This window comes from Paracoccus aerius (assembly GCF_014656455.1).
GTDB lineage: Bacteria > Pseudomonadota > Alphaproteobacteria > Rhodobacterales > Rhodobacteraceae > Paracoccus > Paracoccus aerius.
The window spans coordinates 280218-392583 of sequence record NZ_BNCL01000002.1; the positions used below are offsets into that span (position 1 = coordinate 280218).

The following is a 112366-nucleotide window of genomic DNA, read 5'->3' on the forward strand; positions in this document are numbered from 1 at the left end:
TGGTTGACACTTCGCCTCAGACAAAAGGTCTATCTGTCTAAGGGCGCAGTCGTGGTGCGCTGCATTTTCTGGGTTGAGTGCGAGTTCCGGCTATCCCGTCGCATCTTGTGTGATGCGTTGCCCTTTTTGGGCCGGGATAGCCTTTTTCCTGCTTCATTGCTATGATTTCGCGGTTCGCGGGCGGCCTGCCCGAATGTTGCCGAGGGACCTGTTTGCGATGATCGATCCCCAGGAATATTCCCATCTGTTTCAGGCGCCGATCCTGAAGGGGCTGACACGGAGCCAGAAGCACGCGCTGCTGGCGAGCTGCACATCCCGGCTGCTGAAACCCGGGGCCTATATCCTGCGCCAGGGCGAGACGACCGAGGGCAGCTATTTCATCGCCTCGGGCCGGGTCGAGGTCTGTTACGTGGACAGTTCCGGCAACCAGGTCATCGTCCATATCGCCACGGCCGGAGAGATGCTGGGCGAGGTCGAGGCCCTGTCGGGCCGACCCTGCGCGGCCAGCTGCCAGACCCTGACGGACACGACAGTGCTGTTCTGCCCCGCCAAGGCGCTGTTCGCCCATGTCCCCCCGCAGATCCTGATCCCGAACCTGTGCACCCTGCTGCATGACCGTCTGATGCGGGAAAACCGCAACCGGACGGCCGACCATTACTACAGTGCCGAACAGCGCATCCGCCTGTATCTGCGCCAATTGACCAGCGAATCTGACGATTCGGTGCAGATCAGCCAGTCGCAATTGGGGGTGGTCATCGGCTGTTCGCGCCAAACGGTGAACAAGATGCTGGGCGAATTGCGCGACGCCGGCATCATCGAACTGGGACGCAGCGCCGTGCGCGTGCTGGACCGGGCGCGCCTCGAAGCTGGCGCGCCGGTCCTGGAATGATCACCGCAGGTCGGCGATCACCCGGCCGTCATTGGGCAGGCTGCCGGGCGCGACGACCTCGACCGAGCCCTTCAGGCGCGTGATCTCGGCCAGCTTGTCGGCCAGCGGGGCCGCCACGCCGCTGTCGGCATGTTCCACCAGCAGGTGCATCCGGTCCTGTTCGCCGCTCCGGCTGATTTCCAGGCGCAGGCGCTGGCAGCCGGGCACCGCGCGGCCGATGGCGGCGATCTGTTCGGGGCGCACGAACATCCCCTTGACCTTCGCTGCCTGGTCGGCACGGCCCATCCAGCCCTTGATGCGGCGCGCGCCGGTGGCCCCTGGGATGATGGCCGACATGTCGCCCGTGGCAAAGCGCAGCAGCGGGTAGTCGGCGTCAAGCCGCGTCACCACGATCTCTCCCACCTCGCCATCGGGGACGGGCTGGCCCGTGCCGGGACGCACGATCTCGACGATCGCGCCGTCGTTCAGCACCATCCCCGGCCCGCCATCCTCATAGGCCACGATGCCCAGGTCGGCGGTGCCATAGCATTGGCTGACGGCCACGCCTCGCGACGAAAGTTCGGCCCGCAGGCTGTCGGGCAGGGCCGCGCCAGTGACCATGCCGACCTGAAGGCAGGTCCGGTCCAGGCCGGCCTCATCCGCCTTGTCCAGGATGATCTTCAGGAAATCCGGCACGCCCACATAGACGCGCGGGCGGTATTGCCGGATCGCCACAAGCTGGTCGGCGGTATTGCCGGGACCGGCAGGGATGACCGGGCAGCCCAGGGCCTCGGCCCCGGCCTCGAAGATGAAGGCGGCGGGCGTCAGGTGATAGGAGAAGGTGTTCAGGATCACGTCGCCCCCCTGCACCCCGGCGGCAGACAGGGCGGCAGCCGATCCCCACCAGTCCGGTCCGCGCCCTTCTGGGTCGAAGATCGGGCCGGGCGACACGAACAGCCGCCGCAGGCCCGTAACCGGCCCGCCGGTCAGCCCGCCAAAGGGCGCGTCCTTGGCCTGCATGTCCACCAGATCCGACTTGCGCAGCACCGGAAGGGCCGCCAGGTCGTCCAGGCTGTCCAGCGGCTTGTCCGGCAGGCCCGCCCAGAAGGGCTGGCTGCCGCGCATCCGCGCCAATTGCGCGTTCAGACGGGCAAGCGGGGTCCCCTCGCGCGTGTCGCGGGCGTGGTCAAGATCGACGGTCATGGGCTTTCCTCAGGCCAGCCAGCGTTTGCGCCGGCGATAGTGTTTGACGTTGCGGTAGTCGGTGTGCTCGGCCCCGCCCAGATAGAAGTCCTGCACGTCGGGATTCGACTTCAGCACCTCGGCCGCGCCCGACATCACCACCTGCCCCTGTTCGATCAGATAGGCACGCGACACGATGTCCAGCGTAGCCGCGGCGTTCTGTTCGACCAGCAGCACCGACATGCCCTGTTCGGCGTTGATCGTGCCGATGATGCCGAAGATTTCCTGCACCAGCAGCGGCGACAGGCCCAGCGAGGGTTCGTCCAGCATGATCAGCTTGGGTTCGGTCATCAGCGCCCGGCCGATGGCCAGCATCTGCTGTTCGCCGCCCGACAGATAGCCCGCCTTGGACTTGATGCGTTCCTTGAGGCGCGGGAAATAGGCATAGACCTGTTCGCGCAATTCGTTGAAGCGTGCGATGCTGCGGCCGCGATAGGCGGCCACCAGGTTTTCGTCCGGGGTCAGGTGGCCGAAGATGCGCCGGCCTTCCAGCACATGGACCAGCCCGCCCGCCACCCGTTCGGGCGCCCCCATGTTCAGGATCGATCGGTCGCCGAAGCGGATCTCGCCCCGGGTGACTAGCCCACGCTCGGGGCCTAAGAGCCCCGAGATGGATTTCAGCGTCGTGGATTTGCCCGCGCCGTTCGATCCCAGAAGGGCGACCATCTCGCCTTCGCCCACCTCAAGCGAGACGCCCTTGATGGCCAGGAAGACCTTGTCATAGATCACCTCGACGTTTTCCAGGATCAGCGCGGGCATGGCTTAGTTGCCTTCCTTGTACTTGGCGGCCGATTCCTCGATCACCTGGCGGATCAGCTCGGGATAGGCGGCGTGCCATTCGCTGACCGGCACCCACTTCTCGCCGTCCCATTCCGACACGCGGCCTGCGCCGCCGCCTTGGTGATCCTCGGCGGTATAGGTCACGGCGGGCATCAGCCCCTCGGCGTCAAAGCCCGAGATCTTCTCGAAGCCGGCCTTCAGCGTCTCTCCGGTCAGCGGCTGGCCGCCTTCCATCCCCAGGCGCGCGGCCTCGACCGCGACGGCCATCGTGGCGACGCCAAGGTTATAGTAGCTGTTGCCGACATTGGCTTGGTCGCCCGAGCCCTTGCCAGCGGCGATGACCTTTTCCTGGATCCGCTGGATGATCGGCAGGTCGGTGCCGGCCGCGGTCGCCTCGAAGCGCTTGACGCCCTTCATCTGCGGGCCGACGTTGGCGGCATCTGTTTCGGCCAGCCAGATCACCGAATGGATCTGTTCGGGCGCGATGCCGTTCTGGATGGCGGTTCGCACGGATACGGCCTGACCGCCGCCCGCGCCCCAGATCAGGACATAGTCGGGGCGGTAACGCCGAACTTCGGACCAGGCGGCGGACTGTTCGTTGCCGGGGCTGGCATAGGGGAAGGCCTGGAACTCGAACCCTTCCTGTTCGGACAGGGCTTCCAGGATCGGGCCGGGTTCGCGGCCGAAGGGGCTGTCGATATGGACGATGGCGATCTTCTTGCCTTCCAGCCCGCCATTGTTCTTCATGTGCTCGATCAGGTTTGCGGCCTGGGCCCAATAGGTGGGCAGCATCGGGAAGACATAGGGGAACACGGTCCCGTCGGATGCGTCGCCGCGCCCGTGGGCGGGGGTGATGACGATGTTCTTGTCGGCCTGCGCCTGGTCCAGGATCGCGGCGGATACCGGCGTCGACAGGAAGTCGAACAGGATCGCGCCTTCTTCCTTGGCGCGGTTATAGGCCTCGATTCCGCGCTGCGGCTGGTTGCCGGTGTCGCGGACGATGGCGGTCACAGAGTTGCCCTCGCCCAGAAGGCCTTCGGCATTCGCCAGGGCCAGATAGTCTTGCTGCCCCTGGTTATACTGGCCGGTCACGAAGGTATAAACCGCCGTGAAATCCTGAAGCAGGCCGAACTTTACGTCTTCGGCGGCCACGGGGGCGGACAGCCCGGCCACAAGGGCCGTTGTCAGCGCCAGCTTGCGCAGAAAGGTCATGTGTTTTCCTCCCATGTTATGCGTTCCCCCTCCCAAGGGTCAGCTTCTGGCGTGGCGGAAAGGCCAGACCAGGAAATACTTGCGGATGTTGTCATAGATTTTCGCCAGCCCAAGCGGCTCCAGCAGCAGGAAGCCGATGATCATGGCGCCGTAGATCATCAAGGGCAGGTGCGACAGGAAGTTCTGGCTGACCGGCACCCAGCCGGATGCGGCAAGGCCCGACACCAGGTTGGTCAGGAAGATCGGCGCCAGCAGCACGAAGCCCGCGCCCAGCCAGGATCCGATCACCGATCCCAGGCCGCCGACCAACACCATGGCGACCAACTGGATCGACACGTTGAAGCCGAACTGTTCCGGCGTCACCGCGCGATAGAAGCAGAAGGCCAGGATCGCGCCCGTCACGCCGCCCATGAAGGATGACGTGAAGAAGGCCATCAGCTTGGTCTTGAACGGGTCCACCCCGATCACGGCGGCGGCGAAGTCCTTGTCGCGGATGGCGACCAGGGCGCGGCCGAAGGACGTGCGCTTGACGTTCATGAAGAACACCGTCAGCAGCACCGCCCAGCCAAGCGCCAGCCAATATCGGGCGGCAAGGCTTTCAATGGGCAGGAACAGGAAGCTGACCGCGGGCGTGCGCAATGTGGCGTGCGCGCCCCCGGAAATCGCGGGCACGTTCACCACGACCCAGTCGACCAGATACTGCATCGCCAGCGTGGCCATCACCAGGTAAAGCCCCTTCACCCGCAGCGCGGCACCCCCGAAGATCGCGCCGATCACCGCCGAGATCAGCCCGGACAGCAGCAGCGCCAATTCGAAGGGCACGCCCGCCCGGACCAGGTGGATGGATGCATAGGCCCCGATCGCCATCACGGCGGCAAAGCCGAAATGCAACTGACCCGCCAGGCCCATCAGCAGCGTCAAGGACAGTGCGGCGGCCGACCAGATCACCCAGGGCAGGACATAGCTGCCCAGATACAGGGGCGAGACGAACAACGGGGCCAGCAGCGCCAGCACCAGAAGCGCGATCACCAGCCAGCGGTCCGTGGGGATCTTCCACAGCTTGCGGTCGGCCTGATAGCTGGTGTGATACGTCCCCGAGAGGCGATAGAACATGGCGTCAGATCCTCTCGATGTCTTCTCGGCCGAAGATGCCGAAGGGGCGGACCATGATGGTCAGCAGGATGATGAGCGAGGTGACGACATCGCGCGTCGATCCGCCCGCGAAGCTGTCCAGGTATCCGGGAATGACCGTGCCCAGCACGCCCACAAGGATGCCGCCCACCAGGACGCCGGGCACTGAATCGACGCCGCCCAGGATCACCACGGCGACCGCCGGGAACAGCAGCGCGGACAGCGTCCAGTCCACCCCCTGCGACGATCCCCACAGCGCCCCCGCGACCACGGCGGCGATGCCCGCCAGGCCCCAGGAAATGCCGATGGCGCGTTCCACGGAAATGCCCACGGCCCAGCTTGACACATGATCGTCCGACACGGCGCGCAGCTTGGTACCGGTCCGGGTGCGGAAGAACAGAAGCGAGGCGCCGACCAGAGCCAAGGCCACGATTCCGCCGTAAAGCGAGGTGCGGTTGATGAACACGTCGCCGATGATGATGGGCGCAAAGCCGATCCCCAGGTCGATGGGCTTGGGCGCGGATCCCAGGATGCCCGGCACCATGCCGCGCAGCAGGATCTCAAGCCCCAGGGTCAGCATCACCACCATGATGACCGGCTGGCCGACCATGCGGCGCAGCAGCAGCCGTTCCACCACCAGGCCAAAGCCGAACATGATCGCGGCGGCGATGGGAATGGCGATCCAGACATTGAGGCCCCAAGCCATGACCAGCCAGACCGCGTAGCCCGCCGTCATCACCAGGGCGCCCTGCGCCAGGTTCGGAACGCCTGCGGACTTGTAGATCAGCACGAAGCCCAAGGCGACCAGCGAATACATCAGCCCGGTCAGCGCGCCCGAAATCAGCAGTTCCAGGAAATATGCCATCACGCGGCCCCCTTCACGTCGGACAGCCGCAGCACCCGGTCCAGGGACCCTGTCTGGCCGTTTTCATAGGTGATCTTGGCCTTGAAATCGATCTGGTCGTCGCCCCGGTTCAGCGCCTCGATGATCGGGCCATAGCGGTCGTCGATCACGTTGCGCTTGAGCTTGCGGGTGCGGGTGACCTCTCCGTCGTCGGGGTCGAATTCCTTGTGCAGGTTCACGAAGCGGTCGATGGACAGCCCATGCGGAAGATGCGCGTTCACCGCCGCGATCTCTCCGCGGATCAGGTCATAGATGCGGGGCTGCTGGGACAGTTCGGCATAGGAGGTATAGGCCACGCCATGTTCCTGCGCCCATTGGCCCACAGCCTGGAAGTCGACGCAGACGATCGCCACCAGCATGTCGCGGCCCTGCCCGATCACCGCGGCGTCCTTGATATAGGCGCTGAACTTCAGCCGGTTCTCGATATAGGTGGCGATGAAGCGGGTGCCGTCGCGCTTTTCCACCACTTCGGACACCCGGCCCAGCACGACCAGCTGGCCGTCAGGCTCGATCTGGCCCGCGTCCCCTGTGTGCAGCCAGCCGTCCTGCAACGCCTCGGCGCTGGCCTTGGGGTTCTGGAAATAGCCGTCGAAGATGTTGTCGCCGCGCAGCAGGATCTCTCCATGCTCGTCGATCTTCATCTCGACGCCGGGGAAGGGGCGGCCGACCGTGGTCAGCGAGATGTCCTCGGGCTTTTGCGCAACCGCCAGGGCGCAGTTTTCCGTTTGGCCATAGAACTGGCGCAGGTTCAGCCCGATGGCGCGGAACCACAGGAACACGTCCTCGCCGATGGCCTCTCCGGCGGTATAGGCGCGCTTCACGCGGCCCAGGCCAAGCTGGTCGCGGATCGGGCCATAGATCAGCCATTCGCCCAGGAATCGCGTCAGACCGCCGCCCGCAGGCTTGCCGTCCAGCCGCGCCCGTTCGGCCTCCATCGCGCGGGGCATGAAGTAATCATACAGCCTGCGCTTCAGGCCGGTGGTTTCCGCGATCCCCACCTGCACGCGCGTCAGCATGGCCGACCAGGCGCGGGGCGATGCGAAATACAGCGTGGGCGCCATTTCCCGCAGGTCGTGCAGGGCGGTTTCATTCGCCTCGGGGATGTTGACGGTAAAGCGCAATTCCATCGCCGCGCCGACCGAGAAGATGAAGTCGCCGACCCAAGCCATCGGCAGATAGGCCATGTGGACCTCGCCCTGCTGGAAATAGCCGGCGGCGGCGGCGTTGCGGACACCTGACAGGACATGGCCGTGCTTCAGCGGAATGCCCTTTGGCGCGCCGGTGGTGCCGGACGAATGCATCAGCACGACGGTGTCGTGGATCGTGGACCGGGCGATCAGCGCCTGGGCCAGGCCCGGATCGGCTTTCAGCCGCGCCGCACCTTCGGCCCGGACCGCGTCGAAGCCCGCCACGCCGGCCGGTTCGCGGCCCGCAAGCCCGCGCGGGTCGTCATAGATCACCAGGTCCAGATGCTGCCAGCGGCCCTTGGCCTCCAGCATCTTGTCCACCTGCTCCTGGTCCTCGGCGACCGCCACGCGGATATCCTCGCGCTCCATCTGGGCGGCCAGTTCCTCGGTGGGCGCATCGGCATAGGCGGGCGAGGGGATGGCGCGCAGGCAGGCCGCGCCCAGCATCGCGAAATACAGGTTCGGGCGGTTGTCGCCGATCACCATCACCACGTCGCCCGGCTTCACGCCGCGCGCTTCAAGCCCGGCCGCGAATTCCACCACGGCCCGCAGGTAGTCGGCCCAGGTGTATTCCTGCCAGATGCCGTGGTCGCGTTCGCGCATGGCGACCTGGTTCGGCACCTCGGCCGCGTTCTGCGCCAGGCGCGCCAGGATCGTGTCGTCCTGGCGCCAGTTCGGATGCAGCGCCTGGGCCTGCGCGATGTTCACCGGATCATGCTGCATGGCGGGGCTTTCCGATATAGGCCTCGACCACGCGCGGATCCGCAATGGCTTCGCGTGCCGGGCCTTGGGCGATTTCCTGGCCGTTGTTCAGGACCAGCACCCGGTCGCAGAGCGCGGTCACGACATCCATGTGATGCTCGATGATCAGGACCGTCAGGCCCAATGCCTCCTGCGCATCCAGGATGAAGCGGACCATGTATTCCTTTTCTTCCTGGTTCATGCCGGCCATGGGTTCGTCCAGAACCAGCAGCTTGGGCTCGGCGCAAAGCGCGCGGGCCAGTTCGACGCGCTTCTGCAAGCCCAGGGGGATCACGTCGACATGTTCGTCGCGGGCAGGGGCCAGTTGCAGAAGGTCGATCACCTCTTCGACATGGCGGCGATGGGCCACTTCTTCCTTTTGCGCCCACCACGGATAGAAGAACGAGGCCAGCGGATTGGGCTTCATGAAGATGTGCCGCCCCATCAGGATGTTGTCCAGGACCGACATGCCGTGGAACAGCGCGACGTTCTGGAAGGTCCGCGCCACGCCCATGGACGCGATGCGGAACGGCTTCAGCCCGTTGATCTGCCGGCCGTCCAGCGTGATGCGGCCTTCCTGCGGCGGATAGAAGCCGGTGATGGCATTGACCAGCGTGGTCTTTCCCGAGCCGTTCGGCCCGACCAGCCCGAAAATCTCGCCCCGCTGCACCGCGACCGAGACATTCTTCAAGGCAACCACGCCGCCGAAGCGGCGGGTGATGTTGTCGCAGACAAGAACGCTGTCGCCGCTCATGCGCGGATGAGCCCGTTGACTGGGTGCATAGCCTGTCCTCCCAAACAGTCTTGCGGCCGACTCCTCCTCCGAAGCCGGCAGGGAAAGGCTAGCATCGGTTCTGTTTTTCGGTAAACCGAAAAGAATAGGAAAACCGTTTCAGGATTCTTGAAATGCATCCGAATCTGGTCGATCACCTGCGGGCCTTCTGCGCCATCGCCGACACGGGCAGCCTGACGGCGGCGGCCAAGGGATTGCGGCGGCCGATTTCATCCGTCAGCTATTCGCTGGCGCAACTGGAACAACAATGCGGCTTTCCGCTGCTGGGGCGCGGCACCAGCCGGGCCGAGCTGACCGAACGCGGCCGCGTGCTGCTGGCCGAGGCGCGCAGCGTCGTCGAACGCGCCCGCAGCTTCACCACCCATGCGCAATCGCTGGAAAAGGGCGAGGAAACGCGGCTGCGGGTGCTGATCGACGTGCTGTTTCCCCGCGCGGACCTGAACCAGGCCCTGCGGGCCTTCGCGGCGGATCATCCGCACGCCCGGTTCCAGTTCTTCAATTCATCGCTGGCAACGCTGTGGGACGACCTGCGGATCGGGAACTTCGACTTTGCCCTGACGCTGGCCGCCGCGATCCCCTCGGACATCGCCGCCCGCCACCTGGGGACCGAGACGCTGGGCCCGGTCTGCGCGACGGGGCACCGGCTGGCGGGGCTGCCGCAGCCGCTGGCGATGCGCGCCTTTGACCGGGAACGGCAGATCTATTACGTGGGGTCCCCGCAGATCGACATGGAGCGGGTGGGACGTTTGTTTTCCACCGATGTGTGGACGGTGAACGATGTCGAATCCATCAAGTCGATGGTGACGGCGGGGCTTGGCTGGTGCTTTTCCGCCAGCCGCACCTTCGAGCCCGAGATCGCGCGGGGCGAGGTCATGCGCCTGACCTGCGAGGACATGCAGTTCCATCCGGTCCGCACCGTGGTCGTGGCCTGGCCCGCGCATCGCAGGCCAGGCCCCCTGGGTCGCCAGATGGTGCAGGCCCTGGCCGATCAGTACGGCCAGGGCGATGGCATGGCAGGCGTCCTCAGGCCAGAAGCCCGGTAAAGCGCAGCATTGCCTTGAGGCTGTCGATCGGCTGGGACGGCTGGAACAGATGCGGCGACCAGCGGTGCCCGTCGATCTTGGCGTTCCAGTAGGAACCGGCGTCGTTGACCACCAGCCCGATCAGCGTGTTGGCGACCAGATGGCTGCCAAGCGCCCCCAGGTGGTTGCCGCCGACCAGTTCGGCTTCGCGCAGGACATAGAACCACAACGGAGTCGCGGCATCCAGGCCGGGGGCCACCAGGAAATCGCGTCCCTCCGAGACCTGCTCGGGCGTCAGCACCGGGATCGGGCGATAAAGCCCGGTCGCGTTGATCGCCTCGATCAGGGCCTGGGCCGAGGGCATGTTCAGCCGGTATCCGCGCCGCAGGTTGCGCATGGCCAGCCGCTTCATCATCGGCGGGGTGCCCGGCCTGGACGCCTGGTTCACCATGTCGTCCAGGGGCGGGGCCAGATGGGTGTCGATCCTGCGGGCTGAACGCCGTGGCGTTTCGGCATTGACCATGCGGTCCCATTCGATCACCCAGTTTCCGGGAAGATTGGTCCCCGGTGGCAGTGACGAATCGGGCCGCATCTTGCCGCCGCCGGTAAAGGCGAACAGCAATTCGAAGCTGGCAAAGGGCAGGATCTGCGTGGACCCGGCAACGGGCGTGCCGAAGAAGCGGTTGTGATCATAGCCGCCGCGCACCATCGAGTGGCCGAAGCGGAAGCCCGCGACCGAGAACTCCAGCGGCATCGGCAACTTGGCGGGATTAGCAGGCGGGTTGTCGGCCAGGAACTCGGCGTAAAGCGGCGCCCCGGTGGCCAGCACCTCGTCCACGACATCGTTTGCGCAAATTCCCGGCAGGAAGCTGTTCAAGACCAGCCACTGGTAATGAAAGCGGGTCAGGCGCCGGGCTTCCTCGAAATCGTGGCCGAGGTCCACCATCCGGTTGTGCAGGCGCAGGAAGGCCACATGCAGTTGCGCCACCAGCAGGTTTTCATCGTTGCGCCCGTCGCCGATGATGGCCCGGCTGCGGATCGGGCCGTCAGCATCGACGAAATTGTCGCGCAGGGCGGGATCCAGGGCATTCAGCTCGGCTTCCGTGATATCGCCCCGGTCCAGGAGGAACCCAAGCCGCAGCAGATCCGCCGCAGGATCGGCGGGCAGCGGCGGCCGGCCATCGCCGGAATCGGCCGTGACACCCAAACGCATCTTGTCGGTGAAGGTCGGGTGACGCATCAGTTGGGCCAGCTTGGTCGCGAAGGCCCCCTGACCGGGCGAATCCCCGTAAAGGCTGTCAAGCGCCAGCGTCCCTTCGCGCAGGTTGTCCAACCCCTGTTCGACCTGCACCCGGTCCATCGGGTCGATATCGCCCACGATCTCGGACAGGCCGGGAACCTCGCGATCGGTATTGGCGGTGATGTCGTGGTCGATGAACTGGCCGAAATAGGTCAGGATCGGCGGGATCGAGGCGTCGCCGGGGTCCGTCGTCTCGACCGCCATGCTTTCGGCAAGCTGGTCAAGCGCCGCCAGCGTCGCGGGGCCGGCAGGCAGGCCGGGCGCATCGCGGAACAGATAGCGGAAAGCCCCCGGCGCCGTGGATATCGCCATCGAACGCGTGGCTGCCGTGGCGGTGCTTGCCACTGCGCCCTCGACAACGGCCGAGATCGGCTTGGCATCCAGGCGCTCAAGCGCCTCGGCGGGGTTTTCAAGAACCGCCGCGCCGCGGGCAAAGGGGGGGCTGGGGGGACCGTCTGAAGGCACGGGCTGCAGTGCGGCCGTATCCTGGACGATGCGCGTTCCGTGGCTGAGAGAAAACAACATGGTAAACTCCGGGCAATCGTGATCAAATCGGCGCGAATACACGCCGAATAATGCAGTTCCGCAGAAATGCGGTTAGCGGGATTTCCGGGCCGTTATTCCGCCGGGCAATTAATCCTCGAAGCAATAAATATCATTAATCGCGGGATGAATCTACAAATAATGAAGGATAATATATAAGTTGAATTACCGGTTTTAAAATAAACCCGGAACAAGCATTTTCAAATGCTTCCGCAATAGCGGCTATTCAAGGCGTCCGTTGGGTTCCCTCTTCGCGGCGCAGCGCGGGCAGGCCGACCCCGGTGGCATCGAATCCCCCATCGACCGCCAGCGTCTGCCCGCTGATGAAACTGGCCTTGTCCGAGCACAGGAAGACGATGGCTTCGGCAATCTCGCGCGCCTCGCCATAGCGGTTCAGGGGAATGGCGTCGTAATAGGCGCTGATGATTTCCGGCGCATGGACGGCCATTGCCAGCTTGGTCCTGACCGGGCCGGGCGCCACGCAATTGACGCGGATGCCCTGTTCGCCCAGTTCGGCCGCGAATTGCTTGGTCAGGTGAATGACGGCTGCCTTGGACGTGCCATAGGCCACCCGCAGCGTCGATGCCCGCAGCCCGGAAATCGAGGCGATGTTGACGATGGCGCCGTTGGTTTTCGCCAGTTCCGGGACCGCTGCTTGGGTGCAAAGAAATACGCCGTCCAGGTTCGTGGCCATTACTTCGCGCCACTGCTCGAAGCTGGTCTGGCCCACGCGGGAAAACAGCGCAACACCCGCATTGTTGACCAGGGCATCGACGCGGCCCCACTGGCCGACCACGCTGCGGATCACGCCATCGACGCTTTGCGGGTCCGAAATGTCGGCTTCGACCGCAAGGACGTTCTCCATGGGATCGCAGGTGCGGTGCAGTTCCTCGACGTCGCGGTCCACGACGGCGACGCGCCAGCCCTGTTCCAGGAAAATCTCGGTCGCGGCCAGGCCGATGCCCCGGCAACCCCCGGTCACGATTGCCACCTTGGCGTCCTGCGTCATGTGTCCGTCCTTTCAACGATCAGTTCCAGCGTCACGCCGACGGGGTTCATGCCCCGCTCCAGCGTGCCGCGCATGATGGTGCCCGCGATGTCCACGACCTCGATCGGGACGGTGGCGCGGCCCTGGGCCAGCGCGGCCCCGTCCAGCCGCAATTCGGTGGCATGGCAGTCCATGCGGCCGCCATCCGTGAAGCGGATATGGTCGATGCTGCCCACGCCGTGGAGCCGCGCATCCGCGATGCCGTGGCGGGCGCACAGGGCTTCGATGGCCGTGACCACATCCTCGCCCGGCCGGATCCGGGCCAGAAGGCCGGTGCCGGCGCCGCCGCCCTGCGGGGTGAACAGGGTGAAGGCGGTTTCCGCATCCGGCATGGCCTCGAACCAGGCATCCGGGGTGCCGATGCCGGTGACGCGCGCATCCGCCGCCAGCACGGAATCGAGCGGCAGCAGGTGGCCCATCGTTCCCCCCCAGGTGCCGTGGCAATGCAGGAAGGGCGCGCCGTCCTTCCAGCCGACGGTGGCCGTAGCCCTGTCAATGCCGACAGGGCCATCCGGCGCATGGGTGTCCGAATACCAGGCGGCATGAATGCCATCGGTCGAGAGCGCGGGCAGCACGAAGCGCATCGGGTCGCAGGTCACGTCGTCCAGCCAGACCACGCCGCCCTTGCAGCCCGCATCCGCGAACAGCCGCGCCACTGCCGTCATCACCGTCCGTCCGGCGGGCAGCACGCCCCCAATCCGCCGCAGGGACGCAGGCACCGCCACCGCGCGTTCCGCAGCGCGCGGGCCGGGATGGATCATTCGCTGATTCATGCGATCATGCCGCGGGCTTCCAGTTCCTCGCGGATCATCTTCTTGGTGATCTTGCCATAGGCAGACTTCGGAAGCGCATCCCAGAACAGGAACCGCTTGGGCATCTTGTAGCGCGACAGCTTCCCGTCCAGGAAGGCGGCCAGGTCCTCCTCGGCCACGGGGGTGTTCGCCACGCAGACCGCCCAGCCGATTTCTCCCCACAGGGGGTCGGGGACACCCAGCACCGCGACCTCGTTGATGGCGGGATGGGTAAGGATCTTTTCCTCGATCTCTCTCGGATAGACGTTGGACCCGCCCGAAATGAACATGTCCGACTGCCGCCCGGTGATGTAGACGAAGCCCCCATCGTCCATATGGCCCAGATCGCCGGTGCGGAACCAGCCGTCGCGGAAGGATTTCGCGTTGGCTTCTGGGTTGTTGTAATAGCCCGCGAAGACGGCGGGGCCGATGCAGCAGATTTCCCCGGTCTCGCCCGGCGCGACCTCCCGGCCCTGATCGTCCTGGATCTGGATCTCGATCCCGGTGCGGGCGTAGCCGCAGGTGCCGATGCGGGCCGTGGGGCCGTCCTCGGCCTGGTGCAGGTGGGCGGGCAGGACGGTGATGTTGCCCGTGACCTCGCCCAGGCCGAAATACTGGACCAGCACGGGGCCAAGCGTCCGCAGCGCCTTCTGCTGGTCCACCCGATACATCGGCGCGCCTGCATAGATGACATAGCGCAGCGAGGACGTGTCGGCCCCGGCCGTCGAGGGATGTTCCACCAGCAGCTTCAGGATCGTGGGCACGGTGAACATCGTGGACACCCGCCATTCGCGCACCAGATCCCAGACCTGCGCCACGTCGAAGCGTTCCGTGGGCAGCAGGATCGTCTTCACCCCCCGCGCCACCTGGGTCAGCTGATGCACCCCCGCGCCATGCGACAGGGGCGCCACCACCAGCGAGGCGTCATCCGCCGTCAGCCCCGGCATCAGGTCGGCCAGGTGGTTCGTGACCACGAAGGCCATCTGCCCATGGGTCAGGACGGATGCCTTGGGCCGTCCCGTGGTGCCGGATGTGAAGAAGAACCAGCAGGGATCGTCGCGATCCACCGGGGCCACCTGGGGGCGTTGGCCCATGTGGTCCGCGGTGATCGCCGTCACGTCCGGCCCGAAATCCGCCGCGCCAAAGACCAGGGTCGTGACGCCGCAGGCCGCCGCGTGATCCGGGAAGCCCGCGTTGCAGAACATCAGCGAGGCGCCGGATGCCTGGGTCAGATAGGCGACCTCATCCGGCGTCTGGCGGAAGTTGGCGGGCACCCAGACGCCGCCCGCGCGCCAGACGGCGAACATGGCCTGCATCATCTCGGTGCAGTTCTGCGACTGGCACATCACCCGGTCGCCCTTTTGCAGGCCAAAGCGGGTTTGCAGCGCATGGGCCAGGGCGTCGGTGCGGGCGTTCCATTCCGCCCAGGTCCAGCGGGTATCGCCCATGACCAGGGCCACCCCGTCGGGATTGCGCCGGGCGGCCCGGGCCAGGAAGGTGGCAAGGTTCATCACGCGGGTGGACACAGGCGCCAGCCCGCCAGCGGGATCGGTCATTTCTCTCGTTCCAGGATCGAGCAGTAGTTGGCGACGGCCGTGCCGCCCATGTTGAAGACCCCGGCCAGTTCGGCGCCCGGCACCTGCATCGCGCCCGCATCCCCGGTCAGTTGCATCGCGGCCATCACATGCTGCGACACGCCCGTCGCGCCGATGGGATGGCCGCGCGATTTCAGCCCGCCCGAGGGGTTCACGGGCAGCGCGCCGTCCATGCGGGTCGTGCCCTCGCGGATGACGCGCCAGCCCTGGCCGCGGGGGGCAAGGCCCATCGCCTCGTATTCGATCATCTCGGCGGTGGTGAAGCAGTCGTGGGTTTCGACCAGCGACAGGTCGGTGATGGCCAGCCCCGCCTGGTCCAGGGCCTTGCCCCAGACGCGATGGGCGCCCGCGAATTCGGTCGGGTCGCGGCGCGACAGGGCCAGCATGTCGCCCACCTGCGCGCGGGCGCGGAAGCGGATGGCGCGGGTCAGGGTTTCCGCCACCTCGGGCGCGGCCAGCACGATCGCTGCCGCCCCGTCCGAGACCAGCGAACAATCGGTGCGCCGCAGCGGCCCCGCGACCAGCGGATTCTTGTCCGAGGGCGTGTTGCAGAAGGCCAGATCGAAGGCCTTCTGCATATGGGCGTAAGGGTTGCGCGTGCCGTTTTCGTGGTTCTTGGCGGCGATCATTGCCAGTTCCTCGGACCGGTCGCCGTTCCGCTGGAAGTAGCTGTCGGTGATCCGCCCGAAGACGCCCGCAAAGCCGCCGGGCGTGTCGCCCTCTTCGGCCACGAAGCTGGCCGACAACAGCACGCCGCCCACATCGGCGATGGGAATGGCGGTCATCTTCTCGGCCCCGATCACCAGGGCCACCTTGCCGCGCCCGGACGCGATGAAGTCGGCGGCGGCATAAAGCGCGGCCGATCCGGTGGCGCAGGCGTTTTCCGTGCGCATGAAGGGCACGCCCGCCAGTTCCGGGCTGCCCATTGCCACAAGCGCGCCCTGGAAGTCCTGCCGCTGGAAGCCGTTGTTGTAGACGCCGGTGAAGATGCCATCCACGGCATCGGGCGCGATGCCGGCATGTTCCAGGGCAGGCAGGGCGACCTCGGCCATCAGGGCCATGGTGTCGGGCGCCTCGGCCTTGCCGAATTTGGTGTGCGCCCAGCCGACGATCAGGGGATCGGTCATGCGATAGTCCTTTCAAGTTCGGCAAGGCGCGCGGCGATCAGCGCGGCCTCGCGATGCAGCGCGGCGGCCAGGTCGGCCTGCCGCGCCGGGGTCATGCGGTTCTCGATGGCGGCGATGGAGAGTGCCCCCGCAGGCCGCCCGTCGGGCCAAGGTATCGCAACCCCAAGGCCCCAGGAACCCGGCACGATGCGGCCGGGGTTCAGGGCATGGCCATGGGCGCGGGCATGGGCCAGATCCTCCTGCAGGCCTGACATCCACTCGCCCACCAAGGGCGCCACGCGCGCAAGCAGCGCCGCCGCCTCGGCCTCGGGCAGGGCCGCCAGGATTGCAAGGGCGCCCGCGCCGACGCCCGCCGGCTTGCGGTCGCCGCGCATCAGGGCATGGGTGCGGACCGGGAAATCGCCCTCGATCCGTTCAAGGCACAGGGTATGGTCGTCCTGCGGCACGGTCAGCAGCACCGTATCGCCGGTCTCGCGCGCCAGCCTGACCATGCTGTCGCGGGCATGGTGCAGGATGCCGTGGCGTTCGGTGGCAAAGCCCGCCAGCAGATAGGTTTCCGGCCCCAGGTGATAGCGGCGCGTCGCGCGGTCCTGTTCGACCATCCGCGCAGCGCCAAGCGCCAGCAGCAGCCGACGCGCCGTGGGCCGCGCAAGGCCCGAAGCCGCCGCGATTTGCGCCAGCCCCAGGCCCTGCGCGCCGCCCCGTCCCACCAGCGACAGAAGCGACAGCGCACGCGCCACCGCCTGCGTGCCGCCGGTGTCGGAAGGGGCCGCGCCGTCCTTCATCAGGCCAGCGTCCGCCCAATGGCGGCTTCCAGGATGGCCCAGGCCTCGTCGCCATAGGTGGTCTTCCATTCCTGATAGAAGCCCGCCTCGCGCAGCTTGTCCTCGAAAGCCTTGGGATCGGCGTCGTTGAAGACGAAGCCCTGGGCTTCCAGGTCGGTCTTCAGCGTGGCGTTCATCGCGGCGATGTCCTCGCGCTGCTTCAGGGCCGAGGCATTGAAGCTGTCGGCCACGGCCTGCTGCACATCCTCGGGCAGGGCGTTCCAGGCGCGACGGTTGCCCAGCATCCAGAAGCCGTCCCACATGTGGTTGGTCATGGAACAGTATTTCTGCACCTCCCACAGCTTGGCGACCTTCATGATCGCCAGCGGGTTTTCCTGCCCGTCCACGATGCCGGTCTGAAGGGCGGTATAGACCTCGGCGAAGTTGATGGAGGCCGGGGCAGATCCGAAGGCCGTGAACAGCGAAGTCCACAGCGGCGACACGGGGACGCGGATCTTGAAGCCTTCCAGGTCGGCGGGCGTCGTGATGGGCTTCGTGGACGAGGTGATCTGCCGGAAGCCGTTGTCCCAGATCTTTTCCATCACGACCAGGCCCGCGCCTTCGATCTGGCCGCGCGCATAGGCGCCCAACTCGCCGTCCATGGCCTTCCAGACGGTATCGTAGTCCGGGAAGGCGAAGCCCACGCCGTTGATCGAGGCATTGGGGACCAGCGTGGACAGGATCACCGGCGACAGCTGGAAGAACTCGACCCCGCCCGACCGCAACTGGCCCAGCACGTCGGTATCCGCGCCCAACTGGTTCGATGGGAAGATCTGCAGGTCGAACCGCCCGGACGTGGCTTCCAGGATCGCCTTCTGCGCCTCGGCCAGGCGGATGTTGCTGGGGTGGTCCAGCGGCTGGTTGTTGGCCACCTTGTAGCTGAATTCGGCGGCCATCGCGGGGCGGACCCGGATGAACGGCGTGGCAAGCGCGCCTGCGGCGGCGCCCAGCAGGATGGTGCGGCGGGTGATGCTCATGAAACTCCTCCTCCCTGAGGTATCAAGCAACGGTTAAAGCAAGGCGGTCGAGAACCAGGGCACGGCGGCAATGGCCAGCAGGCCCACCATCAGCGCGGCCAGATAGGGCCAGATCTTCATCATGACCTGCTCGGCCGGCACGTTGGCGATCTTGCAGGCGATATAGAAGCCGATGCCGATGGGCGGTGCCATCAGCCCGATGTTCATGGCCGTGACGATTACCATGGCGTAATGGATATCGTGGATCCCCAGGCCGCGGGCGATGGGGAACATGATCGGCGCCAGCAGCACGATGGCGGGCAGTCCTTCCAGGATGCAGCCCAGCACAAGGAAGATCGCGATGGATGCCAGCATGAAGACGACCCACCCGCCCGGCAGGCCGGTGACCAGGGTCATCAGGTCGCGCGCGAAGCCCGATTGCGTCAGTGCCCAGGCCATCGCCGAGGCCGCGCCCAGGATCAGCAGGATCGCCCCCGACATGGCGGCGGTTTCCACCAGCATCCCGCCAACGCGGCGCAAGGGGATGCCGCCATAAAGCACCGCGCCGATGATGAAGGCATAAAGCGTGGCAATGGTGCTGACCTCGGTCGCGGTGGCGACGCCGCCGCCGACCAGGCTGCGGATCATGAAGGGCAGCACCAGGGCGGGGGCCGCGATCAGGGCAGTCTTGCCGATGACGTTCAGCGGCGCGCGGCGCACGCCCTCCATCCGCTCGCCTCGCGCCTTCCAGCGGGCGAGGATCGCCAGCACGACCAGCAGCACCATGGCGATGGCGAAGCCGCTGGTGAACAGCCCGGCAATGGACACGCCCGCCACCGATCCCAGCACGATCAGCACGATGGACGGCGGCACGGTATCGGCCATGGCGGCCCCGGTCGCCAGCAGCGCGGTCATCTCGGGGGCGGAATGGCCGCGCCTGCGCATCTCGGGGAACAGCGCGGGGGCCACGGTCGCCATGTCGGACACCTTGGACCCGGAAATCCCGGACACCAGGAACATGGATCCCAGCAGGACATAGCTCATTCCCGCCTTCACGTGACCGAACATCGAGGCCAGGAAACTGACGATGGCGCGGCCCATGCCCGTCGCGTCCAGGATGCAGCCCAGCAGAACGAAGACCGGCACCGACAGCAGGATCAGGGACGACATGCCTTCGTCGATACGGCCCATCATCACGAAGACCGGGGCATTGGTGGCGAAGGTCAGATAGCCCAGGGTAGCAAGTGCAAAGCAGAAGGCGATGGGCACGCCGATGATCAAAAGGAAGCCCGCAAACAGTCCTAGGAACAGCGGCAGGTTCCAGTTGCCGAACCCAAGAACAGCGGGCTTGGCAAACCACAGAAGCGCCACCAGCAGCCCCGCCACAGCCAGCGTTCCCCCGATCACGGTCCATTCGCGGCTGCGCAGCACCGACAGCACCATCAGAACCGCCATCAGCCCGATCCCGGCGGGCAGGGCGGATGCGCGCCAGGACATCGGCAGTTGCAGCGCGGGCGAGGTGACGAAGGATTCCTCATAAGCGTATTCGACGGCCACGGGCAGCAGCCGCAGCAGCAACAGGCAGACCAAGACGCTGCCCGCGATTTCCAGCACGCGGGCCAGGCGTTCGGGCAAAAGGGGCAGGAACACGGTCAGCCGCATGTGTTCGTGCCGGTCGACGGCCAGGGCCGCGCCCAGCATCGCCATCCAGATGAAGCTGATCGAGGCGACCTCGTCCCCCCAGATCAGCGGCTTGGCCAGGACATAGCGGAAGAAGACATTGGCCAGGACGGTGACGATCATGATGACCAGCAGGCCCGCCGCGGCGATTTCCACGGGTCGCATCCATCGCTCGGCACGCTTCGGCTCGGTCAGCGCCTCGATCCCGCCAAGCGCCAGTTCGGCATCCTGCGCATCCGTGTGGTGCATCCGCGTCCTCCTCCCTCGCCAAGGCAACCCGGCCTCCCCGCCGGTTCCGCGTTCACGATGTGGACGCGGATATGCCCTTCAGTGAAGGAATAAGGATCAATCTCCGCAGCCTGGCAACACAAAAATGACCTTGCCCTTCGATTTCGGCGAGTGGATTCGTGACTGAGGCACGATATCGGTTCCGCATCATGGAACGTGTTGGCGCATCGATGTGGTCCTGCAACCGGCATTTCGAGGGCATCGCCATTCTGCACGGCCGCCGCAAGGCAACCGGCTGCGCTTGATCCGCTGCTGCCCGGGCCGACGTGCCATGGGCAGGCTGTTTTTCAGCCCACGATCCGGGCCAGGGGGACGCCGAAGCCCAAAACCTCGCCTGCCTCTGCAACCCGGCTGATGCGGCCCGCGCGGTGCGCCTCGACCCGGGTTTCCATCTTCATCGCCTCCATCACGGCGATCACCTGGCCCGCCTCGACCTGTGCGCCGTCCTCGACCTGCCAAGCGGTCAAGGTGCCGGGGACCGGTGCAGTCACGGTGGCATCGTCCGCTTCCGGGGCGGGTTCAGCAGCAGGCGCACCGGGGGCCATCGCCATCAGGTTCGCGGGCAGGCCAAGCTCATGCCGCTTTCCGTCGATCTCGACGGCGACGCGCAACAGGGGGGCGCCGCCCGCCGGGGCCACGCGGGCATGGGGGACCGCTGCCTGGGCCAACCTGTCGGCAAAGTCGGTCTCGATCCAGCGGGTATGGACGCCGAAGCTGCCATCCTCGGCCCGGAACTCGGGCTGTTCCAGCACCGCCCGGTGGAAGGGCAGGACGCTTGCCACGCCTTCGATGCGGAATTCGGCCAGGGCGCGGCGGGCGCGGGCGATGGCCTCAGTGCGCGTGCTTCCGGTCACGATCAGCTTGGCCATCATCGAATCGAAGCTGCCGGGGACTGTCGATCCCGCGACTACGCCGCTGTCCAGCCGGATGCCGGGACCGGACGGGGCGGCGAATACGTCGATGGGGCCGGGGGTGGGCAGGAAGCCGCGGCCCACATCCTCGGCATTGATGCGGAACTCGATGGAATGGCCGCGCGGGGGGGGGACCGTGTCATCGGCCAGCCTTGCGCCTCGGGCGACGGCAATCATGCCGCGCACCAGATCGATGCCTGTGGTTTCCTCGGTCACGGGATGTTCGACCTGAAGACGGGTGTTCACCTCGAGGAAGGAAATCGTGCCGTTTGCGGACAGAAGATATTCCACCGTCCCCGCGCCGCTATAGCCCGCATGGGCGCAGATCGCCCGCGCGCTGTCGTGGATGCGTTGGCGCTGTTCGTCGGTCAGGAAGGGGGCAGGGGCTTCCTCGACCAGCTTCTGGTTGCGGCGTTGCAGGGAACAGTCACGCGTGCCGATCACCTTGACGGTGCCGTGGCGGTCGGCCAGCACCTGCGCCTCAATATGGCGGGGGCGGTCCAGGAACTGCTCGATGAAGCATTCGCCGCGCCCGAAGGCGGTCAGCGCCTCGCGGGTGGCGGATTGGAACAGCTCCTCGACCTCCTCCAGGCGCCAGGCGACCTTCATGCCGCGCCCGCCGCCGCCAAAGGCTGCCTTGATGGCGATGGGAAGGCCGTACTGGCGGGCGAAGGCCAGGGCGTCGGCCGGCGTCTCGACCGGGCCGGGCGTGCCCGCGACCAGGGGGGCGCCGACGGCCTCGGCGATGCGGCGGGCCTCGATCTTGTCGCCAAGGGCGGTGATGACGGCGGGATCGGGACCAATCCAGATCAGGCCCGCATCCTGCACAGCCTGCGCGAAACCGGCGTTTTCGGACAGGAAGCCATAGCCAGGGTGAATGGCATCGGCGCCCGCGCGCCGGGCAATGGCGATGATTTTGGCGCCGTCCAGATAGGTTTCAGCCGGCTTGTCGCCGCCAAGCGCGAAGGCCTGGTCCGCCATGCCCACGAAGGGCGCGTCGCGGTCGGCATCGGCATAAACGGCAACGGTTTCGATCCCCTCGTCGCGGCAGGCTCGGATGATGCGGACGGCGATCTCGCCCCGGTTGGCGATCAGCAGGCGGCGCAGGGGCAGGGTCGGGCCGGTGGCGAAAAGGGTCATGGCTGGACCTTCATGTCGTGAAAGGGGGCGGCGGCGGTGAAGCGGATGCGCGCGCCGGGCGGGATCTGGCCCGCCAAGTCCAGCGCGGATGGCATCAGCGTTGCGATCACCGGATAGCCGCCGGTCAGTGGGTGGTCGGCCAGAAACAGCACGGGCTGGCCGGAATGGGGGATCTGGATGGCGCCGGTTTCCGTGCCTTCCGAGGGAAGTTCGCGGGCATCGTCGCGCGTGATGGCATCGCCTTCCAGCCGGATGCCCACGCGCGACGATTGCGGGGTGACAAGCCAGTCCTGGGACAGGAAATGCTGGATCATGTCGTCCGAGAACCAGTCGGCGCGGGGGCCGAGCGTCACGGGCAGTTCCACCACGTCGCCGGGTTTTGGCAAGGCGGGCTGATCCTCGGGCGCGGCGATGGCGGTGGCGGTACGGTTGGCGGCGTAAAGCCCTGCGCCGCTGGTCAGCGCCTCGGGGCCGACAAAGGCCAGCGTGTCGGTCGCGGCGGACCCCAGCACCGAAGCCACGTCAAAGCCGCCCCGCAGCGCCAGGTAGCTGCGCATCCCAGTGGTGGGGGGCGGGATCGTGACTTCGTCGCCTGCATCGAGGGCAAAAGCGGTGGGCATCTGCTGCCCTTCCACCATCGCCCGGCCCGCGCCGGTCAGGGCCAGCGTCACCGGCTGGTCCGCCCGCAGCCGCACCGGGCCAAGGGTGATTTCCAGCACCGGCGCATCGGAGGGGTTGCCGACCGCACGGTTGGCCCGCCGCATTGCGGCAATGTCCAGCGCGCCGGATGCCGAGACACCCTGCCCGCCCTGGCCGGGACGGCCTTCGTCCTGGAAGACGATGGGAAAGGCGGTCTGCACAACAGTCAGCGCGGGCTGGCCCTGCGGTTGGGGGATCGCCGCCGAGGGATGGACCTCGGCCACGCCTTCCACGAAACGCGCCCGAACGCCGGGACGCAGCAGGGCAGGCGGGTCGCGGGACAGATCCCACATCGGCACCCTTGTCGTGCCGATCAACTGCCAACCACCTGGCGTGTCCTGCGGATAGATGCCGCAGAACCGCGCCGCAAGCGCCACCGATCCCGCCGGGATCCGCGTGCGCGGCGCGGGGCGGCGGGGCAGGTCGAAGCGCGGGTCGTTGCCGGTCATGTAGGCGAAGCCGGGCGCAAAGCCGCAGAAGGCCACGGCCCAAGTCGCGGCCTGATGGGCGGCGATCACCTCGGCCACGGTCAGGTCCATATGGGCCGCCACATCGGCCAGATCCTGGCCGACATAGGTCATCGGGATCTCGACCGTTTCGACCGCGCCCTGCTGGCGGACTGTCCCTGGCGCGGGCTGGCGCGCCATGATCTGCGCCGCAAGCGCACCATCGGCGGCAAAGCCGGGTCCCACGCGGATCATCAGCGTGCGGGCGGCGGGGATGATCTCGGCCAGGCCGTCCACCGGATCGGCCAGCAGCGCGTCGAACAGCGCCAGCGTCGCGTCCAGATCGGCCAGTTCCACCAGCAGCGTGCGCGGGCCGACGGGAAGAAAGCGCATCGTCACAGCTGCCACCGGCTGTCGGGAATGTCGGTGACGAACATGTGGCCCGGCGCATGGGTGATTGCAAAGGGCGGTTTCGAGGCCATGACGGCTGCCTGGGGCGTCACCCCGCAGGCCCAGAAGACCGGCACCTCGCCGTCGCGGATGTCCACCGGGTCGCCGAAATCGGGGCCCGACAGATCGGCGATGCCAAGCGCCTCGGGCGCGCCGATATGGACGGGGGCGCCATGAACCGCCGGGAAGCGGCCCGTGATCATCGCGGCCTCGGCCACACGGTCGGCGGGGATGGGGCGCATCGACACGACCATCGGCCCGTGCAGCCGTCCGGCGGGGCGGCAGGCGCGGTTCGTCAGGAACATCGGCACGTTGCAGCCTTGGGCGATGTGGCGCACCTCGATCCCGGCGGCCTGCAAGGGCGTCTCGAAGGTGAAGGAACAGCCGATCAGGAAGGTCACCAGGTCGGGATGTTCCGCCCAGGCCTGGGTTGCATCCGCAACCTCCTCGGCCAGCACGCCGTCACGCCAGATGCGATACAGGGGAATGTCGGTGCGCAGATCCGCGCCGGGGGCAAGGGCGGTTTCAAAGCTGCCGGGATCGGTCACGTCCAGGACAGGGCAAGGCTTTGGATTGCGCTGCCCGAACAGCAGGAAATCCCAGGCCCAATCGCGCGGCAGCGAGATCATGTTGCACTGGGTAAAGCCCGGCGCCATCCCGGCGGTCGGGGCGACGGTGCCGCGGCAGGCCAGCCGGGCGGCGCGGGCGGTTTCAACGTCGGGACGCATCAGGCAGCCCCCGCAAAAGGGGCGATGGCGACGCCGCCCGCAACCAGTTCCTCGCGGATGCGGCGGGCCATCTCGACCGCCCCGGCGCTGTCGCCATGCACGCAGATGCTGTCTGCCTGCAAGCGCAGGACCGATCCGTCGATGGCCTCGATCACGCCTTCGACAGCTAACCGCAGCATCCGGACAGCCACGGCATCGGCGTCATGCAGCACCGCGCCCTTTTCCCGGCGCGACACAAGCTGGCCATCGGGCGTATATGCGCGGTCGCCGAAAGCCTCGGCCACGGTGGCAAGGCCCGCATCGGCGGCGCGATCCAGGATCCGCGTCCCGGAAAGGCCCATCAGCACCAGCGAAGGGTCGATTTCCCTGATGGCCGCGATCACCGCATCGGCCTGCCGCGCATCGGTGGCGATGGTGTTGTAGAGCGCGCCATGCGGTTTCACATAGGCGACGCGGGTGCCGGCAGCCCGGGCGATCCCCTGCAAGGCGCCGATCTGGTAGATCACATCGGCGGTCAGTTCCGCCGATGTCACGTCCATCGGCCTGCGCCCGAAGCCCACGCGGTCGGGATATGACACATGCGCCCCCACCGCCACGCCGCGCGCGGCTGCCCCGTCCACCGTCGCGCGGATGGTCAGCGGATCGCCCGCATGGAAGCCGCAGGCGACATTGGCGGAACTGACGATGCCCAGCATGGCGGCGTCGTCGCCCATGGTCCAGGCGCCATAGCCCTCGCCCAGGTCGCTGTTCAGGTCGATGGTGCGCATGTGGTTTTCCCCTTTTACAGGCCCAGGAAGGCGAAGATCGGGCCGATGGAGCGATAGCCCATGTACCAGGTCAGGGCGCAGACGATCGCGCTGAGGATCAGCAGCGGGCGGTTGTAGCGGTGCCCGCCCATCAGGTCGGACCGCGCAAAGCCCACATAGGTGAAGATCGTCAAACCGATGGGCAGGATCAAGCCGTTGAAGCCGCCCACGAAGACCAGCAGGGCCGCGGGCGCGGTGCCGATGGTGATGAACACGGCCAGCGACACGGTGATGAAGATCACGGTGGCGATGTTGCGGCTGCGGTCGGTCATCGTCATGAAGGCCACCAGGAAGCTGACCGAGGTATAGGCCGCCCCGATGACCGAGGTGATGGCTGCAGCCCACAGCACCACGCCGAAGATCCGCATCCCCCAGTCCCCAAGTGCCGCGGCGAAGGCCTGTGCCGCCGGGTTCGCGGCCTGGCTGGACAGATCCAGCGTCACGCCGGATGCGACCACGCCCAGGATCGCCAGGAACAGCACAAAGCGCATGACGCCCGTCACGGCGATCCCGGTCAGCGACGCGCGGGTCACGGCTGCCAGGTTCTGTTCGCCAACCAGCCCCTTGTCCAGCAGCCGGTGTGCGCCGGAATAGGTGATATAGCCGCCGACCGTGCCGCCGACGATGGTGGTGATGGTCGGAAAGTCGATCACGTCCGGGAAGATCGTCTGGCGCAGCGCCTCGCCCACCGGCGGATTCGAGGTGACGGCGACGATCACCGTCATCACGATCATCAGGATGCCCAAGCCGATCAGCGAACGGTCCAGCAGCAGGCCCGCGCGTTTCGACAGAAAGACGCCGATGGCCAGCAGGGCGGACAGCGACCCGCCGATCTTGGGATCAAGCCCGAACATGGCGTTCAAGCCCAGGCCCGCGCCAGCGATATTGCCCACGTTGAAGGCCAGCCCGCCGACCATCACCAGCACCGCCAGCAGGTAACCTGCGCCCGGGATCGCGGCATTGGCGGTTTCCGACGCGTTCTTGCGGGTCAGCGCGGTGATGCGCCAGATGTTCAGTTGCACCACGAAGTCGATCAGGATCGAGGCCAGGATCGCAAAGGCGAAGGCCGCGCCCAGCTTGGCGGTGAAGGTCGCGGTCTGGGTGATGAAGCCCGGCCCGATGGCCGAGGTTGCCATCAGGAAGATCGCCGCCAGGAACCCGCCCCGCAGGGTGGCATCGGCGGCCGAGGGAACGGCTTTTGCACTCATCAGTCATGCTCCTGCTGCATGGGTGGGTCGCTAATTGTGAATGGCAAGAGGGTGAGCGCGGTGCGGCAGCCTGTCAACGATTATTTGACATGTCAGTGCATATTGTTGAACAAAGCACGGCGTGACGCCCCATGATGTGCCTGCGTATCCGGCAGATCCCGATCATCCTGCCGGTCAGGAAGGCAGGACTGGCCCCTGATTTCCTTGCTATGGCTTGTTCGGGCCCGCCGGACTATTGATCCTGCAAGAAACGGGGATGGACATGATCGCAGAGCCGGGCTTGGCCGAGGAAACAGCGTCGCGACTGCGCAACGACATCATCGGCGGGGCGCTGCCTCCGGGATTCAAGCTGTCGGAAACACGGCTGGCGGCGGATCTGGGCGTATCGCGAAATACGCTGCGCGAGGTCTTCCGGTTGCTGACGCGCGAAGGGCTGCTGCGCCACGAGCCGAACCGAGGGGTCTTCGTCGCTGTCCCCTCGATGGCGACGATCGTCGACATCTACCGCGTCCGCCGCCTGATCGAGGTTCCCGCCCTGGCCCATGCCTGGCCTCGCCACGATGCGGTCGGGCAGATGCGGGCGGCGGTGGAAAAGGCGCGCGGCGCGCGCGATGCGCAGGACTGGCGCGTCGTGGGCAGCGCCAACATGGAGTTTCATGCGGCCATCGTCGCCCTGACCGACAGTGCGCGGCTGCAGGCCTTCTTTGCCCAGATCATCGCCGAACTGCGCCTCGCCTTCGGCCTGCTGGACAGCCCCGAGCGGCTGCACGAACCCTATATCGACCGCAATGGCGAGATCCTGTCGCTGCTGACCCAAGGCCAGCAAGCAAGGGCGGCCGAGATGCTGGCCGCCTATCTGGATGAATCGGAACGGGTGGTCCTGGCGGCCTTTGCTCGTCTGGGCTGACGCCTGTATTCAGCCTGCGCTGGCCGCCAGAAGCGGCTGGCTGCCGCCCTGCTGGGCCGGGTCGGGCAAGCGGAAGCGGACCATCTGGCGACCGCCGGTCAGCCTGGCCACGGACCAGCCCAGCAACTGCCCTTGCGGACTGGCCATCAGGCCGCTGTCGCGCAAATCCGCGTCGGGCTGGGTCAGGCGGGCGCCAAGGGCATCGACGCCCGGGCCGGTTTCCGGCTGGTTCTGCCAGCAGGCAAGCGCATGGCCCAGGCTGTCGGCGCCAGGCCAAAGGTCGCGGAAGGCGCGGTTCGACATCACCACCTGCCCGCCGGGCGCGAAGACGGCCACCGCCTCGCCCAGGTTGTCCAGGATCGCATGGCCCAACGTGAGTTCGGCCCGGAACTTTCGGGTCAGGCTCATTTCCGAGGTGATGTCCTCGAACAGGAATGCCACGGCGCCGTCGGGATGGGGGCGGCCGGTGACGCGATAGGTCTGGCCGCCGGGCAGGGACCATTCCTCCACATGGTGGCCGGTGGCGGCCGAGCTTTCCAGGTTGCTCATCTGCTGGCGCCAACTGCGGAAATCCTTGGGTTCCGGCACCATTCGCAATTCTCGCAGCTTGTCCAGCAGGTCGAACAGCGTGGGCCGCGCGGTCAGGAAGCCGGTGGGCAGGTTGGTCAGGTCGATCAGCGCCGGGTTGAACAGTTGCAGGTGCCGCTGCCGGTCGAAGATCGCCAGGCCGATGGGCAGGTCGGCGAAGGTCTTGGTCAGGGTCTGGACGAATTCGCGCAAGCTGCGTTCGGCGCGGACCGCGGCGTCGGCGGGCAGGGCGAACATCATCACCTGGTCGCCGACCGGGTGGCTGTGGCAATCGTACCAGAAGACCGCGCCGTTCTGGTTCAGCGAGGCGCGGCGCGTCCGGGTTCCTGCGCCCGGCACGGGGCGCGGCGAATCAAGCAGGCGCGGCAGCGGCCAGCCGATCGGTTCGTCCGTCTGCCCCTCGGCCTTGCGCAGATAGGCGGCATTGGCCCAAGTGACACGCTCCTCGGCGTCCTGGCGCCAGACCAGCATCGGCGTTTGGTCCAGCGAGCGGCGCAGCAGGTCCAGCTCCTCCTCCATCGCCTGCTGGGACATCGAATCGACAACAATGCCCGCATATTCGGCCTGCGGATCGGTAATGGTGATCCGCAGCAGCCCCGAATCGACCTGTTCGACCAGCAGCCGCAGGGTGGCGCTGCCGGTGCCGGATTGGCCCAGGCATTCGAACCGGCCGGACCGGTCGATGCGGGCCAGCCCTTCCATCGCCTCGGGAAAGCGCGGCCCGATCCATTGCAGAAGCCGCGCCCATTCATCCTCGGGGACGGAAAGGCGGTCCAGAAGCGCCCGGGCCGGGGCTGTCGCGTCGACCAGACGCTGGTCGCGATACAGCAACACCATCGGCTTTAGGCTGCTGTCCAGCCCTTGCGGCAATTGCATGCCGCGTGTCCCGCGTCCAGCGTCCCACCAGCGGATCAGGGCCATTGCCAGCAGCACCGACAGGGTGCCCGTCACCACCGCAAGCAAGACCAGCCCGATACCGTGCAGGATCATCCTCAGCTCCTTCGCGTTTGGACAACCATAGCGAGAGGGGGCTTAACGAACAGTTAAATCCCTAGGGCAGCCAGTTGGGATTGTTGCCCAGTGGCGCCCGCGCATCGGCCAGGATCCGGTCCAGGGGCCATCGGACAGTTACCACGGCCCCCGGCCCGCCATTGTCAAAGCCAAGCCGGGCGCCGGAACGTTCCAGCAGGGTCTTGGCGATGAACAGGCCCAGCCCCATCCCCTCGTATCCCTCGCGTTGCGCGCCCCCGCGCTTGCTGGTGAGGTAGGGATCGCCAATGCGGGCCAGCAGGGCAGGGGGATAGCCCGGGCCGTCATCGCGGATCGTCACGGCCAGCCAGCCATTGCCCAGTTGCGATTCGATGATCACCCGGCTGGCGGCGAAATCGACGGCATTCTGGATCAGGTTGCGCAGCGCATGGATGATGGCCGGATCGCGGAGGATCTCCGGGCCTTCCGCGCGGATTTCGACCGCCGGTCCGCGCCCCGCATGGGGTTCGGCCGCGTCTTCAAGCACGGCGCGCAGGGGCGCGCTGCGCAGGTGCAGGTCGTCCTTGCCCGCCCGGCCCATGCTGCGCAGGATTTCCCCGCAGCGGACGGCCGAATCGCGCAGCGCGATGGCGTCGGCCTGCAGGTCGGGGCGGTCGTCCAGTTCGTCCGCAAGTTCGGCCGCGATCAGCTTGATGGTGGCCAGGGGTGTGCCCATCTCATGCGCCGCGGCCGCCACCACGCCGCCCAGGTGCTGCAACCTTTGTTCGCGCGCAAGCGCCACCTGCGTGGCGAACAGGGCATTCGACGTGGCCTGAAGTTCCCCCGTGACCCGGTGGGCATATCCCGCGAAGAAGACCACGCCGATCATCAGCGCCGTCCAATGCCCAAGCGCTAGGATCGGCGACAGCACCAGTTCGCGCCCCTGGCTGTCATGCAGCGGCAGCCCGAACAGCGATGCCAGCGAGATCAGCACCATCGTGGCCGTGCCCAGGGCCACCGTCTGGCGGGAATCGAGCGAGGTCGCGGCGACGGTCACGGGTGCCAGGACCAGCAGGGCAAAGGGATTGACCAGCCCTCCCGTCAGCGCCATCAGGGCCGAGATCTGGACCACGTCAAAGGACAGGTGCACCACCGCCAGCCGGGCCGAGGTGCGGCGGGGCGGCATCAAGCCTTCCCACAGGTTCATGGCGATGGCCGCGGCGATCAACGCCAGGACCGGCGTCATCGCGAAGCCGATCCCCATCCAATAGGCGACCACCACTGCCGCCATCTGTCCGGCGATGGCGAACCACCGCAGCAGGACAAGGGTCCGCATGCGGATCGGCTCGGCCTGGGCGGCGGGGCCGGCGGGGGAAAAGATCGGATCGGGCATGGGGTCCGGGGGTGCGACGATGCGGACCTTGATACGCGGGGCCGGATGGGCGATCAATGCGCCGCTTTGCCGCTATGGAGGAGATCGAACATGGCCGACCGCAAGATCCTGCTGATCGGAAGCGTCGCAGCCCTGGCGCTGCTGGCCACGGGCGGTGCCTTTCTGGCCAGCCGCGGCGGGAACTACCAGTTCGCGCAATGCCAGGGGGGCGCGGTGGCGGGCGGCATGGACAGCTTCGGCACCGACTTCACCCTGACCCGCCAGGATGGGCAACGGGTGACGGCCGAGCAGGTCTTCACCAAGCCTTCGCTGCTTTATTTCGGCTATACCTTCTGCCCCGATGTCTGCCCCCTGGACAGTGCCCGCAATGCCGAGGCCGCGGCGCTGCTTGGGGAACAAGGCAAGGACGTGCAGACGGTTTTCGTCACCGTCGATCCCCGCCGCGACACGCCCGAAGTCGTGGCCGATTTCACCAGCCTGTTTCCGGGCAATATGATCGGCCTTACCGGATCGGACGAGGAAATCGCGGCGGTCAACAAGGGCTGGCGGAATTACTACAAGATCAATGACGAGGAAGATGAGGAATATTACCTCGTCGATCACATGACCAATACCTATCTGGTCCTGCCTGGAAACCAGACCGTCGCCTTCTTTGGGCGCGATACCGCGCCCGAGGTCATGGCCGAACAGGTCGGCTGTTTCGTGGATGCCATTGGCTGAGAAGTGATTGCCCCTGTCCCGTGCTTGCGGCAGTGTTGCGGCTTACCGAAGGTGCGACAGGAAAGATATGCAAGACGATAACCTTGACCGGATGAAACCCGGCCCCGATCCGTCCCTGCTTCTGGTAGATGATGACGAAATATTCGTCACCCGTCTGGCGCGTGCGATGGAAAAGCGGGGATTTGTTCCGCGCACGGCCATCAGCGTTGCCTCCGCCCTGGAAATGATCCGCAGCCAGCCCCCGGCCTATGCGGTGGTCGATCTGCGGCTGGAAGATGGCAATGGGCTGGACGTGGTCGAAGCCCTGCGGGATTTGCGAGAAGATGCCCGGATTATCGTGCTGACAGGATATGGGGCAATTGCGACCGCCGTGGCCGCCGTAAAGATGGGCGCCACCGATTATCTGGCTAAACCTGCAGACGCCAATGACGTAACGTCCGCGTTGCTGGCAAAAGGCGAAGCCCTGCCCCCACCGCCCGACAACCTGATGTCTGCGGACCGGGTAAGATGGGAACATATCCAAAGGGTTTACGAGCAATGCGACCGCAATGTCAGTGAAACGGCACGGCGCCTGCATATGCATCGGCGGACATTGCAGCGGATCCTTGCCAAGCGCGGTCCAAGATAAAATCCGATTAAAGCCATCTTGTAATTGAAACTGTCTTGCATCAAATTGCTAATTGGCAATTCAAGGTGGATGCAAACAAAATGAACTTTGATCTCGACAAGATGACGCTCAAGGAGTTGCGTGATCTTCGGGCTAAACTGGACCGCGCGATTAACTCTTATGAAGATCGTAAACGGCGCGAAGCTTTGGCTGCGATAGAGGAAGCCGCGCGCGAACACGGTTTCAATCTGTCCGAATTGACCGGTGCAAAGCCGAAGCGTTCCGGTACGGTCGCTCCGAAATATGCAAATCCCAGTGATCCGACGATGACCTGGACCGGCCGGGGACGCAAACCCCGCTGGGTGCAGGAAAGCCTTGAAGGCGGCAAGGAACTGGACGATCTGCTGATCTGATCGCGTTTTTGTGAAAGGCCGTCCCTTAAGGCGGCCTTTGTCACGCCGGCTGAAGCCCTGGCGTCGTCAAGCTGTGGAATCGATCCAGGAATGCCGTCCGCACTTGGGACGGTGGGCGCAGTTGAATGCGCAATACCGACATAATGGCGTCGTTTTGCAGCGGAAATAGCTGCTTGGCCTCGGATTCCGTGAAACCGGCGATTTGAACGGCTTCGAGCCTTGCTGAAATCCGGTCCGCGACCTTTATTTTCTTCTTGATTGCCAGTGGCAAAACCGCCGGCAATCCGAAGCGCAGGTGAACGGCTGCGGTCAGCCGTTCGTCCATGCGCCCATATTCCGTGCCAAGCGCCGCCTTGACCGGAGAGATCATGTCCCCGATCACATATTCCGGCGCATCGTGCAAAAGCGCCGCAAGCCGCCAGCGGGTTTCGATCTCGGGGTGCAGGCGGGCCAGGATATCCTCGACCAGCAGCGAATGCTCGGCCACGGAATAGGGCCAGTCGCCCTGTGTCTGCCCGTTCCAGCGGGCCACAAAGGCAAGGCCGTGGGCGATGTCGGTGATCTCGATGTCAAGCGGCGTCGGATCCAGCAGATCCAGACGCCGGCCCGACAGCATCCGCTGCCAGGCGCGGGGCTGTCGGGAGGCCATGACGGTTCAGGACAAGCGCTGGTCCGCGGGGGCGCCTGCCTGCTGGGCCTGGGCGCGCCGCGCCAGTTCCTGGCGATACAGCGCCACGAAATCCACCGGGTCCATGTTGAAGGGCGGGAAGCCGCCGTCGCGCGTCACGTCCGAGATGATGCGGCGCACGAAGGGGAACAGGATCCGCGGGCATTCGATCATCAGGAAGGCGTGCATCTGTTCTTCCGGCACCCCCTCGATCAGGAAGACCCCGCCATAGTCCAGTTCGGCCAGGAACAGGGTGGTGTTGTCGCCCTTGTTGGTCGAGGTGACGCGGAACTTCGAGATCACCTCGTACTGGTTGTCCCCGGCCCGCTTGCGGGCATCCAGGCTGACCTGCACGGTGATTTCCGGCTGGACGTCGCCCTGCGGGGCGCCCTTTGTGGCGACGGCGTTCTCGAAGGACAGGTCGCGGATATATTGGGCGAGGATCTGCATCCGCACCTGCGGGGCCGCGGCAGCCGCGCCGTTGGTCGTGGTTTCGTCAGCCATTGGGTCTTCCCTTGTCGGATCAATGTCGCGCTTGGTTCTAGCAGGCGCAGGTCAACGTCTCAATGGCGCGTCCAGCCCGAATTGCCGCGCCGCGACGGGCCGTCGCCCTCGATGTCCTCGGGCAGGTCCAGCGGCGGGCGCGGGCGGCCGGTGTTCTCCTCGACGACGTAATCGGCGTCGATGACGCCATCGGCATAAGGCGGGCGATAGGTTTCGCGGCGGCCCATCTGGACGGACCTCACCTGCATCCGCCGCCCCGCCTGCCGGATCACAAGTTCGCGCACGGGCGGGATCACCAGCAGAAGGCCGATCGCATCCGTCAGAAAGCCCGGCACCATCAGCAGCACGCCTGCCAGGATCAGCATCATGCCATGCGCCAGCGGGCGGGACGGATCGCGCAGTTCGGCCAGGCTGCGCTGCGCCTGCGCCCAGGCATGGCTTCCCTGGCTGCGGATCACAGCGACGCCCAGGACAAAGGCCAGCACGACCAGGCCCAGGGTCGCCCAGACCCCGATCAGCCCGCCGACCTGGATGAACAGCGCGATCTCGATGATCGGCAGCGCCACGAACAGCCACAACAGCCACATGCGGATTCCCCTTTCCGGAACCGGGGATAACTGGACTTGCCCCGCCCCGCTCCCTACATAATGGCGCAGATCGCAGATACCAGCCAAGACCATAAGAGGCCAATCGCATGAACAACCCGCTGTTGCAGTTGCTTGTCCTGGCAGGGATTGCGATTTTCCTCATTCTCCGGCTGCGCAACGTGCTGGGCACGCGCGACGGCTATGAACCCCCCCAGGTCGAGACGCCGGAAAGCCCGCGCCCTCGCTTTGATGTGATCGAGGGGAGCGTCGACGAGGATGATCACGACATCCTTGACCATGCGCCCGCCGGCAGCCCGACCGCCCAGGCCCTTGCGGCCATGAAGGCGGTCGAGCCATCCTTTGGCGTGATGGACTTCCTCAACGGTGCGAAATCCGCCTACGAGATGATCCTGATGGCGTTCGAGCGTGGCGATCTGTCCGATGTCCGGCCTTTCCTGGCCGAGCCGGTGGCCGAAGCCTTCCAGGGCGTGATCGATGCGCGTGCGGCCAATGGCCAGACCGTGACCGCGCAGTATATCGGCACGCGCGAAACCTCTCTGGCCGGGGCGGAATACGATCCCGCGACCGGCATGGCCGAGGTGACGGTGCGCTTTGTCGGCGAGCTGATCGCCGTCACGCGCGACGCGCAGGGCAATGTCGTCGAAGGCGATCCCAAGGCCCCGCGCAAGCAGCGCGACACCTGGACCTTTGCCCGGCCGATGGGTCAGGACGATCCGAACTGGCAGCTTGTCGCGACCGGCTGATGGGCCGCCGCCGGGGCCTGACGCCCGAGGACAAGGAACTGTGGGCCCGCATCGCCCGCACCGCCATTCCGATGCATCCGGAACGGCCGAAGCCCGTCGAGACGGGCCTTCGGCCTGCGCCCAAGCCGGTCGTGCCGCGTCCGCCGCTGCCGGACTTCACCATCGGTCAGGCGGCGACCACCCGGCCCGTTGCCCCGGTTCCGCATTTCCCCACGCCCGCGCAGCGTTTGGCGCAGCAACCGCTGCGTATGGACCACAAGATCCATCGCCGCATGGCCCAGGGCAAGCTTGCGCCCGAGGCGCGGCTGGACCTGCATGGCATGACGCTGGCCGTGGCCCATCCCGAACTGATCCGCTTCATCCTGTCCTGCCATGACAACGGGCACCGGCTTGTCCTGGTCATCACCGGCAAGGGCAAGGGCGATCATGGCCCCCTGCCGACCCGCCCCGGCGCGCTGCGCCACCAGGTGCCGCACTGGCTGCACATGCCGCCGCTGTCCGGCATCGTGCAGCAGGTGACGCCCGCCCATTACCGCCACGGGGGAGAAGGGGCCTATTACGTCTATCTGCGTCGCAGCGGGTAGAAGGCGGGGGCTAGAAGGCGGGCGACAGAACCACCTGCACCGCCCGTTCCACCCTGCTGACGGCGCCGCCGATCAGGCCGGGCTCCGCGCCGCCTTCATCCGGCAGGATGCGGTCAAGCCGTCCCGTTCGCGACAGGATCCGTTGCAGGGCGGGTGAATCCGCAACGTTGAAATGACCCAGGCCGGTGTCGAAGGCCCGCGTGTCGATCACGATCACCTCGAGGTCGGCCACCGGGCCGGCATCCGGCATGTTCCCCAGCCGCAGCGGCTCGTCCGATATCAGCGCGGAAAGCTGCAAGACCCGGTCGCCGGGCGAGGTCATGATGACAAAGGGCTGGGGCAGCGGCCCGATCGCGCGGACCTGGGACCGGAACAGGCGCAGGTCCAGGTCAGGCGAGATCAGTACCACCCCGTCGATTTGGTCCACCAGGTCGCGCCGGCCCGACAGGGTCATCTGGCGCAACCCCTCCATCACAAGCTGGCTGCCCATCGAATGGGCCATCAGCACGATCTTGCCCCGTCCACGGACGCGCGACAGCAACTCGATCGTCTGGACCAGCCCGTCGCGGGAATAAAGCGCGCCGTCCCGGTCGCCGGAATAGGCATAGGGCTTCATCCGCGACGGCCAGGAAAAATGGGCGTGGATGCCCGGCAGTTGCAGGTCATGGGCAAGCTGTGCGGTGCGGTACACCCCTTCGGCGAAGCTGTAGTTGTAGCCATGCACGAACAGGATGATGTCGCGGTCATCGGCGGCGCGGCCCGCCAGCTCACGCTCGATCGCGCGACGGAAGGCTGCCCTGTCGGCCAGCCGGCCCCCGCCGCTGACCAGGAACTGGCGGTCGGGATCGCCGCCCGGCCGGGGATAGGCCAGGCTGCCCGGCGCGCGGTCCGGCGGCACGGACACGTCGATGCGCGAGAACCAGGGCTGCGGCAGGTGCTCGCCCGACAGGCTGCGCTGCGAGGCGACCCAGACGGTTTCCGCGCTGCGGGGCTGGTATCCTTCGGGCGCCATCATCAGCGCGCCGCGCGGCGCACAGGCCGCAAGGGACAGGACCAGGAACAAAAGAAGATGCCGCAAGCGTCACCTTTACGGAAACGGTTGCGGCAAAGTGTCAGAGAAACAGGCCCCGGGCCAGATCCTTTCGGGAGGGGGTCAGCCGTAATTGGCCTTGGGCCCGGCGAAGTACCAGATGATGAGGCCCAGCACCGGCAGGATCGCGATCAGGGCGATCCACAGGATCTTCGTGCCCATGCTGACATTCGTGTTGATGACGGACGCGATCGCCCAGACATCCAGCACGAAGATGATGATTCCGAAAACGTAACCCATGCCAGTCCCCCTTTTGGTGCCAACCCGGAAGCGCGCCGGGCGGTTCCTTATAGCACGTAACGCGACAGATCGGTGGACCGCGCCAGATCGCCCAGGTGGCGCTCGACATAGCCGGCGTCGACCTGGACGGTCTCGCCCTCCTTGTCGGGGGCGCTGAAGGACAGTTCCTCGAACACCCGCTCGATCACGGTGTAAAGGCGGCGCGCGCCGATGTTTTCGACCGATGCGTTCACCTCGGCCGCGATGCGGGCAAGGGCTGCGATGCCGTCATCGGCAAAGCCCACGGTCACGCCCTCGGTCGCCATCAAGGCGGTGTATTGGCGCGTCAGGGCGTTGTCGGTCTCGGTCAGGATGCGGATGAAGTCCTCCTCGGTCAGGGCGCGCAGTTCGACCCGGATCGGCAGGCGGCCCTGCAGTTCCGGCAACAGATCGCTGGGCTTGGCGACATGGAAGGCGCCGCTGGCGATGAACAGGATGTGGTCGGTCTTCACCGGGCCGTATTTGGTGGAAACCGTCGTGCCCTCGATCAGGGGCAGCAGGTCGCGCTGCACGCCTTCGCGGCTGACATCGCCGCCACGGGCATCGGCACGGGCGCAGACCTTGTCGATCTCGTCAATGAAGACGATGCCGTTCTGCTGCACCGCATCCAGGGCGGCGGCCTTGACGGCGTCGTCCTCCAGCAGCTTGTCGGCTTCCTCGGCGATCAGCAGGTCATAGCTTTCTGCGACCGTCAGCTTGCGCCGCACCCGGCGGCCCCCGAAGGCCTTCATCAGCCCCGACAGATCCATCATCCCGCCCAGGCTGGCGCCCGGCTGGCCCGGAATCTCCATCGCGCCCAGCGGGTTCGAATGGTCCTGCACCTCAAGCTCGATCACGGTGTCGTCCAGCTCGCCCCGCTTCAGCTTGTCGCGGAACATCTGGCGCGTGCCGTCGCGGGCGTCCTTGCCGGCAAGCGCCTCGATCACGCGATCCTCGGCCGACTTGTGGGCGCGGGCCTTGACCGCTTCGCGCATCCGTTCGCGGGTGTCGATCATCGCGGCATCGGTCAGGTCGCGGATGATCTGTTCCACGTCGCGGCCGACATAGCCAACCTCGGTGAACTTGGTCGCCTCGACCTTGATGAAGGGGGCGTTGGCCAGCTTGGCCAGGCGGCGGCTGATCTCGGTCTTGCCGACGCCGGTCGGCCCGATCATCAGGATGTTCTTCGGGTAAACCTCGTCGCGCAGGTCGTCGCCCAGCTGCTTGCGGCGCCAGCGGTTGCGCAGGGCCACCGCGACGGCGCGCTTGGCGTCCTTCTGGCCGATGATGAAGCGATCCAGCTCGGATACGATTTCGCGCGGTGTCAGGTCGGTCATGGGTCTGCCTTCTTTCAGTTCCTGCCCAGATAGACAGTCGACCGTCCCTTTTGAAGGGTCGTCGGTGGAGGCCCCTCAGGACGGGCGGGCGTCATGGCGCATCAGCAGGCTGTCGCCGGTGCGGCCCAGAAGTTTGGGGATCACCCGGAAGCCCGCGTTTTCATAGGCGCGGACGGCGCGAGCATTCGCGGGATCGGGGTCGATGATGATGGTCCGGTGGCCTTCCGCCCGCAGCATCGCCACAAAGGCCGACAGCACACGCGACCCGATCCCCTGCGACAGCAGGCCGGTAGGCCCGATGGACAGATCCACCCCCACCGCGTCGTCGGGCAGGTCCATCAGCCAGGGGGCCTCGGTCAGCCAGGGCTCGACCCGGGCATCGGCGATGCGCCAAACCTGGATATAGCCAATGGGCCGCCCATCCAGCAGGAACAGGAAGGGCCGCGTGCTGTCGCGGCCCTCGATCATGTCGCGGATATAGCCAAGCTCGACCGCCGGCTGATCGGACCACCATTCGCGCCAATGCGGGCTGGCCAGCCACTCCGCCAGCAAGGGCAGGTCGGCCGCCGTCACGGGCGCGAAGGAGATGTCAGCTTTCAACGACCTCGACCGTCAGGTTGCCGTTGGTGTAGACGCAGATATCGGCCGCGATCGCCATGGCCTTGCGGGCCACCCCTTCCGCGTCAAGTTCGGTTTCCAAAAGCCCGCGCGCGGCAGCCAGGGCAAAATTGCCGCCCGATCCGATGGCGGCCACGTCGTGTTCGGGTTCCAAGACATCGCCCGCGCCGGTGACGACATACAATTCGCGACCGTCGGTCACGATCAGCATGGCTTCCAGGTTGCGCAGGTACTTGTCCATGCGCCAGTCCTTGGCCAGGTCCACGCAGGCCCGCTGCAACTGGCCTGGGGCGGATTCCAGCTTCTTTTCCAGCCGCTCCAGCAGGGTAAAGGCATCCGCGGTCGATCCGGCAAAGCCCACCACCACGTCGCGCCCGCCCGGCGACAGGCGCCGGACCTTGCGGGCGGTGCCCTTCATCACGGTCTGGCCGACGCTGACCTGCCCGTCGCCCGCGACCACGACCTTGCCGCCACGCCGCACCGCCAGGATGGTGGTGCCGTGCCAGCCGGGAAATCTGTCATCCGCCATAGATAGCTCCGTCGTCTTTCTTCAATGAAAAAGGGGCGGCCGGCCCGCAGCCGCCGCCCCATGATGCACAAGGGTCGTTCAGATCGATTCGTCGATCCAGTTCTTCAGCGCGGCCTTGGGGGCGGCGCCCATGCGGTTCGACACGACCTCTCCGCCCTTGAACATGAACAGCGCGGGGATCCCGCGGACGCCCAGGGCGGCTGCCTGTTCGGGATTTTCGTCCACGTTGACCTTCACGATCTTCACGCGGCCGGCATATTCGTCAGAGAGTTCCTCGAGCGCCGGTCCGATCTGCTTGCAGGGGCCGCACCATTCCGCCCAGAAATCCACGATGACCGGAGTGTCGGCCTGGCGGACTTCGGTGTCGAACTGGGTGTCGTTGACGTGAACGGTGGCCATTGTTCTGCTCCTTCATGGGAATGCCGGCGGAATGCGGCAGGGCTTGCCTTTACAGCTATGAAGCCATCGCCCGACGGTCAAGGGCAGCCATGGCATGGTCCAGGACCGCGTCCGGGATGGGCATCAGGCTGCGCGCCGCCGTCCACAGCACCGCGATCCGCACCGGGCGGCCCGGCCAGATCAGCCGCATCGCGGCGCGATAGGCGGCCATCTGGCGCAGGATCCCCTCGGGCGTATCCTCGGGACGGTCGGGCACGACGGTGTTCGACTTGTAGTCCACCGCCAGGATCTCGGCCTCGCTGACGATCAGCCGGTCCACCGCGCCATGGATCATGCCCAGGCCCGGCAGGGGGGCGGTCAGCCCGACCTCGGCCAGGATCTGTGCGCCGGGGGCGGGGGTCATGACCTCGGCCAGTTCCGGTGCGGTGATGACCGCCGCGGCCTCGGCCAGCAGGTCGGCCAGTTCGGCGGCATCGGGCAACCCGCCCTCGGCCCCGGCCAGCAGGGCGCGGGCGCGGGCCGGCCAGTCGGCGGGCGGAACATGAGGCAGGCGTTCCAGCAGCAGGTGCAGCCGCGTGCCGCGCAGCATGGCGGCGTCGGGATCGCCGTCGCCGTCGCCGCCCCCGATCACCTTGGCACCGCCCAGGGCGGTCGCGGCGGTGGCGCGGTTCTGCGGCGGCGGCGGCGGGGCCGGGCGATCTGCCCAGTCGGGCGGCTGCACGGTCGATGCGACCTTGCGTTCAAGGCTGACGGGCAGGTCGGGCCATTCGCCGAAGGACAGGCGCTGCGCCGAACCGATGCCGTCGATCTCAATGGTGGCGCGGGTCAGGGTGCAGCGTTCGGCGCCCGTGGCGATCATGGAATGCCACGACTCCAGCCCCGATCCGCAATCGCCCGCCGCCGCGACGATCAGCCAGCTTTCGGCCCGCGTCATCGCGACATACAGCAGCCGCCGCCGTTCCTGTTCCTGGCGCAGATCGTGATCGGCCACGGCCTCGGCCACGGGGTCGGGCCGGTCGGCTGCGGCCCCCCGCCAGGCAGGCAGGTCGTCCAGCCGGATCAGCGGCTGGCCATGTCCGTTCCGGCGCTTGCGGGTTTCGGGAAGGATCACCACCGGGCTTTCCAACCCCTTGGACCCATGCACCGTCATCACCCGGATCAACCCGCCGCCCCCGCCGGGAAGCTGGCGCTTGACCTGCACGTCGTCGCGGCCCAGCCAGACCAGGAAGCCCGTCAGCGAGGGCGTTTCCACCGAGTCATAGGCAAGCGCCTGGGACAGAAGCTCGTCAATGCCGTCCTCGGCCTCGGGGCCAAGCCGGGCCAGCAGCGCCGCGCGGCCGCCGTGGCGCACCAGAAGCCGGGAGATCAGTTCATAGGGGCGCAGCTTATCTGCCCAGGACATCAAGTCGCTCAGCAACTCGTAAGCCTGACGGTGCGGCGAGACGCGCAGCCGTTCCCACAGATATTGCCGGCCCCGGCCCGCGGCCAGGCGGTAAAGGTCGTCCTCGGACAGCCCGAACAGCGGCGATCGGAGGATCGCGGCCAGGCACAGGTCGTCTTCTGGGGTGGACACCACCGACATGGTCGCGGTGATGTCGCGCACGGCCAGTTCGGCGGCCAGCTTCAGCCGGTCGGCGCCTGCCACGGGCAGGTCCGCCGCCTTCAGTTCGCGGATCAGGTCGTCGAACAGGCCCGCCCGCCGCTGCACGAGGATCTGGATGTCGCCCGGCCCGATGGCACGGACCTGGCCCGTCTTGGCGTCCTTGATCGGCGTGCCGATGATGGCCTTGACCTGTCGCGCCACCGCGCGGGCCAGTTGCGTGTCGGCGGCGTTTTCGGCAGGCGCATCGACGGGGGTTGTCCAGTCGCCACGCTCGGGCTTTTCGGGTTCGGGCAGGGGCGGCCAGATGTCCACGCGGCCGGGCAAGCCGTCGCGAAAGGCGATGTGGCGGGGTGGATCGCCCAGGCCCTCGGCCGCGTCGCCCTGGAAGACGGTATCGACCAGCGACAGGATCGCTGGCGAGGACCGGAAGGAATGGGCAAGCCCCCGCTGCTGCATCGGCTGGCCCACGGCCTCGAAATCCTGGCGGAAGCGGTCGCGGACCGCTTCAAAGACCGCGATGTCGGCACCCTGGAAGGAATAGATCGACTGCTTGGGATCGCCGACCACGAACAGCGTGCGAGGCCGGTCGTGCGCGCCTTCGCCGCTGGTGAATTCGTCGGTCAGGCGCCTGATCACGCGCCACTGGTCGGGGCTGGTATCCTGCGCCTCGTCGACCAGGATATGGTCGATGCCGCCGTCGAGCCGCCACAGAACCCATTGCGCCATGCTGGATTCCTCCAGCAGTTCGGCGGTGCGGCGGATCAGGTCGTCGAAATCCAGCCAGCCCTGCGCGGATTTCTCGATTGCGACGCGGCGGGTGAAATGGTGGGCAAAGCGGTGCAGCGCCAGCGTCTTCTGGGCCAGCGCAAGGCCCAGGACCAAGGGCCGCGCATCGGCCACGCGCTGCATCAGATCCTCGAACTGGGCCATGAAGGGCGCGCACAGTCCCTGGCGCAGGGCCTTGGTGGGGATGTCGCCTATCTTGGGGCCGAAGGGAACCTTGGCGCTGGCGCCGAACAGCAGGCACTTGCACAGGATATGCACGTCCGGCAGCCCCGGATCGCGCCAGTTGCCGCGGGCCAGGTGCTCGGCCAGCTTGCCGTCCTTGGCCCCGCTGCGGGCCAGGATCGGGACCAGGGCGTCGAACAGATCGCCCTCGGTGCCGTCGAAGATCCGGTCCAGCAGCGCCGCATGATCCAGCCCGGCGGGCAGGCCCAGCGAGTGCCAGATGGGTGCGGGATCGGGTTCGCGGGCGTAATCGGCCTCGGCCAGTCCCGCCAGGAAGCCGTCCAGGTCGTCGCCCGAGACAAGCGCCGTCAGGTCGCGGATCGCAGGATCGTCGCTGTCGGCCATCTGGTCCACGATCTGCGCCCGCAGGACCTTGGCCGACCGGTCGTCCAGTTCGCGAAAGCCCATCGGCACGCCCGCTTCCAGCGGAAAGCGCCGCAGCAGCGCCGCGCAGAAGCTGTGGATGGTCTGGACCTTCAGCCCGCCCGGAGTCTCGATGGCGCGGGCGAACAGGCGGCGCGCCTCGGCCAGGTCGGGGCCGGACCCGGGCCCTTCGGCCTCGCCCAGTTCGGCCAGTTCGGCGCGCAACTGGGGCTCGGGCAGCATGGCCCACTGGCCCAGGCGGCGCAGCAGGCGGTTCTGCATCTCGGTCGCGGCGGCCTTGGTGTAGGTCAGGCACAGGATGCGTTCTGGCGCCGTTCCCGCCAGCAGCAGCCGGGCCACGCGGTCGGTCAGAACGCGGGTCTTGCCCGACCCGGCATTGGCCGTCAGCCAGGTGGATCGGTTGGGGTCGGCTGCGGCGATCTGGTTCAGGCTGGCTTCATTCATGGGCACCCACCTTCTGGACATGGGGCGCGTCGGCCAGCGACCATTCGCCGAACCGCGCCAGGTGGTCGTAATCGCCCGCATAGCTGGTCTGCTCGGGCGCGCGCATCGAGGTGAAGCCCGTCTCGCCCGACAGATAGGCCGCGACCAGCCGCACGAAGCCGTCCCAGTTCTCAGCTTCCAGGTCGGTGGAATAGTCGCGGTCGTGGGTGTCCCCCTCGCCGCCAAGCTGGATATAGCGGATGCCCGCGACCTCGGCCGGGCCGATGGCGTCAAAGCCGCCGCGCCGGACCATCGCGGCTTCCAGGATCAGCTGCTTTTCAAAGGCGGCGATCTGCTTGTCGCTGGGCGGCGTGCCGGACTTGTAGTCATAGATCACCACCTGCCCGTCATGCAGCAGGTCGATCCGGTCAGGCTTGGCCGTCAGGGTGAAGTCCATGCCCGCAAGCGCGACCTTGCCGCGCTTCTCGACCACCACCGGGCGGCCCTCGGACAGGCGGGCCAGTTCGTCCGCGACGATCCGGTCGGCGATGCGTTCCATCCGCGCGGCCCAGAAGGCGCGGGCGGCGGGCCAAGGCACCTGCTGGGCCAGAACCTTGGCGGTGATCGCCAGGAAGCGCGCCTTCAGCGCCTCATGGCCCATGCCCGGATCGGGCTTGGTGCCCAGCAGCGCCTCGACGATCGAATGCAGCGTCTGGCCGCGCAGGGCGGCGTCGGGTTCGGGGCGCAGCGCGGGAAGCGGCCGCAGGCCCAGGACGCGCTTGGCGTAGACCGCATAAGGGTCGCGGATCAGCAGCGAGACATCGGTGACCGGCAGTTCCCGGAAAGGCGGCGCGGGCGGGATCGGCGCAGGCCGGGCCGCAGGCGGGACCGGGCTGGCGGGACGCGCGACAGCCTCGGCCAGGGCCAGCCAAGCATCGCCCCGCGCCCGCATTGCCGCAAGCGCCTGGGGGCCGCTGCGTTCGGGCAGGCCCGACATGAGGTTCGTCAGCCGGTTCAGCCAGCGGGACGGGATCGTCTCGGCCTCGGCGTCGCGGCGGGCGCGGGTCAGGATCACCCGTTCCACTCCCATCGCCTGCTGGAAGTCATGTGCCGCCAAGCCGATCAGGCGTTCCGGCAGTGGCAGCCCGGCCGCCAGCCGCATCTGCCGCGACAGCCAGGGATCGGGCTTGAGCTGCTGGGGCCAGCCGCCCTCGTTCAGGCCCGACAGGATCACGATGCCCTGGCCCACGATCCGCGCCTCGCGCGGGCCGCGGATGTGCAGGTAATGGGCGTCCCCCTCGACCCGGACGGATTGCTGCTGCAACTCGTCCATCAGCAGGGCGCAGAAATCCTGCGGACCCAGATCCGGCCCGTGCCCCGCATGTTCGGCCAGATGATCCATCGTGGATTGCAGAAGCGATCCGACATGGTCCTGCCACAGCTTCGAGGCCGCGGCATTTCCGCCGGGGCCTGCGGCAATGCCTTCCGCCAGGGCGATCAGGTCGCGCAGGCGATCGGAGAGGGGGCGCGGCGCCCGGTCCTGCGCCAGCGGCGTGATCCGGTCCAGCCCGTCAGCCAGCCATTCCGCCCAGGTCTTGCGCAGCGCGTCCCCCTTGGATCCCCAGGTCCGCAGGCATTCGCCGTCCGGAAAGGCCGGGCCGTTGCGGCGCAGTTCCAGTTCCAGGTCGCGCGCCAGGCGGCGGGCGTCGTTCGCGCCGACCAGCGGCGATCCGGTCAGGCCCAGCGGATGCTTCAGCAGGATCAGCAGGCGGTCGATGCTCAGCGCCTCGCCGAACAGGGCGGCGATGTGGCGCAGGAACAGGCCGTGGCCGGTCAGCGACAGGGGCTGGCCCGCGCTTTCGTCCGGGCACAGCCGCCAGCGGTCAAGGGCCGCGTTCACGCGCCGGATCAGGTTGCCGTCCGCCGCCACCAGCGTGGCCGAGGCATGGCGTTCGGCGGCGTCCCGCAGGATCAGGGCGATCACCTCGGCCTCTTGCCCCGGCTGGTCGGCCTCGATCAGGGTCAGGCCTTGGGTCGGGGCGATCAGGTCGGGCAGGCGCGGGCCTTCGGCGATCCACTGGTCGGTGACGGGCGCGGGCCGCAGCGCCAGCGAAACAAGCCGGTTGCGGGCCGGGGCGGGCGGAGGCGTGTCGGTCCAGCGGGCCGGGCGGCCCAGCTTGCGGATCAGCGGCGCGAAGCGGGCCTGGGGGTGATCCTCGGTCCGGTGGTCCAGCCCGTCCCAGACCGTCTGCGGCTGGTCGAAGTCGAAGCCCGGCAGCACCACCGCGCCTTCGGGCAGTTGCGCCACCGCCTCCATGAACAGCCGCGTCGCGCCATGCGACCCGGTCGAGCCGACGATGATGACCGGCCCGTCGGGCAGGTTCTGGCCCTTGGACCAGTCCTCGCACAGGATCTGGGACGCCAGGCGCTGACGGGCGGCACGGTCCGTCGGCGGGCCTTCCAGATGGAAGCGGGCGGCGATGCGCAGGAAGCCCAGGGCGTTCTGCCAATGCCGGGCATGATCGCCGGTGTCGATGCCTTCAAGGGCGTCGGGGCCAAGTCCCTCGGTCTGCATCTCGTGCATCAGGGTTGACAGGGACCGGGCAAGCGCCGCGATGGAATGGCCCGAGGCGAGATCCGGCCGGGTCTTCAGAAGCCCCGCCACCAGCCGCGCCAGTTGCAGCCGCCGCGCCAGGGGCGAGGCCTCGGCATGGTCCAGCATCCCCGGCGCTTCCAGGTTGGTCACCGGCAAGAGGCGCGGCAGCAGCAGCGGCCCGCGCAGATCGAACGCGCATTGCAGTTCCGCCAGCGTCCGAGAGGCGTTGCCATAGATGGTGACGCGGGCCATCGCCTCGGGCGGCTGGCCGGCCATGCGGTCCAGAAAGCCCGCGACGAATTCATGGGCAAAGTCGATGCCGGGCGGCAGGGCATAAAGGCCACGAAATACGGGTTCAGCCATGCAGCATTTCCTCGGCCAGGGGGATGGCTTCGGGATAGCCCACGTCGCACCAGCCGCCCCGATGGATGATGCCGAAGGCCCGACCCTCCGCGATCAGCAGATCCCACAGCCGGTTCAGGGAAAACACCGGGTCGGGGATCTCGGCCAGACGGTCGGGGCGGATGATCTGGGCGCCGCCATAGACGTAATCGCCCCGGCGGCTGATGCGCCCATCGGCGTCCCGCGAAAAATCCCCCGCCCCTTGCCGCGCCGTGGCCCGGCCGACCGGCACCAGCATCAGAAGCGCGTCCATGTCCTCGCGCCAGGCCGCGTCAAGCGCGGCAAGCGGGTTCGGCCCGGTCCAGACCACGTCCGGGTTCAGCGTCATCACCGGCCCCGGTCCCAGCAGGGGCAGCGCCTTGCGCAGCCCGCCGCCGGTATCCAGGATCGTGCCGGGTTCGTCACTTATGGCCACGTCCCGCCCGGCGAGGTGGTCCCTGATCTGGCCGCCCCGGTAATGCGTGTTCACCGCCACCGGCCCCGCGCCCGCCTCCCGCCCCAGGTCCAGCGCGCGGTCCAGAAGCGTGCGGCCCGCGACCGGGATCAGCGGCTTCGGCAGGCTGTCGGTCAGGGGCCGCATCCGCGTGCCGAGCCCCGCGGCAAAGATCATTAGCGGGCGCATCGGGCGCGGATCCTTTCCATGACGGCGATATCGGGCGCGGGCAGGGCGGCGACCGCATCGGCCAGGGGCGCAAGCGCCGGATGGGCCAGGTTGCGCCGGACATATCCCCAGACGCGCGGCATGAAGTTCAGGTATCGCGGCTTGCCGTCGCGAATGCAAAGCCGGGTGAAGATCCCCATGATCCGCAGGTTCCGCTGCGCGCCCAGCAGCGCATAGGCAGCGCGGAAGCGGTCATCGTCCAACCCCGTCGCAGCCAGATAGCGGGCGATGCAGGCGGCCTCGACCCCGGGGTCCACGTCGCGGCGCGCGTCCTGCAGGGCTGAAACCAGGTCATAGGCCGGATGACAGGCCACCGCGTCCTGATAGTCGATCAGGCCCAAGGGCGCATTGCCCCGCCAGATCAGGTTTTCCGCATGGAAATCGCGCAGGGACAGGACCGGCGGCACATCGGCGGCCAGATCCGCGTGCAGGCGGGCGATCAGGGGCGCGATCTCCTCTCCGCCACTGCCGCCCGCTGCCTGCGGATAACATTCCGCGAAAAGCTCGACCTGTTCGGCCAGAGTCGGCCCGTCCAGCGGGGCCACGAAACCGGGCACGGGATGGCGGTGCAGGTCCACCAGCAGGTCGGTGATCCGGTCATAGATCACGGGCGCCATGGCGGGATCGCGTTCCAGCACGCGGGCCACAAGGTCGTCGCCCAGATCCTCGACCAGCAGCAGTCCCGCCGCCTGGTCCTGCGCCAGGATCGCGGGCGCGCCAAGGCCGTGGCCGCGCAGCCACTCTGTCATCGCCACGAAGGGCGCGCAGGCGCCCGAGGGATCGTCCATCAGCACCGCGCTGCCCCCCGCGCCCGTCAGCCGGAAATAGCGCCGGGCCGAGGCATCGCCTGCCAGCGGCACCACCCGCGCATCCGCCCAACCCGCGCCCGCCACGAAAACCGCGCGGGCGGCGACCCGCGCGGCGTCGGGTGCGATCAGGGTGACGCTGCGCAGATCGGGATCGGCATGGGCGGCGATGGACAGCGTGAGCGCCCCGTGGGGCAGCCGTTCCAGCCGGTCGGGCCATTCGATCAGGCAGATCGCATCGGTCAACGCCTCGTCCAGGCCCAGTTCCGCCAGTTCCGACGGATCTGTGAGGCGATACAGGTCGGCGTGCCAGATCTCGGACCCCATCGGATCGGCATAGGTCTGGACCAGGGTGAAGGTGGGGCTTGGCACATCCTCGGCCGCGTCGCCCTGGCGGGCGCGGATGAAGGCGCGGGCGAAATGGGTCTTGCCGGCGCCCACCGGCCCGTCCAGCAGGATCGTCTGCCCCGGCCGGGTCGTGGCAGCCAGCATCCGCGCCAGGGCGGCGGTCAGGTCTTCATCGGCGATCAGGCGCATTGTCATGGGCTTGTTCTAGCGGCTTCGTCGGGCGGGGGGAACCATCCGTGAACGGCGCCCGTGGCATGTGGCGGCAAAGCCGCTAAACTGCGACCAAGGAAAAGGAGGCCCCGATGTTCCGCACTGCCCTTGCCCTGACACTTGCCCTTGCCGGTCCCGCCCTTGCCACGCAGGAATACATCCTGCCCACCCTGTTCGATGTGACGGGCGTCGCTTCCGATGACGTGCTGAACATCCGGGCCGAACCCAATGCCAAGGCAGCCATCATCGGCACCCTGGCCCCTGACGCCTTCCGGATCGAGGTGGTCGAGGAACGCCAGGGCTGGGCACGGGTCAACACGGGCGAGGGGTCGGGCTGGGTCTCGGCGCGCTATCTGGCCTATCGCACCGATGTCTGGCAGCCGGGGGAACTGCCGCCCGCTTTCCGCTGCCTGGGGACCGAGCCTTTCTGGGACGCCAAGGTGGAAGGCGGCGATCTGGTTTTGCGCAGCCCCGACGATCAGGCGGGCGACCGCCGTCCGGTGCAGGGCGTGCTGGACAGCGGCATCTTCCGCGATCCGTCGAGGGTGGTCGTGGCGCGGGACATGACGCTGTTCTCGCATCCCCAGATCTGTTCGGACGGGATGTCGGACCGGCTGTTCGGGCTGGCGGCAACGCTGGTGCTGCATGGGGAACAGCCGTCCCTGCTGTCGGGCTGCTGCACGATCCAGCCGTAAGGGGCGTGATGCGGGGCTAGTTCAGCCCCAGCACGTCCTGCATGTCGTATTCGCCCGGTCCCTTGTCCTGGCCCCAGATCGCCGCGCGGATCGCGCCGCGCGCGAAGATCGCCCGGTCGGTCGCCAGATGGCGCAGGACGATCCGTTCGCCCTCGCCCGCGAAGATCACGTCATGTTCGCCCACCACGTCGCCGCCCCGGATGGCCGCAAAGCCGATGCTGCCGGGCTCGCGCGCGCCGGTGATGCCTTCGCGCGCGGGCGTACGCAGTTCGGCCAGCGTCCTGCCGCGCCCTTCGGCGGCGGCCTCGCCCAGCATCAGCGCGGTGCCCGAGGGCGCATCGACCTTCATGCGGTGATGGGCCTCGACCACTTCGATGTCCCAATCCTCGCCCAGGGCGGCGGCGACCTTGCGGGTCAGGCCAACCAGCAGGTTCACGCCCAGGCTCATGTTGCCGGCGCGGATGATGGGCGCGTGGCGCGCGGCGGCCTTGAGGTAATCCAGATGCGCCTGTTCCAGACCGGTGGTGCCGATCACATGGACCGCGCGGGCCTGCGCGGTCAGTTCGGCAAAGGCGACCGTGGCGGCAGGGGCGGTGAAATCGATCACCGCCTGCGCCTGCGCGATGACCGCCACCGCATCGTCGCTGACTGTCACGCCGACCGGCGCCCCGCCCAAGCATTCACCCACGTCACGGCCGATCCAGGGATGGCCCGCGCGTTCCAGGGCGCCCGCCAGCCGCACCTCTGGGTGCTCGGCGATCAGGCGGACCAGCATCCGCCCCATCCGGCCCGAGGCGCCGGTGACGACGATCCCCGGCAAGGCGGGCGCGTCCGTGTTCTGCAAATCGCTCATGGGGCCTCCGGTGTTTTCCCGCCTCATATCCCGTTGCGGCGCGCCCCGCGACCCCCTACATCGGGACGCATGGCACAGAACCGTTTTTCCCATGGCTCCGGCCCCTCGCAGCGGCAGCTTCGCGTGGGCGAGCTGATCCGCCGCACCCTGTCCGACGTGCTGTTGCGCGCCGACGTGCATGACCCGGACCTGAACCGCCATTCGATCACCGTCGGCGAGGTTCGCACCTCGCCCGACCTGAAGGTGGCGACAGCCTATGTGCTTCCCCTGGGTGGCAACGACGCCGAGGAGGCCCTGGCCGCGCTGCGCCGCAATTCGGCCGAGCTGCGCCACCTGGTCGCCAAGGCGATGACGCTGAAATACGCGCCGCAACTGCGTTTCCAGCTGGACGAGACCTTTGACCGCCTGGACGACACCCGCCGCCTGTTCGCCGACGAACGCGTCCGCCGCGACGTGGAAGGCGTGGACGAGGACGGCGATGAGGATTGACCTGCGCCCCCTGGGCATGGCGGTCGGAATGCTGTTCGCGATGGCGATCCCGGCATCGGCCGATGGCTGCGGCCGCATGACCCATGACGGCCAGGGCTATGTCGTCTGCGAGGTCTCGGCCGCGCAGGAACCCGCGCTGCGCTTGTGGCAGGACGGCGCGGACGGCCAGCCGCTGCGTAACTTCAGCAATGTCCGCGCGACCCTGGGGCAGGGCGAGAGCCTGGCCTTCGCCATGAATGCGGGGATGTATCACGCCGACTACCGGCCCGTAGGGCTGCTGGTCATCGACGGGGTGGAGTTGCAACCCATCGTCACGGGGGCCAGCAACGACAATTTCGGGATGCTGCCGAACGGCGTCTTCTGCACGGGCGGGGCGCGGCCCTTCCAGGTCATCGAAAGCCGCGCCTTTGCCGAAGCCCGTCCCGATTGCCGCCTTGCCACGCAGTCCGGGCCGATGCTGGTCATCGACGGCGACCTGCACCCGCGCTTCCTGGTCGATTCCGACAGCCGCTATGTCAGGAACGGCGTCGGCGTCTCGCCCGATGGGCAGACGGCATGGTTCGCGATATCGGACCGCGCCGTCACCTTCCACGAGTTTGGCCGCCTGTTCCGCGACGGGCTTGGGGTCCGTGATGCGCTTTATTTCGACGGCTCGATCAGCCGGCTTTATGCACCGGGGGTGAACCGGGCGGATTTCGGGCGTTCGCTGGGGCCGATCATCGGGCTGGTCGAAAGCGCCGGGTGATCTGGGCCGGTTGACCTTGCGCGGGCGGCTGGCTATGCCGCCGCCTTCGCTTTACGGGGGAACCGATGGCACGCAAGAAGGGCCGCGACATCAATGGCTGGCTGATCGTGGACAAGCCTGCGGGCGTGACCTCGACCGCGGTGGTGGCCAAGGTCCGCTGGGCGCTTGACGCGAAGAAGGCAGGCCATGCGGGCACGCTGGACCCCGACGCGACCGGCGTCCTGGCCGTCGCCTTGGGCGAGGCCACCAAGACCGTCGCCACCGTCACCGACGCGCTGAAATGCTATGACTTCACGGTCAACTGGGGCGCCGAGACCACGACCGACGACGCCTCGGGCGATGTGGTCCGGACCTCGGCCAGCCGTCCCGACCGCGCCGCGATCGAAGCCGCGCTGCCCGCCTTCACCGGCAACATCATGCAGGTTCCCCCGGCCTTCTCCGCCGTCAAGGTCGATGGCGAACGCGCCTATGACCTGGCGCGCGAGGGCGAGGACCTGGATCTAGCCGCGCGTCCCCTATGGGTGCAAAGTCTTGCTTTGCTGGATTGCGACAAAGACACTGCGCGGCTGGAGATGATCTGCGGCAAGGGGGGCTATGTCCGTTCCATCGCCCGCGACCTGGGCCGGGCGCTTGGCTGCCTGGGCCATGTGGCGCATCTGCGTCGCACCTGGTCGGGGCCGTTCGAGGCCGAGGGCGCCGTGCCCTTCGACAGGATCGACCGCAGCGCGCAAGACTGGTTGGACAGCCAGCTTCTGCCGCTGGAGGTCGCGCTGGCCGACCTGCCCATGCTGCGCGCCACGCCGGAAGGGGCGGTCCGCATCCGCAACGGCAACCCTGGCCAGGTGACGGGCGCGGCGGAATGGGGCGATCTGGTCTGGGTCGCGGATGCCAAGGGTCCGGTCTGCATCGGCCGCTATCAGGGCGGGTTGGTGCAGCCGGAACGGGTCTTCAACCTCTAGCCCAGATAGGCGCGCAGCCCCGGCGGCGGGTTGTCCAGCAGCGGCCCGGTCGGCGCTGGCGGATGCGCCACGCCGTCATCCACGAGGATCGTCCACGGCGCGAAGCTGCGGGCGTCGTCGGGGTCATGCGTGACCATCAGCACCGTGGCATCGGTTCGGTCGGCGATGCGGGCCAGCAGGGCCAGCATCTCCCCCTTCAAGGCCGGGCCAAGCGCGGCGAACGGTTCGTCCAGCAGCAGCACGGGCCGCGCGCGCAGCAGGACGCGCGCCAGGGCCACGCGGCCTTGCTGGCCGCCCGACAGATTGGCGGGGCGGCGGGAGCCCATGCCTTCCAGCCCGACCTCGGCCAGCACCTGCGCCACGCGGGCGCGCTGCGCCTCCGACAGGCGCAGGTCGGGACGCAGGCCAAGACCCACGTTCTGCGCGACGGTCAGATGCGGGAACAGGTTCTGGTCCTGGAACAGCATCGACACCGGCCGCTGGCCCGGCGGAAGGGCGGTGATATCCTGTCCATTCACGCGGATGCGGCCCTGGTCTGGCGCCAGGAACCCCCCAACCAGCGACAGCAGCGTGGATTTCCCTGACCCGGACGGGCCGATCACCGCCACCCGCGCGCCCTTGGAAATGGTCAGGTCAGCGGACAGGGCAAAGCTGCCGCGCGTGACGTGGATGCCGTCGAACTCAAGCAAGGCGGCCCCCACGGTCGAAGATCCAGAACAGGCCAAAGCTGATCGCCATCAGCAGCACCGCGCAGGCCGAGGCATCGTCCATGCGATAAGAGTTCATCAGCTGGAACAGTTGCAAGGGCAGGGTCGGCCGGTCGCTTGCAAACAATGTGATCACGCCCAAGTCCCCCATCGCCAGGGCCGCCGCCAGCCCGCCCGCAAAGCCCAGCGGCCGGGCCAGCCGGGGCAGGATCAGATAGCGCAGCCGCGCCAGCCCGCGCAGATCCAGCGAATCGGCCAGCCGTCCGTAATCCTCGTGCAGCGTCCGCGCGGCGGGAATCAGCGCCCGCAACCCGAAGGGCAGGGCCATCACCGCATTGATCGCCACCGTCACGGGCAGCGCAAGCGCCTGTGGCAGGAACCAGCCGCGCAGCAGGATGAACAGCCCCGTGCCCAGCACCAGGGGCGAGGCGATCAGCGGCAGCATCCCCGCCGTTTCCACCCATCGCATCCGCCCGCGCGCCAGCGCCAGCGCAAGGGTCAGCGAAAAGGCCAGCGCCAGCAGGGCCGAGACCAGCGCCATGATCACTGATCGCGCTGCCGCCTGCCAGACCTCGGGCGGCAGGTCGGGGATCTGCGGCAGCCCGCGTGCGATCACGGCAGTCATGGGACAGATCAGGAAGCCCGCGGCCATTGTGATAACAGTCATGTCGCTAATCCGATGCCAGCCCTCCGGCGCTTCGGGCACGTGATCCGCGTCCAGCCCTGCGCCGAAACCCGCCGGAACTGCGATCCATCGCGCCAGGGCCATCGCCGCCACGCAGATGCCGATCTGCACCAGCCCCAAGCTTGCCGCCCGCCCCAAGTCGAAGTCGAAGCGGAAGGCCTGGTAGATTGCCAGTTCCACCGTGGTTGCGCGCGGCCCCCCGCCAAGGGCCAAGGCCACGGTGAAGCTGGTCAGGCAGACCAGGAACACCGCCAGCCAGACGCCGGGCAGCACCGCCCGCAGCATCGGCCGTTCCAGATGCCGCGCCACGTCGCGGGGGCCAAAGCCCAGCGACGCGGCCAGCCGGAAGCGTTCGGCGGGGATGGCCTGCCAGCCTTGCAGGACCAGCCGCACTGACAAAGGCAGGTTGAAGAACAGATGCGCCAGGATCACGCCCTGCCAGCCATAGATCGAAACCTCGGGCAGGCCCGCTAGGCGCAGGGCCTCGTTGATCGCGCCGTTGCGGCCAAAGACCGCGACCAGTCCCATGATCGCCACGATCACCGGCAGGATGAAGGGCGCGCCCAGCAGCGTGACCAGGGCCGAGCGCCCCGGAAAAGGCCGCCGCGCCAGGGCGCGGGCGACCGGCACGGCCAGCAGCGCCGACAGCGTGGCCGACAATGCCGCCTGCCACAGCGTGAACCAGACCGCGCGCCAGTCCCAGGGACCAAGGCCCGCCAGGCCCTGCGCGGCCCAGGCGACCGCGCCCAGCGTTCCCAGGATCAGCGCCGCCAGCGCCGTTGCGGCAAGCGCGCCCCCGGCCTCGGCCCGCGTCAGCGCGAGAATGCCTGAAGCCATTCGTCAAGTGCCGGCTGGCGCAGGGCTTCGGCCTCGTTCTCGCTATAGAACAGGGTCTTTTCGGGGCGCGGCAGGTCGCGCATCACCTGGGGCCACTGGTCCTGGGGCAGCTTGGCGGGCAGCGACCAGTTGGCCAGCGGAATGGTCGCCTGAAACCCGGGTGTCAGGATCCAGTCCATGAAGGCCTGCGCCAGTTCCGGCTGGTCTGTGGTGCGGACCTGTGCCGCGACCTCGGCCATGAAGTAATGGCCTTCGGGGAAGATCGCGGCCTTCTTGGTCACGTCATCCTCGGCTGCGATGTGATATGCGGGCGAGGTGGTATAGGACAGGACCATGTCGGCCTCTCCTTCCGTGAACATCCCGTAGGATTCGGACCAGCCCTTGGTCACGGTCAGCACCTTGGGGGCAAGCTTGGCCCAGGCGTCGGGTGCCTGGTCGCCATAGACCGACTTCACCCACAAGAGCAGCGCCAGGCCGCTGACCGAAGACCGCGGATCCTGGATCACGATCTTCAGGTCGTCGGGCGCCTCCAGCAGTTCGGCGAAACTGGCAGGCGGATTTTCCAGCCGGGTTTCGTCATAGACAAAGGCCGTCTCGCCCCAGTTGTAGGGCAGGAAGATGTCGTCGGTCCATCCGATCGGCAGCGACAGGCTGGTCGTGTCCTGCCCGTGCGGCGCGAAAAGGCCGGATGCCCGGGCGCGGGCAGTCACGTCGGTGTTGAGGCCGAAGACGATGTCGGCCTCGGTCCGTTCGCCCTCCATCAGGATGCGCGACAACTCGTCCCCGGTCATGAAGCGCAGGTCGCAGTCGCAGAAGGCCTCGAACCCTTCCTCGATCTTCGGGCCGGGCCCCCATTCGCTGGTGATGGATTCGCCCGCATAGACGGTCAGGACGGGCTTGTCCTGCGCCACGGCGGGGGTGGCGGCCAGAAGGGCAAGCATCACGGGCAGTTTCATCGCCGTATCCTTTCCACAAGTGGTTCGAAAGAAAGGACAGCGTCACCTTCCCTCCGCCGGTGTTAGCCGGATCAGGTTCAACGGGTCCGCTTTCGCGTCTCAGCCGGATGGCCCCCCGAGGTGCCTTTGAATGTAGGGATTTCGCAGCCCGCCGCAAGCGGCTAGAAACGCCGCCATGACGAAGGACATGACCGATCAGCCCACGCCGATGATGGCGCAATATCTGGCGATCCGGGACGCCAATCCCGGCGCCCTGCTGTTCTATCGCATGGGCGATTTCTACGAGATGTTCTTCGACGACGCCGTGGCCGCGGCCGCCGCCCTGGACATCGCGCTGACCAAGCGCGGCACCCATGGGGGCGAACCCATTCCGATGTGCGGCGTGCCGGTCCATGCGGCCGAAGGCTATCTGCTGACGCTGATCCGCAAGGGGTTCCGCGTTGCCATTGCCGAGCAGATGGAGGATCCGGCCGAGGCGAAGAAGCGCGGGTCGAAATCGGTCGTCGCCCGCGATGTGGTGCGGCTGGTGACGCCCGGCACCCTGACCGAGGAATCGCTGCTGGAGGCGCGGCGCCACAACTATCTGGCGGCCTTCGCCCAGGTGCGCGAGGATTGCGCGCTGGCCTGGGTGGATATCTCGACCGGCGTCTTCCAGGTGATGGACTGCGCCCATGCCCGGCTGGCCCCGGAACTGGCCCGGCTCGCGCCCCGCGAATTGCTGGCCTGCGACGGGTCGGGATTGGACGATCTGGCGGCGGATGCGGGGGCGGCGCTGACGGACCTGCACGCAAGCGCCTTCGACAGCGCGGCCGGCGCACGGCGGCTTTGCGCGCTTTACGGCGTGGAGACGCTGGATGGCTTCGGATCGTTCACCCGCGCCGAACTGGCGGCCATGGGCGCCATCGTCGATTACCTGGACCTGACGCAGAAGGGGAAGCTGCCTCTGCTGCGCCCGCCGGTGCGCGAACGCGCGGGCGGGGCGATGGGGATCGACGCGGCGACCCGGCGCAACCTGGAACTGACCCAGGCCCTGTCGGGCGGGCGCGAGGGATCGCTGCTGTCGGCCATCGACCGGACGGTGACGGCTGCGGGCGCGCGGCTGCTGGAACGGCGCATCAGCGCCCCGTCCCGCGACCTGGCGCTGATCCATGCGCGCCATGACGCAGTGGCGATGCTGGTCGATGATCCCCGCCTGACGGGCGATCTGCGAACGGCGCTGTCGCGCGTGCCTGACATGGACCGCGCCTTGTCGCGGCTGGCGCTGGACCGAGGCGGGCCGCGCGATCTGGCCGCGATCCGGGCGGGACTGTCGCAGGGCGCGGCCATCGCGGCGCGGCTGCCGGGGGAGGCCGCGCCGGTGCTGGCGGATGCCGCGCGCGACCTGACGGGGCATGATGACCTGATCCGGCTGCTGGACGATGCGCTGGTGGCCGAACCGCCGCTGCTGGCGCGCGACGGCGGCTTCGTGGCGGCGGGCTTTGACGCGGATCTGGACCAGACCCGCCGGTTGCGCGACGAGGGCCGGGGCGTGATCGCCGGGATGCAGGCGGATTATGCAGCGCTTGCAGGGGTGCAAAGCCTGAAGATCAAGCACAACAACGTGCTGGGCTATTTCATCGAGACAACCGCCACCCATGCCGAACGCATGATGGCCCCGCCCCTGAACGCGACCTTTATCCACCGCCAGACCACCGCCAACCAGATCCGCTTCACCACCGTCGATCTGTCGGAACTGGAAACGCGCATCCTCAACGCCCGCGACCGTGCGCTGGAGATCGAGCGCGGCATCTTCGACCGCCTGCGCGCCGCCGTGCTGGAACGGGCCGCGGCCATCGGGCAGGCCGCCCGTGCCCTGGCCGAGATCGACCTGGCCGCAGGCTTCGCCGACATCGCCACGGGCGAGGGCTGGACGCGTCCGCTGGTCGATGACAGCCGCGCCTTTGTCATCGAGGGCGGCCGCCACCCGGTCGTGGAACGCGCGCTGAAGCGCAAGGCGGAAAGCTTCGTCGCCAATGACTGCGCGCTGACCGAGGGCCAGACCCCGGCGATCTGGCTGCTGACCGGCCCGAACATGGCGGGCAAGTCCACCTTCCTGCGCCAGAACGCCCTGATCACCGTGCTGGCGCAGGCGGGGGCCTTTGTCCCCGCCCGTTGCGCCCATATCGGCCTGGTCAGCCAGTTGTTCAGCCGCGTGGGGGCCGCCGACGACCTTGCCCGGGGCCGGTCCACCTTCATGGTCGAGATGGTGGAAACCGCCGCCATCCTGAACCAGGCCGACGACCGCGCCCTGGTGATCCTGGACGAGATCGGGCGCGGCACCGCGACCTGGGACGGGCTGTCCATCGCCTGGGCTGTGATGGAGCATCTGCACGAGATGAACCGCTGCCGCGCGCTGTTCGCCACCCATTACCACGAGATGACTGCCCTTTCGGCGAAATTGGACGGCGTGGAAAACGCCACCGTCGCGGTGCGGGAATGGGAAGGCGAGGTGATCTTCCTCCACGAGGTCAGGAAGGGTGCCGCCGACCGCAGCTATGGCGTGCAGGTGGCGCGGCTGGCGGGGCTTCCGGCATCCGTCGTGGACCGCGCCCGCGCCGTGCTGGACGCGCTGGAATCGGGTGAACGCGAGGGCGCGGCCCGCCCCGCCGCCCTGATCGACGACCTGCCCCTGTTCCGCGCCGCGCCGCCCGCGCCTGTTGCGCCCAGGGCCAAGGAAAGCCCGCTTGAGGCGCGGATGAAGGACATCCATCCCGACGCCCTGTCCCCGCGCGAGGCGCTGGACCTGATCTATGAACTGAAAGCCCTGAGCAAGGAAACCGCATGAGCTTCAACACCTTCGGCCGCGTGTTCCGGTTCACCACCTGGGGCGAAAGCCATGGTCCCGCCCTTGGCGCCACCGTCGATGGCGTGCCCCCCGGCGTGGCCATGGACGAAGCCTATATTCAGCAATTCCTGGACCGCCGCCGTCCCGGCACCTCAAAGCACACCACCCAGCGACGTGAAGCCGACCAGGTCCGCATCCTGTCCGGCGTCTTCGAGGGCCGCACCACCGGCACGCCGATCCAGCTGATGATCGAGAACACCGACCAGCGGTCCAAGGACTATGGCGAGATTGCGCAGGCCTTCCGCCCCGGCCATGCCGACATTACCTATCACCTGAAATATGGCCATCGCGACTATCGCGGCGGCGGCAGGTCAAGCGCTCGCGAAACGGCGGCCCGGGTGGCGGCCGGGGGCGTGGCGCAGGCGGTGCTGCGCGACTTGCTGCCCGACCTGCGGATCACCGGATACATGGTGCAGATGGGAACGCTGCACTTGGATCGGGCGCGCTTCGACCCAACCGCCCTCGACGACAACCCCTTCTTCCTGCCCGACGCGGCGGCCGTGGACCGGTGGTCCGACTACCTCGACACGATCCGCAAGGCGCAGGACAGCGTCGGCGCCGCCATCGAGGTTCTGGTCGAAGGCTGCCCGCCGGGCCTTGGCGCACCGGTCTATGCCAAGCTGGATACCGATCTTGCCGCCGCGATGATGTCGATCAACGCCGTGAAAGCCGTCGAGATCGGCGAGGGGATGGCGGCGGCCGCCCTGACCGGCACCGACAACGCCGACGAGATCCGCATGGGCAATGATGGTCCGATTTACCTCTCGAACCACGCGGGCGGCATCCTGGGCGGCATCAGCACCGGCCAGCCCATCGTGGTGCGCTTTGCGGTCAAGCCGACCAGTTCCATCACCACGCCGCGCCGCACCATCGACCGGCACGGGCAGGAAATCGACCTGATCACCAAGGGCCGCCACGACCCCTGCGTGGGGATTCGCGCAGTCCCCGTGGCCGAGGCAATGGCGGCCTGCGTCATCCTGGACCATCTGCTGATGGACCGGGCGCAGACCGGGGGCCAGCGGGGTCTGATCGGCGAATTGCCGCAAAACTGAACCCAAAACGTCACAAATCTACGGCGTGTCATAAAAGGGTCATGTTTCTTTCGCACAAGCGTCACCCGTGGCGCTTAGGTCACGCACAGCCCCCGACTGGGCGTGAAGTAACAGGAGAGATCCATGTCCACAGTGAAATTCACCGTCTCGGCCCTGGCCGTGATTGCCGCCTCGGCCAGTGCCGCTGCCGCCCGCGATCAGGTCCAGGTATCCGGTTCGTCCACCGTGCTGCCCTATTCCACCATCGTGGCCGAGGTCTTCGGCGAGAACATGGACTTCCCCGTTCCGGTCGTGGAATCCGGCGGCACCGGCAGCGGGCTGCAGAAGTTCTGCGAAGGCGTGGGCGAGAACACCATCGACATCGCCAATGCCAGCCGCCCCATGCGCGACGCGGAACGCGAGACCTGCACCGCCAACGGCGTGACCGACATCATGGAAGTCCGCATCGGCTATGACGGCATCGTCTTCGCCAATGCGTCCAGCGGCCCCGACTTCGCCTATACCCCCGCCGACTGGTTCAACGCCCTGTCCGCGAAGGTGGTCAAGGACGGCCAGGTCGTCGACAACACCGCCGCCAACTGGAACGAGGTGAACCCGGATCTGCCGGAGCAGGAAATCCTGGCCTTTATTCCCGGCACCAAGCACGGCACCCGCGAAGTCTTCGAGGAAAAGGTCATCCTGGCCGGCTGCGAGGAGTCGGGCGCCATGGAAGCCTTTGTCGCATCCGGCATGGACGAGGACGCGGCCGAGGAAGCCTGCATGACGCTGCGCACCGACGGCCGGGCCGTGGACATCGACGGCGACTATACCGAAACGCTGGCACGCATCGAAAGCTCGCCCAACGGGATCGGCGTCTTCGGTCTGTCCTTCTATGAAAACAACACCGACAAGCTGAAGGTCGGCACGATCTCGGGCGTCTCGCCCTCGACCGAAACGATCGCCTCGGGCGAATATCCGGTGTCGCGCCCGCTGTTCTTCTATGTGAAGAAGGCCCATATCGGCGTGATCCCCGGCCTGAAGGAATTCGTCGAGTTCTTCGTGGCTGACGAGATCGCCGGCCCCGACGGCCCGCTGGCCGAATACGGCCTGGTGTCGGACCCGGAACTGGCCGCGACCCAGGAAGCCGTCGCCAACGAGACGGTGATGCAGTAACAGGCAGGCGGGCGGCAGAAAGAACCTGCCGCCTTCCGCTTTTCCCGTTCCTTGAAGGACCGCCCGAATGCCATTGTCATGGGCCATTTTTGCAAGTTTCCTGCTGGCGGCAGCCGGTTACATCATCGGCCGCAGCCGGGCCTTTGCCTCGGCCGGTCCTGATGTCCGCAAGCTGCACAGCCGCCCCACCTATCACGGCTACAGCGTCGCGCTGACCGCGTTGTTCCCGCCTCTGGCGGTGCTGGCCTTGGCGGGCCTGCTGCGCATGGCCGGTGTCCTGTCGGCCGAAGCCGGGCCGGTGGTGGGTCTTCTGGCCCTGGGGGCGGGGGTGGTCGGGCTGGGCCTGGGCGTTACCCGGATCGGGCAGCAGTTCCAGGCCCGCAACGCAGTCGAGCGGATGGTCCTGGGCCTTCTGATGCTGTGTTCGCTGATCGCCATCGTGACCACCGCCGGGATCGTGCTGTCCCTGGTCTTCGAGACGGGACGCTTTTTCCAGGTCTATGACTGGCGGACCTTCTTCTTCGGCACCGAATGGACGCCCCGTTTCCAGGGCAATTCGCAACTGGGCATCGTGCCGCTGCTGTGGGGCACGCTTTACATCAGCTTCATCGCGCTGCTGGTCGCGGTGCCCATCGGGCTGTTCGCCGCCATCTACATGTCCGAATATGCCAGCGGCCGCGTGCGCAGCATCGTCAAGCCCGCGATCGAGATCCTGGCCGGGATCCCCACCATCGTCTATGGCCTGTTCGCCCTGATCACCGTCGGCCCGCTTCTGCGCGACTATTTCGCGCAACCGCTGGGGCTGGGCAATTCGGGGTCGTCCGTGCTGACGGCGGGGCTGGTCATGGGCATCATGCTGATCCCCTTTGTCAGTTCGCTGTCCGACGACATCATCAACGCGGTACCCCAGTCCTTGCGCGACGGTGCCCTGGGCCTGGGCTCGACACCTTCGGAAACCGTGCGCCAGGTGGTGCTGCCCGCGGCCCTGCCGGGGATCGTCGGCGCCGTCCTGCTGGCCGCCAGCCGCGCCATCGGCGAGACGATGATCGTGGTGCTGGGCGCGGGTGCCGCCGCGCAGATGAGCCTGAACCCGCTGGAGGCGATGACCACCATCACCGTCAAGATCGTCAGCCAGCTGACTGGCGACAGCGACTTCAACTCGCCCGAGACACTGGTGGCCTTTGCCCTGGGCCTGACGCTGTTCGTCATCACCTTGGCCCTGAACGTGGTCGCGCTCTACATCGTGCGCAAATATCGCGAGCAATACGAATGACCGATCTGCCGCTGTCCCAGCCCGCCGCCGCCATGCCCGGCCGCCGCACGGGATCCCTGCTGGCGCAGGACGACCGCACCCGCCGCCGCAATGCCGCCGAGAGCCGCTTCCGCCTTTATGGCGTGATCGCCATCGCGATTTCGATGATCGCCCTGGTGGTGCTGCTGGCGACGATCCTGACGGGCGGGGCTGGCGCTTTCCGCCAAACCTATCTGAACATTCCGGTGACGCTGGACGCCGAGGTTCTGGATCCGAACGGCAACCGCGACCCGGCCGAGATGGCCAAGGTGCTGACCTTGGCCTATGGGCGCGTGCTGGACGCCGCAGTGGACGGGACGATCGCGCGCCACGGCATCCAGATCGAGGGCTTGTCCGAAGCCGACATCGACGGGCTGATCTCGAGGGAAGCCTCGGCCCAGGTGCGCGACCGGGTGCTGGCGAACCCCGAGCTGGTCGGCCAGACGGTCGAGTTCGACGTGCTGGTGGGCGGCCGGATCGACGGCTATTTCAAGGGCCGCGTGACGATGGACAGCGCGGAACGCGACAGCAACACCTCGCCCCAGCAGTTGATGCTGGCCCAGGAACTGGCCGATCGCGGGGAAATGGTCACCCGCTTCAACTGGAACTTCCTGACCAATGCGGATGCGTCCGACCAGCGGCCGGAAGCCGCGGGCGTGGGCGTGGCGATCCTGGGTTCGCTCTACATGATGCTGGTGGTGCTGGTCCTGTCCGTGCCCATCGGCGTCGCCGCCAGCATCTACCTGGAGGAATTCGCGCCCAAGAACCGCCTGACCGACATCATCGAGGTCAATATCTCGAACCTCGCAGCGGTGCCGTCCATCGTGTTCGGCATCCTGGGACTGGCTGCCTTCATCAACTTCGCTGGCCTGCCCCAATCCGCGCCCATCGTGGGCGGGCTGGTGCTGACGCTGATGACGCTGCCCACCATCATCATCTCGACCCGCGCGGCGCTGAAGGCGGTGCCGCCCTCCATCCGCGACGCGGCCTTGGGCGTGGGGGCGTCGAAGATGCAGTCGGTCTTCCACCATGTCCTGCCCCTGGCCATGCCCGGCATCCTGACCGGCACGATCATCGGCCTGGCGCAGGCCCTGGGCGAAACCGCGCCCCTGCTGCTGATCGGCATGGTGGCCTTCGTGCGCAACTTCCCCGACGGGCTGCCGGGCGGGCTGATGGACCCGGCCTCGGCCCTGCCGGTGCAGGTCTTCAACTGGACCCAGCGGTCCGACCCCGCCTTCATCGAGCGGGCCTCGGGCGCGATCATCGTTCTTCTGATCTTCCTCTTGTGCATGAACCTGCTGGCCATCTGGTTGCGCCGCAGGTTCGAGCGCCGGTGGTAATCGGCCGTAAGGAGGCCAATATGTATGACACGAACCGCCGTGTGGAGACTGCCGTGACCCCCGACGACATCAAGATCCAGGCCCGCAAGGTGCAGGTCTATTACGGCGACAAGCACGCCCTGAAGGATGTGGACGTCGACATCCTGGACAAGACCGTGACGGCCTTCATCGGCCCGTCGGGCTGCGGCAAGTCCACCTTCCTGCGCTGCATCAACCGCATGAACGACACCATCCCGATCGCGCGGGTCGAGGGCCAGATCCTGCTGGACAACGAGGATGTCTATGACCGCCGCGTGGATCCGGTGCAGCTTCGCGCCAAGGTGGGCATGGTCTTCCAGAAGCCGAACCCGTTCCCGAAGTCGATCTACGACAACGTGGCCTACGGCCCGCGCATCCACGGCCTTGCCCGCAACCGGTCCGAACTGGACGGGATCGTCGAAAAGGCCCTGCGCGGCGCGGCCCTGTGGAACGAGGTCAAGGACCGCCTTCAGGAACCCGGCACCGGGCTGTCGGGGGGCCAGCAGCAGCGCCTGTGCATCGCCCGCGCCGTTGCCACCAGCCCCGAAGTCCTGCTGATGGACGAACCCTGTTCCGCGCTTGACCCCATCGCCACCGCCCAGGTCGAGGACCTGATCGAGGAGCTGCGCGAGCAGTTTTCCGTGGTGATCGTGACCCATTCGATGCAGCAGGCCGCGCGCGTCAGCCAGAAGACGGCCTTCTTCCACCTGGGCAACCTGGTCGAATACGGCGACACCGACGACATCTTCACCAGGCCGCGGGACAGCCGGACCGAAGCCTATATCTCGGGCCGGATCGGCTGACAAAAGGGGCAGGACACATGAACCGCGAGAAGCATATCTCATCGGCCTTCGACCGCGACCTGGAGACGATCCAGGCCCTGGCGGTCAAGATGGGGGGCATGGTCGAGGCCGCGATCACCGACGCCGCCACCGCCCTGGAAACCCGGGACGAGGAACTGGCCGAACAGGTCCGGCGCCGCGACAAGGCCATCGACGCCCTTGAAGCGCAACTGAACGAGGACGCGGCCCGGCTGATCGCGCTGCGCGCGCCCACCGCGACCGACCTGCGGATGGTGCTGGCGGTGATGAAGATCGCCCATTCGCTGGAACGCGTGGGCGACTACGCCAAGAACATGGCCAAGCGGACCCATGTCCTGTCGCAGATGCCGCCCATCGACGGCGCGGGCCTCGCGCTGCGCCGGATGAGCAATGCGGTGGGCAAGATGGTCCAGGACGCGCTTGACAGCTATATCCGCCGCGACGCTGCCCTGGCCGAGGACGTGCGGCAGCGCGACCTGGAAGTGGACCAGATGTACAACGCGCTGTTCCGCGAGTTCCTGACCCACATGATGGAGGACCCGCGCAACATCACCGCCTGCATGCATCTGCACTTCATCGCCAAGAATGTCGAGCGCATGGGCGATCTGGCCACCGCCATCGCCGAACAGGTGATCTATCTGGTCACCGGCGATCTGCCCGACGATTCGCGACCCAAGGACAACCGGGTTCCGGATCTGGGCGCGGACCTGCCGACCGGGCGCTGAGATGGGGCGCCAATCCCCCTGCGTCCTGGTGGTCGAGGACGAAGGCGCACAGCGCGAGGTGCTGCAATACAACCTCGAGGCCGAGGGCTTTGCCGTTGTCGTCGCCGACAATGGCGAAGACGCGCTGCTGCTGGTCCAGGAGGAACAGCCCGACCTGATGGTCCTGGACTGGATGCTGCCCAAGGTTTCGGGCATCGAGGTCTGCCGCCAGGTCAAGGCCGACCCCGCGACCCGGTCCATCCCGATCATCATGCTGTCCGCCCGCAGCGAGGAAAGCGACCGCGTGCGCGGCCTGGAAACAGGCGCCGACGATTATGTCGTGAAGCCCTATTCCGTGGTCGAACTGATGGCCCGGCTGCGCACGCAACTGCGCCGCACCCGGCCCGCCAGCATGGGCGAACGCCTGTCCTTCGGCGACATCATCCTGGATGCGGCCGAACACCGCGTCTTTCGCGCCGGGCAGGCGCTGCACCTTGGCCCGACCGAGTTCCGGCTGCTGTCCACGCTGATGGAAAAACCCGGCCGTGTCTGGACGCGAGAACAGCTGTTGGACCGTGTCTGGGGGCGCGACATCTATGTCGATACCCGCACCATTGACGTTCATGTGGGCCGGCTGCGCAAGGCGCTGATGCAGAACGGCGGCAACAACCCCGTCCGCACCGTGCGGGGAACCGGCTATTCGCTGGGCTAGACCCGGTTCGAGATAAAGCCGATCACCTCCTCGAGGCTGGGAATGGCGTCGCCCGCGCCTGCGCGGGTCACCTTCAGCGCCGCAGCGCCTGCTGCCAGCCGCAGTGCGGCAGGGACAGGGTCGCCCCGGTCAAGGGCTGCCGCGAAATAGCCCGCGAAGGTATCCCCGGCGCCGGTCGTATCCAGAGGCGTGACGGGAAATGCTTCCTGCCGGTGAACGGTGCCGGTCGTCAGGTCGCGGTATTCCGCGCCCTCGGCTCCGCGCGTGATCAGCAGGCCCATGACCGGCAGGTCGCCCGGCATGGCGGCAAACAGCTCCTCGGCCTCGCCCGCATTCATGGCCAGGATGGACACATAGGGCAGGACGGCGCGCACGGCGTCGATGTCGAAGGGCGCGGCCGAATAGATCACACGGGCGCCGACCTGGCGCGCCGCCTTGGCGGCCTCGACCTGGCATCCGGTTTCGTTCTGCAAAAGCAGCGTGTCCTGGGCCTTGATGGCCGACAGCGGCTTTGCCAGCATCGAGGGGGCAATGGCGCGGTTGGCACCGGGGTGGATGACGATGGCATTTTCAGCCTTGCCGTCCAGCAGGATGATGGCATGGCCTGTCGCCTGTCCGGGCAGGCGCAGGATGTCGGCGGTGCAGACCCCGGCATTCTTCAACCGCTCGACCACCCAGTCATCGGTTGCGCCCATGGCCCCGATGTGATGCGTGATGGCGCCCGCCTGGGCCGCGGCGATGGACTGGTTGGCCCCCTTGCCGCCCAGGCCCTGGACATAGCTGCGCGCGGCCAGCGTCTCGCCCGGGCGCGGCAAGTGGTCCAGCCGATAGACATGGTCGATGTTGATCGACCCCAGGTTCCAGATCGCCATGCTTCCTCCGATATTCCCGCGCCATGCTGACCGGGCGGCGCGATGCTTGTCCAGTAACGAAAGACGCGCCCCGCAAGGGGGCGCGCCAGGATTGTCCGGAAATGACCGGGATCAGCTATGCTGCTTCTTGCCCTTGTGGGGCGCCCAGAGGCGCTTGTTCGTCAGATACAGAAGCGAGGTCAGCGCGATAAGGAACAGCACCGACACCAAGCCCACCTGCTTGCGATAGGTCAGCTTGGGCTCGGCGGTCCACATCAGGAAGGCCGACACGTCGCGGGCCATCTGGTCCACCGTGGCGGGGGTGCCGTCTTCATAGGTCACCAGATCGTCCGACAGCGGCGGCGGCATGGCGATGTAGCCGCTGGGGAAGGCGGTGTTCTGGTAAAGCACCGTGCCCGCCTGTTCGACTTCCTCGCCGGTGTAGCCGGTCAGGATCGCGTGGATGTATTCCGGCCCGCCGATGCCCTTGAGCAACTGGTTGATGCCGGTGCCGTAGGGGCCGTGGAAGCCCGCGCGGGCCTTGGCCATCAGCGACAGATCAGGACCCATGCCGTCGCCCGTCACCGTCGGGAAATGGTCCGTCGGCAGGCGGGCGCGTTCCTCGCCCGTGTCGGGGTCCAGGATCGGCGTCAGGTTCGCGGCATAGGCGCGGACCTGATCCTCGGGCAGGCCGGGGCCGCCGTCGTCGTGCAGCGTGCGGATCGGCACGAACTTCATGCCGTGGCAGGCCGCGCAGACCTCGGTATAGACCTGCAAGCCGCGCTGGAGCTGGAACTGGTCGAACTTACCGAACGGTCCCTCGAAGCTGAAGGCGATGTCCTCAATATGCGCGGCGCCGTGGTCGCCGCCGTGGTCTTCCTCGCCCTCGGCCTGGCCTTCGATGTCGTCGTGGCGTTCGTCCGCGACCACCGTGCCGGTGGTTTCCGCCGGGGCGGCGGCTTCGTCACCTTCCGTCACCTGGACCGCGTCAACGGCTTCCTCGCCCGCGTCTTGTTCGGGATCATCCGCCTCGGCGGCGGGGGCTTCGGCGGCAGGTGCCTCGGCTGCCGGTTCGGCCGCAGGTGCAGCCGGGGCGGCTTCGGCGGGGGCGGCTTCTGCGGGCGGGGCTTCGGCCGGGGTTTCGCCGTCCGTCACCGTTGCCGCGGGCGCTTCCGGGGCTTCCATCGGCGTCAGCTCGCCCCCGGCGGAGTTCGAGGTCGGCTCGGAGGATTGCGTCGGCGCCGTTGCGGATTCCCCGGCGGGGGTTTCCCCCGATCCGGCTTCGGCAGCGGGTGCCTGGGCCGGAACGGCAACCCCTTCGCCTTCGGGGGCGGGGGTGGTGGCTGCGGGTTCCGTCGGTTGCTGCGTGCCGGCCCCTTGCTGGGCCGGTGCGGGCGCGGCGGCATCCTGCGCAAGCGCGCCGCCGGCAGAGATCGCCAGGGCCAGAGCAGCCGTGAGCGTCTTGGTTCTCAGGGTCATCGTCCGGCTCTCCTTATTCGGCCATGCGCGTGGGCGAATTGTGATGCGCAAGGTAGTCTTCCTCGATCGTGGCGGGCATCGGCTGGGGCTTCTCGATCACGCCCAGGACCGGCAGGATGACCAGGAAATACGCGAACCAATAGGCCGAGGCGATCAGCGAGATCGTGGCATAGGGTTCCTCGGCCGGCATCGCGCCGCACCACATCAGCAGCACGAAGTCGAAGGCCAGAAGCCAGTACCACCACTTGAACATCGGGCGGTAACGGCCCGAGCGGACCCGGCTGGTGTCCAGCCAGGGCACAAGCGCCATGACCAGGATCGCGCCGAACATCGCCAGAACGCCGAAGAACTTGGCGTCGATGATGCCGAAGGACAGGAACTGGACGATCTGCACGATCCAGACATCGGCCGTGAAGGCGCGCAGGATCGCGTAGAAGGGCAGGAAATACCATTCCGGCACGATGTGGGCCGGGGTCGCCAGCGGGTTCGCCTCGATATAGTTGTCGGGGTGGCCCAGGTAGTTCGGCATGAAGCCCACCACCGCGAAGAACAGGACCAGCACCACGCCAAGCGCGAACATGTCCTTCATCACGAAATAGGGCCAGAAGGGCAGGGTGTCCTTGGCGGCCTCTTCCTTGCTGGTGCGGCGCACCTCGACCCCGGTGGGGTTGTTGTTGCCGGTGGTGTGGAAGGCCCAGATATGGACGATCACCAGGCCCAGGATCACGAAGGGCAGCAGGTAGTGCAGCGAGAAGAAGCGGTTCAGCGTGGCATTGTCCACGGCCGGTCCGCCCAGCAGCCATTGCTGGACCGCCCCGCCGACGCCGGGAACCGCGCCGAACAGGCCGGTGATCACCGTGGCGCCCCAGAAGGACATCTGGCCCCAGGGCAGCACATAGCCCATGAAGGCTGTCGCCATCATCAGGATATAGATCAGCATCCCGATGATATAGGTCACCTCGCGCGGGGCCTTGTAGTTGCCGTAGTAAAGGTTGCGGAACATGTGCAGGTAGACTGCCACGAAGAACAACGAGGCGCCGTTCGCGTGCAGGTAGCGCAGCATATAGCCGCCGTTCACGTTGCGCATGATGTGTTCGACCGAGGCGAAGGCCATGTCCACATGCGGCGTGTAATGCATCACCAGGACGATGCCCGTGATGATCTGGAGAACCAGGCAGAACATCAGGACGATGCCCCAGATCCACATCCAGTTCAGGTTCTTCGGCGTGGGGATCATGATCGTGTCATAGATCACCGCGACAATCGGCAGGCGGCGGTGCAGCCACTTTTCGAAGCCCGTCCCGGGTTCGTAATGGTCGTGCGGAATTCCGGCCATCGAGATCCCTCCTCAGCCCAGCTGGATGGTTGTGTCGTCGAGGAACTCGGCGACGGGAATGTGCAGGTTCTGCGGCGCGGGGCCGCGGCGGATGCGTCCGGCAGTGTCGTAGTGCGAACCGTGGCAGGGGCAGAACCAGCCACCGAAGTCGCCCGCGCCGTCGCCGATGGGCACGCAGCCCAGATGGGTGCAGACGCCGATCTGGACCAGCCATTCGCCGGCTTCGTCCAGGGTGCGGTTCTGGTCGGTGGCAGGTTCCACGCCGGCCAGATTGGCGTTTTGCGCCGTGGGGTCGATCAGTTCGCTGATGTCGACCGCCCGTCCGGCTTCGATCTCCTCGGGGGTGCGGCGGCGGATGAACACGGGCTTGCCCAGCCATTTGACGGTCAGCTGGGTGCCTTCCGCGACACCGCTGACATCGACCTGGATCGAGGCAAGCGCCTGGACGTCGGCCGAAGGGTTCATCTGGTTCACAAGCGTCCAGGCGGCGGCACCGGCGGCCACCGTGCCTGCGCCCGCCGTGGCATAGTAGAGGAAATCCCTCCGGGTGCCTACGTGGTCATCTGCGTGGGACACGGGTCATTCTCCAATTCGGGCCGGGGACCGGCCGATACGACAATCCGGGCCGCGCATTGTCGCAGCCTTCGCGGGGGCGGTTCTAGCCTTCAATCAACCGTCAGTCCAGCGGGTAAGCCGGCCCGCAAGGCTCCGTTCCCCAGCCGATGTTGGAAAATTGTCGCGCGCATGTTGTCGCAGGCAGGGGTTCGGCTGCAAGAAGGAAAGGGGGCTTTCCGTTCCTTCGGCCGCTATCGCGTCCTCACCCCCGGGGATGCTTGGTCACAGAACGGGATCAAAGCAGGCCCTGGCTGCGGAAGGACAGTTCGCGGGATTTGCCGATGATCAGGTGGTCATGGATGGTGATTCCCATGCTGTCGGCCGCCTGGGCGATGCGGGCCGTCATGGCGATATCGGCGTCCGACGGCGTGGGATCGCCCGAAGGGTGGTTGTGGACCAGGATCAGGGCCGAGGCGTTGAGTTCAAGCGCCCGGCGGATGATTTCGCGTGGATAGACGGGGACGTGATCGACCGTGCCACGGGCCTGTTCCTCGTCCGCGATCAAGACGTTCTTGCGATCCAGGTAAAGGACGCGGAACTGCTCGATCTCGCGATGGGCCATGGCAGTGTGGCAATAATCCAGCAGCGCGTCCCATCCCGAAAGGACAGGGCGGTGCATGATCCGGGCCCGGGCCATACGCTGTGCCGCGGCCTCGACGATCTTCAGTTCGGTCACTACGGCCGGCCCGACGCCCTCGACCTGTTCCAGCCGTGCGGCGGGGGCCGTAAGCACGCGGTTGAAATCGCCGAAGGCCTCGATCAGGCGGCGGGCGAGGGGTTTGACATCCTGGCGGGGGATGGCGCGGAACAGGACCAGTTCCAGCATCTCGTAGTCCGGCATGGCCCCTGCGCCGCCCGTCATGAAGCGTTCCCGCAGCCGCGCGCGGTGATCGGCGAGATATGAAGGAGCCTTGCCCCGATGGGACAGGATGGTCGGGACCGCCTCGTCCAAGGCGGGCTGGAACAGCGGCAGGGGCATTTCGCCAAAGGTGCGATTCGGGTCCATGGCGACAGCATGGACCCACGCAGGTGAAAAAAGGATTAACGCGACCGGTTCACCGGGTCATGCCGTCCCAGAAGCTTTTCACCTTGTCGAAGAAGCTGTCCGACTGCGGGCTGTTGTTGGCCTGCTCGGCCTCGAACTCTCGCAGCAGTTCACGCTGGCGGGCGGTCAAGTTCACGGGTGTTTCGACGACCAGTTCGATCAGCATGTCGCCCGGTTCCCCCCCGGCGCCGGGGCCGTGGCGCAGGGGCGGCATTCCCTTGCCGCGCAGACGCATCTGGCGGCCCGACTGGCTGCCTGCCGGAACCTTCACGCGGGCGCGGCCGCCGTCGATGGTCGGCACCTCGACCTCGCCGCCCAGGGCGGCGGTGGCCATGCTGACCGGAACCTGGCAGGCCAGGATCTTGCCGTCGCGCAGGAAGATCGCGTGGTCCTGCACCTCGATGAAGATATACAGGTCCCCCGCCGGGCCACCGCGCAAGCCTGCCTCGCCCTCGCCGGCCAGGCGGATGCGGGTGCCGGTTTCCACGCCTGCGGGGATGTTCACCGACAGCGTCCGTTCGCGTTCGATGCGGCCCGCGCCATGGCAGGCCTTGCAGGGGTTCTTGACGATCTGGCCCTGGCCGCCGCAGGTGGGGCAGGTGCGCTCGACGGTGAAGAAGCCTTGCTGCGCGCGAACCTTGCCCATGCCCGCGCAGGTGGGGCAGGCGGCAGGCTGTGTCGCGCCCTCGGCCCCGGTTCCCTCGCATTCGCCGCAGGCGACCGAGCCCGGGACAGTGATGGATTTCTTCAGGCCGGTATAGGCGTCTTCCAGGCTGACGCGCAGGTTGTAGCGCAGGTCCTGGCCGCGTTGGGCGCGGGACCGTCCCCCGCCGCCGCCGCGCCGTCCCATCATGTCACCGAACAGATCCTCGAACACGTCGGCGAAGGCGCTGCCGAAATCGCCCGGATGCGCGCCGCGCGCCCCGAAGCCGCCACCGCCGCCTTCAAAGGCTGCATGGCCGAAGCGGTCATAGGCGGCCTTCTTCTGGTCGTCCTTGAGGCAGTCATAAGCCTCGTTGGCTTCCTTGAAATGCGCCTCGGCCTGGGGATTGTCCTTGTTGCGGTCGGGATGCAGTTCCTTCGCCTTCTGGCGATAGGCCTTCTTGATTTCCTCGGCCGAGGCCCCGCGCGTCACGCCCAGAACCTCGTAATAGCAACGCTTGGCCATCTTTTGTCCTGTCTGGTTCCCCAACGAAATGGCCGGCCCGCGTCATCCCGCGGACCGGCCCGATAGGGTGCGGCCCGGATCAGCCGCGCTTCTTGTCTTCGCCGAGATCCTCGAAATCGGCATCCACGATGTCTTCATCGACATTGCGCGGGCGGTCGCCATCGTCATCGCCGCCGTCATTCGTCGACTGCTGCGACTTGTAGATCGCCTCGCCCAGCTTCATCGATGCATCCATCACGTTCTGGATGCCACCGCGGATCTTGCCGGCGTCTTCCGACTTCAGCGATTCTTCCAGGGCGCCGATGGCCAGTTCGATCGCCTCGACGGTCGAGCCATCGACCTTGTCGCCATGTTCTTCCAGCGACTTCTTGGTCGAATGGATCAGGCTTTCGGCCTGGTTCTTGGCCTCGACCACCTCGCGGCGGGACTTGTCAGCCTCGGCATTGGCTTCGGCGTCCTTCACCATCCGCTCGATATCCTCGTCGGTCAGACCGCCCGAGGCCTGGATGGTGATGTTCTGCGTCTTGCCGGTGCCCTTGTCCTTGGCCGAAACCGACACGATGCCGTTGGCGTCGATGTCGAAGGTTACCTCGATCTGCGGCAACCCGCGTGGCGCGGGCGGGATGTCTTCCAGGTTGAACTGGCCCAGCAGCTTGTTGTCGGCCGCCATTTCCCGTTCGCCCTGGAAGACCCGGATCGTCACGGCGTTCTGGTTGTCTTCCGCGGTCGAGAAGATCTGCGACTTCTTGGTCGGGATCGTCGTGTTGCGGTCGATCAGGCGGGTGAAGACGCCGCCCAAGGTTTCGATGCCCAGCGACAAGGGCGTGACGTCCAGCAGGACCACGTCCTTCACGTCACCCTGCAACACGCCGGCCTGGATGGCCGCGCCCAGGGCCACGACCTCGTCGGGGTTGACGCCCTTGTGGGGTTCCTTGCCGAAGAACTCGGTGACGGCCTCGATCACCTTGGGCATCCGGGTCATGCCGCCGACCAGGACGATCTCGTCGATGTCGGATTTCGACACGCCCGCGTCCTTGATGGCGTCGGCGACCGGCTTCATGGTGCGCTTGATCAGGTCGGCGACCAGGCTTTCCAGCTTGGCGCGGGTCAGCTTGATGACCAGGTGCAGGGGCGTGCCGCTGTTCTTGTCCATCGAGATGAACGGCTGGTTGATTTCCGTCTGCGAGGACGAGGACAGCTCGATCTTGGCCTTTTCGGCGGCTTCCTTCAGGCGCTGAAGGGCCATCTTGTCCTTGGTCAGATCGACGCCGTGTTCCTTTTTGAACTCGTCCGCCAGATAGTTGACGATCCGCATGTCGAAGTCTTCGCCGCCCAGGAACGTGTCCCCGTTGGTCGATTTCACTTCGAACAACCCGTCGTCGATTTCCAGGATGGTGATGTCGAAGGTCCCGCCGCCAAGGTCATAGACGGCGATGGTCTTGCTGTCCTTCTTGTCCAGGCCATAGGCCAGGGCGGCCGCAGTCGGTTCGTTGATGATGCGCAGGACTTCCAGGCCCGCGATCTTGCCCGCATCCTTGGTCGCCTGACGCTGCGCGTCGTTGAAATAGGCGGGAACCGTGATGACGGCCTGCGTCACCGTTTCGCCCAGATAGGATTCGGCGGTTTCCTTCATCTTCTGAAGGATCATCGCGCTGACCTGGGCAGGCGAATACTTCTCGGCCTTCACCTCGACCCAGGCGTCGCCATTGCCGCCATCGACGATGCTGTAGGGGACCAGCTTGCGGTCCTTTTCCACGGCCTCATCGCCGATGCGGCGGCCGATCAGGCGCTTGACGGCGAAGACGGTGTTGGTGGGGTTCGTGACCGCCTGGCGCTTGGCAGGCTGGCCGACCAGACGCTCGCCATCCGTGAAGCCCACGATGGAGGGCGTGGTGCGGGCGCCTTCGCTGTTCTCGATGACCTTGGGCTGGCTGCCGTCCATGATCGCGACGCAGCTGTTCGTGGTGCCGAGGTCGATGCCGATGACTTTTGACATACTGGTTTCCTTCTTGCGGCGATTCCAAAGGGCTTCAGGTCCGTTATGGCCCCCAAGGCCCGATCCCAAATGCATTTCCAGGTCCGGCGGGCCGGACGCTTCGGGGGTGTATATAGGGATGGTTTGAAGCCCCGCAAGCGCCGGATGCGGCCAATTTGCGCGCGTTCAATCAGCCGCGCTCCAGCTGAGGGATTCGTATTTGCGGGTGGTGAAGTTGATCAGAAGCCCGATCATCATCGCGGCCAGCGAAAACCACAGCGCGTAAAGCGGATCGGATTTCAGGGGAGTGTAGTTGATGAACAGAAAGCCCCGCTGCTGGTCGATGATGTGGAACAGCGGGTTCCAGACGAACCAGGGCAGAAGCGCGTTGGGCAGCACGTTTCCCACGAACATCTTGCCCGATGCGAACATGTTGATGCGCTGATAGGCCGTCGTCACCAGCTTGGACGCACGCGGCGACCAGGGTCTTATGCCCAGAAACACCAGCCCGATGCACCCGCCCGAGAACCAGGACAGCAGATACATCGCCAGGCTGCCCGGCCAGAAGTCGAAATGGATGGGCGTCATCAGCACGTGATACAGCCACAGGATCGCGATGCAGCTGATCGTTTGCCGATACAGGACCGCAAGCGCCGCCGAGGCGATCAGGATGGCGGGGTTCAGCGGCTGGTGCTTGACCAGCCCGCCCGACACCGAATGGCTGCCGGCCACCGCGCCCGATGTCTGGACATGGATCATGAACATGAAGATGCCCGACATCAGATACAGCATGAAGTCGCCCCGGATGGGCGAGTTTCGCACTCCCATGATCAGGTAGATCAGCAGAAAGGCCATCATGAAGATCGACGACTGCAGGATCGTCAGCAGCAGGCCCACGATCGCGTTGCGATGGTCGTTGCGCAGGTTGTAGACGGTCTGGTGATAGATCAGGCCCAGGGTCGTCCCGGCGGCCTGGACGACGGTGCGGTTCTTTCGCTGGATGAACAATGCCTGCGCCCGCCTTTCGCTGTCCGTTCCTGCGGGCGCTTGCCCAAGCCCTCTGCCCCCATCATAAGAGGATCGGGCGCCCGTCACAATCGGCGGGGCTGCGCGCAACAGGCCGGCCGGGAAGGAAACTAGATGGATTTTGAACGACTGAACGCCGAGATGCGGCGCCTGGCGTTGCAGGCCGGAGCCCGGATCATGGAAATCTATGGCGCCGAGGACTTCGAGGTCCGCGCCAAGTCGGACGATTCGCCCGTCACCGCCGCGGACGAGGCCGCCGATGCGCTGATTTCGGCCGGGCTGCGCGACGCCTTTCCCGACATCCCCCTGATCACCGAGGAACAAGCGGCAAGCCATGCGCAGGCCGCGCAGACCTTTCTGATCGTCGATCCCCTGGACGGCACAAAGGAATTCGTGCAGCGGCGCGGCGACTTCACCGTCAACATCGCCTATGTGGAAAACGGCGTGCCCCTGCGTGGGGTGGTCTATGCCCCGGCCAAGGGGCGGCTGTTCTATACGACCGCCGACGGCCGCTCGGTCGAGGAGCAGGGTCCCTTCGGCGATCAGCCCGGCAAGACGGTGCCCATCGGCGTGAACCCGATCCCCGACAATCGCGGCCTGATGGTCGTGGCGTCGAAGTCGCACCGGGACGCGGCCACCGACGACTACATCGCCCAATATGCGGTCCGTGACATGACCAGTGCCGGATCCTCGCTGAAGTTCTGCCTTGTCGCGACCGGAGAGGCGGATCTTTATCCCCGTCTGGGCCGGACGATGGAGTGGGACACCGCGGCGGGCGACGCCGTGTTGCGCGGCGCCGGGGGCGAGGTCGTGCGCTTCGACGACCACACGCCGCTGGCCTATGGCAAGCCGGGCTTCGAAAACCCCTTCTTTATCGCCTTTGCCCCGGGCGTCCTGCTGGTGAAGGCCTGACATGTCGGTGCTGATCGTCATCCCCGCCCGCCATGCCTCGACCCGATACCCGGGCAAGCCGCTGGTGGAGTTGCGCGGCGCATCCGGCCAACCGCGCAGCCTGATCCGGCGCAGTTGGGATGCGGCGATGGCGGTGTCGGGTGTCGACCGCGTGGTTGTGGCGACCGACGACGGCCGCATCCGCGACCATGCGGCGGGCTTCGGGGCCGAGGTGGTGATGACCAGCACGACCTGCCGCAACGGCACCGAACGCTGCGCCGAGGCCGTGGCGAACCTGGGCCTGACCCCGGACATCGTGGTGAACCTGCAGGGCGACGCGCCCCTGACGCCGCCCTGGTTCGTGGAAGATCTGGTGGCGGGCCTGCGCGCCGATCCCGATGCCGATGTGGCAACCCCGGTGCTGCGCTGCACGGGCCGGATGCGTGCCGACCTGATCGCCGACCGCCACGCGGGCCGGGTGGGCGGAACCACGGCAGTCTTCGGCCACGACCGGCAGGCGCTTTTCTTTTCGAAAGAAGTGATTCCCTTCGCCGCGGGCGATTTCGGGGATGATGATCCCAGTCCTGTCTTCCACCATGTCGGCGTCTATGCCTATCGCCCCGCCGCCCTGGCCGAATACACTGCCTGGGGCGAAGGCCGCCTCGAGGTGCTGGAAGGGCTGGAGCAGTTGCGGTTTCTGGAACGCGGCCGGCGCATCTTGTGCGTCGAGGTCGAATCGCGCGGCCGCCAGTTCTGGGAATTGAACAACCCCGAGGACGTGCCGCGCCTCGAGGTGATGATGCGGGCCATGAACCTGGACTGAAAAAGCTGCCGCCAGGGACGATTTTGCCGGCATTCACCAGAATCCCTGCATCTTTCTGCATTTGCATTGGCGTGCTTCCGCTGACACGGGTAATATCCGGATTGATGATGCAGCCTTTGGGGCTGATGAGAGTTGTCATGCGTTCGGCCGTACGGCCGTTCGCGATTGATCGAACAAGGGTATCACAGCAAATGAACCGTAAAGTTACCAAGGCCATCTTCCCCGTAGCTGGTCTGGGCACGCGTTTTCTTCCGGCGACGAAAAGCATTCCGAAGGAAATCATGACCCTGGTCGATCGGCCGCTGATCCAGTACGCCATCGACGAGGCGCGGGCCGCCGGTATCACCGAGTTCATCTTCGTGACGTCCCGCGGCAAGGGCGCGCTCGAGGATTACTTCGACCATGCCCATGAACTGGAAAGCAGCCTCAAGAAATCCGGCAAGAACGACCTGCTGGAAGTGCTGCGCGGCACCAATATGGAATCGGGCGCCATTGCCTATATCCGCCAGCACAAGGCGCTTGGCCTGGGCCACGCGGTCTGGTGCGCGCGCCGCCTGCTGGCCGAGGACGAGCCCTTCGCCGTCGTGCTTACCGATGACGTCATCATGGGCGAGCCGCCCTGCCTGCAGCAGATGATCGAGGCCTATGGCGAGACCGGCGGCAGCATGGTCGCCACGATGGAAGTCGCACCCGAGAAGGCGCAGGCCTATGGCGTGCTGGACGTGGCCGAGGACATGGGCGCCATCGTCAAGGCACGCGGCATGGTCGAAAAGCCTCCGCTGGGCACTGCGCCGTCGAACCTGGCGGTGATCGGGCGCTATATCCTGGCCCCCACGGTGATGGCGAACCTCAACAAGCTGAAGGCCGGGTCGGGCGGAGAGATCCAGCTGACCGACGCCATCGCAGACGAGATCGAGGCAGGGCGCGACGTGTTCGGCCTGCGCTTCCGTGGCCAGCGCTTCGACTGCGGATCGAAGGCGGGCTTCCTTCAGGCGACGGTGGCCTTTGGCCTTGATCGCGACGAGTTGAAGGACGAGTTCGCCGAATACCTGCACGACGTCATGTCCCTGCGCCGGGCGGCCGAATAATCCATGTCGAAAACAGTTCTGGTGACGGGGGGTGCGGGCTATATCGGCTCGCACGCCTGCAAGGCCTTGGCGGCGGCGGGATACGTGCCGGTGACGCTGGACAATCTGTCCACCGGCTGGCGCGATGCGGTGAAGTTCGGCCCCTTCGTGCAGGCCGACCTGCTGGACCGGACGGCGCTTGATGCGGCCTTTGCCCAGCATCGCCCCGCGGCCGTCCTGCATTTCGCGGCGCTAAGCCAGGTGGGCGAGGCAATGGCCGAACCCGGCAAATACTGGCGCAACAATGTCAGTGGATCGCTGAACCTGATCGAGGCCGCGATCAACGCAGGGTGCCTGGATTTCGTGTTCAGTTCCACCTGCGCGACCTATGGCGACCGCGACGGAGAGGTTCTGGACGAGGATACGCCCCAAGCACCCCTGAACGCCTATGGCGCCTCCAAGCGCGCGATCGAGGATATGCTGGCCGATTTCGGCGCATCCCACGGCCTTCGCTCGGTGATCTTCCGCTATTTCAACGTGGCGGGCGCCGATCCGGATGGCGAGGTGGGCGAACATCACCGCCCCGAAACGCATCTGATCCCGCTGATCCTGGATGCGGTTGACGGCAAGCGCGCTGCGCTGACGGTGCATGGGACCGATTATCCCACGCCCGACGGCACCTGCATCCGCGATTATGTTCATGTCATGGATCTGGTGGATGCCCATGTGAAGGGCCTGGAATGGCTGCGCGCGGGTCGCGGCAGCCGGGTCTTCTGCCTGGGCACGGGATCGGGCTTTTCCGTCCGCGAGGTCGTGGACGCCACCCGCCATGTCACAAACCGGCCCGTGCCGATGGTCGATGGCCCGCGCCGGGGCGGCGATGCGGTCAAGCTGGTCTGCGGCAGCACGCGGGCCAAGGCCGAACTGGGGTGGGAACCGGGGCGCTCGACCATGAAGCAGATGATCGGCGACGCCTGGCGGTGGCACCAGAACGGCACCTATCAGGCGTGACGGTCGGGCCGCGTCTGCGCGGGGCCTGGTCGGCCTATCGCCAACGCCGGAAACGGCGAAAGCTGTTGTGGCGCTGCCTTCGGGCGGCGCGCGACCTGACCCCGGTCGTGGATCGCACTCCCGCGATCCGGACAGACGAAATCCTGTGCTTTGCGACCCTGCGCAACGAGATGCTGCGCCTGCCCGAATTCCTGGCGCATTACCGCAAGCTGGGTGTCGGCGCCTTCCTGATCGTGGACAATGCCAGCACCGACGGTTCGGACGCCTTTCTGCGCGGGCAGCGGGACGTTTCGCTGTGGCGGGCGGCCGGAAGCTATCGCGCCTCGCGGTTCGGGATGGACTGGCTGGGCGCGTTGCAGTTCCGCCACGGGCATGGCCACTGGTGCCTGACGGTCGATGTGGACGAGTTGCTGGTCTATCCCGACTGGGACCGCCGCCCGCTGCCTGACCTTGCGGCGCAACTGGATGCTGCCGGCAGGCCCGCCATGGGCGCGATGATGCTGGATCTGTATCCGCGTGGCCCGCTGGGGCAGGCGGATGCCGGCCCCGACGCGCCGCTGACAGACCGGCTGCCCTGGTTCGACCCCTTGCCCTATCGCTGCCGGATGGTGCCGCCCAAGCGCAACCGCATCCTGCAGGGCGGCGTGCGGGAACGAGTATTCTTTCCCAAAGATCCCGACCGGGGGCCGACGCTGAACAAGCTGCCCCTGGTCCGGTGGAACCGGCGGTATGTTTATGTCAACTCGACCCACTCGGCCCTGCCGCCCCGGCTGAACGACCAATATGACGGGCCCGGCGATCCGCGCCTGTCGGGGGTTCTGCTGCATGGCAAGTTCCTGCCCGACAGCGTCCTTCGCGCGGCCGAGGAACTGGACCGCCGCCAGCACTTCATCGACCCCGACCAGTACCGGCCTTATCATGACGCCATCGCCAGGGGACCGATCCTTTGGCATCCTGGTGCCGTCCGCTATGCAGGATGGCGGCAATTGGTCGATCTGGGCCTGATGGGAACCCGCACCTAATTGTCATCCATAGGTTGACGAAGAATTAACCTTTTTGCCAAATACGTGTAGGCAACGTATTTGGACATCATGACAGACTGGCCACGGGATCTTGATCGGCAGGCACGGCAATGCAAGGCCTGACCGCGCGTCCGCTGGTCAACCGCCTGCGCCGCCGCGCCGAACGGCAACGCCTGATCGCCCGGGGGATCCGGCGCCGCAATGCCCTGCGCCCCGTTGCCATCCGCACAGCCCAGATTGCCCGCGAAGATATCCTCTGCCTTGCCACGCTGCGCGATGAACGCGCGAGGCTGCCCTATTTCCTGGACTATTACCGCAACCTTGGCGTGCGCCATTTCCTGATGGTGGACAATGCCAGCCGGGACGGCAGCAGCGATTACCTGCGCGTGCAGCCCGATGTGTCGCTGTGGTGGACCGACCACAGCTACAAGGGCGCGCGCTTCGGCATGGACTGGATCAACTGGCTGCTGCTGCGCCACGGCAGGGGGCATTGGTGCCTGACCGTCGACCCCGACGAGTTCCTGGTGTACCCGCATATGGAACACCGGCCGCTGTCCGCGCTGACAAGCTGGCTGGATGCGACGGGGCGTCGGTCCTTTCCGGCGATGCTGCTGGACATGTATCCCAAGGGTCCGATCGAGGATGCGATCTGCGCCGAGGGCCAAAATCCCTTCGATGTCGCGCGCTTCTTCGACCCTGCCAACTACTCGATCCAGAAGAACCCCTATTTCGGCAACCTGTGGATCCAGGGCGGGCCGCGGACGCGTGCCTTCTTCACCCATGACCCGCTGTCAGGCCCCGCGCTGAACAAGATCCCGCTGGTCAAGTGGAGCGCGCGCTATGCCTATGTCAGTTCCACCCACATGCTTTTGCCGCGCGGGTTGAACCTGGTCTATGACGAGGACGGCGGCGAGCAGGTCTCGGGCTGCCTGCTGCACGCCAAGTTCCTGTCCAGCTTCACCACCAAGTCGGCCGAGGAACTGGACCGCCGCCAGCATTACGGCAACAGCCAGGAATACCGCGCCTATCACGCGGGACTGCACCAAGGCGTGCAGCTGTGGTGCAGCGAATCGCGCGAGTTCCGCGACTGGCGGCAGTTGGAGGACTTGGGCCTGATCTCGCGGGGGAACTGGGCATGAAGGCAGGCGTGCAGGTCCGGCTGGGGGTGGTGCTGCTGTGCCACGACGACCTGGGACTGGCGGCGCGGCTGGCGCGCGTCTGGGCCGATGGCGGCGCAAGGGTGGCGATCCATGTCGACGCCAAGGTGCCTGCCCGCAAGGACGCCAGCCTGCGCAGGGCCCTGGCGGATTGCGACGGCGTGATCTTCACCAGGCGCCACCGCTGTTCCTGGGGCCGCTTCAGCCTGGTGCGCGCGACGCAGGACGCCGCAGAGGACCTGCTGGACCGCTTTTCCGACACGACCCATGTCTATCTGGCCTCGGGCGCCTGCCTGCCCTTGCGGCCCGTCGCCGAACTGACGGCCTATCTGGCCGCCGATCCCGACCGCGACCATATCGAAAGCGTAAGCAGCCACGATGTCGGCTGGACCGTCGGCGGCCTGAACGAGGAACGCTTCACGCTGTTCTTTCCCTTTGACTGGAAGCGCCGCCGCTGGCTGTTCGACCGCTTCGTCGATTGGCAGCGCCGCCGCAGGATCTGCCGCCGGATGCCGGCAGGGCTGTCGCCGCATCTGGGATCGCAGTGGTGGTGCCTGACCGCGCGGACCCTGCGCGCGATCCTGGACGATCCCCGGCGGGCCGAGTTCGACCGCTTCTTCCGCTTCACCTGGATTCCGGACGAAAGCTATTTCCAGACCCTCGTGCGCCGGCATTCCTCGAACGTGGAAAGCTGGTCGCTGACCATGGCCAAGTTCGACCATACGGGCCGGCCTTATTCGCTGTACGACGACCATGTGGACATGCTGGCCGAATCGCGCTGCTTCGTGGCCCGCAAGGTCTGGCCCGGCGCGGCGCGGCTGTTGTCGCATTTCCCGCTGCCCGACCAGGGCCAGCCGCAGGTCGATCCGCCGCAGCCGGCAAGGGTGTCGCGCATCATCAACCAGACCGTGCGCCGCCGCGTCCTGGGGCGGCCGGGCCTCTACATGCAAAGCCGATTTCCGCGCAAGGACGCGGAGAACGGCAAGACCTCGGCCCCCTATGCGGTGATCCAGGGGCTGGCGGACCTTTTCCCGGGATTCGAGCCCTGGCTGCAGAAACACCTGTCCTGCCAGGTCCACGGCCACCTTCTGGGACCGGAAGGGGTGGAATTCGCGGGCCGCGCCCGCACCGGGCCGGGGGCGATTTCGGCCGATCCGCTGATCCGCGACCGCGATCCGCAGGGCTTCCTGACCTCGTTGATCCGCATCACCGACCGGACGCAGGTGCTCCAGTTCAGCCCGCGCGACAACCAGGCGCTGAACTGGTTCATGGCGACCGATCCGAACGCGCACATGCTGGTCGTCACCGGCGCCTGGAAGCTGCCGCTTCTGCATTCGGACATGCCCTTCGACGACGTGCGACGGGTCTTTGCGCAATTGCAGCGGACTGAACTGGAACAGCTTGAGGTGCTGAATTCGCTGTGGGTCCGGGCGCGGCTGCATCACCACGACCTGGGGGATTTCCTGCTGAACCCCAAGCCGATCCTTCAGGATTTCCTGCTGCAGATCGACCCGCATTCGGTTCCGATCACCACCTTGCCCGCGATGCGCGACCTGACGGGGCTTGACCAGATGCTGCGGCGGCTGCGCAATGCCGGCCTGCGTCCCCGCCTGATGGGCGAGGATCTGCCGCCGATCGAGTTGCTCAGCCCCGAAAGGGCTGCCGCCGAATGAGCCAGGGCTTCCGCAGCTTCGTGATCTTCGCCGAGATGCGCACGGGGTCAAACCTTCTCGAGGCGACGCTGAATGCCGTCCGGGGCGTCACCTGCTTCGGCGAGGCGTTCAATCCCTACATGATTGGCTGGCCCGACAAGGACGAGATGCTGGGCATCAGCCGCGCCGAACGCGAGGCCGATCCCTTGGACCTGCTGGCCAAGCTGACCGATCGGCCGGGCCATCTGCCGGGGTTTCGTTATTTCCACGACCACGATCCGCGTGTGCTGGAGCCGATCATCCAGGACCGACGCTGCGCCAAGATCATCCTGACGCGCAATCCGCTGGACAGCTATGTCTCGACCCGGTTGGCCTGGGAAACGAACCAGTGGAAGCTGAACGCATCCGAGACACCGATCCCCGCCCGCATCACCTATGACGGCCAGGAGTTCCGCCGGATGCTGTCCGCCGCCGAGGGGTTCCGCCGCCACCTGACCGCCCGCTTGCAGGCGACGGGGCAGGCGGCATTCCACCTGGACTATGACGACCTGCGCGACCCCGAGGTGATGACCGGCCTGTTGCACTTCCTGGGCCGGACCGATCTGGACCGAGTGGAGCCGGCGCGCGACCAGGTGCCCCAGAACCCGCAGGAACTGGCCCGGAAGGTCGCCAATTTCGACGCGATGCAGGCGGACCTGCACGACATGGACCCCTTCGACCTGCACCGCCTGCCGGTCTTCGAACCCCGGCGCGGTCCCGCCGTGCCCAGCTTCGTCGCCACGGAGGCGGGGCGGGGCCTGCTGTTCATGCCGGTCAAGGGCGGGCCAGAACAGCGGATCCGCGACTGGCTGTCCCGGCTAGGCCGGATCCAGGGCGGCTTCACCCAGTCCACCCTGCGCCAATGGAAACGCGCCCGCCCCGGCCACCGCAGCTTTTCCGTGCTGCGCCATCCCCTGCTGCGTGCCTGGGAGGCCTTCGACCACCTGCTGGTCCAGGGCAATACCGAACAGCGCGACCTGCTGCGCCGCCTGCACCGCGTGGCCCTGCCGCCCCAGGACGGGCTGGCCGAGCTTTCGAGTGACGCGCGGGTGGCGGTCTTCGCCGATTTCCTGGCCTTCCTGCGCCGCAACCTGAACGGCCAGACCAGCCTGCCCACGCATCCCGTCTGGGCCAGCCAGACCGAGGTGCTGTCGGGCTTCGCGCGGCTTGCCGTGCCGGACATGCTGGTCCGAGAGGATCGTCTGCCCGAGGATCTGGCCCATCTTGCGCGGGCAGCGGGGATCGCGAATCTGGTGCTGGACGGGATGACTGCCCCGATTCCCGACGTGCTGCGGGATCGCAAGCTGGCCGAGGCCGCGCAGGCGGCATACCTGCGCGACTATGTGACCTTCGGCTTCGACCTGATGCCCTAGGCTTGCAGCAGGGCGGCCAGTTCCGCCTGTTTTTCGCGCACCAGGGCCGCGTCGCCGTCGGATTCCAGGTTCAGCCGCACCACGGGCTCGGTGTTCGACTTGCGCAGGTTGAAGCGCCAGTTCCCGAAATCCAGCGACACCCCGTCCAGGTCGTCGCGGCCTTGCGCCTGGGGTTCGTATTTCTCGATCAGCCTGGCAATTGCCGCATCGGGGTCTTCGATGTGATAGTTCGTCTCGCCCGAGGACGGATAAAGTCGCATCCGCTCTTCCAGCAGTTCGGCCAGCGTCTGGCCCTTCCTGGACAGCAGCTCGATCATCAGCAGCCAGGGGATCATGCCGCTGTCGCAGTAATAGAAGTCGCGGAAGTAATGGTGGGCCGACATCTCGCCGCCATAGATGGCGCCCACGTCGCGCATCTTGCGCTTGATGAAGGCGTGGCCGGTCTTGCTGACGACAGGCTCTCCTCCGGCTTCCTGGATCATGGCGCGGGTGTTCATGATCACGCGGGGGTCGTGGACGACCTTCTCGCCCGGGGATTTTTCCAGGAAGGCCGCGCCCAGCAGGCCCACGATGTATTCGCCTGGGATGAAGCGGCCGTTTTCGTCGAAGAAGAAGCAACGGTCGAAATCGCCGTCCCAGGCCACGCCCAGATCGGCCTTTTCCGCCTTCATCCTTTCGACGGTAGGGGGCTGATTCTCGTCCAGAAGCGGGTTGGGGATGCCGTTCGGAAAGCTGCTGTCCACGTTGTGGTGCATCCGCACGAAGGTCAGCGGCGCGCCGCGCTTTTCCAGTTCCGCCGCGATGGCGTCAAAGGTCGGGCCTGCTGTGCCGTTGCCGGCATTGACCAGGATCTTCATGGGCTTCAGGACCGACACGTCCACGAAATCCGCCATGGCACGCGCGTAATCCGCGCGGGCACCGCTGAAATCGGTGACGCTGCCCTTGGTCGCGGGCGCAAAGCTGCCGCCAGTCGCCAGTTCCACGATGGGCGGCAGTTCCGTCGCCGGATCCAGCGGGGCGGACCCGCGCCCAACGATCTTCATGCCGTTGTAGTTGATCGGGTTGTGGGATGCCGTCACCTCGATCCCGCCGTCGGTGTCGTGGAAGCCGGTGTGGAAATACACCTCTTCGGTTCCCGCCAGGCCCAGGTCCAGCACATCTGCGCCCCCGTCCGTCAGCCCCTCGATCAGCGCGGCCGCCAGTTCGGGCGAGGATTCGCGGCTGTCGCGGCCAACGACCACGCGCTTGGCGCCGCGCGCCTGCGCAAAGGCGCGGCCAATGCGATAGGCGACATCCGCGTCCAGGTTCTTGCCCAATTCGCCGCGAACGTCATAGGCTTTGAAACAGGTGATGTCGCGATGGCCAAGATTGCCTTTGTCGCTCATGGGCATGATCCTTGCTGAACAGTCGAATTGACCAAGCGCTAACAGGACGCCTTGGAATTACAAGGCGGATCTGGTCCCTCTGGTCTAGGTGACTGCAAACGCGAAGGGCGCTAAAACCGTTCCCGATGAAGGAGATGCCCATGGATACCAAGACCCTGATCGCCGCCTATTACGACGCCTTCAACGCAGGCCGCACAGACGACATGCTGGACCTGCTGCACGATGAGGTCGAGCATCACGTGAACGAGGGCGGCATCCGAAAGGGCAAGGCGCTGTTTGCGGACTTCAACCGGCACATGACGGAAAGCTACAAGGAAAACCTGACCGACATGGTGATCTTCGCCAACGAGGCGGGCGACCGCGCGGCGGCGGAATTCGTGGTGAACGGCACCTATCTGAAGACCGACGAAGGCCTGCCCGAGGCGAAGGGCCAGACCTATCGCCTGCCTGCGGGCAGCTTCTTCACCATCCGCGACGGCAAGATCGCCCGCGTCACCACCTATTACAACCTGGCCGACTGGACGCGGCAGGTCAGCCAATGACGGTCACGACGCGCGTCCTGACCGCCGGGGCGCTGGCCGCCGCGCTGGAAGACGTCGCGCGTCTGCGCATCCGCGTGTTTCGCGATTTCCCTTATCTTTACGACGGCGACGCGGATTACGAACGCGATTACCTGCGCGCCTACCAGTCGCCCGGCGCGGTGGTCGTGGCCGCGATGGATGGCGAACGGATCGTGGGGGCAGCCACCGGCGCGCCCATGACCGATCACGCCGCCGATTTTGCGGCGGCCTTCGCGGACCGGCCCGAGCCGCTGGACCAGATCTTCTACTGCGCCGAATCGGTGCTTTTGCCCGAATACCGCGGCCACGGGATCGGCCATGCCTTCTTCGACGCGCGGGAAGCCCATGCGCGCAGCCTGGGCCTGACCTACAGCGCCTTTTGCAGCGTCATTCGTCCTGCCGACCATCCTGTCCGGCCCGCCGGCTATCGCCCGCTGGACGACTTCTGGCGCAAGCGGGGGTACGCGCCGCTGCCGGGCGTCGTCGCGCGCTTTTCCTGGAAGGATCTGGACGAGCCTGCCGAGACTGAAAAACCCCTGCAATTCTGGATGAGACAGCTTTGAAGATCGCCGCCGCCGCCTATCCGATCGACTGGTTCGACAGCTTCGCCGACTACGAGGCCAAGCTGACCCGATGGGTCGGGGATGCGGAGGGGGCGGATCTGCTGGTCTTTCCCGAATACGGCGCGATGGAGCTTGCCTCGCTGGGTGGGCGCGGCGTGGCGGGCGACCTCGAGGCGTCCCTGCACGAGGTGGCGCGGCACTGGCCGCAGATCCAGACTGTGCATCAGCGCCTGGCGGAAAGGCATGGCTGCCACATCCTTGGCGCGTCCGGTCCTGTCTTCGACGGGCGGCGCCCGGTCAATCGCGCGATCCTCTATGGTCCCCAGGGCATCATCGGCCACCAGGACAAGCAGATCATGACCCGGTTCGAGCGCGAGGACTGGGACGTGATCGGTGCCCCCGGCCTCCGGGTCTTCGATACGGCCTTGGGCCGGATCGGCATCCTGATCTGCTATGACAGCGAATTTCCCCTTTTGGCGCGCGTGCTGGCCCAGGCGGGGGTGGAACTGCTGCTGGTGCCAAGCTGCACCGACACGGTGGCGGGCTTTTCCCGCGTCCGCATCGGGGCCATGGCCCGGGCGCTTGAAAGCCAGTGCGTCGTGGTGCAGGCGCCGACGGTGGGGCCGTGCGACTGGATGCCCGCGCTTGACGAAAACCGCGGTCGGGCGGCGATCTATGGCCCGCCGGACGGCTTCTGGCCCGAAACCGGCATCATTGCAGAAGGCCCCATGGACCAGCCGGGCTGGGTCATGGCGGATGTCGATCTGTCCCGCGTCGGCGAAAGCCGGCGCAACGGCGCGGTTCTGCCCTTTGCCCATTGGCCGGAAAGCGATGGCGTGGGCCTGACGCGCTGACCGGGGCGGCAACCTTTCCCTGATCGGGCGGTTTATTCACCGCGGCCTCTGTTCACCGCGCCGATCCGTGCCATAGTGCCTGTCCATGCTGCATATCAATGACAAGATCACCATCGAGGAATGGGAGCTGACCGAACAGTTCACCAGATCCCAGGGGCCGGGCGGGCAGAACGTCAACAAGGTCGAAACCGCGGTCGAACTGCGGTTCGAGGCCGCGCGATCCCCGAATCTGCCCGACCCCGTGAAGCGCCGCCTAGAACGGCTGGCGGGGCGGCGGTGGACGCGTGACGGCGCGGTGGTGGTCCTGTCGCAGGAAACCCGCAGCCAGGCCCGCAACCGCGAAATCGCCCGCGAAAGGATGGCCGAATTGATCAGGTGCGCGGCCGAGCCCGTCAAGCGCCGCGTCGCCACCAAGCCCACCTGGGGCAGCCAGTTGCGCCGCCTGAAGGCCAAGTCCACGCGCGGAGAGGTCAAGGCCCTGCGCGGCAGGGTCGAGGACGGCGAATGACGGCGTGGTGGCGGTGGCTGGGAATCCTGTTCGGACGCCGTCCCCCCGCGATGCAGGTGGGCGCCGTCTGCCGTTGCCCCCGGACCGGGGATGTCGTGCTGATCACCAGCCGGGGCACCGGCCGCTGGGTCATCCCGAAGGGCTGGCCGATGGAGGGCAAGACCCTGTCCGCCGCCGCCGCGACCGAGGCCTGGGAGGAGGCGGGCGTCGAGGGACAGGTCCAGGATGCCGAACTGGGCCGCTATCGTTATGACAAGGAACAGGACCGGGGCTATTCCGTGCCGGTCGAGGTCCGGGTCTTCCTGCTGGATGCGGAACGGCTGCGCCGCGATTTCCCCGAAGCCAAGCAGCGCAAGCGCCGCTGGTTCCCCCCGGCCGAGGCTGCGCGCCTGGTAGCCGAACCCGGCTTGCAACAGATCCTGCTTGCATTGCCCCCCGCCGGCGGCTGACATCGGGGCATGAAGCGGCCCGACCGACAATTCGAGGTGCTGGACAAGGACTTGCGGCGGATCACCGTCGCCGAGGCCGCGCAGTTCCATGCCGTCCGGCCCGTCCTGCGGCTGGGGTCGGTCATCCTGCTGGGCGTTGCCCTGTTGTTTCTGGCCCTTGCCCTGACAGGGCGGCAGCCGGGGCTGGTCGCCATCGGCGCGGGTTTCCTTGTGGCGGGCTGGCTGGGCCTGTCGATCGGGGCCAACGACATTGCGAACTCGCTTGGCCCGGCGGTGGGGGCGGGGGCCATCGCCATCGGGCCGGGGCTTCTGCTGGTGGGTCTGGCGGAAATCGCGGGCGCGGTCCTGGCCGGTCATGTGGTCGCGCATCGGCTTGCGGGCGGGATTATCGATCCGGGCGTCCTGGAGAATGCCGCGCAGGGGCAGGTGATGATGCTTGCCGCGCTGATCGGGGCCGCGGCCTGGATCACCGTCGCCACGGCGGCCAGCCTGCCCGTCTCGACCTCGCATTCGATCGTCGGCGCCATCGCCGGGGCAGGCTTTGCCGCCGCCGGGGCCTCGGCGCTGTCCTGGGGCGGCATCCTGTCCATCGCCCTCGCATGGGTCGTGACGCCCTTCGCGTCGGCGCTGCTGGCGGGCGCGCTTTTGACGCTGTTGCGCATTCGCGTGGCCGAGGCGCCCGACCGCCTTGCCGCCGCACGGGCCTGGCTGCCGCCGCTGGTGGGGGCGATGGTCGGGCTGTTCGTCGCCTATGTCGCGACCCTGTTGCCCGCCTTGTCCCTGCGCCTGCCCATGGCCCTGCTGCCCGGCATCGCCGCCGGGCTGGCGGTGGCGCTGCTGATGCGCCGCAGGCTGGCCAAGGTCCTGTCCGATGCCGACGAGAAGCCCGGCATGAAGCGCATCCTGCGCCAGCCGCTGCTGTTTGCGGCCGTGATGATGGGCTTTGCTCATGGCGCGGGCGATGCGGGCAACGTGGCCGGGCCGCTTCTGGTGATCCTGATGCCGTCGCAAGACGGAAGCGTGCAGGTGCCGCTGGCGATGCTGGCGCTTGCGGGGGCCACCATCGCCCTGGGTGCCATCCTGTTCGGCCGCCGCCTTGTCGGCATGGTCAGCGAGGGGATCACCCGCCTGAACCCGGTCCGCGCCTTCTGCATCACGCTGGCCACGGCGATGATCGTGCTGGTCGCGTCGGGGCTGGGCCTGCCGGTGTCGTCGACCCATGTGGCCGTCGGCGGGGTCTTCGGCGTGGGCTTCGTGCGCGAGATGCTGGACCGGCGCAGCAATGCCAAGCGTGCCGCCCCCCTGCCGGCCGAGGAACGCCGCCGCCGGATGCTGATCCGCCGGAGCCATGTCGCGACCATCACCGTGGCTTGGATGGTGACGGTCCCGATCACGGCCCTGCTGGGCGCGCTGTGTTGCCTGGCGATGCTGCGGGTCACGGGCGTCTGAACGCCCTAGACCACCACATCCACTGCGGATTGCTGTCCCACATCGAAGACGCGCCGGTAACGCGCGATCTCGGCGGCAGGGCCAGTGGCCTTGGCCGGGTTGTCCGACAGCTTGACGGTCGGGCGGCCGTTGGCCGAGACTGCCTTGCAGACCAGGCTGAAGGGCGCCAGCCCGTCGCCTGCCACCAGCCCCCGGAAATCGTTCGTCAGCAGCGTGCCCCAGCCGAAGCTGACCTTGACGCGGCCGTGGAAGCGGCGGTGCAGTTCGGCGATCTTGTCCACGTCCAGCCCGTCCGAGAAGATGACCAGCTTCTTCGTCGGATCCTCGCCCCGGTCCTGCCACCAGCGGATCGCGGTCTCGGCCCCCGTTGCTGGATCGCCGCTGTCGATGCGGATGCCGGTCCAGCCGGCCAGCCAGTCCGGCGCGCCGGCAAGGAAGCCCTCGGTCCCGTAGGTGTCGGGCAGGATCATGCGCAGGTTGCCGTCGTGCTCCTCGTGCCAATCGGCCAGCACCCTGTAGGGGGCCTGGCGCAGTTCCTGGTCCGTATCGGCCAGGGCGGCATAGACCATCGGCAGCTCATGGGCATTGGTGCCGATCGCCTCGATGTCGCGGCGCATGGCGATCAGGCAGTTCGAAGTGCCGGTGAAGCGTTCGCCCAGGCCCTCGATCATGGCCTGCACGGCCCAGTCCTGCCACAGGAAGCTGTGGCGGCGGCGGGTGCCGAAATCGGCGATCCGCAGATCGGGCATCTCGCGCAGCTTCTCGATCTTTTCCCACAGCCGGGTCATGGCGCGGGCATAAAGCACCTGAAGCTCGAACCGGCCGAGGGTCGCCAGGACCGCGCGGGACCGCAACTCCATCAGGATGGCGAGGGCCGGGATCTCCCACATCATGACCTCGGGCCAGCGGCCCTCGAAGGTCAGTTCATACTGTCCGTCGCGCTTTTCCAGGTGATAGGGCGGCAGGCGCAGGTTCTCCAGGAACTCCATGAAATCCGGGCGGAACATCTGGCGCTTGCCGTAGAAGGTGTTGCCGCGAAGCCAGGTGCCCTCGCCGCGCGACAGCCGCAGGCTTCGCACATGGTCAAGCTGCTCGCGCAGCTCGCCCTCGTCGATCAGGTCGGCCAGGCGGATCGACCGGGTGCGGTTGATCAGGCTGAAGCAGACCGTCGTGTCGGGGCGGTTGCGAAAGATCGACTGGCACATCAACAGCTTGTAGAAGTCGGTGTCGATCAGCGACCGGACGATCGGGTCGATCTTCCATTTGTGGTTGTAGACGCGGGTGGCGATATCGACCATCGGCCCTTACTCCAGGTTGACGCCGGCGGCGCGCATGTCGGCGCGGGCCCGGTCGCGGCTGCCGTCCAGGTCGATGGCGCGGGTCGCCGCCTCGATCACGGTGGCGGTGAAGCCCAGGCGGGCAGCGTCGATCGCGCTCCAGGCGACGCAGAAATCATGGGCCAGGCCCACAAAGGTCAAGTCGGACAGTCCCCGGTCGCGCAGGTAGCCGGCAAGGCCGGTGGGCGTGGCGCGGTCGTTCTCGAAGAAGGCCGAATAGCTGTCGATGCCGGGGCGGAAGCCCTTGCGGATCACCAGGTCGGCGCGGGACAGGTCAAGCCCGGGGTGGAAATCCGCGCCCGGTGTGTCGATCACGCAATGGTCGGGCCATAGCACCTGCGGGCCATAGGGCATCTGCGTCAGGCTGAAGGGCGCGGTCCCCGGGTGATTTGATGCAAAACTGGCATGGTCGGCGGGGTGCCAGTCCTGGGTCAGCACGACCGCGCCGAAATCGCGCATCAGCGCATTGATGGGCGTGACGATGTCATCCCCGCCCGCCACGGCAAGCGCGCCGCCGGGGCAGAAGTCGGTCTGCATGTCGATGACAATCAGGGCGGTGGTCATGCGGGGGCCTTCTTTCTGGAACGCGGCAACTAGACCGGCGTGGGCTGGTGATCGTCAAGGGCTGACCGCGACGGTGGCGGAAATGCAGCTTTTGGATTATCCAGAAAAGGGAGCAAGGATAAGGGAGAAGGGAGGAACGATGGACGTTCAGAAGGACTTGGATCACAGCGCCGGCTTTGACGAGAACGAGCCCACCGGACGGTCGCCCCAGATGATCTGGGGTCTGCGCATCCTGGGGCTGGCCCTGGCCGGCCTGGTGTGGCTGCTGCTGGGAGGCCAACCCGACCTTCCGCCCGACGCGCGCATGGTGGCCGCCATCGGCACGCTGATGGCCGTCTGGTGGATGACCGAGGCGATCCCGCTGTCGGCGACGTCCCTGCTGCCCATCGTCCTGATCCCTGCCCTGACCGAACGCAGCGTCGCCGAGGCCACCCAGCCTTATGCCAGCTCGATCGTGTTCCTGTTCCTGGGCGGCTTCCTGATCGCCATCGCGATGGAGAAGTGGCACCTGCACACCCGTATCGCGCTGCTGACGTTGCGCAAGGTGGGGGTGGCGCCCCGCCGCATCGTGCTGGGCATGATGCTGGCCACGGGCTTTCTGTCGATGTGGGTGTCGAACACCGCAACCACGCTGATGATGCTGCCCATCGGCCTGTCGGTCCTGTCGCTGGTCGTATCGCGCGGATCGCGCCAGGACGGTGCCGAGGCCGAGGAGGCGATGCGCGCCGGCGGCACCATCACCGATGTTGTGAAGGATCCCGACATCAAGGCCTTTGGCGTCTGCCTGGTCCTGTCGATCGCCTGGGCGGCCTCGATGGGCGGCTTGGGAACGCTGCTGGGCAGCCCGCCCAATGCCATTGTCGCGGGCTATGCGGCGGACGAACTGGGCCGCAACATCGGCTTTCTGGAATGGATGATGCTGGGAACGCCCCTGGCATTGGCCTTTATCCTGATCGCCTGGTTCCTGATGACGCGGCTGCTTTACCGCTTTGACCTGCCCGAGATCCCCGGCGGGCTCGAGATGATCGACAGCCAGGTCCGGGCGCTTGGCCCGCTGAGCCAGGGCGAGAAGATGGTGCTGGGCGTCTTCATGGGCGCGGCCTTTCTCTGGGTGGTTCCGGGCCTTCTGACCTCGATTCCCGCGATCGATGCGGCGGCCCCCTGGTTGGGCAGCCTGGACGATACTGCCATCGCGGTCGGCGCGGGCCTGGTGATGTTCCTCCTGCCGGGCAGGGGCCGCGACCGGATGGTCCTGGACTGGAAGGACGCTGAACGCGGCCTGCCCTGGGGGGTGCTGCTGCTGTTCGGCGGCGGTCTCAGCCTGGCCTCGGCCGTGGCGGCGTCGGGGCTGGACGGCTGGTTCGGCCAGCAGGTGACGGGGCTTGGTGCCCTGCCCACGCTTCTGCTGGTGGCGGCGGTGGTCACGATCATCCTGTTCCTGACCGAGATCACCTCCAACACGGCGACGGCCGCGACCTTTATCCCCATCCTGGGCGGGGTCGCCCTGGGCATCGGGGCCGATGCCATGACGCTGCTGATCCCCGCCGCCCTGGCCGCGACCTGCGCCTTCATGCTGCCGGTCGGCACGCCGCCCAATGCCATCGTCTTTGGCACCGGCACCGTGACCATCGCCCAGATGGCGCGGGGCGGGTTCGTGCTGAACATCGTGGGCATCCTGCTGATCACCGGCCTGACCTACCTGCTGGGCGGCCTGGCCCTGGGGCTTTCGTTCTGACCTTGCGCCTGCGGGCCTGGCCGCGTTAAGGCGCGGCCATGCTGACCGTTGCCGCGCTGTATCACTTTACCCGCTTCGAGGATCCCGCCCCCCTGAAGGGCCCGCTGGCCAGGATCGCCTGCGCCAATGGCGTGCGCGGTACGCTGCTGCTGGCGCCCGAGGGGATCAATGGCACCATCGCCGGCACGCGCGACGGGATCGACGCGGTGCTGGCCCATATCCGCGCCCTGCCGGGATGCGAGGGGCTGGACTGGAAGGAAAGCCCGGCCGAGGTCATGCCCTTCGGCAAGATGAAGGTGCGCCTCAAGCGCGAGATCGTGACCATGGGCCAGCCGGATGTCGATCCCCGCGCCGCGGTGGGCCATTACGTCGAGCCGGCCGATTGGAATGCCCTGATCAGCGCGCCTGACGTGGCGGTGATCGACACGCGCAACGATTACGAGATCGGGATCGGCACCTTTGCAGGCGCCGTGGATCCCGGCACGCGCAGCTTCCGCGACTTCCCTGCATGGTGGCAGGCCAACCGCGACCGCTTCGCCGGCAAGCGCGTGGCGATGTTCTGCACCGGCGGCATCCGCTGCGAGAAGTCGACGAATTACCTGCTGTCGCAGGGCGTCGAGGACGTCTTCCACCTGAAGGGCGGCATCCTGAAGTATCTGGAGGAGGTGCCGCAGCAGGACAGCCTGTGGCAGGGCGATTGCTTCGTCTTCGACGGGCGGGTCAGCCTGACCCACGGGTTGCAGCCCGGCCGCCACGGCCTGTGCCACGCCTGCCGCCGCCCCCTCGCCCCTGAGGATCGCGAGCGCCCCGAATACGAGGAAGGCGTCAGCTGCCACCGCTGCCTGTCCGAATACGACGACGCCGACCGTGCGCGGTTCCGCGAACGCCAGCGACAGGTCGCGCGGGGTGAGTTGTTCGCCCGCCCCGCCAACGAGTCCTAGCGCCCCGTCCCCAACCCACCGGCGGAAATTGCCGCCATGTTCAGGATGTCGTTCACCGTCGAGGTGGTGGAGCAGATCTGGATCGGTTGCGGCACGCCGGTCAGGATCGGGCCGATCACCGTCGCGCCCGCCATTTCCTGCATCAGCTTCACGCTGATGGACGCCGAATGGCGCGCCGGCACCACCAGGACGTTGGCGGGCCCGGTCAGGCGGCTGAAGGGATAGCGGGCGGCGGAATCCATGTTCAGCGCCACATCCACGGTCATTTCGCCCTCGTATTCGAAATCGACGCCGCGGCGGTCCAGGACCTCGGTAGCCTTCGCCATCTTCACGGCCCGTTCGCTGACCGGATAGCCGAAGTTCGAAAAGGACAGAAAGGCCACGCGCGGTTCCAGGCCCAGGCCGCGCGCCACGCCCGCGCCGCGGGTGGCGATGTCGGCCAGATCCTCGGCCTCGGGCCATTCATGGACCAGCGTGTCGCCGATCAGTACGATCCGGCCCTTGTGCAGCACAGCGGTGATGCCCACCGCGCCGTCCTGCGGGCGCAGGTCGAAGACATGGCCCAGTTGCGCCAGCACCGGGGCGTTCTTGCGGGTCGCGCCGGTCACAAGCCCGTCGCCATGGCCATGCGCCAGCATCAGCGCGGCAAAGACGTGGCGGTCGCGGTTGGCAAGCTTGTGGGCGTCCTCTCGGTCCACGCCGCGGCGTTGCAGGCGCGCGTAAAGGAACTCGTGATAGGCCTCGAGATGCCGGGAGTTGGCAGCATTTACCACGGTCAACTCGCGCACGGCGTCGCCCAGGCCCGCGGCTTCCAGCTTTTCCTTCACATCGGCCTCGCGGCCCACGACCAGGGCCTGGCCCATGCCGCCGCGCTGCCAGGCGACGGCGGCGCGCAGGACGCGGGGATCGTCGCCCTCGGCGAAGATCATGCGGGCCTGGCTTTGCCGGGCGCGGGCATGGATGCCCTGAAGGATCGCGGCAGTCGGATCCATGCGGTTCTTCAGCGACTGGACATAGCCCTCCATGTCGATGATCGGGCGGCGGGCAACGCCGGTATCCATGCCCGCACGAGCCACCGCAGGGGGCACGACATGGATCAGGCGCGGATCGAAGGGCGTCGGAATGATATAGTCGCGCCCGAATTGCAGCTTGCGGCCGTAAGCCACGGCGACCTCGTCGGGGACATCCTCGCGTGCCAAGGCCGCAAGTGCCTCGGCGCAGGCGATCTTCATCTCGTCATTGATCGCCCGGGCGTGGATGTCGAGCGCGCCGCGGAACAGGTAGGGAAAGCCCAGGACGTTGTTCACCTGGTTCGGATAATCCGACCGCCCGGTGGCTACGATGGCATCGGGGCGCACGGCATGGGCATCCTCGGGCGTGATCTCGGGGTCGGGGTTGGCCATGGCGAAGATGACCGGGTTGTCGGCCATCGAGGCCACCATGTCCTGCGTCACCGCGCCCTTCGCACTGACGCCCAGGAACACGTCCGCCCCCTTCATGGCGTCTTCCAGGGTGCGGGCCGTGGTCACGACCGCATGGGCCGATTTCCACTGGTTCATCCCCTCGGTCCGGCCCTGGTAGATGACGCCCTTGGTGTCGGCCATGATGCAGTTCTCATGCCGCGCGCCCATCGATTTCAGCAGTTCAAGGCAGGCGATCCCGGCGGCGCCCGCGCCGTTCAGGACGATCTTCACGTCCTCGATCTTCTTGCCCGACAGTTCCAGCGCGTTCAGCAGCCCTGCCGCGCAGATCACCGCCGTGCCGTGCTGGTCGTCGTGAAAGACGGGGATGTCCATCATCTCTTTCAGGCGGCTTTCGATGATGAAGCATTCGGGCGCCTTGATGTCTTCCAGGTTGATGCCGCCGAAGGTCGGCCCCATCAGGCGGACGGCATTGATGAACTCGTCCGCGTCCTCGGTGTCCAGTTCCAGGTCGATGGCGTTCACGTCGGCGAAGCGCTTGAACAGCACCGCCTTGCCCTCCATCACCGGCTTGGAGGCCAGGGCCCCCAGGTTGCCCATCCCCAGGATGGCGGTGCCATTGGAAATCACAGCGACCATGTTGCCCTTGGTGGTATAGTCATAGGCCGTCTCGGGCCGGTCCGCGATGGCCTGGACGGGCACGGCGACGCCCGGCGAATAGGCCAGCGACAGGTCGCGCTGCGTGGTCATGGGGGTCGAGGCCACGACCTCGAACTTCCCGGGGCGCGGCTCCATGTGATAGGCCAAGGCCTCCTCGGGGGTGACGCGGGCGCTGCGGGGGGTCTTGTCGGTCATGGGGTCCTCCGGGGCTGGTGGTCCCGTTTAACGTTGCGTCACCGCTGGCTCAACAGGCTTCGGATGCAAAGCTGTCTTGCGGCGATGCGTGCAATCAGATGCGGATGTTGACGAAACTGTCGCGAAGGGCCGCGGACCATGCCGCGCTCATCCGGGCGAAGTCGGCATCGCCCTCCAGGATGCGGCGTCGGGTGGTGACGGCGCAGGCATCCTTCTGGATGATCGCCAGGTCCAGCGGCATTCCGACCGAAAGGTTCGACCGAAGGGTCGAGTCCATCGACAAAAGCACGGCCTTTTGCGCATCCGCCAGGCTGGTCGCGGGCGTCACCACACGGTCCAGGATCGGCTTGCCGTATTTGTGTTCGCCGATCTGCAGGAAGGGCGTGTCTTCGGTCGCCTCGATGAAATTGCCTTCGGGATAGATCAGGAACATGCGCATGTCGCCGCCCTGCCGCTGGCCCGCGACGATCATGGTGGCCGATGCCTGCTGGCGCAGGTCGCGGCATTGCTCGGCGATTTCCCGACGCGTCCGGGACAGCGTGTCGCCGATGATCGTGGCGACCTGCAGCATGGTCTGGGCCTTCATGATCGAGGTCGTCTCGTCCGCCATCTCGTCATGGATGGCCTCGCTCAGCCGGGCAAGGGTCGTCTGCGTGACCGACAGCGATCCCGCCGTCATCACCACGATGGCCCGTTCGCCCGGTTCCTCGAAGAAGAACATCTTGCGATAGCAGGCGATGTTGTCCAGCCCGGCATTGGTGCGCGTATCCGACAACAGCACCAATCCGGCATTCAGCTTCAAGCCGACGCAATAGGTCATGGCTGCGTCTTCCCCGTCATGATCGCGCCGCAACCTGTCTAGTGGGGGCGGGGACAGGTCGCAATCGGTCCTTGCCATCCGGCAGCAGTGCTGCGGCAATTCTGTCTCAACCGCCGGCCCTGGCAGCAGGGCCAAGAGGGGGCGGCAGCCCCCTTCAGCTTTGCGTCTGGCTTTGGCTTTGGGTCTGGAAGCGCTCGACCTCCTCGACGCTGACCGCGACATCCATCGTCTCGATGCCATGGCCCGCCGCGATGCCGCGGATCGGCGCCGCATCGGAAGCATCCAGCCCCGAACCCAGCCGGACATAGCGTTCGTCGGGGCAGCAACGATTGGCAGGATCGAAGCCCACCCATCCCAGGCCCGGGACGTTGATTTCTGCCCAGGCATGGGCAGCCTCATGCGCGTCACCATCGGCGGTGGTGTGCAGATAACCCGATGCATAGCGGGCCGGCAGATCGTGCAGCCGGGCCAGGGCGATCAGCGCATGGGCATGGTCCTGGCAGACGCCCTCGCCCTTTTCCAGCGCCTCGGCGGCGGTGGTGTGAAAGCCGGTCTGGCCGGGCATATAGGCGATGGCGTCCGAGACAACGGCCGACAGGCGGTGCGCAAGGCCCAGGGGATCGGCGGCATCCTTGGCCGTCAAGGCCAGATCCCGCAGCGCCTGATCGGGCTTGGTCGCGGGAGTGTCGCGCAGATAGGCCAGCGGATTGATCAGTTCGCGATGCCCGCGCAGGACGCCTGCGGTATCGCGCGTCTCGATGCGGCCGGTCACGGTGACGGTCACTTCCTCGGTCGGGCCGCGGACGGTCCAGCCCTCGATCCAGTCGCCGGCGCCGTCGCGAAAGCCGGGGCCGCGGATGCCGCCCTGCACGTCGATCTGCCAGTCATGCGTGCGCTGCCCTTCGCTGACCGAAGGCGTCAGCCGCAGGCTTTGCACCAGGTTCCGTGCCGGCCGGTCATAGCGATAAACGGTCTGGTGAAAGATGCGCAGTTTCATCCTTACGATCCCCCCAGCAGGTAATCCTCGTGCACCAGGCTCGAGATGGTGCCGATCTCGGTGATGAACCAGGTCAGGAACTCGTGCAGTCCCTCGTCGAAGATCATGTCGATGTCATGGGCCTGCAGGCGGCCCAGCACCTCGCGCGCCTTGTCGCGGGCCTGGGTCGGCACCGTGTCGCCATAGCGTTTCGCCAGCCCTTCCAGGTTCCACACGGCCTCATAGAGCGAGGTGATGAGCGAGCGCGGGCTTTCCCCGTTCAGGATCAGGAAATCCGCGACCCGGCCCGCGGTGATGTCGCCGCCATAGGCCCAGTGATAGGCCCGGTGCGCCGACAGCGCGCGCAGGATCACCTGCCATTGATAGGTGTCCAGGCCTGATCCCACGAACTCGATCCGCGGCAGGAGGACATAGTACTTCACGTCCAAGAGCCGGGCGGTCGCGTCGGCCCGTTCCAGCCCATAGCCCAAGTTCATGAAATGCCACCCGTCATTGCGCAACTGCGTGGCGTTGATGGCCCCCCGCACGGTCGAGGTGTGGCTGGTCGTGATATCGGTCAGCGAGGCCGTGTCGATCTTGTCGCGCGGCGTTCTTTCGATGCGGCGCAGGTCCTGGAAGGCCATGTTCAGCGCGTCCCAGACCTGGCTGGTCAGGGCCGTGCGCACGATCCGGCCCGCCTCGCGCGCCTTCTCGATGCAGGACATGACCGAGGACGGGTTCTGGCGGTCGAAGAAGATGAATTCCTCGATGTTTTCCTGGCTGATCTCGCCATATTTCTCGGCAAACAGGGTCGCGGACCCCGAGGCCTGCAACAGCGAGTTCCATTCGTTCTGATAGCCCGAGGCGGTGTTGGGCAAGAGCGTGATCCGCTGGCCCACGTCCAGAAGGCGCGCGGCGGTATCGGCCCGTTCAAGGTGGCGGCCCATCCAGAACAGGTTCGCGGCGGTGCGGCTGAGCATATGCGTCCCTTCCCTATTCCGACAGGACCCAGGTGTCCTTGACGCCCCCGCCCTGCGACGAGTTCACGACAAGGCTGCCCTCGCGCAGCGCAACGCGGGTCAGCCCGCCCGGCACCAGCTCGATCCGGTCGCCGCACAGGCAATAGGGCCGCAGGTCCACATGGCGCGGCGCCAGCCCTTCGGCGACAAAGGTGGGGCAGGTGGACAGGGCAAGCGTCGGCTGGGCGATATAGTTGCCGGGATCGGCCTCGATCTTCTTGCGGAAGGTCTCGATCTCGTCCTTCGTTGATTTGGGGCCGACCAGCATCCCGTAGCCGCCCGAGCCGTGCACCTCCTTCACAACCAGGTCGGGCAGGTTCTCCATCACGTATCGGTAATCGTCGTCCTTCCACAGGGTCCATGTCTGGACGTTCTGCAAAAGCGGCTCCTCACCCAGGTAGAAGCGGACCATTTCGGGCACAAAGGTATAGATCGCCTTGTCGTCGGCCACGCCTGCGCCCGGCGCCGAACAGATCGACACCCCGCCCGAGCGATAGACATCCATCAGCCCCGGCACGCCCAGCATCGAATCGGGTCGGAAGCACAGGGGATCCAGGAAAGGATCGTCGATCCGGCGATAGATCACGTCCACGCGCTTTGGCCCCTGGGTCGTGCGCATATAGACGAACTCGCCGTCCACGAACAAATCGGCGCCCTCGACCAGCTCGATCCCCATCAGGTTGGCCAGGAAGCTGTGCTCGTAATAGGCGCTGTTGAAATGGCCGGGCGTCAGGATCACGCAGGTCGGCCGGTCGTTGCATTTTGCCGGCGCGACCGATTCCAGCGTGCGGCGCAGAAGGTCGGGATACTGGTCCACAGGCTCGATCCGGTTGCCGCGGAACAGGCCGGGGAACATCCGCATCATGATCTCGCGGTTTTCCAGCATGTAGCTGACGCCCGAGGGCGTGCGGCAGTTGTCCTCCAGCACGTAGAACTGGTCCTTGGCGGTGCGCACCAGGTCGATGCCGATGATGTGGGAATAAACGCCGCGCGGGGGCACAACGCCGACCACGGCCTTTTCATAGGCCTCGTTCTGATACACCAGCCGGGCGGGGATGCGGCCCGCGCGCACGATCTCGGCCCGGCCATAGACGTCGCGCAGGAAGGCGTTCAGCGCACGCGCCCGCTGCTTGATGCCGCGTTCCAGGCGGCGCCATTCGGCCTGCTCGAAGACGCGGGGCATCATGTCGAAGGGGATCAGCCGGTCGGGATCGCCGCCCTCGCCATAGACCGCGAAGGTGATGCCGATCCGGCGGAACAGCGCCTCGGCCTCGGCCTGCTTCATCTGCCGGAAATCCGCCGGCATCGTCTCGACCCACTGGCTGAGGCGCGCATAAGGGTCGCGAACCTGCGAACCCTCATACATCTCGTTGTAATATGTCATTCGTCCACCCGCTGACGCCGGACCCTTCGCAGGCCTTCTTCCCCGGATGATCGGAGACGGTTTTCGCCAAGTCCACAGAGGAATAGCGCAGCCTGCGCGAAAGTTCCGCAAGCCGTGGACGTTCCGCGGGCAGTGCAGGCCGCGACGGTGGGGCGCTGCCGCAAAATCGGGCAAGGCGAAAGCGCCTGCAGCCCCCGGCGCGCCTGCTCTGGCAGGCCGGGGCCTTGCTTACGGGATCGTAACCATTTGCCCCTAGTGTCGACCCTGGAAGCGCAGAGGACCGACATGCCCAAACTGATCGTCAACGAGACAGAAGCCCAACTGACCGTCACCGTCGAGGAATCGCGCATCGACGCCGCCATCGCCACCCGGTTCAAGGACCGGCTGCGAGAGATCGTGCTGCGCGGCCGCAAGCCGGTCCGGCTGGACATGCGGCGGGTCGACTTCATGGACAGTTCCGGCCTCGGCGCCATGATCGCGGTCCGCAAGGCCCTGCCCGAAGCCCTGCCGCTGGTGCTGGACGGGCTGACCCCCAATGTCGAGCGGGTCTTCCGCCTGACCCGGATGGACAGTGTTTTCGAGATCCGGCCGGCCAATACCCCACAGGAGTAGTTTAATGAGTTCCAGCGAACGGCAGAATGCCGGATCGATCCCCCGTCCCATCGCCCGGACGCAGTCGATGTTTCACCGCGTCCTGCGGGCCAACCCCTTCGAGGTGCGCCAGGCCCTGCGCGACCTGCGGGCCCGCTTTGCACCCGCGGTCAGCGCGGACGCGATGGGCCGGCTGGAACTGGTCCTGGCCGAGGTGATGAACAATGTCAGCGAACATGCGGGCGACCTGTGCGCCCAAAAGCCTGCGCCGCGCGCCATGCACCTTTGCGTGGTGATGAATGACGCAGGCCTTTCCTGCGCGATCACCGATGACGGCGGAACGCTGCCCGCCGATTGCCTGCTGCCGCGCAACCTGCCGGCGCTGGATCCGCTGGATCTTCCGGAAGGTGGCTTCGGCTGGTGCCTGATCCAGGGCCTGACGCAGTCGCTATGCTATTACCGAGAGGATCAGCGCAACTGCCTGGCCTTCACCGTCCCCTTCAATCCCGGTCAGTTCAGCGGGCCCATCAGCGGATAGCGCCCATCCTCGAAATCGCCGAACATCTCGTAGACATCGGGATGGTCCAGGGGCTCTCCTGAATGATCGGGCACCAGGTTCTGTTCGGACACATAGGCCACGTAATAGGTGGCCTCGGTCTCGGCATACAGGTGATAGAAGGGCTGGTCCTTGGCCGGGCGCACATCCTCAGGGATGGAATCATACCATTCCTGGGTATTGGCAAATTCGGGATCGACATCGAAGATCACCCCGCGGAAAGGCCGGTTCCGGTGGCGAACCACCTGGCCCAAGCCGTATTTGGCGATGCGATTCTGTCCTTGCATGGTCATGGATGTTCCATAGGCTTCGGGGCCGGTCTGACGGGCGTTTTAATCCCCCAAGCCGATTCTGTCCATCGGATCGCCAGCATTTGCACGATTCCCTGGGGCAGGACCGCCACAGGCGCGGCTATCGGGCGGCGGCGTCCTCGGGCAGCAGCGGCACCGTAGACATCGACATCTTGGCCGATCCCTCGCTCAGCTCGCTTGCATGGGCCAGATAGACCAGGACCTTGTTCCGGTCGTCGTAGATGCGTTTGACGCGCAACGACTTGAAAAGAAGGGACCGGCCTTCGCTGAAAACGTCGTCAGGCCGGCCGGGGCTCAGGCGGCTGACATCCACGGGCCCGGTGCGGGCGCATTCGATCGCGCTGTTCGACGGATCCTCGAACCAGTTGCCCTGGCTCAACCTGTCCAGGACCGAGCGTTCGAAATAAGCCAGGTGGCAGGTTACCCCGCCCACGTCGGGGTCGGGAATTGCCTCGATGACGATGTCGTTGCCCACCCAGTCGACGCCCACCTGGGCAATCTCCTCGGCCTGTGCCAGGGCGGGCAGCATCATCAGCGCGGCGGCAATCAATCGCATGGCAGCTTCTCCGGTTTCAGGGGGACGCGGCCGTCCTCGGTCAGCAGGTTCACCGCGTCTTTCTCAATGACCACCGCGCAAAGCGGCCGCCCATAGGCCGCCCCGCCATCGACATTCAGGCGGTTGCCGTAATGGGTCGCCGTCTGGATGGCGGTATGGCCATGCACGACCAGCGGGCCGTGATCCACCGTGCTGGTCAGGAAATCCTGGCGGATCCAGACCAGATCGTCCTCCACCTGATCCTGCAGATCCACGCCAGGGCGGATGCCCGCATGGACGACCAGGGCCAGCGGATGCAGGAAATACAGCGGCAGCGACGCAAGATAGGTGACATGGGCGGCGGGCACCGCGCGTTTTGCCTGGGCCAGCATGTGCTGGGGCGAAAGCGTCGGATCGACGCCATAGGACCGCAGCGTCTCGGGCGCGCCGAGGCCAGAATGCAGCGTCCAGTGCAGCTTCGAGCTTAGCCCCGGATCAACCCAGTCCGGCTGCAGAAGATATTGCGGAAGGAAGCGGTCATGGTTGCCGCGGGTCACGATCCAGGGCCGCCCTTGGGCCTGTCCGGTCATCAGGTATTCCACGACGCCCCGCGAATCGGGGCCGCGGTCGATCAGGTCGCCGACATGGGCAATCACCGCATCGCGCCCGCCGTCGCGGAAGATGCGGTCATGCGCAGCCTTCAACTGGTCCAGATGCCCGTGGACATCGCCAATGACGTAAAGCCGCATCCCCGCCCCGCTTAATTCCGCGGCAACGGAAGGCCGCGCCCCCTGCGTAAGGGGGCACGGCGGGATCGTCAAACCTCGAACTGCAGGCGGCGGGCCTGCAGGAACTTGCCGGTGTTCTGCAGCGTGGCCAGGGCCTCGTCGCTGATCGGCTCGTCCAGGTACAGGATCGCGATGGCATCGTTACCCTGGGCCGAGCGGCCAAGCGTGAAGTTCGCGATGTTCACGCCCAGATCGCCCAAGGTCATCCCCAGGGCGCCGATCACGCCGGGCACGTCCTTGTTGCGGGTGTAGAGCATGTGCTGCCCGACCTCGGCATCGATGTTGATGCCGCGGATCTGGATGAAGCGCGGCTTGCCGTCGCTGAAGACGGTGCCTGCGATGGACCGTTCGCGCGTGTCGGTGACGACGGTCAGCTTGATATAGCCCTCGAAGACACCCGCCTTGTCCTGGGTGGTGGTGGCCACCTGCACGCCGCGTTCCTTGGCCATCACCGGGGCGGATACCATGTTCACGTCCGGGTTCGTGGCCTTCATCACGCCCGCGATCACCGCCGCGTTCAGCGCGTTCAGGTTCATGGTCGCCGCAACGCCGTCATACAGCACGTTGATGGCCTTGATCGGCTCGTCCGTCATCTGGCCCACGAAGGCGCCCAGATGGCCGGCCAGCTTGATCCACGGCCCCATGACCGCAGCCTCCTCGGCCGTGACCGAGGGCATGTTCAGCGCGTTCTGCACCGCGCCTGTCAGCAGGTAATCCGACATCTGCTCGGCCACCTGCAGGGCCACGTTCTCCTGCGCCTCGGTGGTGGATGCGCCCAGATGCGGGGTGACGACCACGTTGGGCAGGTTGAACAGCGGGCTTTCCGTCGCAGGCTCGACCGCGAAGACGTCAAAGGCAGCCCCGGCGACGCGGCCTTCCTTTAGCGCCTCGGCCAGGGCCTCCTCATCGACCAGACCGCCGCGGGCGCAGTTGATGATGCGCACGCCCGGTTTCAGCTTGGCGATGGCCTCGCGCGACAGGATGTTCTTCGTCTTCTCGGTCAAGGGCACGTGGAAGGTGATGAAGTCCGACTTCGCAAGCAGATCGTCCAGTTCGACCTTGGTGACGCCGATCTCCTTGGCGCGCTCGGGCGACAGGAAGGGATCATAGGCCAGCACCTTCATGTGCAGCCCCAGGGCGCGGTCGATGACGATGGACCCGATATTGCCCGCGCCGATCACGCCCAGGGTCTTGTTGAACAGCTCGACCCCCATGAAGCGGTTCTTTTCCCATTTCCCGGCATGGGTCGATGCACTGGCCTCTGGCAACTGCCGGGCCACGGCGAACATCATGGCGATGGCATGTTCGGCGGTGGTGACGCTGTTGCCGAAAGGCGTGTTCATCACGATCACGCCCTTCTTCGACGCCGCCGGGATATCGACGTTGTCCACCCCGATCCCGGCCCGGCCGATCACCTTGAGGTTCGTGGCGTTCTGCAGCAGCTTTTCGGTGACCTTGGTCGCCGACCGGATCGCAAGCCCGTCATACTGACCGATCACCTCGGCCAGCTTTTCCTTGTCCTTGCCCAGATCGGGCAGGTAATCGACCTCGACTCCGCGGTCGCGGAAGATCTGGACGGCGGTTTCCGACAGCTTGTCGGACACAAGAACCTTTGGCATGTCAGTTTATCCTTTTCATGCGGCACCCTTCACCCGGGGGCGCTGTTCATCTTCTGTGTGGAAATATCCTGTAGAGGGTCCGGGGGACGCACAGTCCCCCGGCTTCGCTTACGCCTGCGCAGCCAGTTCGGCGCGATAGGCCCATTCGATCCAAGGCATCAGCGCCGCGACATCGCTGGTCTCGACCGTGGATCCGCACCAGATCCGTAGCCCTGCCGGGGCATCGCGATAGGCGCCGGCATCCAGGGCCACGCCTTCCTTTTCCAGCCGCTTGGCAACGGCCTTGGCGAAGGCCGCGCCGTCCTTGATGGCCGGATCGGTGAAACGCAGGCAGACGCTGGTGTTGGACGCGGTGGCCGGATCCTCGGCCAGATCGGCGATCCAGTCCTTGTCGGCGATGAAGTCGCGCACGGCCTTGGCGTTGGCATCGGCCCGCGCGATCAAAGCCTTCACGCCGCCCAAGCCTTGCGCCCATTTCAGCGCCACGAGGTAATCCTCGACCGCCAGCATCGAGGGGGTGTTGATCGTCTCGCCCTTGAAGATGCCCTCGATCAGCTTGCCGCCCTTGGTCATGCGGAAGATCTTGGGCAGCGGCCAGGCGGGGGTATAGCTTTCCAGTCGTTCGACCGCGCGCGGCGACAGGATCAGCATCCCGTGCGCGCCCTCGCCGCCCAGCACCTTCTGCCAGCTGAAGGTCACCACATCCAGCTTGTCAAAGGGCAGGTCCATCGCGAAGGCAGCCGATGTGGCGTCGCAGATGGTCAGGCCCGCGCGATTGGCCGGGATCGCGTCGCCGTTCGGCACACGCACGCCGCTGGTGGTGCCGTTCCAGGTGAAGACGACGTCCTTGTCGAAATCGACCTGCACGAAATCGACGATCTTGCCGTAGTCGGCCTTGCGGACGGTCGCGTCCAGTTTCAGTTGCTTCACCGCATCGGTCACCCAGCCTTCGCCGAAGCTTTCCCAGGCCAGCATCTCGACCGGGCGGGCGCCCAGCAGGGACCACATCGCCATCTCGACCGCGCCGGTGTCGGAACCGGGAACGATGCCGATGCGGTAACCTTCCGGAACGCCCAGGACCTCGCGCGTCAGGTCGATTGCCTCGGCCAGCTTTGCCTTGCCGACAGCGGCACGATGCGAGCGGCCAAGGGGCGCGTCCGATAGCAGGTCCAAGTTATAATGGGGGATCTTGGCGCAGGGGCCAGAGGAAAAGCGCGGATTGACCGGGCGCGCAGCCGGGATCGTCAGATCTTTCATGCTAGCCTTCCAGCTATGAAGCCCTTCGTTGGGGAAGGGTGTCCCGCCGCCGGAGATACGCGGGACCGATCCATTTCGCAAGAAGAATCAGCCGTAGTCGCGCGCCCCGAAGATGGCGGAACCGACGCGGATATGGGTCGCGCCCTCGGCGATGGCGGTTTTGAAATCCGCGCTCATGCCCATGGACAGGTTGGGCAGGCCGTGGTCCTGCGCCAAGGCGCGCAGCAGGCGGAAATGGGGCAGGGGATCCTGGTCCTCGGGCGGGATGCACATCAGGCCCTGCGGCGACAGGCCCAGGTCGCGACATGACGACAGGAAGACCGGCAGTTCGTCGGCCAGGATGCCGGCCTTCTGCGGCTCGTCCCCGGTATTGACCTGGATGAACAGCTCCGGGCTGCGGCCCTGCTGTCCGACCTGCTGCGCCAGCTTGCGGGCCAGGCTCATGCGGTCCAGCGTGTGGATGGCATCGAACAGTTCCACCGCCGCGCGGGCCTTGTTCGACTGCAGCGGACCGATCATGTGCAGTACGACGCCGGGGTAGCGGGCGCGCCAGCCGGGCCATTTGCCCTGCGCCTCCTGCACGTAATTCTCGCCAAAGACGCGATGCCCGGCATCCAGCACGGCGGTCACCCGCCCTTCCGGCTGCACCTTGCTGACGGCGATCAGCGTGACGCTGCCAGGCGCGCGCCCCGCCTGTTCCTCGGCCGCGCTGATGCGGCGCTTGATGTCATCCAGTCCCATGACGCGACATGACAAAAAGAAAAGAGCGGGCGCAAGGCCCGCTCTTTCAGTTTGACGTCCGATCCGGGGATCAGAAGTCGAAGCGCACGCCCATGTCGGCGGTCACGTTTTCGCTGTAGTCGCGGTGCAGCGAGGCGCCCAGACGAGCACCGCCCAGATCGTAGTTGACGCCGATACCGAACGCGTTGTCGGTTTCGTTGTCGTCCTGGTCGTTGTTGGCGATGTAGGCTTCGATGTTGGTCAGGCCATCGGCCAGCGTGTAGTCGCCATAGAGGGCGATCGAGTTGCCTACGTCAACGATCGAGTCGTTGCTGGCATCGACGTAGTTCAGGCCGATGCGGGCATTCTCCATGACCGCATAGCGGGCGCCGATGAAGAAAATGTCGTTATCTTCGATGCCGGCACCGTCGGTGACATAGGCAGCCGACAGCTCCAGACGCTCGTTCCAGGTATAGTCGACGGCGAGGCTGAATTCCTCGTTGTCGCCCACGAACGACGAGGAGTCGGTCTGGTCGGGATCGACATAGGATGCGCGCAGAGTCGCACCAGCGATCGAGTACTTGGCGGCAACGCCCAAGCGGCCAGCGTTGTCATAAGCATCCGAGTCATAGGCGAAGAAAGCGCCCTGCAGGAAGCCGACCTGGCGGTCATACGAACCCAGTTCGTTTGCATAGAGCAGGCCAGCCGAGTCGAAGGCGGTGTCGACGTTACCGACTTCAACGGTCAGGCCGCTGGAGGTCACGTAGAGTTTGCCGGCGTTCAGCTTGCCGTTGTCGTCCTGGTTCTGGTCCCACTGGATGCGGAAACGAGCACCGAAGTCCACGCCCTGGTCGGTCGAGGTCGCGGCGTCGATGTTCATCCGCAGACGCGAGATGACCTGCGTTTCGTTCTCGTCCGTGTCGTTTTCGTAATAGATCACGCCGGTCCGGCCGTAGCCCGAGATGGTCACGTCGGCAGCGGCGACACCGGCGGTCAGCACCAGTGCGGTGGAGGCGATAAGAGCCTTTTTCATGTCAAGTTCCCTCTTGTCTCTCTGATGCCCAAACCGGCATTACCGCCTTGGGTATGCAGCTTGTTTCCCCTGTCCGCAGCCACGATGCAACGGAATCGCGCGGCTGCCCAAGCCGCGGCGGATCCTGTGATGCACAAGGGCCACACCTTTCTGTGATCCACTCCCGCAGCCCGGGCCGGTGCGCGGTCCAAGGCGCTTGTCGGGCGGGGGCTTTCCGCGCTAAAGCGTGGCCTGACGCGAAAAACGGGGGACCGCATGAAAATCGCACGCGCCGCGCGCCTGATGATCGCAGCAGGGCTTTGCGCCGGACTGGCTGCCTGCGGCGGCGGGGGGCGGAACGCCGGGCCGACCGACAGCCCCGACATGCGCCCCGAGGTTCGCCGCACCACTATCTGGGAGGTGTTCGACCGGTCCGAGAACCCCAACACCGCGGTTGGCGTGAACAAGTATCTGTGGAATGCCAGCCTGGAAGTGCTGAACTTCCTGCCGGTCCAGACCGTCGATCCGTTCACGGGGGTGATCCAGACGGGCTACGGCACCCCTCCGGGGGGCGGCCGGTCCTATCGGGCCACGATCAAGATCGCCGATCCGGCACTTGACGCGCGCAGCCTCAAGCTGTCGCTTCAGGGTCCGGGCGGCGCTGCGGTGGAACCCGGCACCGTTCGCGCGGTGGAAGATGCGATCCTGACCCGCGCCCGCCAGTTGCGCATCCAGGACGGGCGGCTGTAGGGGCAGGCAGCGCCCACTGGACCCGCCAAGTCGCGCCGTATAAACCCGGCGCGACGAATGACGCCAAAGGTCCGCACGATGCCCTATGATCCCTCCAGCACTGAATCCCGGTGGCAGCAGGCCTGGGCCGATGCCGGCAGCTTCGTCGCCACGCGCGACAGCCGGCCCAAGTATTACGTGCTGGAGATGTTCCCCTATCCGTCCGGGCGCATCCACATGGGCCATGTGCGCAACTACACGATGGGCGACGTGGTGGCCCGCTTCAAGCGAGCGCAGGGGTTCAGCGTCCTGCACCCTATGGGCTGGGATGCCTTCGGGATGCCGGCCGAAAACGCCGCGATGGAACAGGGCGGCCATCCGCGCGACTGGACCTATGCCAATATCGCCACCATGCGCGACCAGTTGCGCCCGCTGGGCCTGTCCATCGACTGGTCCCGCGAATTCGCCACCTGCGACGACGATTACGTCCACCAGCAGCAGGCGATGTTCCTGGACATGCTGGAGGCGGGGCTGATCACCCGCAAGTCGGCCCAGGTGAACTGGGATCCAGTCGACATGACCGTTCTGGCCAATGAACAGGTCATCGACGGCAAAGGCTGGCGGTCGGGCGCCGCGGTGGAACGGCGCGAGCTGACGCAATGGTTCTTCAAGATCTCGGACTATTCCGATGAGCTGCTGGCCGCATTGGACGGGTTGACCGGCTGGCCGGAAAAGGTCCGGCTAATGCAGTCGAACTGGATCGGCAAGTCGCGCGGGTTGCAGTTCCGGTTCGAAACCGTGGACGCCCCCGAGGATTTCCCCGCGATCGAGGTCTATACGACCCGCCCCGACACGCTGATGGGCGCCAGCTTCGTCGCCCTGTCGCCCGATCACCCGCTGGTCAAGGATCTGGCCGCCGCCGACCCGAAGGTTGCCGCCTTTGTCGAGGAATGCCGCCGCATCGGCACGACCGAGGAAGCCATCGAGACCGCGCCCAAGCTGGGGCTTGATACCGGCCTGACCGTGCGGCACCCGTTGGACGCGGACTGGCAGCTGCCGATCTGGATCGCGAACTTCGTGCTGATGGACTATGGCACCGGCGCGATCTTCGGGTCGCCCGCGCATGACGAACGCGACCATGAATTCGCCACGAAATACGGGCTGCCGATCCGCGCGACCTTTGGCGAGCGCGGCATGTCGCTGGACCAGGCCGATGCCATGGTCTCCAAGGCGCCCTATGTGCCGCTGAAATCGGAAACTGTCACCTATGTCCGCGGCTTCAGCGGCGCGGCGGACCAGACCGGAGAGGCCGCTGTGGACGCCGCCATCGCCCATGCCGAGGCAAACGGCTATGGCGAGGGCATGACCAAGTTCCGCCTGCGCGACTGGGGCATCTCGCGCCAACGCTATTGGGGCTGCCCAATTCCTGTCCTGCATTGCGAGAAATGCGGCACGGTCCCCGAGGCGAAGCAGAACCTGCCCGTCCTGCTGCCCCAGGACGTGACCTTCGACGTGCCGGGCAACCCGCTGGACCGCCACCCGACCTGGCGGCAGGCGACCTGTCCCCAATGCGGAGGCGCGGCGCGGCGCGAGACGGACACGATGGACACCTTCGTCGATTCGTCCTGGTATTACGCGCGCTTCACCAGCCCCCATGCGGCGACGCCGACGGATCGGGCCGATGCCGATTACTGGATGAACGTGGACCAGTATATCGGCGGGATCGAGCACGCGATCCTGCACCTGCTTTATTCGCGCTTCTTCGCCCGGGCGATGGTCAAGACGGGGCATCTGCCTGAAAGCGCGAAGGAGCCGTTCGACGCGCTGTTCACGCAAGGCATGGTCACGCACGAGATCTACAAGACCAGCGACGAGAGGGGCCGTCCGGTCTATCACCTGCCCGAGGACGTGACCGACGGCAAGCTTGCCGATGGGACCGAGGTCGAGGTCATCCCCTCGGCCAAGATGTCCAAATCCAAGAAGAACGTCGTCGATCCGGTTAACATCGTGCAGTCCTTCGGAGCCGATACCGCGCGCTGGTTCATGCTGTCCGACAGCCCGCCCGAACGCGACGTGGAATGGACCTCGGCCGGGGCCGAGGCCGCCAACAAGTTCCTGGCCCGCGTCTGGCGCCTGGCCGACGAGGCGGGCGAGGACGCCGAGGATCCCGACCTGACCCGTGCGGCGCATCGCGCGATCAACGACGTGACCAAGGCCATCGAGGGCTTCGCCTTCAACAAGGCGGTCGCCAAGATCTATGAGCTGGCGAATGCCGTGGGCAAATCGAAGGCCGGGGGCGGATCGCGCCGGGCGGTGCTGCGGATTATGGCGCAACTGATGGGGCCGATGGTGCCGCACCTGGCCGAGGATGTCTGGTCCATGGCGGGCGGGCAGGGCCTTCTGGTCGATGCGCCCTGGCCCAAGGCCGATCCGGCGATGCTGGAGGATGACACCGTCACCCTGCCGATCCAGATCAACGGCAAGCGCCGGGCCGAGATTTCGGTCGCCAAGGACATGCCCAAGGACCAGATCGAGGCGATGGTGCTGGCCGACGAAACCGTGCGGCGCTTTCTGGAAGGCGCGGCGCCCAAGAAGCTGATCGTCGTGCCGGGGCGGATCGTCAATGTGGTCGCCTGATCGCCGGACCGCCCTTCTGGGGCTGCTGGCACTGGCGGGCTGCGGGCTGACGCCTGTCTATGGCCCGAACGGTGCCGGCCAGCGCCTGTTCGGCAAGGTGCGCCCGCGCGATCCCCAGACCTATCAGGATTTCGCCTTCAACCGCCGACTGGGCGAACGCCTGGGCGGCGAGGGGACGGATTACGACCTGGATTACCGCATTACCGTGGGCGTCGTGCCGCAGGCCATCACCACGGACGAGGTCACGAACCGCTATTCCCTCAACGGCACCGCTGATTTCGTGCTGAAGGACCGCGCGGGCCGGGTGCTGGCGCAAGGGCGGGTCAGCAACTTCACCTCATATTCCACCACCGGCACGACCATCGCCACTCTGTCCGCCGAAGGGGATGCCCGGTCCCGCCTGGCCGAGATGCTGGCCGATCAGGTCGTGACGCGGCTGCTGGCGGCGTCAAGCCAACTGCCCGAATGACCTGGCGATGATCCTGAAGGGCGCGGAAATCGCGCGCTATCTGGCGCGGCCCGACCCTTCGCGCCCGGCGCTGCTGATCTATGGCCAGGACGCCATGCGCGTCGCCATGAAGCGGGCCGAGGCCGTCAAGGCCCTGGTCGGCGAAAAGGCCGACGAGGAGATGCGCCTGACCCGGATGCCGGGCGCGGGCCTGCGCAAGGATCCGGCGCAACTGCTGGACGCGCTGAAGGAGGTGGGCTTCTTTCCGGGCCAGAGGGTCGTGCTGGTCGAGGACGCGCCCGACACCGCGGCAGATGCGATTCGCGCGGCCCTGGCCGAATGGAAGCCGGGCGATGCGGCAATGGTCGTGACCGCCGGGGGGCTGGGCAAGACCTCGGCCCTGCGCAAGCTGTTCGAGCCGCATCCGACAGCCGTGACCGCGCCCGTCTATGACGATCCGCCGGGCGAGGAAGAAGTGTCCCGCTGGCTGGCCGAGGCCGGGCTGCGCCAGGTGCCGCAGGCCGCGATGCGGGACATGATGGCGCTGGCGCGCGCGCTGGATCCGGGCGACCTGCGCCAGACGATCGAAAAGATCGGGCTTTACAAGCATGGCGACGACACGCCCCTGACGGCCGAGGAAATCGCTTTGATGGCCCCCGCCACCATCGAGGCGGATCTGGACGAGTTGATCCATGTCGTCGCTGAACGCCGCGAGGGTGAGTTCGGCACGATGATGCGCCGGATCGAGGGTCAGGGCGTGAATCCCGTCACGCTGTGCATCGCCGCGCTGCGCCATTTCCGTGCGCTGCACCTGGCCGCCGCCGATCCCGCCGGGCCGGGCGTCGCCCTGTCTCGGATGCGCCCGCCGGTCTTCGGCCCGCGCCGCGACCGCATGGCGCGGCAGGCGCAGGCCTGGGGAATGGGGCCGCTGGAGGAGGCGGTGCGGTCGCTTCTGGACTGCGACCTGCTACTGCGCAGTTCGACCCGCGCGCCGCAGATGGCGCTGGTCGAGCGCGCGCTGATCCGCCTGGCGATGACCTCTCGGGGCAGGCGGTGAGCGAGGCCGTCGAGGCCCTTGTGATCGGCGCGGGTCCGGCAGGCCTTATGGCGGCCGAGAT

105 protein-coding genes and 1 riboswitch (1 of these 106 running past the window's edge) are annotated in these 112366 nt (G+C 66.7%); of the genes, 43 read left to right on the forward strand and 62 right to left on the reverse strand.

What is annotated here, in order from left to right; all coding sequences use genetic code 11:
• Window positions 1-217: 217 nt before the first annotated feature.
• Window positions 218-889, forward strand: coding sequence for a Crp/Fnr family transcriptional regulator (locus tag IE224_RS03545; protein WP_167620823.1), 672 nt, complete (start codon window positions 218-220; stop codon window positions 887-889).
• On the opposite strand, the gene IE224_RS03550 is transcribed toward IE224_RS03545, so the two are convergent.
• The 7 genes from IE224_RS03550 to IE224_RS03580 are packed head-to-tail and all read right to left on the reverse strand — an operon-like array spanning window position 890 to window position 8819.
• The gene (locus tag IE224_RS03550; RefSeq protein ID WP_191308112.1) at window positions 890-2071 is read right to left on the reverse strand and encodes a phenylacetate--CoA ligase family protein; all 1182 of its coding nucleotides are present in this window, start codon (window positions 2069-2071) and stop codon (window positions 890-892) included.
• A gap of 9 nt (window positions 2072-2080) precedes the next feature.
• Window positions 2081-2869 (reverse strand): ABC transporter ATP-binding protein, encoded by a 789-nt coding sequence (locus IE224_RS03555; RefSeq protein WP_167620825.1) that lies wholly within the window; start codon window positions 2867-2869, stop codon window positions 2081-2083.
• Between the two features lie 3 nt (window positions 2870-2872).
• The gene (locus IE224_RS03560) at window positions 2873-4102 is read right to left on the reverse strand and encodes an ABC transporter substrate-binding protein (RefSeq protein WP_191308114.1); all 1230 of its coding nucleotides are present in this window, start codon (window positions 4100-4102) and stop codon (window positions 2873-2875) included.
• Window positions 4103-4141: 39 nt separating this feature from the next.
• A complete protein-coding gene (locus IE224_RS03565) occupies window positions 4142-5215 on the reverse strand; it encodes a branched-chain amino acid ABC transporter permease (RefSeq protein ID WP_167620827.1) in 1074 nt (357 codons plus the stop codon).
• Window positions 5216-5219: 4 nt separating this feature from the next.
• A complete protein-coding gene (locus IE224_RS03570) occupies window positions 5220-6098 on the reverse strand; it encodes a branched-chain amino acid ABC transporter permease (protein ID WP_167620828.1) in 879 nt (292 codons plus the stop codon).
• Window positions 6098-8047: an AMP-dependent synthetase/ligase gene (locus tag IE224_RS03575; protein ID WP_191308116.1), complete on the reverse strand. Its 1950-nt coding sequence runs from the start codon at window positions 8045-8047 to the stop codon at window positions 6098-6100. Before IE224_RS03575 ends, IE224_RS03570 begins: the two co-directional genes overlap by 1 nt.
• On the reverse strand, window positions 8037-8819 hold the full coding sequence (locus IE224_RS03580; protein ID WP_167620830.1) for an ABC transporter ATP-binding protein: 783 nt from the start codon (window positions 8817-8819) through the stop codon (window positions 8037-8039). Before IE224_RS03580 ends, IE224_RS03575 begins: the two co-directional genes overlap by 11 nt.
• Before the next feature lie 152 nt (window positions 8820-8971).
• On the opposite strand from IE224_RS03580, the gene IE224_RS03585 reads away from it, so the two are divergent.
• Window positions 8972-9901 (forward strand): LysR family transcriptional regulator, encoded by a 930-nt coding sequence (locus IE224_RS03585; RefSeq protein WP_191308118.1) that lies wholly within the window; start codon window positions 8972-8974, stop codon window positions 9899-9901.
• On the opposite strand, the gene IE224_RS03590 is transcribed toward IE224_RS03585, so the two are convergent.
• The 13 genes from IE224_RS03590 to IE224_RS03650 form a co-directional block, all read right to left on the reverse strand.
• Window positions 9882-11705: a peroxidase family protein gene (locus IE224_RS03590; RefSeq protein WP_191308120.1), complete on the reverse strand. Its 1824-nt coding sequence runs from the start codon at window positions 11703-11705 to the stop codon at window positions 9882-9884. The two genes, IE224_RS03585 and IE224_RS03590, sit on opposite strands and share 20 nt — an antisense overlap.
• Before the next feature lie 244 nt (window positions 11706-11949).
• Window positions 11950-12732 carry an SDR family NAD(P)-dependent oxidoreductase gene (locus tag IE224_RS03595; RefSeq protein ID WP_191308122.1) on the reverse strand — a complete coding sequence of 261 codons (783 nt, stop codon included), beginning with the start codon at window positions 12730-12732 and terminating at the stop codon, window positions 11950-11952.
• The gene (locus IE224_RS03600) at window positions 12729-13532 is read right to left on the reverse strand and encodes a PCC domain-containing protein (RefSeq protein ID WP_202380077.1); all 804 of its coding nucleotides are present in this window, start codon (window positions 13530-13532) and stop codon (window positions 12729-12731) included. The genes IE224_RS03595 and IE224_RS03600 overlap by 4 nt, the downstream gene beginning before the upstream one ends.
• Before the next feature lie 8 nt (window positions 13533-13540).
• Window positions 13541-15118, reverse strand: coding sequence for an acyl-CoA synthetase (locus IE224_RS03605; protein WP_191308126.1), 1578 nt, complete (start codon window positions 15116-15118; stop codon window positions 13541-13543).
• Window positions 15115-16284 carry an acetyl-CoA acetyltransferase gene (locus IE224_RS03610; RefSeq protein WP_191308129.1) on the reverse strand — a complete coding sequence of 390 codons (1170 nt, stop codon included), beginning with the start codon at window positions 16282-16284 and terminating at the stop codon, window positions 15115-15117. Before IE224_RS03610 ends, IE224_RS03605 begins: the two co-directional genes overlap by 4 nt.
• Entirely contained in the window at window positions 16281-17069 is a 789-nt protein-coding gene (locus IE224_RS03615) for an IclR family transcriptional regulator (RefSeq protein WP_191308131.1), read from the reverse strand. The genes IE224_RS03610 and IE224_RS03615 overlap by 4 nt, the downstream gene beginning before the upstream one ends.
• Window positions 17069-18085, reverse strand: a complete 1017-nt coding sequence (locus tag IE224_RS03620; protein WP_167620838.1) for a TRAP transporter substrate-binding protein — start codon at window positions 18083-18085, stop codon at window positions 17069-17071. The genes IE224_RS03615 and IE224_RS03620 overlap by 1 nt, the downstream gene beginning before the upstream one ends.
• 33 nt (window positions 18086-18118) lie before the next feature.
• Complete coding sequence (locus tag IE224_RS03625) at window positions 18119-19993, reverse strand: TRAP transporter large permease (protein WP_191308133.1); 1875 nt, start codon at window positions 19991-19993, stop codon at window positions 18119-18121.
• A 326-nt stretch (window positions 19994-20319) separates the two neighbouring features.
• Complete coding sequence (locus IE224_RS03630) at window positions 20320-22083, reverse strand: acetyl/propionyl/methylcrotonyl-CoA carboxylase subunit alpha (RefSeq protein ID WP_229849227.1); 1764 nt, start codon at window positions 22081-22083, stop codon at window positions 20320-20322.
• The gene (locus tag IE224_RS03635; protein ID WP_191308134.1) at window positions 22080-23621 is read right to left on the reverse strand and encodes a 5-oxoprolinase subunit B/C family protein; all 1542 of its coding nucleotides are present in this window, start codon (window positions 23619-23621) and stop codon (window positions 22080-22082) included. The genes IE224_RS03630 and IE224_RS03635 overlap by 4 nt, the downstream gene beginning before the upstream one ends.
• 2 nt (window positions 23622-23623) lie before the next feature.
• On the reverse strand, window positions 23624-24406 hold the full coding sequence (locus IE224_RS03640; RefSeq protein ID WP_191308136.1) for a putative hydro-lyase: 783 nt from the start codon (window positions 24404-24406) through the stop codon (window positions 23624-23626).
• Complete coding sequence (locus IE224_RS03645) at window positions 24406-25173, reverse strand: LamB/YcsF family protein (RefSeq protein WP_191308138.1); 768 nt, start codon at window positions 25171-25173, stop codon at window positions 24406-24408. Before IE224_RS03645 ends, IE224_RS03640 begins: the two co-directional genes overlap by 1 nt.
• A 14-nt stretch (window positions 25174-25187) precedes the next feature.
• Entirely contained in the window at window positions 25188-26420 is a 1233-nt protein-coding gene (locus tag IE224_RS03650) for an NRAMP family divalent metal transporter (protein ID WP_191308140.1), read from the reverse strand.
• A gap of 256 nt (window positions 26421-26676) precedes the next feature.
• On the opposite strand from IE224_RS03650, the gene IE224_RS03655 reads away from it, so the two are divergent.
• On the forward strand, window positions 26677-27327 hold the full coding sequence (locus tag IE224_RS03655; RefSeq protein ID WP_167620844.1) for a GntR family transcriptional regulator: 651 nt from the start codon (window positions 26677-26679) through the stop codon (window positions 27325-27327).
• 9 nt (window positions 27328-27336) lie between these two features.
• Here IE224_RS03655 and IE224_RS03660 read toward each other — a convergent pair whose 3' ends face one another.
• On the reverse strand, window positions 27337-28905 hold the full coding sequence (locus IE224_RS03660; protein ID WP_191308142.1) for a PAS-domain containing protein: 1569 nt from the start codon (window positions 28903-28905) through the stop codon (window positions 27337-27339).
• 61 nt (window positions 28906-28966) lie between these two features.
• Window positions 28967-30277: an ActS/PrrB/RegB family redox-sensitive histidine kinase gene (locus tag IE224_RS03665; RefSeq protein ID WP_191308144.1), complete on the reverse strand. Its 1311-nt coding sequence runs from the start codon at window positions 30275-30277 to the stop codon at window positions 28967-28969.
• Window positions 30278-30367: 90 nt separating this feature from the next.
• Here IE224_RS03665 and IE224_RS03670 point away from each other — a divergent pair, with 90 nt between their 5' ends.
• From IE224_RS03670 to IE224_RS03680, 3 genes are all read left to right on the forward strand, one after another.
• Window positions 30368-30997: an SCO family protein gene (locus IE224_RS03670; protein ID WP_191308147.1), complete on the forward strand. Its 630-nt coding sequence runs from the start codon at window positions 30368-30370 to the stop codon at window positions 30995-30997.
• Between the two features lie 91 nt (window positions 30998-31088).
• Window positions 31089-31625 carry an ActR/PrrA/RegA family redox response regulator transcription factor gene (locus IE224_RS03675; RefSeq protein WP_373305497.1) on the forward strand — a complete coding sequence of 179 codons (537 nt, stop codon included), beginning with the start codon at window positions 31089-31091 and terminating at the stop codon, window positions 31623-31625.
• Between the two features lie 80 nt (window positions 31626-31705).
• Window positions 31706-32017 carry an H-NS histone family protein gene (locus IE224_RS03680; protein WP_167620848.1) on the forward strand — a complete coding sequence of 104 codons (312 nt, stop codon included), beginning with the start codon at window positions 31706-31708 and terminating at the stop codon, window positions 32015-32017.
• A 40-nt stretch (window positions 32018-32057) separates the two neighbouring features.
• On the opposite strand, the gene IE224_RS03685 is transcribed toward IE224_RS03680, so the two are convergent.
• The 3 genes from IE224_RS03685 to IE224_RS03695 are packed head-to-tail and all read right to left on the reverse strand — an operon-like array spanning window position 32058 to window position 33775.
• Complete coding sequence (locus tag IE224_RS03685) at window positions 32058-32666, reverse strand: HD domain-containing protein (RefSeq protein ID WP_191308148.1); 609 nt, start codon at window positions 32664-32666, stop codon at window positions 32058-32060.
• A gap of 6 nt (window positions 32667-32672) precedes the next feature.
• Window positions 32673-33188 (reverse strand): protein-export chaperone SecB, encoded by a 516-nt coding sequence (secB, locus tag IE224_RS03690; RefSeq protein WP_167620850.1) that lies wholly within the window; start codon window positions 33186-33188, stop codon window positions 32673-32675.
• Between the two features lie 59 nt (window positions 33189-33247).
• A complete protein-coding gene (locus tag IE224_RS03695) occupies window positions 33248-33775 on the reverse strand; it encodes an FxsA family protein (RefSeq protein ID WP_167620851.1) in 528 nt (175 codons plus the stop codon).
• A 107-nt stretch (window positions 33776-33882) separates the two neighbouring features.
• Between IE224_RS03695 and IE224_RS03700 the strand changes: the two genes are divergently transcribed.
• Both IE224_RS03700 and IE224_RS03705 read left to right on the forward strand, forming a co-directional pair.
• A complete protein-coding gene (locus IE224_RS03700; protein WP_191308150.1) occupies window positions 33883-34539 on the forward strand; it encodes a Tim44/TimA family putative adaptor protein in 657 nt (218 codons plus the stop codon).
• Window positions 34539-35123, forward strand: coding sequence for a Smr/MutS family protein (locus IE224_RS03705; RefSeq protein WP_191308152.1), 585 nt, complete (start codon window positions 34539-34541; stop codon window positions 35121-35123). Before IE224_RS03700 ends, IE224_RS03705 begins: the two co-directional genes overlap by 1 nt.
• Before the next feature lie 10 nt (window positions 35124-35133).
• On the opposite strand, the gene IE224_RS03710 is transcribed toward IE224_RS03705, so the two are convergent.
• The 10 genes from IE224_RS03710 to tsaE all read right to left on the reverse strand — a co-directional run bounded on the left by IE224_RS03710 (window position 35134) and on the right by tsaE (window position 47780).
• On the reverse strand, window positions 35134-36201 hold the full coding sequence (locus IE224_RS03710; RefSeq protein ID WP_229849228.1) for an alpha/beta hydrolase: 1068 nt from the start codon (window positions 36199-36201) through the stop codon (window positions 35134-35136).
• A gap of 75 nt (window positions 36202-36276) precedes the next feature.
• A complete protein-coding gene (locus IE224_RS03715; RefSeq protein ID WP_167620854.1) occupies window positions 36277-36453 on the reverse strand; it encodes a PLD nuclease N-terminal domain-containing protein in 177 nt (58 codons plus the stop codon).
• 47 nt (window positions 36454-36500) lie between these two features.
• Complete coding sequence (gene hslU / locus IE224_RS03720; RefSeq protein WP_167620855.1) at window positions 36501-37808, reverse strand: ATP-dependent protease ATPase subunit HslU; 1308 nt, start codon at window positions 37806-37808, stop codon at window positions 36501-36503.
• A gap of 75 nt (window positions 37809-37883) precedes the next feature.
• Window positions 37884-38408: a GNAT family N-acetyltransferase gene (locus IE224_RS03725; RefSeq protein ID WP_191308154.1), complete on the reverse strand. Its 525-nt coding sequence runs from the start codon at window positions 38406-38408 to the stop codon at window positions 37884-37886.
• The gene (hslV, locus tag IE224_RS03730) at window positions 38398-38955 is read right to left on the reverse strand and encodes an ATP-dependent protease subunit HslV (protein WP_167620857.1); all 558 of its coding nucleotides are present in this window, start codon (window positions 38953-38955) and stop codon (window positions 38398-38400) included. The genes IE224_RS03725 and hslV overlap by 11 nt, the downstream gene beginning before the upstream one ends.
• 78 nt (window positions 38956-39033) lie before the next feature.
• Window positions 39034-39354 (reverse strand): thioredoxin, encoded by a 321-nt coding sequence (trxA, locus tag IE224_RS03735; protein WP_167620858.1) that lies wholly within the window; start codon window positions 39352-39354, stop codon window positions 39034-39036.
• 55 nt (window positions 39355-39409) lie between these two features.
• Complete coding sequence (gene addA / locus IE224_RS03740) at window positions 39410-42793, reverse strand: double-strand break repair helicase AddA (RefSeq protein ID WP_229849229.1); 3384 nt, start codon at window positions 42791-42793, stop codon at window positions 39410-39412.
• Window positions 42786-45731: a double-strand break repair protein AddB gene (gene addB / locus IE224_RS03745; protein ID WP_191308158.1), complete on the reverse strand. Its 2946-nt coding sequence runs from the start codon at window positions 45729-45731 to the stop codon at window positions 42786-42788. Before addB ends, addA begins: the two co-directional genes overlap by 8 nt.
• Entirely contained in the window at window positions 45724-46392 is a 669-nt protein-coding gene (locus IE224_RS03750; protein ID WP_229849230.1) for a nucleotidyltransferase family protein, read from the reverse strand. The genes addB and IE224_RS03750 overlap by 8 nt, the downstream gene beginning before the upstream one ends.
• Complete coding sequence (tsaE, locus tag IE224_RS03755) at window positions 46380-47780, reverse strand: tRNA (adenosine(37)-N6)-threonylcarbamoyltransferase complex ATPase subunit type 1 TsaE (protein ID WP_191308160.1); 1401 nt, start codon at window positions 47778-47780, stop codon at window positions 46380-46382. Before tsaE ends, IE224_RS03750 begins: the two co-directional genes overlap by 13 nt.
• Before the next feature lie 107 nt (window positions 47781-47887).
• Between tsaE and IE224_RS03760 the strand changes: the two genes are divergently transcribed.
• Window positions 47888-48490, forward strand: a complete 603-nt coding sequence (locus IE224_RS03760) for a COG3650 family protein (RefSeq protein WP_167620862.1) — start codon at window positions 47888-47890, stop codon at window positions 48488-48490.
• A gap of 16 nt (window positions 48491-48506) precedes the next feature.
• Here the strand turns inward: IE224_RS03760 and dapB are convergent, their stop codons facing one another.
• The gene (dapB, locus tag IE224_RS03765) at window positions 48507-49343 is read right to left on the reverse strand and encodes a 4-hydroxy-tetrahydrodipicolinate reductase (protein ID WP_191308162.1); all 837 of its coding nucleotides are present in this window, start codon (window positions 49341-49343) and stop codon (window positions 48507-48509) included.
• Between the two features lie 69 nt (window positions 49344-49412).
• Here dapB and rbfA point away from each other — a divergent pair, with 69 nt between their 5' ends.
• The 3 genes from rbfA (at window position 49413) to truB (ending at window position 51536) form a co-directional block, all read left to right on the forward strand.
• Window positions 49413-49832 (forward strand): 30S ribosome-binding factor RbfA, encoded by a 420-nt coding sequence (gene rbfA, locus IE224_RS03770; RefSeq protein ID WP_167620864.1) that lies wholly within the window; start codon window positions 49413-49415, stop codon window positions 49830-49832.
• Window positions 49822-50577, forward strand: a complete 756-nt coding sequence (locus IE224_RS03775) for a phosphodiester glycosidase family protein (protein WP_191308164.1) — start codon at window positions 49822-49824, stop codon at window positions 50575-50577. The genes rbfA and IE224_RS03775 overlap by 11 nt, the downstream gene beginning before the upstream one ends.
• Window positions 50578-50642: 65 nt before the next feature.
• A complete protein-coding gene (gene truB / locus IE224_RS03780; protein ID WP_191308166.1) occupies window positions 50643-51536 on the forward strand; it encodes a tRNA pseudouridine(55) synthase TruB in 894 nt (297 codons plus the stop codon).
• Here truB and thiQ read toward each other — a convergent pair.
• The 3 genes from thiQ to IE224_RS03795 are packed head-to-tail and all read right to left on the reverse strand — an operon-like array spanning window position 51533 to window position 54721.
• Window positions 51533-52225 (reverse strand): thiamine ABC transporter ATP-binding protein, encoded by a 693-nt coding sequence (gene thiQ, locus IE224_RS03785; RefSeq protein ID WP_191308168.1) that lies wholly within the window; start codon window positions 52223-52225, stop codon window positions 51533-51535. The two genes, truB and thiQ, sit on opposite strands and share 4 nt — an antisense overlap.
• Window positions 52218-53765 carry a thiamine/thiamine pyrophosphate ABC transporter permease ThiP gene (locus IE224_RS03790; protein WP_191308170.1) on the reverse strand — a complete coding sequence of 516 codons (1548 nt, stop codon included), beginning with the start codon at window positions 53763-53765 and terminating at the stop codon, window positions 52218-52220. Before IE224_RS03790 ends, thiQ begins: the two co-directional genes overlap by 8 nt.
• Window positions 53741-54721, reverse strand: coding sequence for a thiamine ABC transporter substrate-binding protein (locus tag IE224_RS03795; protein WP_191308172.1), 981 nt, complete (start codon window positions 54719-54721; stop codon window positions 53741-53743). The genes IE224_RS03790 and IE224_RS03795 overlap by 25 nt, the downstream gene beginning before the upstream one ends.
• A 31-nt stretch (window positions 54722-54752) precedes the next feature.
• Window positions 54753-54849: riboswitch (TPP riboswitch) on the reverse strand.
• Between the two features lie 59 nt (window positions 54850-54908).
• On the opposite strand from IE224_RS03795, the gene mutS reads away from it, so the two are divergent.
• From mutS to phoB, 8 genes are all read left to right on the forward strand, one after another.
• Window positions 54909-57545 (forward strand): DNA mismatch repair protein MutS, encoded by a 2637-nt coding sequence (mutS, locus tag IE224_RS03800; RefSeq protein WP_191308174.1) that lies wholly within the window; start codon window positions 54909-54911, stop codon window positions 57543-57545.
• A complete protein-coding gene (aroC, locus tag IE224_RS03805) occupies window positions 57542-58657 on the forward strand; it encodes a chorismate synthase (protein WP_191308176.1) in 1116 nt (371 codons plus the stop codon). Before mutS ends, aroC begins: the two co-directional genes overlap by 4 nt.
• Window positions 58658-58780: 123 nt before the next feature.
• Window positions 58781-59809 (forward strand): substrate-binding domain-containing protein, encoded by a 1029-nt coding sequence (locus IE224_RS03810; RefSeq protein WP_191308178.1) that lies wholly within the window; start codon window positions 58781-58783, stop codon window positions 59807-59809.
• A gap of 67 nt (window positions 59810-59876) precedes the next feature.
• The gene (gene pstC, locus IE224_RS03815; protein WP_167620871.1) at window positions 59877-61082 is read left to right on the forward strand and encodes a phosphate ABC transporter permease subunit PstC; all 1206 of its coding nucleotides are present in this window, start codon (window positions 59877-59879) and stop codon (window positions 61080-61082) included.
• Window positions 61079-62440, forward strand: a complete 1362-nt coding sequence (pstA, locus tag IE224_RS03820; RefSeq protein WP_191308181.1) for a phosphate ABC transporter permease PstA — start codon at window positions 61079-61081, stop codon at window positions 62438-62440. The genes pstC and pstA overlap by 4 nt, the downstream gene beginning before the upstream one ends.
• Before the next feature lie 20 nt (window positions 62441-62460).
• Window positions 62461-63261, forward strand: coding sequence for a phosphate ABC transporter ATP-binding protein PstB (gene pstB / locus IE224_RS03825; RefSeq protein WP_191308183.1), 801 nt, complete (start codon window positions 62461-62463; stop codon window positions 63259-63261).
• 17 nt (window positions 63262-63278) lie between these two features.
• Window positions 63279-64004 (forward strand): phosphate signaling complex protein PhoU, encoded by a 726-nt coding sequence (gene phoU / locus IE224_RS03830; protein ID WP_167620874.1) that lies wholly within the window; start codon window positions 63279-63281, stop codon window positions 64002-64004.
• Between the two features lies 1 nt (window position 64005).
• Entirely contained in the window at window positions 64006-64695 is a 690-nt protein-coding gene (gene phoB, locus IE224_RS03835) for a phosphate regulon transcriptional regulator PhoB (protein ID WP_167620875.1), read from the forward strand.
• Here phoB and IE224_RS03840 read toward each other — a convergent pair.
• From IE224_RS03840 to IE224_RS03875, 8 genes are all read right to left on the reverse strand, one after another.
• Window positions 64692-65567 carry a ribokinase gene (locus IE224_RS03840; protein ID WP_191308185.1) on the reverse strand — a complete coding sequence of 292 codons (876 nt, stop codon included), beginning with the start codon at window positions 65565-65567 and terminating at the stop codon, window positions 64692-64694. The two genes, phoB and IE224_RS03840, sit on opposite strands and share 4 nt — an antisense overlap.
• Window positions 65568-65678: 111 nt before the next feature.
• A complete protein-coding gene (locus IE224_RS20950) occupies window positions 65679-66449 on the reverse strand; it encodes a cytochrome c1 (protein ID WP_370528952.1) in 771 nt (256 codons plus the stop codon).
• Window positions 66450-67038: 589 nt separating this feature from the next.
• Entirely contained in the window at window positions 67039-68361 is a 1323-nt protein-coding gene (gene petB, locus IE224_RS03850) for a cytochrome b (RefSeq protein ID WP_167620878.1), read from the reverse strand.
• A gap of 12 nt (window positions 68362-68373) precedes the next feature.
• Window positions 68374-68937: a ubiquinol-cytochrome c reductase iron-sulfur subunit gene (gene petA, locus IE224_RS03855; RefSeq protein WP_191308187.1), complete on the reverse strand. Its 564-nt coding sequence runs from the start codon at window positions 68935-68937 to the stop codon at window positions 68374-68376.
• Between the two features lie 274 nt (window positions 68938-69211).
• The gene (radC, locus tag IE224_RS03860) at window positions 69212-69982 is read right to left on the reverse strand and encodes a RadC family protein (protein ID WP_191308189.1); all 771 of its coding nucleotides are present in this window, start codon (window positions 69980-69982) and stop codon (window positions 69212-69214) included.
• 49 nt (window positions 69983-70031) lie between these two features.
• Window positions 70032-71189, reverse strand: a complete 1158-nt coding sequence (gene dnaJ / locus IE224_RS03865; protein ID WP_167620881.1) for a molecular chaperone DnaJ — start codon at window positions 71187-71189, stop codon at window positions 70032-70034.
• A gap of 79 nt (window positions 71190-71268) precedes the next feature.
• On the reverse strand, window positions 71269-73185 hold the full coding sequence (dnaK, locus tag IE224_RS03870) for a molecular chaperone DnaK (protein ID WP_167620882.1): 1917 nt from the start codon (window positions 73183-73185) through the stop codon (window positions 71269-71271).
• A 165-nt stretch (window positions 73186-73350) separates the two neighbouring features.
• Window positions 73351-74172 carry an ABC transporter permease gene (locus IE224_RS03875; protein WP_167620883.1) on the reverse strand — a complete coding sequence of 274 codons (822 nt, stop codon included), beginning with the start codon at window positions 74170-74172 and terminating at the stop codon, window positions 73351-73353.
• Window positions 74173-74304: 132 nt separating this feature from the next.
• Between IE224_RS03875 and cysQ the strand changes: the two genes are divergently transcribed.
• The 8 genes from cysQ to IE224_RS03915 all read left to right on the forward strand — a co-directional run bounded on the left by cysQ (window position 74305) and on the right by IE224_RS03915 (window position 83225).
• The gene (gene cysQ, locus IE224_RS03880; protein WP_167620884.1) at window positions 74305-75102 is read left to right on the forward strand and encodes a 3'(2'),5'-bisphosphate nucleotidase CysQ; all 798 of its coding nucleotides are present in this window, start codon (window positions 74305-74307) and stop codon (window positions 75100-75102) included.
• A gap of 1 nt (window position 75103) precedes the next feature.
• Complete coding sequence (locus IE224_RS03885; protein ID WP_191308191.1) at window positions 75104-75904, forward strand: 3-deoxy-manno-octulosonate cytidylyltransferase; 801 nt, start codon at window positions 75104-75106, stop codon at window positions 75902-75904.
• 191 nt (window positions 75905-76095) lie between these two features.
• The gene (locus IE224_RS03890) at window positions 76096-76992 is read left to right on the forward strand and encodes a UTP--glucose-1-phosphate uridylyltransferase (protein ID WP_167620886.1); all 897 of its coding nucleotides are present in this window, start codon (window positions 76096-76098) and stop codon (window positions 76990-76992) included.
• Between the two features lie 3 nt (window positions 76993-76995).
• Complete coding sequence (gene galE / locus IE224_RS03895) at window positions 76996-77982, forward strand: UDP-glucose 4-epimerase GalE (RefSeq protein WP_191308193.1); 987 nt, start codon at window positions 76996-76998, stop codon at window positions 77980-77982.
• 65 nt (window positions 77983-78047) lie between these two features.
• Entirely contained in the window at window positions 78048-79004 is a 957-nt protein-coding gene (locus tag IE224_RS03900) for a glycosyltransferase family 2 protein (RefSeq protein ID WP_229849231.1), read from the forward strand.
• A 110-nt stretch (window positions 79005-79114) separates the two neighbouring features.
• Window positions 79115-80143 carry a glycosyltransferase family 2 protein gene (locus IE224_RS03905; RefSeq protein ID WP_191308197.1) on the forward strand — a complete coding sequence of 343 codons (1029 nt, stop codon included), beginning with the start codon at window positions 79115-79117 and terminating at the stop codon, window positions 80141-80143.
• Window positions 80140-81834, forward strand: a complete 1695-nt coding sequence (locus IE224_RS03910; RefSeq protein ID WP_191308199.1) for a DUF5927 domain-containing protein — start codon at window positions 80140-80142, stop codon at window positions 81832-81834. Before IE224_RS03905 ends, IE224_RS03910 begins: the two co-directional genes overlap by 4 nt.
• Window positions 81831-83225: a hypothetical protein gene (locus IE224_RS03915; protein ID WP_191308201.1), complete on the forward strand. Its 1395-nt coding sequence runs from the start codon at window positions 81831-81833 to the stop codon at window positions 83223-83225. Before IE224_RS03910 ends, IE224_RS03915 begins: the two co-directional genes overlap by 4 nt.
• Here the strand turns inward: IE224_RS03915 and IE224_RS03920 are convergent.
• A complete protein-coding gene (locus IE224_RS03920; RefSeq protein WP_191308203.1) occupies window positions 83222-84610 on the reverse strand; it encodes a phosphohexomutase domain-containing protein in 1389 nt (462 codons plus the stop codon). The genes IE224_RS03915 and IE224_RS03920 overlap by 4 nt on opposite strands.
• Before the next feature lie 140 nt (window positions 84611-84750).
• Between IE224_RS03920 and IE224_RS03925 the strand changes: the two genes are divergently transcribed.
• The 6 genes from IE224_RS03925 (at window position 84751) to IE224_RS03950 (ending at window position 88993) form a co-directional block, all read left to right on the forward strand.
• The gene (locus tag IE224_RS03925) at window positions 84751-85152 is read left to right on the forward strand and encodes a ketosteroid isomerase-related protein (RefSeq protein ID WP_191308205.1); all 402 of its coding nucleotides are present in this window, start codon (window positions 84751-84753) and stop codon (window positions 85150-85152) included.
• Window positions 85149-85733 (forward strand): GNAT family N-acetyltransferase, encoded by a 585-nt coding sequence (locus tag IE224_RS03930; RefSeq protein WP_191308207.1) that lies wholly within the window; start codon window positions 85149-85151, stop codon window positions 85731-85733. The genes IE224_RS03925 and IE224_RS03930 overlap by 4 nt, the downstream gene beginning before the upstream one ends.
• Window positions 85730-86587, forward strand: coding sequence for a carbon-nitrogen hydrolase family protein (locus IE224_RS03935; RefSeq protein WP_191308209.1), 858 nt, complete (start codon window positions 85730-85732; stop codon window positions 86585-86587). Before IE224_RS03930 ends, IE224_RS03935 begins: the two co-directional genes overlap by 4 nt.
• An 85-nt stretch (window positions 86588-86672) precedes the next feature.
• A complete protein-coding gene (arfB, locus tag IE224_RS03940; RefSeq protein WP_191308211.1) occupies window positions 86673-87095 on the forward strand; it encodes an alternative ribosome rescue aminoacyl-tRNA hydrolase ArfB in 423 nt (140 codons plus the stop codon).
• The gene (locus tag IE224_RS03945; RefSeq protein WP_191308213.1) at window positions 87092-87544 is read left to right on the forward strand and encodes an NUDIX hydrolase; all 453 of its coding nucleotides are present in this window, start codon (window positions 87092-87094) and stop codon (window positions 87542-87544) included. Before arfB ends, IE224_RS03945 begins: the two co-directional genes overlap by 4 nt.
• 9 nt (window positions 87545-87553) lie before the next feature.
• Entirely contained in the window at window positions 87554-88993 is a 1440-nt protein-coding gene (locus tag IE224_RS03950; protein ID WP_191308215.1) for an inorganic phosphate transporter, read from the forward strand.
• Window positions 88994-88998: 5 nt separating this feature from the next.
• Here IE224_RS03950 and pncB read toward each other — a convergent pair whose 3' ends face one another.
• Both pncB and pncA read right to left on the reverse strand, forming a co-directional pair.
• Complete coding sequence (pncB, locus tag IE224_RS03955) at window positions 88999-90291, reverse strand: nicotinate phosphoribosyltransferase (protein ID WP_167620898.1); 1293 nt, start codon at window positions 90289-90291, stop codon at window positions 88999-89001.
• Between the two features lie 6 nt (window positions 90292-90297).
• Entirely contained in the window at window positions 90298-90894 is a 597-nt protein-coding gene (gene pncA / locus IE224_RS03960; RefSeq protein ID WP_191308217.1) for a bifunctional nicotinamidase/pyrazinamidase, read from the reverse strand.
• A 139-nt stretch (window positions 90895-91033) separates the two neighbouring features.
• On the opposite strand from pncA, the gene IE224_RS03965 reads away from it, so the two are divergent.
• Complete coding sequence (locus IE224_RS03965; protein ID WP_202380076.1) at window positions 91034-92629, forward strand: SLC13 family permease; 1596 nt, start codon at window positions 91034-91036, stop codon at window positions 92627-92629.
• A gap of 38 nt (window positions 92630-92667) precedes the next feature.
• Entirely contained in the window at window positions 92668-93570 is a 903-nt protein-coding gene (gene trhO, locus IE224_RS03970) for an oxygen-dependent tRNA uridine(34) hydroxylase TrhO (protein ID WP_191308219.1), read from the forward strand.
• Here trhO and IE224_RS03975 read toward each other — a convergent pair.
• From IE224_RS03975 to IE224_RS03995, 5 genes are all read right to left on the reverse strand, one after another.
• Window positions 93567-95846, reverse strand: coding sequence for an NADP-dependent malic enzyme (locus tag IE224_RS03975; protein WP_167620901.1), 2280 nt, complete (start codon window positions 95844-95846; stop codon window positions 93567-93569). The two genes, trhO and IE224_RS03975, sit on opposite strands and share 4 nt — an antisense overlap.
• A 94-nt stretch (window positions 95847-95940) precedes the next feature.
• Window positions 95941-96666 (reverse strand): Ntn hydrolase family protein, encoded by a 726-nt coding sequence (locus tag IE224_RS03980; RefSeq protein ID WP_167620902.1) that lies wholly within the window; start codon window positions 96664-96666, stop codon window positions 95941-95943.
• 154 nt (window positions 96667-96820) lie between these two features.
• Complete coding sequence (locus tag IE224_RS03985; RefSeq protein WP_167620903.1) at window positions 96821-97663, reverse strand: transglutaminase family protein; 843 nt, start codon at window positions 97661-97663, stop codon at window positions 96821-96823.
• 2 nt (window positions 97664-97665) lie between these two features.
• Window positions 97666-98622 carry an alpha-E domain-containing protein gene (locus IE224_RS03990; RefSeq protein WP_167620904.1) on the reverse strand — a complete coding sequence of 319 codons (957 nt, stop codon included), beginning with the start codon at window positions 98620-98622 and terminating at the stop codon, window positions 97666-97668.
• A gap of 13 nt (window positions 98623-98635) precedes the next feature.
• A complete protein-coding gene (locus tag IE224_RS03995; protein WP_191308221.1) occupies window positions 98636-100045 on the reverse strand; it encodes a circularly permuted type 2 ATP-grasp protein in 1410 nt (469 codons plus the stop codon).
• 285 nt (window positions 100046-100330) lie between these two features.
• Here IE224_RS03995 and IE224_RS04000 point away from each other — a divergent pair, with 285 nt between their 5' ends.
• Both IE224_RS04000 and IE224_RS04005 read left to right on the forward strand, forming a co-directional pair.
• Window positions 100331-100657: an STAS domain-containing protein gene (locus tag IE224_RS04000; RefSeq protein WP_167620906.1), complete on the forward strand. Its 327-nt coding sequence runs from the start codon at window positions 100331-100333 to the stop codon at window positions 100655-100657.
• Between the two features lie 4 nt (window positions 100658-100661).
• The gene (locus IE224_RS04005; RefSeq protein ID WP_191308223.1) at window positions 100662-101174 is read left to right on the forward strand and encodes an ATP-binding protein; all 513 of its coding nucleotides are present in this window, start codon (window positions 100662-100664) and stop codon (window positions 101172-101174) included.
• Here the strand turns inward: IE224_RS04005 and hspQ are convergent.
• The 7 genes from hspQ to IE224_RS04040 form a co-directional block, all read right to left on the reverse strand.
• Entirely contained in the window at window positions 101147-101485 is a 339-nt protein-coding gene (gene hspQ, locus IE224_RS04010; protein ID WP_370528930.1) for a heat shock protein HspQ, read from the reverse strand. The two genes, IE224_RS04005 and hspQ, sit on opposite strands and share 28 nt — an antisense overlap.
• A gap of 118 nt (window positions 101486-101603) precedes the next feature.
• Window positions 101604-102059, reverse strand: coding sequence for a CreA family protein (locus IE224_RS04015; protein ID WP_167620908.1), 456 nt, complete (start codon window positions 102057-102059; stop codon window positions 101604-101606).
• Window positions 102050-102787, reverse strand: coding sequence for a metallophosphoesterase (locus IE224_RS04020; RefSeq protein ID WP_191308225.1), 738 nt, complete (start codon window positions 102785-102787; stop codon window positions 102050-102052). Before IE224_RS04020 ends, IE224_RS04015 begins: the two co-directional genes overlap by 10 nt.
• A 68-nt stretch (window positions 102788-102855) precedes the next feature.
• Window positions 102856-104445, reverse strand: a complete 1590-nt coding sequence (gene serA, locus IE224_RS04025) for a phosphoglycerate dehydrogenase (protein ID WP_191308227.1) — start codon at window positions 104443-104445, stop codon at window positions 102856-102858.
• Window positions 104446-104553: 108 nt separating this feature from the next.
• On the reverse strand, window positions 104554-105702 hold the full coding sequence (locus IE224_RS04030; RefSeq protein ID WP_191308229.1) for a phosphoserine transaminase: 1149 nt from the start codon (window positions 105700-105702) through the stop codon (window positions 104554-104556).
• 87 nt (window positions 105703-105789) lie between these two features.
• Complete coding sequence (locus tag IE224_RS04035) at window positions 105790-106443, reverse strand: YggS family pyridoxal phosphate-dependent enzyme (RefSeq protein WP_191308231.1); 654 nt, start codon at window positions 106441-106443, stop codon at window positions 105790-105792.
• 70 nt (window positions 106444-106513) lie between these two features.
• Complete coding sequence (locus tag IE224_RS04040; protein ID WP_191308233.1) at window positions 106514-107455, reverse strand: porin; 942 nt, start codon at window positions 107453-107455, stop codon at window positions 106514-106516.
• A 255-nt stretch (window positions 107456-107710) separates the two neighbouring features.
• On the opposite strand from IE224_RS04040, the gene IE224_RS04045 reads away from it, so the two are divergent.
• From IE224_RS04045 to IE224_RS04065, 5 genes are all read left to right on the forward strand, one after another.
• Window positions 107711-108184, forward strand: coding sequence for a DUF3576 domain-containing protein (locus IE224_RS04045; protein WP_167620918.1), 474 nt, complete (start codon window positions 107711-107713; stop codon window positions 108182-108184).
• Window positions 108185-108262: 78 nt separating this feature from the next.
• Window positions 108263-110800, forward strand: coding sequence for a leucine--tRNA ligase (leuS, locus tag IE224_RS04050; RefSeq protein ID WP_191308235.1), 2538 nt, complete (start codon window positions 108263-108265; stop codon window positions 110798-110800).
• Window positions 110787-111269: an LPS assembly lipoprotein LptE gene (gene lptE / locus IE224_RS04055; RefSeq protein ID WP_167620921.1), complete on the forward strand. Its 483-nt coding sequence runs from the start codon at window positions 110787-110789 to the stop codon at window positions 111267-111269. The genes leuS and lptE overlap by 14 nt, the downstream gene beginning before the upstream one ends.
• A gap of 7 nt (window positions 111270-111276) precedes the next feature.
• A complete protein-coding gene (holA, locus tag IE224_RS04060) occupies window positions 111277-112305 on the forward strand; it encodes a DNA polymerase III subunit delta (RefSeq protein WP_191308237.1) in 1029 nt (342 codons plus the stop codon).
• A protein-coding gene (locus tag IE224_RS04065; protein ID WP_191308239.1) for a BaiN/RdsA family NAD(P)/FAD-dependent oxidoreductase crosses the window boundary here: on the forward strand, window positions 112302-112366 show its 5' end (the start). It continues 1150 nt past the right edge of the window; only the first 65 of its 1215 coding nucleotides appear in the window; its start codon is at window positions 112302-112304; its stop codon lies beyond the right edge, outside the window. The genes holA and IE224_RS04065 overlap by 4 nt, the downstream gene beginning before the upstream one ends.

What these genes read in the sequence shown, in the direction of transcription:
- IE224_RS04045 (WP_167620918.1), top strand. Translation starts at nt 107,711, where the DNA reads ATGAAAATCGCACGCGCCGCGCGCCTGATGATCGCAGCAGGGCTTTGC.
- aroC (WP_191308176.1), top strand. Translation starts at nt 57,542, where the DNA reads ATGAGCTTCAACACCTTCGGCCGCGTGTTCCGGTTCACCACCTGGGGC.
- IE224_RS03990 (WP_167620904.1), bottom strand. Translation starts at nt 98,622, where the DNA reads ATGCTCAGCCGCACCGCCGCGAACCTGTTCTGGATGGGCCGCCACCTT.
- dnaK (WP_167620882.1), bottom strand. Translation starts at nt 73,185, where the DNA reads ATGTCAAAAGTCATCGGCATCGACCTCGGCACCACGAACAGCTGCGTC.
- tsaE (WP_191308160.1), bottom strand. Translation starts at nt 47,780, where the DNA reads ATGACAATGCGCCTGATCGCCGATGAAGACCTGACCGCCGCCCTGGCG.
- secB (WP_167620850.1), bottom strand. Translation starts at nt 33,188, where the DNA reads ATGGCTGACGAAACCACGACCAACGGCGCGGCTGCCGCGGCCCCGCAG.
- IE224_RS03645 (WP_191308138.1), bottom strand. Translation starts at nt 25,173, where the DNA reads ATGCGCACCATCGACCTGAACAGCGACCTGGGCGAGGGCTATGGCGCC.
- IE224_RS04015 (WP_167620908.1), bottom strand. Translation starts at nt 102,059, where the DNA reads ATGCGATTGATTGCCGCCGCGCTGATGATGCTGCCCGCCCTGGCACAG.
- IE224_RS03570 (WP_167620828.1), bottom strand. Translation starts at nt 6,098, where the DNA reads ATGGCATATTTCCTGGAACTGCTGATTTCGGGCGCGCTGACCGGGCTG.
- IE224_RS04000 (WP_167620906.1), top strand. Translation starts at nt 100,331, where the DNA reads ATGCCCAAACTGATCGTCAACGAGACAGAAGCCCAACTGACCGTCACC.
- IE224_RS03560 (WP_191308114.1), bottom strand. Translation starts at nt 4,102, where the DNA reads ATGACCTTTCTGCGCAAGCTGGCGCTGACAACGGCCCTTGTGGCCGGG.
- IE224_RS03980 (WP_167620902.1), bottom strand. Translation starts at nt 96,666, where the DNA reads ATGACCTATTGCGTCGGCTTGAAGCTGAATGCCGGATTGGTGCTGTTG.
- IE224_RS03910 (WP_191308199.1), top strand. Translation starts at nt 80,140, where the DNA reads ATGAAGGCAGGCGTGCAGGTCCGGCTGGGGGTGGTGCTGCTGTGCCAC.
- IE224_RS03615 (WP_191308131.1), bottom strand. Translation starts at nt 17,069, where the DNA reads ATGAAGGACGGCGCGGCCCCTTCCGACACCGGCGGCACGCAGGCGGTG.
- mutS (WP_191308174.1), top strand. Translation starts at nt 54,909, where the DNA reads ATGACCGATCAGCCCACGCCGATGATGGCGCAATATCTGGCGATCCGG.
- IE224_RS03550 (WP_191308112.1), bottom strand. Translation starts at nt 2,071, where the DNA reads ATGACCGTCGATCTTGACCACGCCCGCGACACGCGCGAGGGGACCCCG.
- lptE (WP_167620921.1), top strand. Translation starts at nt 110,787, where the DNA reads ATGTGGTCGCCTGATCGCCGGACCGCCCTTCTGGGGCTGCTGGCACTG.
- IE224_RS03655 (WP_167620844.1), top strand. Translation starts at nt 26,677, where the DNA reads ATGGACATGATCGCAGAGCCGGGCTTGGCCGAGGAAACAGCGTCGCGA.
- cysQ (WP_167620884.1), top strand. Translation starts at nt 74,305, where the DNA reads ATGGATTTTGAACGACTGAACGCCGAGATGCGGCGCCTGGCGTTGCAG.
- hspQ (WP_370528930.1), bottom strand. Translation starts at nt 101,485, where the DNA reads ATGACCATGCAAGGACAGAATCGCATCGCCAAATACGGCTTGGGCCAG.
- IE224_RS03775 (WP_191308164.1), top strand. Translation starts at nt 49,822, where the DNA reads ATGAGGATTGACCTGCGCCCCCTGGGCATGGCGGTCGGAATGCTGTTC.
- radC (WP_191308189.1), bottom strand. Translation starts at nt 69,982, where the DNA reads ATGGACCCGAATCGCACCTTTGGCGAAATGCCCCTGCCGCTGTTCCAG.
- IE224_RS03925 (WP_191308205.1), top strand. Translation starts at nt 84,751, where the DNA reads ATGGATACCAAGACCCTGATCGCCGCCTATTACGACGCCTTCAACGCA.
- hslV (WP_167620857.1), bottom strand. Translation starts at nt 38,955, where the DNA reads ATGGCGGATGACAGATTTCCCGGCTGGCACGGCACCACCATCCTGGCG.
- IE224_RS03890 (WP_167620886.1), top strand. Translation starts at nt 76,096, where the DNA reads ATGAACCGTAAAGTTACCAAGGCCATCTTCCCCGTAGCTGGTCTGGGC.
- IE224_RS03695 (WP_167620851.1), bottom strand. Translation starts at nt 33,775, where the DNA reads ATGTGGCTGTTGTGGCTGTTCGTGGCGCTGCCGATCATCGAGATCGCG.
- IE224_RS03700 (WP_191308150.1), top strand. Translation starts at nt 33,883, where the DNA reads ATGAACAACCCGCTGTTGCAGTTGCTTGTCCTGGCAGGGATTGCGATT.
- IE224_RS04030 (WP_191308229.1), bottom strand. Translation starts at nt 105,702, where the DNA reads ATGAAAGATCTGACGATCCCGGCTGCGCGCCCGGTCAATCCGCGCTTT.
- IE224_RS04020 (WP_191308225.1), bottom strand. Translation starts at nt 102,787, where the DNA reads ATGCGGCTTTACGTCATTGGCGATGTCCACGGGCATCTGGACCAGTTG.
- IE224_RS03650 (WP_191308140.1), bottom strand. Translation starts at nt 26,420, where the DNA reads ATGAGTGCAAAAGCCGTTCCCTCGGCCGCCGATGCCACCCTGCGGGGC.
- phoB (WP_167620875.1), top strand. Translation starts at nt 64,006, where the DNA reads ATGGGGCGCCAATCCCCCTGCGTCCTGGTGGTCGAGGACGAAGGCGCA.
- IE224_RS03750 (WP_229849230.1), bottom strand. Translation starts at nt 46,392, where the DNA reads ATGCGCCCGCTAATGATCTTTGCCGCGGGGCTCGGCACGCGGATGCGG.
- IE224_RS03685 (WP_191308148.1), bottom strand. Translation starts at nt 32,666, where the DNA reads ATGGCCTCCCGACAGCCCCGCGCCTGGCAGCGGATGCTGTCGGGCCGG.
- phoU (WP_167620874.1), top strand. Translation starts at nt 63,279, where the DNA reads ATGAACCGCGAGAAGCATATCTCATCGGCCTTCGACCGCGACCTGGAG.
- IE224_RS03920 (WP_191308203.1), bottom strand. Translation starts at nt 84,610, where the DNA reads ATGAGCGACAAAGGCAATCTTGGCCATCGCGACATCACCTGTTTCAAA.
- IE224_RS03605 (WP_191308126.1), bottom strand. Translation starts at nt 15,118, where the DNA reads ATGACCGATCCCGCTGGCGGGCTGGCGCCTGTGTCCACCCGCGTGATG.
- IE224_RS03565 (WP_167620827.1), bottom strand. Translation starts at nt 5,215, where the DNA reads ATGTTCTATCGCCTCTCGGGGACGTATCACACCAGCTATCAGGCCGAC.
- IE224_RS03555 (WP_167620825.1), bottom strand. Translation starts at nt 2,869, where the DNA reads ATGCCCGCGCTGATCCTGGAAAACGTCGAGGTGATCTATGACAAGGTC.
- IE224_RS03630 (WP_229849227.1), bottom strand. Translation starts at nt 22,083, where the DNA reads ATGACCCTTTTCGCCACCGGCCCGACCCTGCCCCTGCGCCGCCTGCTG.
- IE224_RS04035 (WP_191308231.1), bottom strand. Translation starts at nt 106,443, where the DNA reads ATGGGACTGGATGACATCAAGCGCCGCATCAGCGCGGCCGAGGAACAG.
- pstC (WP_167620871.1), top strand. Translation starts at nt 59,877, where the DNA reads ATGCCATTGTCATGGGCCATTTTTGCAAGTTTCCTGCTGGCGGCAGCC.
- serA (WP_191308227.1), bottom strand. Translation starts at nt 104,445, where the DNA reads ATGCCAAAGGTTCTTGTGTCCGACAAGCTGTCGGAAACCGCCGTCCAG.
- IE224_RS03930 (WP_191308207.1), top strand. Translation starts at nt 85,149, where the DNA reads ATGACGGTCACGACGCGCGTCCTGACCGCCGGGGCGCTGGCCGCCGCG.
- IE224_RS03580 (WP_167620830.1), bottom strand. Translation starts at nt 8,819, where the DNA reads ATGAGCGGCGACAGCGTTCTTGTCTGCGACAACATCACCCGCCGCTTC.
- IE224_RS03610 (WP_191308129.1), bottom strand. Translation starts at nt 16,284, where the DNA reads ATGACCGATCCCCTGATCGTCGGCTGGGCGCACACCAAATTCGGCAAG.
- IE224_RS03810 (WP_191308178.1), top strand. Translation starts at nt 58,781, where the DNA reads ATGTCCACAGTGAAATTCACCGTCTCGGCCCTGGCCGTGATTGCCGCC.
- pstB (WP_191308183.1), top strand. Translation starts at nt 62,461, where the DNA reads ATGTATGACACGAACCGCCGTGTGGAGACTGCCGTGACCCCCGACGAC.
- trhO (WP_191308219.1), top strand. Translation starts at nt 92,668, where the DNA reads ATGCTGACCGTTGCCGCGCTGTATCACTTTACCCGCTTCGAGGATCCC.
- IE224_RS03905 (WP_191308197.1), top strand. Translation starts at nt 79,115, where the DNA reads ATGCAAGGCCTGACCGCGCGTCCGCTGGTCAACCGCCTGCGCCGCCGC.
- hslU (WP_167620855.1), bottom strand. Translation starts at nt 37,808, where the DNA reads ATGACCGACCTGACACCGCGCGAAATCGTATCCGAGCTGGATCGCTTC.
- holA (WP_191308237.1), top strand. Translation starts at nt 111,277, where the DNA reads ATGATCCTGAAGGGCGCGGAAATCGCGCGCTATCTGGCGCGGCCCGAC.
- galE (WP_191308193.1), top strand. Translation starts at nt 76,996, where the DNA reads ATGTCGAAAACAGTTCTGGTGACGGGGGGTGCGGGCTATATCGGCTCG.
- IE224_RS03915 (WP_191308201.1), top strand. Translation starts at nt 81,831, where the DNA reads ATGAGCCAGGGCTTCCGCAGCTTCGTGATCTTCGCCGAGATGCGCACG.
- IE224_RS03665 (WP_191308144.1), bottom strand. Translation starts at nt 30,277, where the DNA reads ATGCCCGATCCGATCTTTTCCCCCGCCGGCCCCGCCGCCCAGGCCGAG.
- IE224_RS04005 (WP_191308223.1), top strand. Translation starts at nt 100,662, where the DNA reads ATGAGTTCCAGCGAACGGCAGAATGCCGGATCGATCCCCCGTCCCATC.
- IE224_RS03595 (WP_191308122.1), bottom strand. Translation starts at nt 12,732, where the DNA reads ATGACGCAGGACGCCAAGGTGGCAATCGTGACCGGGGGTTGCCGGGGC.
- IE224_RS03675 (WP_373305497.1), top strand. Translation starts at nt 31,089, where the DNA reads ATGAAACCCGGCCCCGATCCGTCCCTGCTTCTGGTAGATGATGACGAA.
- pstA (WP_191308181.1), top strand. Translation starts at nt 61,079, where the DNA reads ATGACCGATCTGCCGCTGTCCCAGCCCGCCGCCGCCATGCCCGGCCGC.
- addA (WP_229849229.1), bottom strand. Translation starts at nt 42,793, where the DNA reads ATGAATGAAGCCAGCCTGAACCAGATCGCCGCAGCCGACCCCAACCGA.
- trxA (WP_167620858.1), bottom strand. Translation starts at nt 39,354, where the DNA reads ATGGCCACCGTTCACGTCAACGACACCCAGTTCGACACCGAAGTCCGC.
- IE224_RS03660 (WP_191308142.1), bottom strand. Translation starts at nt 28,905, where the DNA reads ATGATCCTGCACGGTATCGGGCTGGTCTTGCTTGCGGTGGTGACGGGC.
- IE224_RS03705 (WP_191308152.1), top strand. Translation starts at nt 34,539, where the DNA reads ATGGGCCGCCGCCGGGGCCTGACGCCCGAGGACAAGGAACTGTGGGCC.
- IE224_RS03590 (WP_191308120.1), bottom strand. Translation starts at nt 11,705, where the DNA reads ATGTTGTTTTCTCTCAGCCACGGAACGCGCATCGTCCAGGATACGGCC.
- IE224_RS03985 (WP_167620903.1), bottom strand. Translation starts at nt 97,663, where the DNA reads ATGAAACTGCGCATCTTTCACCAGACCGTTTATCGCTATGACCGGCCG.
- petB (WP_167620878.1), bottom strand. Translation starts at nt 68,361, where the DNA reads ATGGCCGGAATTCCGCACGACCATTACGAACCCGGGACGGGCTTCGAA.
- IE224_RS03760 (WP_167620862.1), top strand. Translation starts at nt 47,888, where the DNA reads ATGTTCCGCACTGCCCTTGCCCTGACACTTGCCCTTGCCGGTCCCGCC.
- IE224_RS03600 (WP_202380077.1), bottom strand. Translation starts at nt 13,532, where the DNA reads ATGATCCATCCCGGCCCGCGCGCTGCGGAACGCGCGGTGGCGGTGCCT.
- IE224_RS04040 (WP_191308233.1), bottom strand. Translation starts at nt 107,455, where the DNA reads ATGAAAAAGGCTCTTATCGCCTCCACCGCACTGGTGCTGACCGCCGGT.
- IE224_RS03620 (WP_167620838.1), bottom strand. Translation starts at nt 18,085, where the DNA reads ATGAGCATCACCCGCCGCACCATCCTGCTGGGCGCCGCCGCAGGCGCG.
- IE224_RS03885 (WP_191308191.1), top strand. Translation starts at nt 75,104, where the DNA reads ATGTCGGTGCTGATCGTCATCCCCGCCCGCCATGCCTCGACCCGATAC.
- IE224_RS03945 (WP_191308213.1), top strand. Translation starts at nt 87,092, where the DNA reads ATGACGGCGTGGTGGCGGTGGCTGGGAATCCTGTTCGGACGCCGTCCC.
- IE224_RS03965 (WP_202380076.1), top strand. Translation starts at nt 91,034, where the DNA reads ATGGACGTTCAGAAGGACTTGGATCACAGCGCCGGCTTTGACGAGAAC.
- IE224_RS03680 (WP_167620848.1), top strand. Translation starts at nt 31,706, where the DNA reads ATGAACTTTGATCTCGACAAGATGACGCTCAAGGAGTTGCGTGATCTT.
- leuS (WP_191308235.1), top strand. Translation starts at nt 108,263, where the DNA reads ATGCCCTATGATCCCTCCAGCACTGAATCCCGGTGGCAGCAGGCCTGG.
- addB (WP_191308158.1), bottom strand. Translation starts at nt 45,731, where the DNA reads ATGGCTGAACCCGTATTTCGTGGCCTTTATGCCCTGCCGCCCGGCATC.
- arfB (WP_191308211.1), top strand. Translation starts at nt 86,673, where the DNA reads ATGCTGCATATCAATGACAAGATCACCATCGAGGAATGGGAGCTGACC.
- IE224_RS03975 (WP_167620901.1), bottom strand. Translation starts at nt 95,846, where the DNA reads ATGACCGACAAGACCCCCCGCAGCGCCCGCGTCACCCCCGAGGAGGCC.
- IE224_RS03670 (WP_191308147.1), top strand. Translation starts at nt 30,368, where the DNA reads ATGGCCGACCGCAAGATCCTGCTGATCGGAAGCGTCGCAGCCCTGGCG.
- IE224_RS03640 (WP_191308136.1), bottom strand. Translation starts at nt 24,406, where the DNA reads ATGCGTCCCGACGTTGAAACCGCCCGCGCCGCCCGGCTGGCCTGCCGC.
- dapB (WP_191308162.1), bottom strand. Translation starts at nt 49,343, where the DNA reads ATGAGCGATTTGCAGAACACGGACGCGCCCGCCTTGCCGGGGATCGTC.
- pncA (WP_191308217.1), bottom strand. Translation starts at nt 90,894, where the DNA reads ATGACCACCGCCCTGATTGTCATCGACATGCAGACCGACTTCTGCCCC.
- IE224_RS03715 (WP_167620854.1), bottom strand. Translation starts at nt 36,453, where the DNA reads ATGGGTTACGTTTTCGGAATCATCATCTTCGTGCTGGATGTCTGGGCG.
- IE224_RS03950 (WP_191308215.1), top strand. Translation starts at nt 87,554, where the DNA reads ATGAAGCGGCCCGACCGACAATTCGAGGTGCTGGACAAGGACTTGCGG.
- IE224_RS03790 (WP_191308170.1), bottom strand. Translation starts at nt 53,765, where the DNA reads ATGGCTTCAGGCATTCTCGCGCTGACGCGGGCCGAGGCCGGGGGCGCG.
- IE224_RS03840 (WP_191308185.1), bottom strand. Translation starts at nt 65,567, where the DNA reads ATGGCGATCTGGAACCTGGGGTCGATCAACATCGACCATGTCTATCGG.
- IE224_RS03795 (WP_191308172.1), bottom strand. Translation starts at nt 54,721, where the DNA reads ATGAAACTGCCCGTGATGCTTGCCCTTCTGGCCGCCACCCCCGCCGTG.
- IE224_RS03545 (WP_167620823.1), top strand. Translation starts at nt 218, where the DNA reads ATGATCGATCCCCAGGAATATTCCCATCTGTTTCAGGCGCCGATCCTG.
- rbfA (WP_167620864.1), top strand. Translation starts at nt 49,413, where the DNA reads ATGGCACAGAACCGTTTTTCCCATGGCTCCGGCCCCTCGCAGCGGCAG.
- IE224_RS03575 (WP_191308116.1), bottom strand. Translation starts at nt 8,047, where the DNA reads ATGCAGCATGATCCGGTGAACATCGCGCAGGCCCAGGCGCTGCATCCG.
- IE224_RS03995 (WP_191308221.1), bottom strand. Translation starts at nt 100,045, where the DNA reads ATGACATATTACAACGAGATGTATGAGGGTTCGCAGGTTCGCGACCCT.
- dnaJ (WP_167620881.1), bottom strand. Translation starts at nt 71,189, where the DNA reads ATGGCCAAGCGTTGCTATTACGAGGTTCTGGGCGTGACGCGCGGGGCC.
- truB (WP_191308166.1), top strand. Translation starts at nt 50,643, where the DNA reads ATGGCACGCAAGAAGGGCCGCGACATCAATGGCTGGCTGATCGTGGAC.
- pncB (WP_167620898.1), bottom strand. Translation starts at nt 90,291, where the DNA reads ATGGTCGATATCGCCACCCGCGTCTACAACCACAAATGGAAGATCGAC.
- IE224_RS03635 (WP_191308134.1), bottom strand. Translation starts at nt 23,621, where the DNA reads ATGCGCTTTCTTCCCGTCGGCCCGCGCACGCTGCTGGTGGAACTGGCC.
- IE224_RS03625 (WP_191308133.1), bottom strand. Translation starts at nt 19,993, where the DNA reads ATGCACCACACGGATGCGCAGGATGCCGAACTGGCGCTTGGCGGGATC.
- IE224_RS03585 (WP_191308118.1), top strand. Translation starts at nt 8,972, where the DNA reads ATGCATCCGAATCTGGTCGATCACCTGCGGGCCTTCTGCGCCATCGCC.